At 63.3% G+C, this 114,468-nt stretch carries 102 protein-coding genes and 1 pseudogene (2 of these 103 only partly in view); 42 read left to right on the top strand and 61 right to left on the bottom strand.

The genetic code is table 11. From position 1 onward, the window contains the following. Positions 1–4: the end of an MDR family MFS transporter gene (locus ACK56M_RS23850; protein ID WP_054571990.1), read on the top strand. 1,448 nt of this gene lie to the left of the window's left edge; only the last 4 of its 1,452 coding nucleotides appear in the window; its start codon lies off the left edge, out of view; its stop codon occupies positions 2–4. A gap of 221 nt (positions 5–225) precedes the next feature. On the opposite strand, the gene ttgR is transcribed toward ACK56M_RS23850, so the two are convergent. Beyond that, the gene (gene ttgR / locus ACK56M_RS23855; protein WP_013974034.1) at positions 226–858 is read right to left on the bottom strand and encodes an efflux transport transcriptional regulator TtgR; all 633 of its coding nucleotides are present in this window, start codon (positions 856–858) and stop codon (positions 226–228) included. Between the two features lie 258 nt (positions 859–1,116). On the opposite strand from ttgR, the gene ttgA reads away from it, so the two are divergent. The 6 genes from ttgA (at position 1,117) to ACK56M_RS23885 (ending at position 10,261) form a co-directional block, all read left to right on the top strand. Then, positions 1,117–2,271 (top strand): toluene efflux RND transporter periplasmic adaptor subunit TtgA, encoded by a 1,155-nt coding sequence (gene ttgA / locus ACK56M_RS23860; RefSeq protein WP_013974035.1) that lies wholly within the window; start codon positions 1,117–1,119, stop codon positions 2,269–2,271. Between the two features lie 3 nt (positions 2,272–2,274). Beyond that, positions 2,275–5,427: a multidrug efflux RND transporter permease subunit TtgB gene (gene ttgB, locus ACK56M_RS23865; RefSeq protein WP_015271645.1), complete on the top strand. Its 3,153-nt coding sequence runs from the start codon at positions 2,275–2,277 to the stop codon at positions 5,425–5,427. Continuing rightward, positions 5,424–6,881: an AdeC/AdeK/OprM family multidrug efflux complex outer membrane factor gene (locus tag ACK56M_RS23870; protein ID WP_013974037.1), complete on the top strand. Its 1,458-nt coding sequence runs from the start codon at positions 5,424–5,426 to the stop codon at positions 6,879–6,881. The genes ttgB and ACK56M_RS23870 overlap by 4 nt, the downstream gene beginning before the upstream one ends. Before the next feature lie 299 nt (positions 6,882–7,180). Continuing rightward, a complete protein-coding gene (locus ACK56M_RS23875) occupies positions 7,181–8,437 on the top strand; it encodes an OprD family porin (RefSeq protein ID WP_015271646.1) in 1,257 nt (418 codons plus the stop codon). A gap of 183 nt (positions 8,438–8,620) precedes the next feature. Beyond that, positions 8,621–9,544: a LysR family transcriptional regulator gene (locus ACK56M_RS23880; RefSeq protein ID WP_015271647.1), complete on the top strand. Its 924-nt coding sequence runs from the start codon at positions 8,621–8,623 to the stop codon at positions 9,542–9,544. Positions 9,545–9,736: 192 nt separating this feature from the next. Then, complete coding sequence (locus ACK56M_RS23885) at positions 9,737–10,261, top strand: DUF962 domain-containing protein (protein ID WP_015271648.1); 525 nt, start codon at positions 9,737–9,739, stop codon at positions 10,259–10,261. Between the two features lie 113 nt (positions 10,262–10,374). On the opposite strand, the gene pcaC is transcribed toward ACK56M_RS23885, so the two are convergent. The 9 genes from pcaC to pcaR all read right to left on the bottom strand — a co-directional run bounded on the left by pcaC (position 10,375) and on the right by pcaR (position 20,065). Next, on the bottom strand, positions 10,375–10,770 hold the full coding sequence (gene pcaC / locus ACK56M_RS23890) for a 4-carboxymuconolactone decarboxylase (protein WP_015271649.1): 396 nt from the start codon (positions 10,768–10,770) through the stop codon (positions 10,375–10,377). Between the two features lie 10 nt (positions 10,771–10,780). Beyond that, positions 10,781–11,572: a 3-oxoadipate enol-lactonase gene (gene pcaD / locus ACK56M_RS23895; protein ID WP_015271650.1), complete on the bottom strand. Its 792-nt coding sequence runs from the start codon at positions 11,570–11,572 to the stop codon at positions 10,781–10,783. Positions 11,573–11,583: 11 nt separating this feature from the next. Continuing rightward, complete coding sequence (locus tag ACK56M_RS23900) at positions 11,584–12,936, bottom strand: 3-carboxy-cis,cis-muconate cycloisomerase (RefSeq protein ID WP_054571992.1); 1,353 nt, start codon at positions 12,934–12,936, stop codon at positions 11,584–11,586. A 9-nt stretch (positions 12,937–12,945) separates the two neighbouring features. After that, complete coding sequence (locus tag ACK56M_RS23905) at positions 12,946–14,235, bottom strand: MFS family transporter (protein ID WP_015271652.1); 1,290 nt, start codon at positions 14,233–14,235, stop codon at positions 12,946–12,948. Between the two features lie 189 nt (positions 14,236–14,424). Beyond that, positions 14,425–15,630 carry a 3-oxoadipyl-CoA thiolase gene (pcaF, locus tag ACK56M_RS23910; protein ID WP_169774743.1) on the bottom strand — a complete coding sequence of 402 codons (1,206 nt, stop codon included), beginning with the start codon at positions 15,628–15,630 and terminating at the stop codon, positions 14,425–14,427. Beyond that, positions 15,627–16,406: a CoA-transferase subunit beta gene (locus ACK56M_RS23915; RefSeq protein WP_123084928.1), complete on the bottom strand. Its 780-nt coding sequence runs from the start codon at positions 16,404–16,406 to the stop codon at positions 15,627–15,629. Before ACK56M_RS23915 ends, pcaF begins: the two co-directional genes overlap by 4 nt. After that, positions 16,403–17,263: a CoA transferase subunit A gene (locus ACK56M_RS23920; RefSeq protein ID WP_015271654.1), complete on the bottom strand. Its 861-nt coding sequence runs from the start codon at positions 17,261–17,263 to the stop codon at positions 16,403–16,405. The genes ACK56M_RS23915 and ACK56M_RS23920 overlap by 4 nt, the downstream gene beginning before the upstream one ends. A gap of 230 nt (positions 17,264–17,493) precedes the next feature. Continuing rightward, positions 17,494–18,846 (bottom strand): MFS transporter, encoded by a 1,353-nt coding sequence (locus tag ACK56M_RS23925; protein ID WP_411959102.1) that lies wholly within the window; start codon positions 18,844–18,846, stop codon positions 17,494–17,496. Positions 18,847–19,174: 328 nt separating this feature from the next. Next, a complete protein-coding gene (gene pcaR, locus ACK56M_RS23930) occupies positions 19,175–20,065 on the bottom strand; it encodes a pca regulon transcriptional regulator PcaR (protein WP_013974048.1) in 891 nt (296 codons plus the stop codon). 489 nt (positions 20,066–20,554) lie between these two features. Between pcaR and ACK56M_RS23935 the strand changes: the two genes are divergently transcribed. Both ACK56M_RS23935 and ACK56M_RS23940 read left to right on the top strand, forming a co-directional pair. After that, positions 20,555–20,755 carry a hypothetical protein gene (locus tag ACK56M_RS23935; RefSeq protein WP_003259583.1) on the top strand — a complete coding sequence of 67 codons (201 nt, stop codon included), beginning with the start codon at positions 20,555–20,557 and terminating at the stop codon, positions 20,753–20,755. 311 nt (positions 20,756–21,066) lie between these two features. Beyond that, on the top strand, positions 21,067–22,539 hold the full coding sequence (locus ACK56M_RS23940) for an inorganic phosphate transporter (protein WP_013974049.1): 1,473 nt from the start codon (positions 21,067–21,069) through the stop codon (positions 22,537–22,539). Between the two features lie 224 nt (positions 22,540–22,763). Here the strand turns inward: ACK56M_RS23940 and ACK56M_RS23945 are convergent, their stop codons facing one another. Next, the gene (locus tag ACK56M_RS23945; protein ID WP_015271656.1) at positions 22,764–24,239 is read right to left on the bottom strand and encodes a helicase HerA-like domain-containing protein; all 1,476 of its coding nucleotides are present in this window, start codon (positions 24,237–24,239) and stop codon (positions 22,764–22,766) included. Positions 24,240–24,552: 313 nt separating this feature from the next. Between ACK56M_RS23945 and ACK56M_RS23950 the strand changes: the two are divergent. From ACK56M_RS23950 to ACK56M_RS23970, 5 genes and pseudogenes are all read left to right on the top strand, one after another. After that, positions 24,553–25,377, top strand: a pseudogene (locus ACK56M_RS23950) (cache domain-containing protein); the annotation flags it as partial. 141 nt (positions 25,378–25,518) lie between these two features. Continuing rightward, entirely contained in the window at positions 25,519–26,283 is a 765-nt protein-coding gene (locus ACK56M_RS23955) for a methyl-accepting chemotaxis protein (protein ID WP_370464237.1), read from the top strand. Positions 26,284–26,522: 239 nt separating this feature from the next. After that, positions 26,523–27,644, top strand: coding sequence for a glycosyltransferase family 4 protein (locus ACK56M_RS23960; protein WP_015271658.1), 1,122 nt, complete (start codon positions 26,523–26,525; stop codon positions 27,642–27,644). Further along, on the top strand, positions 27,637–28,401 hold the full coding sequence (locus ACK56M_RS23965) for a DUF2334 domain-containing protein (RefSeq protein ID WP_015271659.1): 765 nt from the start codon (positions 27,637–27,639) through the stop codon (positions 28,399–28,401). The genes ACK56M_RS23960 and ACK56M_RS23965 overlap by 8 nt, the downstream gene beginning before the upstream one ends. Then, complete coding sequence (locus ACK56M_RS23970) at positions 28,398–29,390, top strand: lysylphosphatidylglycerol synthase transmembrane domain-containing protein (RefSeq protein WP_015271660.1); 993 nt, start codon at positions 28,398–28,400, stop codon at positions 29,388–29,390. Before ACK56M_RS23965 ends, ACK56M_RS23970 begins: the two co-directional genes overlap by 4 nt. 285 nt (positions 29,391–29,675) lie before the next feature. On the opposite strand, the gene purU is transcribed toward ACK56M_RS23970, so the two are convergent. Continuing rightward, a complete protein-coding gene (gene purU, locus ACK56M_RS23975) occupies positions 29,676–30,527 on the bottom strand; it encodes a formyltetrahydrofolate deformylase (RefSeq protein ID WP_015271661.1) in 852 nt (283 codons plus the stop codon). Between the two features lie 284 nt (positions 30,528–30,811). Between purU and mvaT the strand changes: the two genes are divergently transcribed. Then, a complete protein-coding gene (mvaT, locus tag ACK56M_RS23980; RefSeq protein WP_015271662.1) occupies positions 30,812–31,189 on the top strand; it encodes a histone-like nucleoid-structuring protein MvaT in 378 nt (125 codons plus the stop codon). A gap of 85 nt (positions 31,190–31,274) precedes the next feature. On the opposite strand, the gene sbcB is transcribed toward mvaT, so the two are convergent. From sbcB to ACK56M_RS23995, 3 genes are all read right to left on the bottom strand, one after another. Further along, positions 31,275–32,708, bottom strand: a complete 1,434-nt coding sequence (gene sbcB / locus ACK56M_RS23985) for an exodeoxyribonuclease I (protein WP_015271663.1) — start codon at positions 32,706–32,708, stop codon at positions 31,275–31,277. A gap of 71 nt (positions 32,709–32,779) precedes the next feature. Then, complete coding sequence (locus tag ACK56M_RS23990; protein ID WP_003259592.1) at positions 32,780–33,139, bottom strand: PilZ domain-containing protein; 360 nt, start codon at positions 33,137–33,139, stop codon at positions 32,780–32,782. A 123-nt stretch (positions 33,140–33,262) separates the two neighbouring features. Next, on the bottom strand, positions 33,263–33,649 hold the full coding sequence (locus ACK56M_RS23995) for a hypothetical protein (RefSeq protein WP_003259593.1): 387 nt from the start codon (positions 33,647–33,649) through the stop codon (positions 33,263–33,265). Between the two features lie 179 nt (positions 33,650–33,828). On the opposite strand from ACK56M_RS23995, the gene pyk reads away from it, so the two are divergent. Further along, complete coding sequence (gene pyk / locus ACK56M_RS24000) at positions 33,829–35,283, top strand: pyruvate kinase (protein WP_013974057.1); 1,455 nt, start codon at positions 33,829–33,831, stop codon at positions 35,281–35,283. A 139-nt stretch (positions 35,284–35,422) separates the two neighbouring features. On the opposite strand, the gene ACK56M_RS24005 is transcribed toward pyk, so the two are convergent. After that, positions 35,423–36,343, bottom strand: coding sequence for an iron-sulfur-binding ferredoxin reductase (locus ACK56M_RS24005; RefSeq protein ID WP_015271664.1), 921 nt, complete (start codon positions 36,341–36,343; stop codon positions 35,423–35,425). A gap of 248 nt (positions 36,344–36,591) precedes the next feature. Here ACK56M_RS24005 and ACK56M_RS24010 point away from each other — a divergent pair, with 248 nt between their 5' ends. After that, positions 36,592–38,115, top strand: a complete 1,524-nt coding sequence (locus ACK56M_RS24010) for a fumarate hydratase (RefSeq protein ID WP_013974059.1) — start codon at positions 36,592–36,594, stop codon at positions 38,113–38,115. A gap of 121 nt (positions 38,116–38,236) precedes the next feature. Here ACK56M_RS24010 and ACK56M_RS24015 read toward each other — a convergent pair whose 3' ends face one another. Then, complete coding sequence (locus ACK56M_RS24015; RefSeq protein WP_015271665.1) at positions 38,237–39,115, bottom strand: carbon-nitrogen hydrolase family protein; 879 nt, start codon at positions 39,113–39,115, stop codon at positions 38,237–38,239. After that, positions 39,112–39,702 carry a GNAT family N-acetyltransferase gene (locus ACK56M_RS24020; RefSeq protein WP_013974061.1) on the bottom strand — a complete coding sequence of 197 codons (591 nt, stop codon included), beginning with the start codon at positions 39,700–39,702 and terminating at the stop codon, positions 39,112–39,114. The genes ACK56M_RS24015 and ACK56M_RS24020 overlap by 4 nt, the downstream gene beginning before the upstream one ends. 115 nt (positions 39,703–39,817) lie before the next feature. Here ACK56M_RS24020 and ACK56M_RS24025 point away from each other — a divergent pair, with 115 nt between their 5' ends. After that, on the top strand, positions 39,818–40,216 hold the full coding sequence (locus ACK56M_RS24025; RefSeq protein ID WP_015271666.1) for a nuclear transport factor 2 family protein: 399 nt from the start codon (positions 39,818–39,820) through the stop codon (positions 40,214–40,216). A 124-nt stretch (positions 40,217–40,340) separates the two neighbouring features. Here the strand turns inward: ACK56M_RS24025 and ACK56M_RS24030 are convergent, their stop codons facing one another. From ACK56M_RS24030 to ACK56M_RS24055, 6 genes are all read right to left on the bottom strand, one after another. Continuing rightward, positions 40,341–40,919, bottom strand: coding sequence for a DJ-1/PfpI family protein (locus ACK56M_RS24030; protein WP_191472169.1), 579 nt, complete (start codon positions 40,917–40,919; stop codon positions 40,341–40,343). A gap of 51 nt (positions 40,920–40,970) precedes the next feature. Beyond that, positions 40,971–42,128: a phospholipase D-like domain-containing protein gene (locus ACK56M_RS24035; protein WP_015271668.1), complete on the bottom strand. Its 1,158-nt coding sequence runs from the start codon at positions 42,126–42,128 to the stop codon at positions 40,971–40,973. A gap of 1 nt (position 42,129) precedes the next feature. Next, complete coding sequence (locus ACK56M_RS24040; protein WP_015271669.1) at positions 42,130–42,711, bottom strand: YceI family protein; 582 nt, start codon at positions 42,709–42,711, stop codon at positions 42,130–42,132. A 44-nt stretch (positions 42,712–42,755) separates the two neighbouring features. Next, complete coding sequence (locus ACK56M_RS24045; RefSeq protein WP_013974066.1) at positions 42,756–43,052, bottom strand: hypothetical protein; 297 nt, start codon at positions 43,050–43,052, stop codon at positions 42,756–42,758. Next, positions 43,049–44,128, bottom strand: coding sequence for a serine hydrolase domain-containing protein (locus tag ACK56M_RS24050; RefSeq protein WP_191472167.1), 1,080 nt, complete (start codon positions 44,126–44,128; stop codon positions 43,049–43,051). Before ACK56M_RS24050 ends, ACK56M_RS24045 begins: the two co-directional genes overlap by 4 nt. 172 nt (positions 44,129–44,300) lie before the next feature. Next, a complete protein-coding gene (locus ACK56M_RS24055; RefSeq protein WP_015271671.1) occupies positions 44,301–45,188 on the bottom strand; it encodes a hypothetical protein in 888 nt (295 codons plus the stop codon). Between the two features lie 160 nt (positions 45,189–45,348). On the opposite strand from ACK56M_RS24055, the gene olsB reads away from it, so the two are divergent. Together olsB and ACK56M_RS24065 are read left to right on the top strand one after the other, a co-directional pair. Continuing rightward, on the top strand, positions 45,349–46,104 hold the full coding sequence (gene olsB / locus ACK56M_RS24060) for an L-ornithine N(alpha)-acyltransferase (protein ID WP_015271672.1): 756 nt from the start codon (positions 45,349–45,351) through the stop codon (positions 46,102–46,104). Further along, positions 46,104–46,892, top strand: a complete 789-nt coding sequence (locus ACK56M_RS24065; protein ID WP_015271673.1) for a lysophospholipid acyltransferase family protein — start codon at positions 46,104–46,106, stop codon at positions 46,890–46,892. Before olsB ends, ACK56M_RS24065 begins: the two co-directional genes overlap by 1 nt. Positions 46,893–46,953: 61 nt before the next feature. Here the strand turns inward: ACK56M_RS24065 and ACK56M_RS24070 are convergent, their stop codons facing one another. Continuing rightward, entirely contained in the window at positions 46,954–47,538 is a 585-nt protein-coding gene (locus ACK56M_RS24070; RefSeq protein ID WP_015271674.1) for an ACP phosphodiesterase, read from the bottom strand. A 150-nt stretch (positions 47,539–47,688) separates the two neighbouring features. Between ACK56M_RS24070 and ACK56M_RS24075 the strand changes: the two genes are divergently transcribed. Both ACK56M_RS24075 and ACK56M_RS24080 read left to right on the top strand, forming a co-directional pair. Continuing rightward, the gene (locus tag ACK56M_RS24075; RefSeq protein ID WP_015271675.1) at positions 47,689–47,991 is read left to right on the top strand and encodes an ArsR/SmtB family transcription factor; all 303 of its coding nucleotides are present in this window, start codon (positions 47,689–47,691) and stop codon (positions 47,989–47,991) included. A gap of 17 nt (positions 47,992–48,008) precedes the next feature. Beyond that, positions 48,009–49,058, top strand: a complete 1,050-nt coding sequence (locus ACK56M_RS24080) for an alkene reductase (RefSeq protein ID WP_015271676.1) — start codon at positions 48,009–48,011, stop codon at positions 49,056–49,058. Between the two features lie 122 nt (positions 49,059–49,180). Here the strand turns inward: ACK56M_RS24080 and ACK56M_RS24085 are convergent, their stop codons facing one another. The 3 genes from ACK56M_RS24085 to ACK56M_RS24095 all read right to left on the bottom strand — a co-directional run bounded on the left by ACK56M_RS24085 (position 49,181) and on the right by ACK56M_RS24095 (position 52,073). Beyond that, on the bottom strand, positions 49,181–50,050 hold the full coding sequence (locus ACK56M_RS24085; protein ID WP_015271677.1) for a hypothetical protein: 870 nt from the start codon (positions 50,048–50,050) through the stop codon (positions 49,181–49,183). A gap of 87 nt (positions 50,051–50,137) precedes the next feature. Then, positions 50,138–51,133, bottom strand: a complete 996-nt coding sequence (locus ACK56M_RS24090; RefSeq protein ID WP_015271678.1) for an NAD-dependent epimerase/dehydratase family protein — start codon at positions 51,131–51,133, stop codon at positions 50,138–50,140. Between the two features lie 49 nt (positions 51,134–51,182). Further along, on the bottom strand, positions 51,183–52,073 hold the full coding sequence (locus ACK56M_RS24095; protein WP_015271679.1) for a LysR family transcriptional regulator ArgP: 891 nt from the start codon (positions 52,071–52,073) through the stop codon (positions 51,183–51,185). A gap of 97 nt (positions 52,074–52,170) precedes the next feature. Here ACK56M_RS24095 and ACK56M_RS24100 point away from each other — a divergent pair, with 97 nt between their 5' ends. Together ACK56M_RS24100 and ACK56M_RS24105 are read left to right on the top strand one after the other, a co-directional pair. Then, the gene (locus ACK56M_RS24100; protein WP_003258234.1) at positions 52,171–52,770 is read left to right on the top strand and encodes a LysE/ArgO family amino acid transporter; all 600 of its coding nucleotides are present in this window, start codon (positions 52,171–52,173) and stop codon (positions 52,768–52,770) included. Between the two features lie 283 nt (positions 52,771–53,053). Then, positions 53,054–53,650 carry a superoxide dismutase gene (locus tag ACK56M_RS24105; protein ID WP_013974076.1) on the top strand — a complete coding sequence of 199 codons (597 nt, stop codon included), beginning with the start codon at positions 53,054–53,056 and terminating at the stop codon, positions 53,648–53,650. 117 nt (positions 53,651–53,767) lie between these two features. Here ACK56M_RS24105 and ACK56M_RS24110 read toward each other — a convergent pair whose 3' ends face one another. Beyond that, positions 53,768–54,517, bottom strand: a complete 750-nt coding sequence (locus ACK56M_RS24110; protein WP_217190089.1) for a hydroxypyruvate isomerase family protein — start codon at positions 54,515–54,517, stop codon at positions 53,768–53,770. A gap of 92 nt (positions 54,518–54,609) precedes the next feature. Here ACK56M_RS24110 and ACK56M_RS24115 point away from each other — a divergent pair, with 92 nt between their 5' ends. The 11 genes from ACK56M_RS24115 to ACK56M_RS24165 all read left to right on the top strand — a co-directional run bounded on the left by ACK56M_RS24115 (position 54,610) and on the right by ACK56M_RS24165 (position 72,410). After that, positions 54,610–55,512, top strand: coding sequence for a GntR family transcriptional regulator (locus ACK56M_RS24115; RefSeq protein WP_015271681.1), 903 nt, complete (start codon positions 54,610–54,612; stop codon positions 55,510–55,512). Positions 55,513–55,724: 212 nt separating this feature from the next. Further along, entirely contained in the window at positions 55,725–58,181 is a 2,457-nt protein-coding gene (locus tag ACK56M_RS24120) for a membrane-bound PQQ-dependent dehydrogenase, glucose/quinate/shikimate family (protein WP_411959103.1), read from the top strand. 190 nt (positions 58,182–58,371) lie between these two features. Further along, positions 58,372–59,109, top strand: coding sequence for a TSUP family transporter (locus ACK56M_RS24125; RefSeq protein ID WP_043935892.1), 738 nt, complete (start codon positions 58,372–58,374; stop codon positions 59,107–59,109). A 29-nt stretch (positions 59,110–59,138) separates the two neighbouring features. Beyond that, on the top strand, positions 59,139–60,107 hold the full coding sequence (locus ACK56M_RS24130) for a TauD/TfdA family dioxygenase (RefSeq protein ID WP_411959104.1): 969 nt from the start codon (positions 59,139–59,141) through the stop codon (positions 60,105–60,107). 425 nt (positions 60,108–60,532) lie between these two features. After that, the gene (locus ACK56M_RS24135) at positions 60,533–62,587 is read left to right on the top strand and encodes a putative bifunctional diguanylate cyclase/phosphodiesterase (RefSeq protein WP_411959105.1); all 2,055 of its coding nucleotides are present in this window, start codon (positions 60,533–60,535) and stop codon (positions 62,585–62,587) included. A 156-nt stretch (positions 62,588–62,743) separates the two neighbouring features. Next, a complete protein-coding gene (locus tag ACK56M_RS24140; RefSeq protein ID WP_013974080.1) occupies positions 62,744–64,081 on the top strand; it encodes an imelysin family protein in 1,338 nt (445 codons plus the stop codon). Positions 64,082–64,358: 277 nt separating this feature from the next. Then, entirely contained in the window at positions 64,359–65,786 is a 1,428-nt protein-coding gene (locus ACK56M_RS24145; RefSeq protein WP_015271686.1) for a di-heme oxidoredictase family protein, read from the top strand. Between the two features lie 20 nt (positions 65,787–65,806). Further along, entirely contained in the window at positions 65,807–66,871 is a 1,065-nt protein-coding gene (locus tag ACK56M_RS24150; RefSeq protein WP_015271687.1) for an imelysin family protein, read from the top strand. A gap of 2 nt (positions 66,872–66,873) precedes the next feature. Beyond that, on the top strand, positions 66,874–67,971 hold the full coding sequence (locus tag ACK56M_RS24155; protein ID WP_015271688.1) for a DUF1513 domain-containing protein: 1,098 nt from the start codon (positions 66,874–66,876) through the stop codon (positions 67,969–67,971). Between the two features lie 233 nt (positions 67,972–68,204). Then, entirely contained in the window at positions 68,205–69,353 is a 1,149-nt protein-coding gene (locus tag ACK56M_RS24160) for an efflux RND transporter periplasmic adaptor subunit (protein ID WP_015271689.1), read from the top strand. A 12-nt stretch (positions 69,354–69,365) separates the two neighbouring features. After that, complete coding sequence (locus ACK56M_RS24165; RefSeq protein ID WP_015271690.1) at positions 69,366–72,410, top strand: multidrug efflux RND transporter permease subunit; 3,045 nt, start codon at positions 69,366–69,368, stop codon at positions 72,408–72,410. Positions 72,411–72,517: 107 nt separating this feature from the next. Here ACK56M_RS24165 and ACK56M_RS24170 read toward each other — a convergent pair whose 3' ends face one another. From ACK56M_RS24170 to colR, 5 genes are all read right to left on the bottom strand, one after another. Further along, complete coding sequence (locus tag ACK56M_RS24170) at positions 72,518–72,751, bottom strand: hypothetical protein (RefSeq protein WP_025340525.1); 234 nt, start codon at positions 72,749–72,751, stop codon at positions 72,518–72,520. Further along, positions 72,748–73,449: a lipopolysaccharide kinase InaA family protein gene (locus ACK56M_RS24175; protein WP_013974087.1), complete on the bottom strand. Its 702-nt coding sequence runs from the start codon at positions 73,447–73,449 to the stop codon at positions 72,748–72,750. The genes ACK56M_RS24170 and ACK56M_RS24175 overlap by 4 nt, the downstream gene beginning before the upstream one ends. Before the next feature lie 6 nt (positions 73,450–73,455). After that, positions 73,456–74,139: a class I SAM-dependent methyltransferase gene (locus ACK56M_RS24180; protein ID WP_013974088.1), complete on the bottom strand. Its 684-nt coding sequence runs from the start codon at positions 74,137–74,139 to the stop codon at positions 73,456–73,458. A gap of 107 nt (positions 74,140–74,246) precedes the next feature. Then, positions 74,247–75,557 carry a sensor histidine kinase gene (locus ACK56M_RS24185; protein WP_015271692.1) on the bottom strand — a complete coding sequence of 437 codons (1,311 nt, stop codon included), beginning with the start codon at positions 75,555–75,557 and terminating at the stop codon, positions 74,247–74,249. Next, positions 75,547–76,230, bottom strand: a complete 684-nt coding sequence (colR, locus tag ACK56M_RS24190; protein WP_003255215.1) for a two-component system response regulator ColR — start codon at positions 76,228–76,230, stop codon at positions 75,547–75,549. The genes ACK56M_RS24185 and colR overlap by 11 nt, the downstream gene beginning before the upstream one ends. Positions 76,231–76,413: 183 nt before the next feature. On the opposite strand from colR, the gene ACK56M_RS24195 reads away from it, so the two are divergent. Further along, complete coding sequence (locus ACK56M_RS24195; RefSeq protein ID WP_015271693.1) at positions 76,414–77,142, top strand: phosphatase PAP2 family protein; 729 nt, start codon at positions 76,414–76,416, stop codon at positions 77,140–77,142. A 201-nt stretch (positions 77,143–77,343) separates the two neighbouring features. On the opposite strand, the gene groL is transcribed toward ACK56M_RS24195, so the two are convergent. The 5 genes from groL to ACK56M_RS24220 all read right to left on the bottom strand — a co-directional run bounded on the left by groL (position 77,344) and on the right by ACK56M_RS24220 (position 81,994). Beyond that, entirely contained in the window at positions 77,344–78,984 is a 1,641-nt protein-coding gene (groL, locus tag ACK56M_RS24200; protein WP_411959106.1) for a chaperonin GroEL, read from the bottom strand. Between the two features lie 48 nt (positions 78,985–79,032). Next, entirely contained in the window at positions 79,033–79,326 is a 294-nt protein-coding gene (locus ACK56M_RS24205) for a co-chaperone GroES (RefSeq protein ID WP_003260750.1), read from the bottom strand. A 247-nt stretch (positions 79,327–79,573) separates the two neighbouring features. After that, on the bottom strand, positions 79,574–80,035 hold the full coding sequence (locus ACK56M_RS24210; protein ID WP_015271694.1) for an FxsA family protein: 462 nt from the start codon (positions 80,033–80,035) through the stop codon (positions 79,574–79,576). A 67-nt stretch (positions 80,036–80,102) separates the two neighbouring features. Then, positions 80,103–80,834, bottom strand: coding sequence for a HugZ family protein (locus tag ACK56M_RS24215; protein WP_015271695.1), 732 nt, complete (start codon positions 80,832–80,834; stop codon positions 80,103–80,105). Between the two features lie 149 nt (positions 80,835–80,983). Further along, positions 80,984–81,994, bottom strand: a complete 1,011-nt coding sequence (locus tag ACK56M_RS24220) for a DUF481 domain-containing protein (RefSeq protein ID WP_043935899.1) — start codon at positions 81,992–81,994, stop codon at positions 80,984–80,986. Positions 81,995–82,160: 166 nt separating this feature from the next. Here ACK56M_RS24220 and ACK56M_RS24225 point away from each other — a divergent pair, with 166 nt between their 5' ends. After that, positions 82,161–82,514, top strand: a complete 354-nt coding sequence (locus ACK56M_RS24225) for an MGMT family protein (RefSeq protein ID WP_003260756.1) — start codon at positions 82,161–82,163, stop codon at positions 82,512–82,514. A gap of 43 nt (positions 82,515–82,557) precedes the next feature. Beyond that, positions 82,558–84,105 carry an AmpG family muropeptide MFS transporter gene (locus tag ACK56M_RS24230; RefSeq protein ID WP_013974096.1) on the top strand — a complete coding sequence of 516 codons (1,548 nt, stop codon included), beginning with the start codon at positions 82,558–82,560 and terminating at the stop codon, positions 84,103–84,105. Positions 84,106–84,220: 115 nt separating this feature from the next. Here the strand turns inward: ACK56M_RS24230 and ACK56M_RS24235 are convergent, their stop codons facing one another. From ACK56M_RS24235 to ACK56M_RS24245, 3 genes are all read right to left on the bottom strand, one after another. Next, complete coding sequence (locus ACK56M_RS24235) at positions 84,221–85,465, bottom strand: MFS transporter (protein WP_015271697.1); 1,245 nt, start codon at positions 85,463–85,465, stop codon at positions 84,221–84,223. A gap of 211 nt (positions 85,466–85,676) precedes the next feature. Then, positions 85,677–86,519, bottom strand: a complete 843-nt coding sequence (locus ACK56M_RS24240; protein ID WP_015271698.1) for a mechanosensitive ion channel family protein — start codon at positions 86,517–86,519, stop codon at positions 85,677–85,679. Positions 86,520–86,633: 114 nt separating this feature from the next. Further along, positions 86,634–87,119 carry a YajQ family cyclic di-GMP-binding protein gene (locus ACK56M_RS24245; RefSeq protein ID WP_013974099.1) on the bottom strand — a complete coding sequence of 162 codons (486 nt, stop codon included), beginning with the start codon at positions 87,117–87,119 and terminating at the stop codon, positions 86,634–86,636. Positions 87,120–87,219: 100 nt separating this feature from the next. Between ACK56M_RS24245 and ACK56M_RS24250 the strand changes: the two genes are divergently transcribed. Genes ACK56M_RS24250 through ACK56M_RS24260 form a run of 3 tightly spaced genes read left to right on the top strand, consistent with a single transcriptional unit; the run spans position 87,220 to position 90,774 of the window. Continuing rightward, the gene (locus ACK56M_RS24250) at positions 87,220–88,137 is read left to right on the top strand and encodes a putative 2-dehydropantoate 2-reductase (RefSeq protein ID WP_137137701.1); all 918 of its coding nucleotides are present in this window, start codon (positions 87,220–87,222) and stop codon (positions 88,135–88,137) included. Positions 88,138–88,175: 38 nt separating this feature from the next. After that, entirely contained in the window at positions 88,176–90,206 is a 2,031-nt protein-coding gene (locus ACK56M_RS24255) for an ATP-binding protein (RefSeq protein ID WP_013974101.1), read from the top strand. A 1-nt stretch (position 90,207) separates the two neighbouring features. Then, entirely contained in the window at positions 90,208–90,774 is a 567-nt protein-coding gene (locus ACK56M_RS24260) for a cob(I)yrinic acid a,c-diamide adenosyltransferase (RefSeq protein ID WP_015271700.1), read from the top strand. 143 nt (positions 90,775–90,917) lie between these two features. Here ACK56M_RS24260 and ACK56M_RS24265 read toward each other — a convergent pair whose 3' ends face one another. The 4 genes from ACK56M_RS24265 to secA form a co-directional block, all read right to left on the bottom strand. After that, the gene (locus tag ACK56M_RS24265; protein ID WP_015271701.1) at positions 90,918–91,862 is read right to left on the bottom strand and encodes a Nudix family hydrolase; all 945 of its coding nucleotides are present in this window, start codon (positions 91,860–91,862) and stop codon (positions 90,918–90,920) included. Continuing rightward, positions 91,859–92,491, bottom strand: coding sequence for a glutathione S-transferase family protein (locus tag ACK56M_RS24270; RefSeq protein WP_411959107.1), 633 nt, complete (start codon positions 92,489–92,491; stop codon positions 91,859–91,861). The genes ACK56M_RS24265 and ACK56M_RS24270 overlap by 4 nt, the downstream gene beginning before the upstream one ends. A 144-nt stretch (positions 92,492–92,635) precedes the next feature. Then, positions 92,636–93,853, bottom strand: coding sequence for a bifunctional glutamate N-acetyltransferase/amino-acid acetyltransferase ArgJ (gene argJ, locus ACK56M_RS24275; protein ID WP_023662147.1), 1,218 nt, complete (start codon positions 93,851–93,853; stop codon positions 92,636–92,638). Between the two features lie 196 nt (positions 93,854–94,049). Further along, on the bottom strand, positions 94,050–96,785 hold the full coding sequence (secA, locus tag ACK56M_RS24280) for a preprotein translocase subunit SecA (protein ID WP_015271704.1): 2,736 nt from the start codon (positions 96,783–96,785) through the stop codon (positions 94,050–94,052). A 392-nt stretch (positions 96,786–97,177) separates the two neighbouring features. Here secA and ACK56M_RS24285 point away from each other — a divergent pair, with 392 nt between their 5' ends. Next, positions 97,178–97,633 carry a DUF721 domain-containing protein gene (locus tag ACK56M_RS24285; protein WP_015271705.1) on the top strand — a complete coding sequence of 152 codons (456 nt, stop codon included), beginning with the start codon at positions 97,178–97,180 and terminating at the stop codon, positions 97,631–97,633. A 47-nt stretch (positions 97,634–97,680) separates the two neighbouring features. Here the strand turns inward: ACK56M_RS24285 and lpxC are convergent, their stop codons facing one another. From lpxC to rsmH, 15 genes are all read right to left on the bottom strand, one after another. Further along, positions 97,681–98,592: a UDP-3-O-acyl-N-acetylglucosamine deacetylase gene (gene lpxC / locus ACK56M_RS24290; protein WP_003260771.1), complete on the bottom strand. Its 912-nt coding sequence runs from the start codon at positions 98,590–98,592 to the stop codon at positions 97,681–97,683. A 112-nt stretch (positions 98,593–98,704) separates the two neighbouring features. After that, a complete protein-coding gene (gene ftsZ, locus ACK56M_RS24295; protein ID WP_003260772.1) occupies positions 98,705–99,901 on the bottom strand; it encodes a cell division protein FtsZ in 1,197 nt (398 codons plus the stop codon). 55 nt (positions 99,902–99,956) lie between these two features. Next, entirely contained in the window at positions 99,957–101,213 is a 1,257-nt protein-coding gene (gene ftsA / locus ACK56M_RS24300) for a cell division protein FtsA (protein WP_015271706.1), read from the bottom strand. A 14-nt stretch (positions 101,214–101,227) separates the two neighbouring features. After that, complete coding sequence (locus ACK56M_RS24305; protein WP_012274056.1) at positions 101,228–102,097, bottom strand: cell division protein FtsQ/DivIB; 870 nt, start codon at positions 102,095–102,097, stop codon at positions 101,228–101,230. Between the two features lie 4 nt (positions 102,098–102,101). Continuing rightward, positions 102,102–103,058 carry a D-alanine--D-alanine ligase gene (locus tag ACK56M_RS24310; protein ID WP_015271707.1) on the bottom strand — a complete coding sequence of 319 codons (957 nt, stop codon included), beginning with the start codon at positions 103,056–103,058 and terminating at the stop codon, positions 102,102–102,104. Beyond that, positions 103,055–104,503, bottom strand: coding sequence for a UDP-N-acetylmuramate--L-alanine ligase (gene murC, locus ACK56M_RS24315; protein ID WP_013974110.1), 1,449 nt, complete (start codon positions 104,501–104,503; stop codon positions 103,055–103,057). The genes ACK56M_RS24310 and murC overlap by 4 nt, the downstream gene beginning before the upstream one ends. Further along, positions 104,496–105,575, bottom strand: a complete 1,080-nt coding sequence (gene murG, locus ACK56M_RS24320) for an undecaprenyldiphospho-muramoylpentapeptide beta-N-acetylglucosaminyltransferase (RefSeq protein WP_411959108.1) — start codon at positions 105,573–105,575, stop codon at positions 104,496–104,498. The genes murC and murG overlap by 8 nt, the downstream gene beginning before the upstream one ends. Next, entirely contained in the window at positions 105,565–106,779 is a 1,215-nt protein-coding gene (gene ftsW, locus ACK56M_RS24325) for a putative lipid II flippase FtsW (RefSeq protein WP_100412767.1), read from the bottom strand. The genes murG and ftsW overlap by 11 nt, the downstream gene beginning before the upstream one ends. Beyond that, a complete protein-coding gene (gene murD / locus ACK56M_RS24330) occupies positions 106,776–108,122 on the bottom strand; it encodes a UDP-N-acetylmuramoyl-L-alanine--D-glutamate ligase (RefSeq protein ID WP_411959109.1) in 1,347 nt (448 codons plus the stop codon). Before murD ends, ftsW begins: the two co-directional genes overlap by 4 nt. 6 nt (positions 108,123–108,128) lie before the next feature. Then, positions 108,129–109,211, bottom strand: coding sequence for a phospho-N-acetylmuramoyl-pentapeptide-transferase (mraY, locus tag ACK56M_RS24335; RefSeq protein WP_015271711.1), 1,083 nt, complete (start codon positions 109,209–109,211; stop codon positions 108,129–108,131). After that, positions 109,211–110,578: a UDP-N-acetylmuramoyl-tripeptide--D-alanyl-D-alanine ligase gene (locus ACK56M_RS24340; protein WP_191472157.1), complete on the bottom strand. Its 1,368-nt coding sequence runs from the start codon at positions 110,576–110,578 to the stop codon at positions 109,211–109,213. The genes mraY and ACK56M_RS24340 overlap by 1 nt, the downstream gene beginning before the upstream one ends. Beyond that, positions 110,571–112,061, bottom strand: coding sequence for a UDP-N-acetylmuramoyl-L-alanyl-D-glutamate--2,6-diaminopimelate ligase (gene murE, locus ACK56M_RS24345; protein ID WP_170976258.1), 1,491 nt, complete (start codon positions 112,059–112,061; stop codon positions 110,571–110,573). The genes ACK56M_RS24340 and murE overlap by 8 nt, the downstream gene beginning before the upstream one ends. Continuing rightward, a complete protein-coding gene (locus tag ACK56M_RS24350; RefSeq protein WP_161551483.1) occupies positions 112,058–113,800 on the bottom strand; it encodes a peptidoglycan D,D-transpeptidase FtsI family protein in 1,743 nt (580 codons plus the stop codon). The genes murE and ACK56M_RS24350 overlap by 4 nt, the downstream gene beginning before the upstream one ends. Then, a complete protein-coding gene (gene ftsL, locus ACK56M_RS24355) occupies positions 113,800–114,093 on the bottom strand; it encodes a cell division protein FtsL (RefSeq protein ID WP_003260787.1) in 294 nt (97 codons plus the stop codon). Before ftsL ends, ACK56M_RS24350 begins: the two co-directional genes overlap by 1 nt. Beyond that, positions 114,090–114,468 carry the 3' end of a 16S rRNA (cytosine(1402)-N(4))-methyltransferase RsmH gene (gene rsmH / locus ACK56M_RS24360; RefSeq protein ID WP_015271715.1) on the bottom strand. The gene runs 569 nt beyond the window's last position, so the window shows 379 of its 948 coding nt (coding positions 570–948); the start codon falls outside the window, past its right edge; its stop codon occupies positions 114,090–114,092. Before rsmH ends, ftsL begins: the two co-directional genes overlap by 4 nt.

Genomic DNA, 114,468 nt, shown 5'->3' on the forward strand with positions numbered 1-114,468 from the left:
CTAGAAGCTACGCGATCTCTGTGGGAGCGGCCTTGTGTCGCGAAAGGGCCGCGACGCGGCCCCAGGATTTCAGCAGTGATGCACAAATTGCCGGGGCTGCTGCGCAGCCCTATCGCGACACAAGGCCGCTCCCACAGGATCTGTGATTTGTTCAAGGTCATCCGGAAGCATTAATCCCCCCTTAACACAAAGGGGTAACACTCCCTCACAATCCTTAACAAAGTGTCATTTGCGCAGAGCCGGGCTCAAGCGCAGCATATCCAGCCCGGTGTCGACCCATTTTTCGACATCCTTCAACAAATCGACACTGTCAGGCAGCAACAGCCAGCGCCCGATCAGGCCATCGACATAGGCGAACATGGCCACCGCCGCGCGCTCGACATCAAGCTCGCCTGGCAACTGGCCCCGGCGCACGGCATTGGCCAACGCCAGGGTGATGCCCTTGTGGCAATCCAGCACAGCAGCCTGGCGCTGCTGGCGAATTTCACACATGTCATCGGTGAACTCGCACTTGTGATGCAGGATTTCGTTGATACGCCTGGTTCGGGCATCGAGCACCAGCTCGTTGAACACTTGCAGCAACAGCTTGCGCATGCAGCCAAGCGGGTCCACTTCGTCCTCGCTTTCGCTCGCCCGCGCCAGGTGGTCATGGGTTTCATGCAGGCTGTCGAGCAACGCCTGCACCAACTCGGCCTTGTTGTTGAAATGCCAGTAGATCGCTCCTCGCGTCACACCCGCCAGTTCGGCGATGTCGGCCAGGGTGGTTCGCGCAACCCCGCGCTTGTAGAAGGCCTTTTCCGCCGCCTCGATGATCTGGGCGCGGGTTTCCTGGGCTTCTTCTTTGGTTCGACGGACCATGGCAGTACAAACCTCATCTGCCCCGAACGCGCGGCGCGTGCGGGGAACACTCCGGGGGCACCTCTGCAGGGTGCCTCGCGGGGGAGCTAATCAAGAGCTGTGGCAGTACCCGAGTACAACCCAGCGGTATTTACAAACAACCATGAATGTAAGTATATTCCTTAGCAAGCTATTTATCCACCGGATAGCAATTTTTCCAGATCAAGACTCTTCCATTACTCTTGAGCGTCTCCCAGCTCCAGCGACCCGAGGATCCTCATGCAATTCAAGCCAGCCGTTACCGCTCTGGTTTCCGCCGTCGCCCTGGCAACCCTGCTCAGTGGCTGTAAGAAAGAAGAAGCAGCGCCAGCGGCGCAGGCTCCTCAGGTCGGCGTCGTGACCATCCAGCCCCAAGCCTTCACCCTGACCTCGGAATTGCCGGGGCGTACCACTGCCTACCGCGTCGCCGAAGTGCGCCCGCAGGTCAACGGCATCATCCTCAAGCGCCTGTTCAAGGAAGGCAGTGAGGTCAAGGAAGGCCAGCAGCTGTACCAGATCGACCCTGCCGTGTACGAAGCCAACCTGGCCAATGCCCAGGCCAACCTGCAGGCCACCCGCTCGCTGGCCGAGCGCTACAAGCAGCTGATCGACGAACAGGCTGTCTCCAAGCAGGAATACGACGACGCCAATGCCAAACGATTGCAGGCCGAGGCTTCGCTCAAAAGCGCGCAGATCGACCTGCGCTACACCAAGGTCCTGGCACCGATCAGCGGCCGTATCGGCCGTTCTTCGTTCACCGAAGGTGCACTGGTGAGCAATGGCCAGGCCAACGCCATGGCCACCATCCAGCAACTCGACCCGATCTACGTCGACGTCACCCAGTCCACCGCCGAACTCCTCAAGCTGCGCCGTGACCTGGAAAGCGGCCAGCTGCAGAAGGCCGGCGACAACGCCGCCTCGGTGCAGCTGGTGCTGGAAGACGGCAGCCTGTTCAAGCAGGAAGGCCGCCTGGAGTTCTCCGAAGTCGCGGTCGACGAGACCACCGGCTCGGTCACCCTGCGCGCCCTCTTCCCCAACCCCGATCACACCCTGCTGCCAGGCATGTTCGTGCATGCGCGGCTCAAGGCCGGGGTCAACGCCAACGCCATCCTGGCCCCGCAACAGGGCGTGACCCGCGACCTGAAAGGCGCGCCGACCGCGCTGGTGGTCAACCAGGAGAACAAGGTCGAACTGCGCCAGCTCAAGGCCAACCGTACCCTGGGCAGCGACTGGCTGATCGAGGAAGGCCTGAACCCGGGTGACCGCCTGATCACCGAAGGGCTGCAGTACGTGCGCCCGGGCGTCGAGGTCAAGGTCAGCGAAGCCACCAACGTCAAGAAGCCGGCCAGCCCTGTTCAGGCCAACGCGGCGAAAGCAGACGCCAAAGCGGAGTAAACCATGTCGAAGTTCTTTATCGATCGCCCGATCTTCGCCTGGGTGATCGCCCTGGTGATCATGCTGGTCGGCGCCTTGTCGATCCTGAAGCTGCCGATCAACCAGTACCCCAGCATCGCGCCGCCGGCCATCGCCATCGCCGTGACCTACCCGGGCGCCTCGGCGCAAACCGTACAGGACACCGTGGTACAGGTGATCGAGCAGCAGCTCAACGGTATCGACAACCTGCGTTATGTGTCGTCGGAAAGTAACTCTGACGGCAGCATGACCATTACCGCCACCTTCGAGCAGGGCACCAACCCAGACACCGCGCAGGTGCAGGTGCAGAACAAGCTGAACCTGGCTACCCCGCTGCTGCCGCAGGAAGTGCAGCAGCAAGGTATCCGCGTCACCAAGGCAGTGAAGAACTTCCTTCTGGTGATCGGCCTGGTGTCCGAAGACGGCAGCATGACCAAGGACGACCTGGCCAACTACATCGTCTCCAACATGCAGGACCCGATCTCGCGTACCGCGGGTGTGGGTGACTTCCAGGTGTTCGGTGCGCAGTACGCCATGCGTATCTGGCTCGATCCGGCCAAGCTGAACAAGTTCCAGCTGACCCCGGTCGACGTCAAGACCGCCGTGGCCGCGCAGAACGTGCAGGTATCCTCCGGCCAGCTCGGCGGCCTGCCGGCCATGCCGGGTACCCAGCTGAACGCTACCATCATCGGCAAGACCCGCCTGCAGACTGCCGAGCAGTTCGAGAAAATCCTGCTCAAGGTCAACAGCGACGGTTCGCAGGTGCGTCTGGGTGATGTCGCCCAGGTTGGCCTGGGTGGTGAAAACTATGCCGTCAGCGCCCAGTTCAACGGCAAGCCGGCCTCCGGCCTGGCAGTTAAACTGGCTACCGGTGCCAACGCCCTGGACACCGCCAAGGCCCTGCGCCAGACCATCGCCGACCTGGAACCGTTCTTCCCGCCTGGGGTGAAAGCGGTATTCCCGTATGACACCACCCCGGTGGTCACCGAATCGATCAGTGGCGTTATCCACACCCTGATCGAAGCCGTGGTCCTGGTGTTCCTGGTGATGTACCTGTTCCTGCAGAACTTCCGCGCCACCATCATCACCACCATGACCGTACCGGTTGTGTTGCTGGGTACCTTCGGCATCCTTGCCGCTGCCGGCTTCAGCATCAACACCCTGACCATGTTCGCCATGGTCCTGGCCATCGGCTTGCTGGTGGACGACGCCATCGTCGTGGTGGAGAACGTCGAGCGGGTGATGTCCGAGGAAGGCTTGCCGCCCAAGGAAGCGACCAAGCGCTCGATGGAGCAGATCCAGGGTGCCCTGGTGGGTATCGCCCTGGTGCTGTCGGCGGTACTGCTGCCCATGGCGTTCTTCGGCGGCTCCACAGGTGTGATCTACCGGCAGTTCTCCATCACCATCGTCTCGGCCATGGGCCTGTCGGTGCTGGTGGCGCTCATCTTCACCCCGGCCCTGTGCGCCACCATGCTCAAGCCGCTGAAGAAGGGCGAGCACCATGTGGCCAAGCGCGGCTTCTTTGGCTGGTTCAACCGCAACTTCGACCGCAGCGTAACCGGCTACGAGCGCAGCGTGGGCACCATCCTGCGCAACAAGGTACCGTTCCTGCTGGCCTACGCGCTGATCGTGGTCGGCATGATCTGGCTGTTCGCCCGCATCCCTACCGCGTTCCTGCCGGAAGAAGACCAGGGCGTATTGTTCGCCCAGGTACAGACCCCGGCCGGCTCCAGTGCCGAGCGCACCCAGGTGGTGGTCGACCAGATGCGTGAGTACCTGCTCAGCGAAGAGGCCGACACCGTGGCTTCGGTGTTCACCGTCAACGGCTTCAACTTCGCCGGCCGTGGCCAGAGCTCGGGTATGGCATTCATCATGCTCAAGCCGTGGGATGAACGCTCCAAGGAAAACAGCGTGTTCGCCCTTGCCCAGCGCGCCCAGCAGCACTTCTTCACCTTCCGCGATGCGATGGTGTTCGCCTTTGCCCCGCCTGCGGTGCTCGAACTGGGTAACGCCACCGGCTTCGACGTGTTCCTGCAGGACCGCGGCGGTGTCGGCCATACCAAGCTGATGGAAGCGCGCAACCAGTTCCTGGCCAAGGCCGCGCAGAGCAAGATCCTCAGCGCCGTGCGCCCGAACGGCCTGAACGACGAGCCGCAGTACCAGCTGACCATCGATGACGAGCGTGCCAGCGCCCTGGGTGTGACCATCGCCGACATCAACAACACCCTGTCGATTGCCTTGGGTGCCAGCTACGTCAACGACTTCATCGACCGTGGCCGGGTCAAGAAGGTGTATATCCAGGGCGAGCCGAACGCGCGGATGAGCCCGGAAGACCTGCAGAAGTGGTACGTGCGCAATGGCGCCGGCGAAATGGTGCCGTTCTCCTCCTTCGCCAAGGGCGAATGGACCTACGGTTCGCCGAAGCTGTCGCGTTACAACGGCGTCGAGGCAATGGAAATCCTCGGTGCTCCGGCCCCGGGCTACAGCACCGGTGAAGCCATGGCCGAGGTCGAGCGCATTGCTGGCGAACTGCCAAGCGGCATCGGCTTCTCCTGGACCGGCATGTCCTACGAGGAAAAACTCTCCGGTTCGCAGATGCCGGCACTGTTCGCCCTCTCGGTACTGTTCGTGTTCCTGTGCCTGGCAGCCCTGTACGAAAGCTGGTCGATCCCGATCGCCGTGGTACTGGTAGTACCGCTGGGTATCATCGGTGCCCTGATCGCCACCAGCCTGCGCGGGTTGTCCAACGACGTGTACTTCCTGGTCGGCCTGTTGACCACCATCGGCCTGGCGGCGAAAAACGCCATTCTGATCGTCGAGTTCGCCAAGGAACTGCACGAGCAAGGCCGCAGCCTGTACGACGCGGCGATCGAGGCGTGCCGCATGCGTCTGCGCCCGATCATCATGACCTCGCTGGCGTTCATCCTCGGCGTGGTACCGTTGACTATCGCCAGCGGCGCCGGCGCCGGCAGCCAGCATGCCATCGGTACTGGCGTGATCGGCGGCATGATCAGTGCGACCGTGCTGGCTATCTTCTGGGTACCACTGTTCTTCGTCGCAGTGTCGTCACTGTTCGGCAGCAAAGAGCCGGAAAAAGACGTCACCCCTGAAACTCCACGTTATGAGGCTGGGCAATGACCAAGTCTTTGTTGTCCCTGGCAGTAACCGCTTTCATTCTTGGCGGCTGCTCGCTGATCCCTGACTACCAGACCCCGGAATCGCCGGTGGCTGCGCAGTGGCCGCAAGGCCCGGCTTACTCGCCGACGCAGTCGGCGGAGGTTGCCGCCGCCGAACAGGGCTGGCGTCAGTTCTTCCACGACCCGGCCCTGCAGCAGCTGATCCAGACCGCGCTGGTGAACAACCGCGACCTGCGCGTTGCCGCGTTGAACATCGACGCCTACCGTGCGCAGTACCGCATCCAGCGTGCCGACCTGTTCCCTGCGGTTTCGGCCAACGGTAGCGGCAGCCGCCAGCGCGTACCGGCGAACATGTCGCAGACGGGCGAAGCGGGCATCACCAGCCAGTACTCGGCCACCCTGGGCGTCAGCGCCTATGAGCTGGACCTGTTCGGCCGCGTACGCAGCCTGACCGAGCAGGCCCTGGAAACCTACCTGTCCAGCGAACAGGCGCGTCGCTCCACGCAGATCAGCCTGGTGGCCAGCGTGGCCAACGCCTACTACACCTGGCAGGCCGACCAGGCGCTGTTCAAGCTGACCGAAGAAACGCTGAAGACCTACGAGGAAAGCTACAACCTCACCCGTCGCAGCAACGAAGTCGGCGTAGCCTCGGCACTCGACGTCAGCCAGGCGCGTACCGCCGTGGAAGGCGCCCGGGTCAAGTACTCGCAGTACCAGCGCCTGGTCGCCCAGGACGTCAACAGCCTGACCGTGCTGCTGGGCACCGGCATTCCCGCCGACCTGGCCAAGCCGCTGGAGCTCAATGCCGACCAACTGGCCGAAGTACCGGCCGGCCTGCCGTCGGACATCCTCCAGCGTCGCCCGGACATCCAGGAAGCCGAGCACCTGCTCAAGGCCGCCAATGCCAACATTGGCGCGGCCCGCGCAGCGTTCTTCCCGAGCATCAGCCTGACCGCCAATGCCGGCAGCCTGAGCCCCGACATGGGCCACCTGTTCTCGGGCGGCCAGGGCACCTGGCTGTTCCAGCCGCAGATCAACCTGCCGATCTTCAACGCCGGCAGCCTGAAGGCCAGCCTGGACTACTCGAAGATCCAGAAGGACATCAACGTCGCCAAGTACGAAAAGACCATCCAGACCGCGTTCCAGGAAGTCTCCGATGGCCTGGCGGCGCGCAAGACCTTCGAAGAGCAGCTGCAGGCGCAACGCGACCTGGTGCAGGCGAACCAGGACTACTACCGCCTGGCCGAACGCCGCTATCGCATCGGTATCGACAGCAACCTGACCTTCCTCGACGCGCAGCGCAACCTGTTCAGCGCCCAGCAGGCACTGATCGGCGACCGCTTGTCGCAGCTGACCAGCGAGGTCAACCTGTACAAGGCGCTTGGCGGTGGTTGGTACGAGCAGACCGGGCAGGCCAACAACCAGCAGGCAGCGGTGGAAGCACCGAAGAGCTGATTGAAGCTGTCAAAGCATCAAGCCCACCCTCGCGGTGGGCTTTTTGTTTTGTGTTGCCTGGACCAGCCTCTTCGCGGGCTCGCCCGCGAAGAGGCCAGCACAGGAAAAACAATTAACCAACCAGAACATTCCGTTCGATTATCGCCCGTTTCCGTTTGTGGCGAATTGCCTCACCCCTGCCCTACCCCGCACCATCCTCCCCACGCAACGTTGCCCCGGTTCATCCCAAAAGACCCGCACCTGCAGGCCGCATCCTGCAGCGTACCGGCTCGCCCATAAAAACAAGAGATCCACGACAGATGAGCACTTTGCAACCCGCACGCCAGCTGCTGCCCGGCCTGTTGGCCATGTCCTGCGCACTCCCCGTGTTCGCCGCCGACGAAGGTGGTTTCCTGGAGGACGCCAAGGCCACCCTCAACCTGCGCAACTTCTACATCAACCGCAACTTCGTCGACCCGGCCCACCCGCAGGCCAAGGCCGAGGAGTGGACGCAGAGCTTCATCCTCGACGCCCGCTCCGGCTTCACCCAGGGCACCGTCGGTTTCGGCGTGGACGTACTGGGCCTGTACTCGGTCAAGCTCGACGGCGGCAAAGGCACCACCAACACCCACCTGCTGCCGGTGCACGATGATGGCCGCCCGGCCGATGACTTCGGCCGCCTGGGCGTGGCACTGAAAGCCAAGCTGTCCGAAACCGAGCTGAAAGTGGGTGAATGGATGCCGGTACTGCCGATCCTGCGCTCGGACGATGGCCGCTCGCTGCCGCAGACCTTCCGCGGCGGCCAGCTGACCTCGAAGGAAATCGCCGGACTGACCCTGTACGCCGGCCAGTTCCGCGGCAACAGCCCGCGCAACGACGCCAGCATGGAAGACATGTCGATGAACGGCAAGGCAGCGTTCACCTCCGACCGTTTCAACTTTGGCGGCGGCGAATACACCTTCAACGACAAGCGCACCATGATCGGCCTGTGGAATGCTCAGCTCAAGGACATCTACCGCCAGCAGTACCTCAACCTGGTGCACAGCCAACCCCTGGGCGACTGGACCCTGGGCGCCAACCTGGGCTACTTCATCGGCAAGGAAGACGGCGCCGAACGCGCTGGCGAACTGGACAACCGCACCGCCTCGGCCATGCTCTCGGCACGCTATCAGGGCCACACCATCTACGTCGGCCTGCAGAAAGTCAGCGGCGACGACGCCTGGATGCGGGTGAACGGCACCAGCGGCGGCACTCTGGCAAACGACAGCTACAACTCCAGCTTCGACAACGCCAAGGAACGCTCATGGCAGGTGCGCCATGACTTCAACTTCGCCACCGTCGGCGTGCCAGGCCTGACCCTGATGAACCGCTACATCAAGGGTGACAACGTGACCGCAGGCGGTGTGGACGATGGCAAGGAATGGGCGCGGGAAACCGAGTTGGCCTATGTGGTGCAGTCGGGCAGCTTCAAGGACCTGTCGGTGAAGTGGCGCAACTCCACCATGCGCCGGGACTTCAGCACCAACTCGTTCGATGAGAACCGGTTGATCCTGAGTTACCCGCTGAATCTCCTCTGAATTCTTCGCGGGACCGCACCAGCCTTGAAACCTGTGCGGTCCCTGTGGGAGCGGGCATGCCCGCGAAGAGGCCAGAAGCTACAACAAATAACCCTAAGCTATAAACAAATCAATAAACCTTCTTTGACGACATATGCAGCAACCGCTTGAATAGGCCCCTGATCCCCGCCCCAGAGCCATGACATGGACCTCCGTCAGCTGCGCTACTTCATCGCCCTCACCGAATACCGCAGCTTCGTCCGTGCCGCCGAGGCCATGGGCATCACCCAACCCGCCTTCAGCCGTGCCATACAGAGTCTGGAACACAGCTTCGGCTGCCCACTGGTCGACCGCGCCAGCAAAGCCCTGCCGCCCACCCCCGAAGGCCTGGTGGTGCTGCAACATGCCCGGCGCCTGGTACAAGGTGCCGCGCAGCTGAGCAACGAAGTGCTGCAGATGACCAAGCTCGACGCCGGCGAGTTGCATTTCGGCAGCGGCCCGGCGCTGGCCGTGCGCCTGGTGCCCGATGCCCTGCGCCACTTTCTCGAACGCCACCCGGGCATCCGCACCTCACTGCTGGTAGACAACGCCGAACGCCTCGGCCAGGCCCTGCGCCGCGAGCAGATCGAATTTTTCGTCGACGATATCCGACCGTTCGAAGCCGATCCCAACTTTCACACCGAGCCCCTTTCAACGCGCCCCGGCCTGTTCTTCTGCCGCCCGGGGCACCCATTGCTGGCCAAGGACAGCCTGTCGACCAACGACCTGTTCAGCTACCCGCTGGCCAGCGCCCTGCTCGCCCCCGGTGTGCGCAAGCGCCTGGCCAACCTGAGCGGGCGCAGCGATTTCACCCCGCACCTGCAAACCGAGCACCTGGCCGTGCTGCGCAGTGTGGTGCAAGCCAGCGATGCCATCGGCACCGCCAGCGAGGAAGCAGTTGCCGAAGACCTGGCCAGCGGCCGGCTGGTGCGCCTGCACTGGCGCAACCTGCCACCGGCGCTGGAAGTGCTGAGTGTGCGCTGTGGCGTGGTCAGCCGCAGCGGTTACCGGCTGTCGCCGGCGGCGCGAGCGATGATCGAGACGCTGGTGGGGCTGGATATGCCAGTGCGGGCTGCTGCCATTCGCTGAGCTGATGATGGTGGCAGGAGCGGGCTATCCTGAGCTATATCGGTCGCCTGTACCGCCCCATTCGCGGGTGAACCCGCTCCCACAGGTACAGCGCAGCCCTCAGGAGTTGTAGTGACTCTGTGGGAGCGGATTTACCCGCGAAGAGGCCGGAACAGCAATACACCTCGATCAGGCAACCAGGGAGGCACAACAATGAAAACCCTCGTCGACCACCTGAGCCAATACGCCAGCTACCACCGCGACCCACGCAACATCGCCACCCACTTCGTCGGCATCCCGATGATCGTGCTGGCGGTCACTATCCTGCTGTCGCGCCCAGGCTGGGAGGTAGCCGGCATGTGGCTGTCCCCTGCCCTGCCTGCGGCGGCGGCCTCGGTCTGGTTCTACCTGCGCCTGGACCTGCGCTTCGGCCTGGTGATGGGGTTGTTGCTTGGGCTATGCCTGTGGGTCGGCCAGGTGCTGGCGATGCAGACGACAGCGCTGTGGCTCGGCACCGGGCTGGGAGCGTTCGTGGTGGGCTGGATCATCCAGTTCGTCGGCCATTACTACGAAGGCCGCAAACCGGCGTTTGTCGACGATGTCAGCGGATTGATCATCGGGCCGTTGTTCGTGGTGGCAGAAGCGGCATTCATGCTCGGCCTGTGCCCGGCCCTGAAGCAAGCCGTGGAAAGCAACGCCGGCCCAGTGGCCATGCGGCAGAAGAATGCGGCCATGTAAACATTCCATGGCCCAATCGCCGGCAAGCCAGCTCCCACAGGAACTGCACTGCCCTCAAGCCTGATGCAATCCCTGTGGGAGCTGGCTTGCCGGCGATTGGGCCGGTACAGCCATTACTGCTGTCGCGACTCCACACCCAGCTCATCCCACACCGACTCAGCCATGTGGAAGGTGGCATTGGCCGCCGGAATGCCGCAATAGATCGCGCTCTGCATCAGCACTTCCTTGATCTCGTCGCGGGTCACGCCGTTGTTGGCCGCCGCGCGCAGGTGCAGCCTCAGCTCGTCGTTGCGGTTCATGCCAATCAGCATGGCGATGGTGATCAGGCTACGGGTATGGCGCGGCAGGCCCGGGCGGGTCCAGATGTCACCCCAGGCGTGGCGGGTGATCATCTCCTGGAACTCGCCGTTGAATTCGTTGAGCTTCTCCAGGCTGCGGTCCACGTGGGCATCGCCAAGCACTGCGCGGCGTACTTGCATGCCGGCGTCGTAACGTTGTTTCTCGTCCATGGCGGTATCCTCAGTGAGCCAGCAGGAAGTCGAGCACACGGCGGCTGAACGCCTCGCCGATCTCGACGTTGGACAGGTGCGCCGCCGGGAAGTCGACGTACTCGGCACCCGCGATACCGGCCTGCATGAAGCGGCCGTGCTCCGGAGTGGTCACCACGTCCTCGGTACCGGCAACGATCAGCGCCGGCACCTGGATACGGCCCAGTTGCTCGCGGTAATCGGCATCACGCACCGCCGCGCAGTTGCCGGCATAACCTTGCGGGCTGGTTTGCGCCAGCATCTGGCAGATGCGCTGGGCCTGCGCTGGCTGGGCCTGGGCGAAGCCTGGGGTGAACCAGCGGGCGATGGAGGCATCGCGCAGGTCGACCATGGCCTGCTGCCCGCCCTTGAGCACGGTGTCGATACGGGTGTTCCACACCTCGTCGTTGGCGATCTTGGCGGCGGTGTTGCACAGGGTCAGGCTGTGCAGGCGCTCGCCGGCGTTGATGCCCAGCCACTGGCCGATCAAGCCGCCCATCGACAGGCCGACGAAGTGCGCCTTGGCGATATCCAGGCCATCGAGCAGGGCCAGCACGTCACGGCCCAGCTGTTCGATGCTGTAGGGGCCTTCAGTGACCAGCGACCCACCGTGGCCACGGGTGTCGTAGCGCAGCACGCGCAAGTGCTGGCTCCACAGTGGAATCTGCGTGTCCCACATGCCCAGGTCGGTGCCCAGCGAGTTGGACAGGACCAGCACCGGGGCGTTTTCCGGGCCATCGATCTGGTAATTCAAAACGCCATCGGCCAGTTGCAAGTGCGCCACAGCGGTCTCCTTCAGGCAGTGAAACGTTGATGTTCGGACACGGCGCGCGCCACCCAGACGCGGGCCTGGCCCAGGTAATGGGCAGGGTCGAGCAAGCGATCGAGTTCTTCGGCAGACAGCTCGGCACTGACCTGCGGCTCTTCACCCAGCACGGTGCGCAGGTGGCGCTGTTCGGCCACAGCGCGCTGGCAGCACTGCTCCAGCAGGTGATGGGCGTGGTCGCGGCCCAGGCGCTGGGCGAGGACGATGCTCACCGCTTCGGCCAGCACCAGGCCCTGGGTCAGGTCGAGGTTACGGCGCATGCGCGCGGCATCCACTTCCATGCCCTCGGCAATCACCTGGGCCTGGCGCAGCGCACCAGATACCAGGCAGCAGATGTCCGGCAGGGTTTCCCATTCGGCATGCCACAGACCGAGGCTGCGCTCGTGCTCCTGGGGCATGGCGGCGAACAGCGTAGAGACCAGCCCCGGCACGCGGGTCGCGGCGCCGATCAGCACCGCGGCGCCGACAGGGTTGCGCTTGTGCGGCATGGTCGAAGACCCACCCTTGCCCGGCGCGGAAGGCTCGAACAGTTCCCCCGCCTCGGTCTGCATCAGCAAGCTGACATCGCGGCCGAACTTGCCCAGGCTACCAGCGATCAGGCCCAGCACCGAGGCAAACTCCACCAGGCGGTCGCGCTGGGTGTGCCAGGGCTGCTCGGGCAGGGTCAGCTTGAGCTGCTCGGCCAGGGCTTCGGCTACCGGCATCGCCTTGCTGCCCAACGCCGCCAGGCTGCCCGAGGCGCCGCCGAACTGCAGCACCAGCAAGCGTGGGCGCAGCTCCTGCAAGCGCTGGCGGTGACGGGTCAAGGCGCCCAGCACGCCGGCCAGTTTCATCCCCAAGGTCACGGGGGTGGCGTGCTGCAGCCAGGTGCGCCCCACCAGCGGCGTGTCGGCGTGCTGCAAAGCCTGGCGCGACAGGGTATCGGCGAGCTTGCCTAGATCGGCTTCGATCAGGTCGAGGGCAGCACGCAGTTGCAGGACCAGCCCGGTGTCCATCGCGTCCTGGCTGGTGGCGCCCAGGTGCACATAGCGCTCGGCTTCGGGCACGCCACTGGCAATCACCTTGCCCAACGCCTTCACCAGCGGGATCGCCGAGTTGCCAGCAGTGGCGATGGCATTGGCCAGCGCGCCAACGTCATAGCGCTCGGCGTGGCACGCCGCCTCGATGGCCGCTACAGCGCTATGCGGGACCAGCCCGGCAGCCGCCTCGGCACGCGCCAGCGCCGCCTCGAAATCGAGCATGCCCTGCAGGCGGCCACGGTCGGAGAAGATCTCGCGCATGGCCGGTGCGGTGAAGTAGGCGTCGAACAGTTGGTTGGTCATGCCACGTCCTTAATTATCGTGGTGCAGGTAGGCCGCCTGCTTCGGCAGGCGCAGGCTGAACAGGAAGGCAATCGCCATCATCGCCGTCACGTACCAGTAGAAAGTGTTTTCCATGCCCAGGGTCTTCAGGCCCAGGGCCACGTACTCGGCCGAACCGCCGAACGCCGCGTTCGCCACTGCATAGGCCAGGCCCACGCCCAGTGCGCGCACCTGCGGCGGGAACATCTCGGCCTTCACCAGGCCGCTGATCGAGGTATAGAAACTGACGATACACAACGCCAGGGTAATCAGCACGAAGGCCATGAACGGGCTGCTCACGGTTTTCAGCGCCATCAGCAACGGCACGGTAAACAGCGTCCCCAGGGCACCGAACAGCATCATCGAATTACGCCGACCGATGCGGTCGGAGAGCATGCCAAAGAACGGCTGTAGCACCATGAACAGGAACAGCGCACCGGTCATCACATAGCTGGCGTTCTTCGCGGTCATGCCAGCGGTGTTGACCAGGTACTTCTGCATGTAGGTGGTGAAGGTATAGAAGATCAGCGAACCGCCCGCGGTATAGCCGAGCACGGTGATGAAGGCCGCCGCATGGTCGCGGAACAGGCCCTTGATGGTGCCGGCATCCTTGTCCTGGCGGGTTTCGGCGCTGCTGGTCTCATGCAGCGAGCGGCGCAGCATCAGCGAGATCAGTGCGGCAATGGCACCGACCACGAACGGAATGCGCCAGCCCCAGGCGCGCAGCTCTTCTTCGGTGAGCAGTTGCTGCAGGATCACCACCACCAGCACCGCCAGCAACTGGCCGCCGATCAGGGTCACGTACTGGAACGAGGCGAAGAAACCGCGCTGGCCGCGCAGGGCTACTTCACTCATGTAAGTGGCAGTGGTGCCGTACTCGCCGCCTACCGACAGGCCCTGGATCAACCGGGCCAGCAAAAGCAGCGCCGGGGCCCAGGTGCCGATGCTGGCATAGGTAGGCAGGCAGGCGATCATCAGGGAGCCGAAGCACATCATCAGCACCGAGATCATCAGGGAATTCTTGCGACCATGGCGGTCAGCGAGGCGGCCGAAGATCCAGCCACCGATGGGGCGCATCAGAAAGCCCGCGGCGAACACGCCTGCCGTGTTCAATAACTGCACGGTGGGGTCGTCGGAGGGGAAGAAAGCCGGGGCAAAGTAGATCGCGCAGAAGGCATAGACGTAGAAGTCGAACCATTCCACCAGGTTGCCTGAAGAGGCACCAACGATAGCGAAGATGCGTTTGCTGCGTTCTTCGCCGGTGTAATAGGTTGAGGTCATGGTGAGTTTACTCCTGGAGGGTCGCAGGTAATTCTAGACACACCTGGTAACACACTCGTTCCGCTATCTGGCTGGCAACTGGCCTTGAGTCTGGCAGGACCGGCCTCTTCGCGGGCAAGCCCGCTCCCACAGCGGGAGGCGTGGTTCCCCCTGTGGGAGCGGATTTACCCGCGAAGAGGCCGGTACAAGTCAAACCCGCTCGATGGCCAGCGCCAAACCTTGGCCTACGCCCACACACATGGTCGCCAGGCCCTTACGCCCACCGCTCTTCTCCAGCTGGTGAAGCGCAGTCAACACCAGGCGCGCACCGCTCATGCCCAGCGGGTGGCCCAGGGCGATGGCACCGCCGTTGGGGTTCACCTGCGGTGCATCGTCGGCCACACCCAGCTCACGCAGCACCGCCAGACCTTGGCTGGCAAAGGCTTCGTTGAGCTCGATCACATCGAAATCATTCACCGCCACACCCAGGCGCTCGGTCAGCTTGCGTACTGCCGGCACCGGACCAATGCCCATCACTCGCGGTGCAACACCGGCGCTGGCCATGCCCAGTACGCGGGCACGTGGGGTCAGGCCGTGTTTCTTCACAGCCTCGGCCGAAGCCAGGATCAACGCCGCGGCACCGTCGTTCACGCCCGAGGCATTGCCAGCGGTGACGGTCTTGTCCGGGCCGTTGACCGGCTTGAGCTTGGTCAAGGCTTCCAGCGTGGTTTCCGGGCGCAGGTGTTCGTCACGCTCGACGATGGTCTCGCCCTTCTTGTGCGCGATACGCACCGGCACGATCTCTTCGGCGAAGAAGCCGGCGGCCTGTGCCGCAGCTGCCTTCTGCTGGCTGCGCAGGGCGAAGGCGTCCTGGTCGGCACGCGAAACCTGGTAATCGTCGGCCACGTTGTCGGCGGTTTCCGGCATGGAGTCCACACCGTACTGGCTCTTCATCAGCGGGTTGATGAAACGCCAGCCGATGGTGGTGTCTTCGAGCTTCATGTTGCGCGAATAGCCGCTTTCGGCCTTGCCCATGACGAACGGGGCACGCGACATCGACTCGACGCCTCCGGCAATCGCCAGCTCCATTTCGCCGCTGGCAATGGCGCGGAAGGCAGTGCCGATGGCATCCATGCCCGACGCGCACAGGCGGTTCAAGGTGACACCCGGAATGCTCTCCGGCAGGCCGGCCAGCAGCAGCGCCATGCGTGCCACGTTGCGGTTGTCTTCACCTGCCTGGTTGGCGCAGCCGAAGAACACTTCGTCAACCTGATCCCACTGCACGGTCGGGTTGCGCTCGATCAGCGCCTTCAGTGGCACAGCGGCCAGGTCGTCGGCCCGCACGCCGGCCAGGGCGCCACCGAAGCGGCCGATCGGGGTGCGAATGGCGTCACAGATGAATACGTCGCGCATCAGGCTTCTCCTGCGACCTGGCCATGGGCCGCGGCGGTACGGGCTTCGAGGTCACGCAGGGCGGACAGCTCGACTTCGGTCGGTTCGGCGGTGGTCTGCACATTGTCGGCAAAGCGGATCGCCCAGCCAGTGGCGGCGATGATTTGCTCGCGGGTCACACCCGGGTGGATCGCAGTGACGACGAATTCGTGGGTGCCGGCTTCCGGCTCCATGATGCACAGGTCGGTGATAATGCCGACCGGGCCGTCGCCTGGCAGGCCCAGGCGTTTGCGCGAGTCGCCGCCTTCACCGTGGCCAACCGAGGTGATGAAGTCCAGCTTGTCGACAAAGGCACGCGGCGACTGCTTGAGGATGATCAGTACCTGCTTGGCGGAACCAGCGATTTCCGGTGCGCCACCAGCACCTGGCAGGCGGGTTTTCGGGGCGTGGTAATCACCGACGACGGTAGTGTTGATGTTGCCGAAGCGGTCGACCTGGGCAGCGCCGAGGAAGCCGACGTCGATGCGCCCACCTTGCAGCCAGTAGCGGAAGATCTCGCCAGTCGGCACCACGGTGTCGGCGGTTTCGGCCAGCTCGCCGTCGCCGATAGACAGCGGCAGCACGCTTGGCTTGGCGCCGATCGGGCCGGATTCGTAGATCAGCACCACGTCTGGCGAAGATGTCAGGCGCGCCAGGTTGGCAGCCTTGGACGGCAGGCCGATGCCGACGAAGCACACAGCACCGTTGCGCAGGCGACGGGCTGCAGCGACGGTCATCATTTCGGAAGTGGAGTAGCTCATTGTGCGGCCTCCGCAGTGCTGGCCAACTTGGCCTTGAATTCGTTGAAATCGGCAGTGCCACGGATGTAGGTGTCGATCCAGGCGGTGAACGATTCGCGGCTACGCGCGATCGGGTCCCAGGCCTGGTAGAAGCGGTTGTCACGCTCGTAGTAGCCGTGGGCATAGGACGGGTGCGCACCGCCAGGTACCAGGCACACCGCGCTCAGGGCCCAGGTCGGCAGCACACAGGCGTTCATCGGGGCCTGCAGGTCGTCGACGATTTCCTCGACGGTGACGATGCAGCGCTTGGCGGCCAGGGCGGCTTCCTTCTGCACGCCGAGGATGCCCCACAGCAGCACATTGCCTTTGCGGTCGGCCTTTTGCGCGTGGATCACGGTCACATCCGGGCGCACCGACGGCACGGCTGCCAGCACTTCACCGGTGAACGGGCAGGTGACGCTCTTGATCAGCGGGTTGACCTTCGGCAGGTCGGAGCCGGCGTAGGCACGCAGCACGGCGAACGGCAGGCCAGAAGCACCGGCGACATAGGCGTTTGCCAGGTCGGCATGGCTGTGTTCTTCGATTTCGATGGCGTGTGGCCACTGCTTCTCGACGGCATCACGCAGGCGGTGCAGCGAACCGACACCTGGGTTACCACCCCAGGAGAAGATCAGCTTGCTGGCGCAGCCGGCGCCGATCAGCTGGTCGTAGATCAGGTCCGGAGTCATGCGCACCAGGGTCAGGTCGCGCTTGCCCTGACGGATGATCTCGTGGCCGGCGGCAGTCGGGATCAGGTGGGTGAAACCTTCGAGGGCGACGGTATCGCCATCCTGGATGAACTGCTTCACGGCTTCGTGAAGCGGGAGAATTGCAGCCATTTGGAGACTCCTGGTCAGGGTGCTTCGGTGAGCTCAGATTAAGGAGACTGGTGGGTGGCTTACAATCCGATAATCGACTATTTGTGCGATTATCGAACCATTTGTTGTCCTGCTACTCATTCACTAACGTGTCGAATTCTTCGCAGCACAAGGCTGCTCCTACAGCGGGCGGCGTCGCCTTTGTAGGAGCAGCCTTGTGCTGCGAAGGGCCGCAAAGCGGCCCTCGGGCTTCAGGTCGCGTCAGCGTGGCTCACCAGCCCTTTCACGATCACACCCACGGTCGCCAACCCCGCCGGCACCAGCAATGCCGTCAGCACCTGTTCGAAGTTCCAGCCCAGCCCGAGCAGCGTCGCACCACTCCAGGCCCCGAGAATCGCACCGAAGCGGCCGATACCCAGCATCCACGATACCCCTGTGGCGCGGCCCTGTGTCGGATAGAAGCGCGCCGCCAGCGAAGGCATCGCCGATTGGGCACCGTTCACGCACATGCCGGCAACCAGCACCAGCGTGGCCAATACGGTGATGTTGCCCAGGCTCTGCCCCACGGCGTAGGCGAACACCCCGGCCAGCAGGTAGAAAATGCCGATCACCTTGTGCGGATTGAAGCGGTCCATGGCCCAACCCACACCGACGGCGCTCAGCACGCCACCGAACTGGAACAGTGCGCCGATGAAGGCAGCCTGTTCCATGCTCGCGCCGCTGTCGCGCATCAAGGTTGGCAACCAGCTGGTCAGCAGATAGACGATCACAAGGCCCATGAAATAGGTCAGCCACAACAGCATGGTGCCCATGCCGTAGGTACCGGAGAAGATCAGCACGAACACGTTGCGCGCGGCCACCGCCTTCTGTTCCGGCACGCTGAAACTGCCCGCCTCGGCCACCACCTGCGGCGCGATGGGCGACAAGGTCTGGCGCACCTTGTCGGTGCCCCGATTGCGCACCACCAGGAACCGCGCCGACTCCGGCAGCCACACCATCAGCACCAGCGCCAGCGCCAGCAGCAACGGCAGCACGCCACCGATCACCAGCAGGCTGTGCCAGCCGTAGGCCGGGATCATCTTGGCGGAAATGAAACCACCACCGGCCATGCCCAGGTTGAAGCCGCAGAACATGCTGGTCACCAGCAGCGACTTGAGGCGCTCGGGGGTATATTCAGACAATAGCGTGGTGGCGTTGGGCATACCTGCACCAAGGCCCAGGCCAGTCAGGAAGCGCAACACCAGCAACTGATCGACGTTGGTGGCATAGGCCGAGGCCAGGCTGAAGCCACCGAATACCAGCACTGCGCCCACCAGCACGCCCTTGCGGCCAAAACGGTCCGCCAGCGGGCCGGAGCCGAGGGCACCGAAAACCATACCGATCAATGCAGCACTCATGACCGGGCCGAGGCTGGCGCGGTCTATCCCCCACTCCTGCGAAAGGGCCGGGGCGATGAAGCCCATGGCGGCGGTGTCCAGGCCATCGAGGAAGACGATCAGGAAGCACAGCAACACTACCCGCCATTGGTAGCGGGACAGCGGCTGCTGATTGATGAACGACTGGACGTCGAGGCTATTGCCGACGTTGGTTTGCGCTTGATTCATTATTGTTTTCCAGAATGAGGGGCACAGCCAGCCCACTGCACGCGATCAAACGGTACAGAGGACGATGATTTGGGGAATGCAGCCGGCGTCAGCCTGGATATAACGGTACTGCGCGCGGGTGCGGCCGCGGCAGCGAGGGGACAGTATTCATGTTAAGTGCCTCTTATGTTTTTCTTGTTCGGTCGGCACAGCCGACCGTTGCGAGAGACATTAATCAGCGAGCGGAGGCGGCGCAATTCACCGCGAACGACACTGTGCGTTTATCGCACAGGAAAGGGTTTTGCCTGTTCTAAATTTGAAAGTGGCGCGCTGTGCGCCCCTTCGGGGCTCAACCAAACAACTGATGACATAGGTCCCGGCTGGCCGCCAGCAGGATCGGCAAGAACCGCTGCTCCAGCTCACTGCGCGTCACCCGCCCGACATGGGTACTCACATTCAAAGCCGCCAGCACCTGCCCCGAGGCGTCATACACCGGCACCGCAATCGAGCGCAGCCCCTGCTCCAGCTCCTGGTCTACCACGCACCAGCCCTGGGCACGCACCTGCTGGATACAGGCGAACAGCGACTCGGGGTCGTGCAAGGTACGGCTGGTACGCGCCTTCAGGTCGGCACGCTCCAGGTATTCACGCAGGCTGGTGTCGTCCATGGCCGCCAACAGAATACGCCCCATCGATGTGCAATAGGCCGGCAGGCGCCCGCCCACCGACAGGTCGACCGAAATCAACCGCTCCACGGTCGCCGAACGGGCTATATAAAGGATGTCGTCACCTTCGAGCGTGGCCATGTTGGCCGCCTCGTGCAGCTGGTCGCTGATGCGGTCCAGGTAAGGCTGGGCAGAAATCGCCAGCGGCGTCGACGACAGGTACGCATGCCCCAGCGTCAGCACCTTGGGCAACAGCGAATAGGTACGCCCGTCGGTGGTGGCGTAACCCAGCTTGATCAACGTGTGCAGGCAACGGCGTACCGCAGCACGGGGGATTTCGGTGCGGTGGCTGATCTGGGCGATGGTCAGGTGGCGCTTGCGTTCCTGGAAGGCCTGGATGACTGCCAGGCCTCGCGCCAGGGAGGTCATGAAGTCCGGGTCGCCGGTAAAGGCCTGGATGCGCTTGGCCGGTGACGCCACGATCGGTGGTGCCAGGGCTGCCGAGGCAGGTCGCCCCTGCTCCAGGTTGACCGACTCTGGATTGACGGAATCGCTGGCCAAGGTTTCGTCACTCATCGCACACCTCAAAAAAAAACGCCCACTCGTGCGATTATCGAACAAACGACCGATAATCGCAATTGACCGCTGACACTTTTACTTATACCTTTCTCATGCCACTTGTGGCTTCTTTGGAGAGACTGGTCAGGTACCCACCGTAGAAGTCCCCAGGCAACGGCCTCGCCTTTTGGCGAGGCCGTTTTTCATTACCCCCCCGGTCGACTGTCCCGCTGCTGCACTGCAACGAACTTTTGTCCGTATTGCCTTTCAAACTTGTACGAAAGGCCCAAACTGTCATCGAATGCATTCCATTACTTGCGTCTTGTGATGTCAGGGTTGGGTAAATTACGATGTTCGGCGAATATCGATTGCTATAATCGATTGCGCAGGCCTCGACGATGCCGTGGTAATGGAACCCTCCGCTGTATCAAGCCGTTGCGGCCAGCAAGGCATGTGCACGCTGCACAACGCTTAACAACTGTCATCAAACTTAATTCAGGTACTACTGTGACGAAAGATGAACTGCGCGCGGAACTCGAGCGCCAGGCTGAACGTTACAAGGATGTTTATGGTGGCGAAGTCACCACTTACGCCGCACAACCGGATCCGGAACGCAAACCTTGGCGCAAGCGCGCCAGCGTGCGCGACCAGGCCTTCAGCCAGGAACTGGAACGTATGGAAAAGGAACTGCGCAGCGACACTCCCTGACCCGGGACCACGCCAGCGCGTCGTCGCCCGGCCAGCCCGGGCGCGGTCGATCTTTACTGTCCGGCCGAAGGTGAAATGGAATTACACAAATTTCATACGCCCGTTTGAAAAGAAGCGAAGCGGCTTTTTTTCCAGCTTTTTGCCGGTTTTCGCCAGCTTTTACGCGCTTTAGCGGATATTTCCCTGCCGGCACGTCGCACCGTGCACATCACGCTCGCGTCAGGAAGATTGCCGTCGGTCTGTCGCAAATGCATCGATTGCCAACGTTTTCTGGCATAATCCCGCCCCCCTAAGACCGCCAGACAACCTTCATGATCGAATTATTCAGCGGACTGGATGCCTGGGTGTTGGTGAGCCTGCTGCTCGCCTTGACCTTCGTGCTCGCCTTCGAGTTCATCAATGGCTTTCATGACACCGCCAACGCGGTAGCTACCGTCATCTATACCAAAGCCATGCCGCCGCACCTCGCCGTGTTCTTCTCCGGCGTGTTCAACTTCCTTGGCGTTCTGCTCGGCGGTGTCGGGGTGGCCTATGCCATCGTGCACCTGCTGCCAGTAGAGCTGCTGATCAATGTGAACACCGGACACGGCCTGGCCATGGTCTTCTCGCTGCTGGCTGCGGCCATCACCTGGAACCTGGGCACCTGGTACTTCGGTATCCCCGCCTCCAGCTCGCACACGCTGATCGGCTCCATCCTCGGCGTCGGCCTGGCCAACGCCCTGATCAACGACATCCCGCTGGGCGACGGTGTCAACTGGCAGAAGGCTATCGACATCGCCATGTCGCTGGTGGTCTCGCCGATGGCCGGCTTCGCCGTTGCCGCTATGGTGCTGATCGGCCTGAAGTGGTGGCGCCCGCTGTCGAAGATGCACAAGACCCCCGAGCAGCGCCGCAAGCTCGACGACAAGAAGCACCCACCGTTCTGGAACCGCCTGGTACTGGTGGTTTCGGCCATGGGTGTGAGCTTCGTGCACGGCTCCAACGACGGCCAGAAAGGCATCGGCCTGATCATGCTGGTGCTGATCGGTATCGTCCCGGCCAAATTCGTCCTCGACCTGAACAGCACCACCTACCAGATCGAGCGTACCCGCGACGCCACCTTGCACATGAGCCAGTTCTACCAGCGCAACGCCGCCACCCTGGGCGAGTTCCTGGCACTGGGCAAGGCCAAGTCCAGCGACCTGCCGGAGCAGTTCAGCTGCAACCCGCAGCAGACCGAGCCGACCATTGCCGCGCTGCAGTCCTCGCTGCAGGGCGTGACCGACTACCACAGCCTGAGTGCCGACAAGCGTGTCGAAGTGCGCCGCTACCTGCTGTGCCTGGACGACACGGCGAAGAAGGTCGGCAAGCTGCCAGGTCTGGAAGCCCGTGAAAAGGCCGATCTGGAAAAACTGCGCAAAGACCTGACCGCCACTACCGAGTACGCCCCGTTCTGGGTGATCGTGGCCGTCGCCCTGGCCCTGGGCCTGGGTACCATGGTCGGCTGGAAGCGCGTGGTACTGACCGTTGGCGAGAAGATCGGCAAGCAGGGCATGACCTATGCCCAGGGCATGTCGGCACAGATCACCGCGGCCTGTGCCATCGGCATGGCCAACATCTTCGCCCTGCCGGTATCGACCACCCACGTGCTGTCGTCCGGTGTGGCCGGCACCATGGTCGCCAACAAGAGCGGCCTGCAAGGCGGCACCGTGAAGACCATCCTGCTGGCCTGGGTACTGACCCTGCCTGCGTCGATGGGCCTGGCGGCCGGCCTGTTCTGGCTGGCGTCCAAAGCCATTGGCTGAGTGATACCGCAATAAGAAGAAGGCGCCCTCGGGCGCCTTTTTCGTATCCGCAAACACACACGCCTCTTGTAGGAGCGGCCTTGTGTCGCGAAAGGGCTGCAGAGCAGCCCCGGCAATTTGCGCATCTGCGCTGAAATCCCGGGGCTGCTTCGCAGCCCTTTCGCGACACAAGGCCGCTCCTACAGGTACAGCGCAGGCCTGTGGATGGGGCCGGTACAGGCAACCTACCTTTTCTTGCCCCCCAGCAACGACCCCATCAACCCTCGCACCAACTGCCGCCCCAACTGGTTGGCCGCCTGGCGCACCGCCGACTTGATTGCCTGCCCTGCCGCACTCTGCAAGAACTCACCAGCCTTGTCGGCAAAGCTCTCTTCATCCGCCTTGGGTTGCGGCACGGGCTCCACCGGCTCGCCCTTGCGCTGGGTCAGCATCTCATAGGCCGATTCACGGTCCACCGGCTTGTCGTAACGCCCCGCCAGCGGCGAATTGGCAATCAGCGCACTGCGCTCAGCCGCGCTCAACGGCCCGATACGCGACTGCGGCGGTGCAATCAGCACACGTTGCACCATCGCTGGCGTGCCCTTCTCTTCCAGTGTCCCCACCAGCGCCTCGCCAATACCCAGATCGGTCAGCACCGCCAGGGTGTCGAACACCGGGTTGGGGCGGAAGCCATCAGCCACCGCCCGCAGCGACTTCTGCTCCTTGGCGGTAAACGCCCGCAAGCCATGCTGAATGCGCAAGCCCAACTGGGCCAGCACCGCATCTGGCAAGTCCCCCGGCGACTGGGTGACGAAGTACACACCCACGCCCTTGGAACGAATCAGCCGCACCACCTGCTCCAGGCGATCCTGCAATGCCTTGGGTGTATCGTTGAACAACAAGTGCGCTTCATCGAAGAACAACGCCAGCACCGGCTTATCGGCATCACCGCGCTCGGGCAGTTGCTCGAACAACTCGGCCAGCAGCCACAACAGGAAGGTCGCGTACACCTTCGGTGCATCGTGAACCAACCGGCTGGCGTCCAGCAGGTGGATACGCCCACGGCCATCCGGGTCTGGCCGCAGGAGGTCCTCGAGCTGCAACCCCGGTTCACCGAACAACGCCTCGGCGCCCTGCTGCTCCAGGGTCGCCAACCGGCGCAAAAGCGCCTGAGTGGAGGCCGTTGTCATCAGCGCGCTGTCTTCGCCCAGCAGTTGCGGGTTGTCCTTCAGGTGCGCGAGCAGCGCCTTGAGGTCCTTGAGGTCCAGCAGCAGCAGGCCTTCACGGTCGGCTACCTTGAACGCCGCATACAGCGCCGCCTGTTGGCTGTCGGTCAGTTCCAACAGGTTGCCCAGCAGCAGCGGCCCCATTTCACTGAGGGTGGTACGCAGCGGGTGGCCGGACTGCCCGGCAATGTCCCACAGGCTCACCGGGTAAGCCTGGGGCCTGTGCCCCAGCCAGGGCATGCCGGCGATGCGCTCGGCCACCTTGCCTTGCGGCGCACCAGCAGCGCCCAGGCCGCACAGGTCGCCTTTGACATCGGCGGCGAACACCGCAACCCCCGCGTCACTGAACGCTTCCGCCAGATGCTGCAAGGTGACGGTCTTGCCAGTACCCGTAGCGCCCGCTACCAGGCCATGGCGGTTGGCCAACCTCATAGCTTGCCCAACCGGCTGGCCATCCGGGCCAGCACCTACAACGATGGTCGAAATTTCCGACATCTCTTAAATCCTCTGCTCAAGCTTTACCGTAATTCGGCCGATACCTGTGGGTGATATTCGCCTTAATAGAGAGGAACAACCGAAAAGGGACTTTTCGGGATATTGCACTGCTTTGCGACTCCACGCGTGCAAACGCCTGATATGAAACCTTAGCGGAACCGATTACGCCATGAACAAAAGCCTTCGTTTCAGCCACAAGATTCTTTTGGCAGCATCACTGATCGTGATACTCGCCTTCAGCCTTTTCACGCTCTACAACGATTACCTCCAGCGTAATGCGATCCGCGAGGACCTCGAGAACTATCTGGCTGAAATGGGCGCTTCCACTTCGACCAATATCCGCAACCTGTTCGAAGGCCGTATCAAGCTGGTGGAAAACCTGGCACAGAACATAGCCCAGGACCCGACCAACGCCGAAACCCTGATGGGCCAGAATGCGCTGATCTCGAGCTTTCTCACGGTTTACGTGGGCAAGGTCGACGGTGGCTTCAGCGTGCGTCCTGACACGAAGATGCCTGACGGCTACGACCCACGTATCCGTCCCTGGTACAAGGACGGCATGAACGCCGCAGGCCCGATCCTGACCGAGCCATACATCGACATGGCCACCAACAGGATGGTCATCGGCATCATCAACAAAGTGTCCGGCAGTGTCGGTGTCGTCGGTGGCGACCTGGCCCTGGACGGCCTGGTGCAGATCATCAACTCGCTGAACTTCGGCGGCATGGGCTATGCCTTCCTGGTCAACGATCAAGGCAAGATCTTGGTGCACCCGGACAAAGACCTGGTGATGAAGTCGCTGTCGGACCTGTTCCCGCAGCACACGCCGAAACTGAGCGGTGAGCTGACCGAAGTGCAGAGCGACGGCCAGGCCCGCCTGCTGACCTTCACCCCGATCACCGGCCTGCCGTCGGCCAACTGGTACATCGGCCTGTCGGTGGACAAGGACAAGGCCTTCTCGATGCTGAGCACCTTCCGCACGTCAGCGGTGATCGCCACGCTGGTGGCGGTGGTGATCATCATCGGCCTGCTCGGGCTGCTGATCCGCGTGCTGATGCAGCCGCTGCACACCATGACCCGTGCCATGGAAGATATTGCCGAGGGTGAAGGCGACCTGACCAAGCGCCTGCGCATCCACAACCATGACGAGTTCGGCATCCTGGGCAGCGCCTTCAACCGTTTTGTCGAACGTATACACAGTTCGATCCGCGAAGTGTCCTCGGCCACCGAGCAGGTCAACGAAGTTGCCCTGCGGGTCATCAGTGCCTCGAACTCGTCGATGACCAACTCCGACGAACAGTCCAACCGTACCAACAGCGTGGCCGCCGCCATCAACGAACTGGGCGCCGCCGCCCAGGAAATTGCCGGCAACGCCGCCCAGGCCTCGCAGCACGCCAGTTCGGCGCGGTTGCTGGCCGAAGAAGGGCAGCAGGTGGTGGAACGCAACATTGCGGCAATGAACCGCCTGTCCGACCTGATCGTCACTTCCAGCGCGCACATCGAGACGCTGAACAGCAAGACCGTCAACATCGGTCAGATCCTTGAGGTGATCACCAGCATTTCCCAGCAGACCAACCTGCTGGCGCTGAACGCGGCCATCGAAGCGGCCCGTGCCGGTGAAGCCGGGCGTGGTTTTGCCGTAGTCGCCGATGAAGTACGCAACCTGGCGCACCGCACCCAGGAGTCGGCGCAACAGGTGCAGACCATGATCGAAGAACTGCAGGTCGGCGCGCGCGAATCGGTCGAGACCATGGACCAGAGCCAGCGCCACAGCCAGGACAGCATGCAGATCGCCAACCAGGCCGGTGAACGGCTGGACAGCGTTACCGTGCGCATCGGCGAGATCGACGGCATGAACCAGTCGGTAGCCACCGCCACCGAAGAGCAGACCGCCGTGGTCGAAGCGATCAACATGGACATCAACGAAATCAACATGCTCAACCAGGAGGGCGTGGAAAACCTGCAGGCCACCCTGCGCGCCTGCTCCGACCTGGAGCAGCAGGCCGGCCGCCTGAAGCACCTGGTGGGCAGCTTCCGCATCTGACAAGTGCTACTCCTCTCTTTGTAGGAGCAGCCTTGTGCTGCGAAGAGGCCAGTACAGGCATGCCTTCTCTGGCCCCTTCGCAGCACAAGGCTGCTCCTACAACGCTTGTGCAGCCTACCCTCTTCCCAACCCCACCCAACCCCGATCGAACAAACTATCCTTCTGATAGGTCAACCTTTAGGCGCGTCATCGCCGGCCCGTTAACGCCGGATGACAGACCCGAAGACGATCCCGGAGGGATGCTGATCGTGCACATCGCCGACATCACCATGTTCTACGCCCCCGCCAGTGGTGGCGTACGTACCTATCTTGATGCCAAACACCACCGCCTCGACGCCATCCAGGGCGTCCGCCACAGCTTGCTGATACCCGGTGCCAGCGCCCAGCACGCCGATGGCATATACCAGGTGCCCGCACCGCCACTGCCGTTCGGCAATGGCTACCGCTTCCCGGTACGCCTGGCCCCTTGGTGCAATGTGCTGCGCAGGCTCAAGCCCGACCTGATCGAAGTCGGCGACCCCTACCTGACCGCCTGGGCTGCGCTGGAAGCGCGGCGCAAGCTCGATGTGCCGGTAATCGGCTTCTACCATTCCGACCTGCCGCTGCTGGTCAGCAACCGCATGGGCAACTGGTTCACCCCCAATGTCGAGGCCTATGTCAGCAAGCTGTACGGCAATTTCGACCGGGTCCTGGCCCCCAGCCAGGTCATGGCAGACAAGTTGCGCCGCCTGGGCGTGCGCGATGTGCACGTGCAGCGCCTGGGCGTCGACCTGGCCACCTTCCACCCCAACCAGCGCGACCCGCAGCTGCGTGCCGAACTGGGTATTGCCGAAACCAGTCGCCTGCTGATCTACGCCGGCCGTGGCTCGCGAGAAAAGAACCTGCCGGTGCTGCTCGACTGCATGCAGCACCTGGGCCACCCCTACCACTTGCTGTTGGTGGGTTCGAACATGCCGGCCAACGTACCGCGGAACGTCAGTGTGATCGATCACTTCTGCCCGGCACCGGAAGTCGCCCGGCTGATGGCCAGCGCCGACCTGCTGGTGCATGCCGGTGACCAGGAAACCTTCGGCCTGGTCATTCTCGAAGCGATGGCCAGCGCCACGCCGGTAGTGGCCGTGCGCGCAGGTGCTTTCGGCGAAATCGTCAACGAACAATGCGGGCGCTTGTGCCGCCCCAACGATAGCCAGGCCATGGCGACGGCCGTGCAAGAGGCGTTCGAAGCCGGTGTGCGCACGCTTGGGGTACAGGCCCGTCGCCATGCCGAGCAGCACTATTCGTGGGACAACGTCGTCGCCGGCCTGCTGCAACACTACCAGGCTGTGCTCGGCCACCAGCCACAGGTACGTGCCCATGGCTGAGCCGCTACCGGCATCGCGCAGCCTGATGCTGGTGCTGCACGATGTCGCGCCCGAAACCTGGCCCGACTACCAGCCCTTCGTCCAGGCCGTCGACGCCATCGGCGGCATCCCCATGACCTGGCTGGTGGTGCCGGACTTTCACCACCGCAACCCGCTGCAACGCTCGCCTACCTTCTGCCGCTTGCTCGAACGGCGCCTGGCCCAGGGCGACGAGCTTGCCCTGCACGGCTTCTACCATGCCGACAGCGGGCCACCACCGCGCACACCCGGCGAATACTTCATGCGCCGCATCTATACCCACGAAGGGGAATTCTACGCCCTTGACCAGCAGCAGGCCCTGCAACGACTGGAGCACGGCCTGGCACTGTTCGCCCAGCAGGGCTGGCCAGTGGCAGGCTTCGTCGCGCCTGCCTGGCTGATGAGCGAAGGCACCCGCCAGGCACTGCGCCGTCTGCCGCTGCGCTACACCAGCACGCCACAGCACCTGTATCGTTTACCGGACTTCACCGCGATCAAGGCCCCAGGGCTTGTCTGGAGTGCACGCAGCGCCTGGCGCCGTGGCCTGTCACGGGTGCTGTGCGACTGGCAATGCCGGCGCTGGCGCGACGCCCAGACCCTGCGCCTGGGCCTGCACCCGGTGGACATGCGCCATCGCGCGTCCCGCGACTATTGGCTGAACACCTTGCACACGCTACTGGCACAGGGCCGAGAGCCGCTGACCAAATCCACCTGGCTCGACCGCCAGGCCAGCGTATGAACCGCCTGGCCTGGCTGGCCCTGGCACTGCTGGGTGCCATGCTGGTACCGGCACTGCTCGGTGGCAGCGAGCTGCTACCGAGGCTGCAGCGCTTCGCCCCCAGCCTCATGCTGACCCTGCTGGGCATGATCCTGCTTTGCTGGGTCATCAACGCCATCCGCTTGCGCCTGTTGCTCGGCCAGCAAGGAGCAAGGCTTGGGCGCCTGCGCAGCCTGGGTGTGGTGATGGCTACCGAGTTCGCCATCTGTACCACCCCCGGCGGCAGCGGCGGCCCCTTGACCCTGATGGCCCTGCTGGCACGTGACCGGATAGGCCCGGCGCGCAGCGGCGCGGTGTTTGCCATGGATCAGCTGAACGACCTGGTGTTCTTTTTCTGCGCGATGCTGGCTATTGCCGGTTATGCACTGTTCCACAGCCTGGGCCGCAGCCAGGAGAGCATGTTGCTGGGCAGCGCGTTGCTGCTGTGCACGGCACTGGCCGGAGTGATCGGCCTGCTGCGCTACCGGCGCACGGTGATGCGCGTGAACGGCAGGTTGCTGCGCCGCCTGGGCATGAGCCGCCAGCGCAAGCGGCGCTGGGCACGCAAACTGCTACGCTTCATCGATGCACTGGCGCAGACTTGGCGCCTGCCCAAGCGTACGCTGACCTTGGTGTTCACCCTGACCTGCGCCCACTGGGGCCTGCGCTACAGCGTGTTGTACCTGGTATTGAGGGGGTTGGGGGTAGACCTGGCGTGGATCCCCAGCTTTTTGGTGCAGATGCTCTCGCTCAGTGCCGGCCAGTTCAGCCTGCTGCCTGGCGGTGCCGGTGCCGCCGAGCTGACTTCGGCCAGCTTGCTGACGCCACTGGTGGGCAGTTCGACCGCGGCTGCGGCGATCCTGATATGGCGGGCGGTCACTTACTACTTTTATCTGCTGGCGGGTGGGCCGGTGTTTGTGTGCCTGCTGGCGCGCCCGCTGCTGGCGCGTTGGCGGCGTCAGGCGGGTTGAGCTGCTGCCAAAGTTCCGCAGCGCCGGGGAAATCGGTGCCATCGGTGTCGGCCAGGGCTTCGGGGTCGTAGCGGGCCAGGCAGCCTTCACCGAGGGTGGGTGGGGGTGAGGCGGTGGGGTTGTTGCGAGTCTTCGCCATTACGTATCCCTCAAGATTGCCGGGGGCGCTTTGCGCCCCTTTCGCCGGCAAGCCAGCTCCCACACCGACCGCATCGACCTCAAGCCATGTGCAAACCTGTGGGAGCTGGCCTGCCGGCGATGGGCTGCAAAGCAGCCCCAAGGCCGTCAATCAAAAACTACAGTCTTGTTGCCATGCACCAGCACCCGGTCTTCCAGGTGATAACGCAGGCCACGGGCCAACACCATCTTCTCCACATCACGGCCAAAGCGGACCATGTCATCGATGCTGTCGGCATGGCTGACACGCACCACGTCCTGCTCGATGATCGGGCCGGCGTCCAGCTCTTCGGTAACGTAGTGGCAGGTCGCGCCGATCAGTTTCACACCACGCAGGGCCGCCTGGTGATACGGCTTGGCGCCGACGAACGACGGCAGGAAGCTGTGGTGGATATTGATCACCTTTTCAGCATAGTCCTGGCACAGTTGCGGCGGCAGGATCTGCATGTAGCGGGCCAGCACCACCACGTCGGCGGCGTGCTCCTGCACCAGGCGCGAAACTTCGGCAAAGGCCGATGCCTTGTCCTTGGGGTCGACCGGTACATGGAAGAACGGAATACCGTGCCACTCGACCATGCTGCGCAGGTCGTTGTGGTTGGAGATCACGCAAGGGATCTCGCAGTCCAGTTCATCGGTGTGCCAGCGGTGCAGCAGGTCCGCCAGGCAGTGCGACTCGCGGCTGGCCATCAGTACCACGCGCTTTTTCTGCGCCGAGTCGGTAATGCGCCAGGTCATGGAGAACTCTTCGGCGATCGGCGCAAACGCCTCGCGGAAGGCTTCGATACCGAACGGCAGCGATTCGGCGCGGATTTCATGGCGCATGAAGAACCAACCGCTCTGCTCATCGGAGTGGTGGCTGGCTTCGTTGATCCAGCCATTGTACAAGGCCAGGAAATTACTGACTTTCGCCACGATGCCAACACGGTCGGGGCAGGCGATCACCAGACGATAGGTGCGCATGAATGAGACTCCAGAACTTCGCAAAGGCGCTCATTCTAGCGGCCCGCCAGGAAAAACGCAGTATTGATCGCAGCGGCCGTGGCCTGTGTTCCTGACGAGATGCACTACCGGCATTCTCTGACAGACATGACGAAATGCAGGGTTAATTGTAAATTTTTGTTCACGTAGAGAAATGGTTGTCACAGCTTAGTTAACAGTTAATTGCCCAACAATATGTTTACTTGCGAGTATTGCCTGTCTATTATTGCCCCACACATTTCTGAACACGCATTAAGGAACACTCCATGTCCCTGATCAACGAGTACCGCGCTACCGAAGAAGCCATCAAGGAACTTCAGGCCCGCCTGGCCAACCTGTCGCAGGATGACAAGCTGAAGAAAGAACTGGAGTTCGAAGGCAAATTGCGCGCACTGATGGGCGAGTACTCCAAGTCGCTGCGCGACGTGATTGCCCTGCTCGACCCAGAGTCGAAACTGAGCAAGGCCCCTCGTGGTGCAGTCAAGACTACCGCCACCAAGCGTGCGCGCAAGGTCAAGCAATACAAGAACCCGCACAACAATGAAGTGATCGAAACCAAAGGCGGCAACCACAAGACCCTGAAAGAATGGAAAGCCAAGTGGGGTGGCGATGTGGTTGAAAGCTGGGCGACCCTGCTGGACTGATTGTCCGCACACGCCTGCTGCTTATCGCAACAAGAACGCCGGCATATTGCCGGCGTTTTTGTTTGTCCGCGTTTTGTGTCAGCGCTCAGCCAACTGCATACTGTGCCTGCAATTGCCGGGCATGTACCTGCCAGGCATCCAGCACCCGCCGCCCCGCATCGTCAGCGCCCTCCCAGGCCTGCTGCCGCGCCTGTTCGAAGTCGCCCAGCGTATTCGGCGCGCCCCACTGCGGGTCGCTCAGGCGCTGCTGGCAGAAGCTGAACCAGCGTTGCCGCTCTTCGCCGGTCAGGGTCTCGGGGAAGTTGCGTGCCCTATAGCGGAACAACAATTCAGGCAAGCGCAGGTCATCGAACATCCACTGCCCATGGCTCAACTGCGCCGGTTCCAGTGCACGAACTTGCTCGCATAAGCGGCGGTCACGGTCCCCCAGAAAACCGTCATACAACTGTTGTTCCGGGTCTTCACTCGGGGCGAAGTCTTCCTTGCCGTAGATGTGTTCCAGCTTGTCTTGCCATTGCGCCTGTTGCTCGGCCAATTCTTCGCCGCGCAATTGTAACAACGTCAAGTCCAGACCCAACCGCTGTTGATCGGCCGGGCGTAATACCGAAAGTGGCGCCACTACCGGGCAGCGATTGACCTGCACCAATTTGAGCGGCACGGGTAATTCGCCTTCGGCCAGTTCTTCATGGCGGGTATACAAACGCCGGCGTAGAACTTCAGCACTTTCCCGTAGTAACGGTAGGGTTTCCTGATGCAGGTCGCACACAATCAGTGCATTGCGATTACGCGGGTGCCAGGCCAGCGGCAATACGACACCAAGGTAATTGCGTGCCGCCGAGAAGCGCCCGGATATATGCACCAGTGGCTGCAACAAACGGATCTGCTCCATCACTTTATGCTTGCTGCGCAACTGAAACAGCCAGTCATACAACTTGGGCTGTTTTTGCCGGATCAGGCGGGCCAGGGCGATGGTTGCCCGCACGTCGGAAAGCGCTTCGTGGGCATGCCCATGGTCGATGCCATTGGCCTTGCTCAGCAGCTCCAGGCGCAGGCTGGTGCGCCCGTCCTGCTGCGGCCACTCGATGCCGTCCGGGCGCAGTGCATAGGCCGTGCGCACGATGTCGATCAGGTCCCAGCGGCTGTTGCCGCCCTGCCACTCTCGGGCATAAGGGTCGAAAAAGTTGCGGTACAGGCTGTAGCGGGTCACTTCGTCGTCGAAGCGCAGGGTGTTGTAGCCGGCGCCACAGGTACCAGGGTGCGCCAGTTGTGCGTGCACCCGGGTCATGAACTCCGCTTCGCACAAACCCTGCTCGGCCAGCAGTTGTGGGGTGATGCCAGTCACCAGGCAGGCGGCCGGGTGCGGCAGGATATCGTCGGAGGGCCGGCAATAAAGGCTGATCGGCTCGTCGATTTCGTTGAGGTCGAAGTCGGTGCGCACACCGGCAACCTGCAACGGCCGGTCACAGCGCGGGTTGATGCCGGTGGTTTCGTAGTCGTGCCAGAAAATGCTGGAGGTCACGGGGTCGTCCTGTATCGAGGTCGACCCGATTCTAGCGCGATTCCAGAAGCTGGGCCCGGGGCTCAGCAGGCTTAGGCAGATGCGTTGGCGGGGCGGAAACTGAAATAGTCGCGCAACGAACGGACGAATTCATCGTACTCGCGGGGGGCCTGCAGCAGCATGAAACCGGAATCGTAGTGCCCGGGCGTCTGGTCTTCACGGCACCACAGGCAGCTGGCGGTAAGGTTGACGAATTGATGCCCGCCACCAAGCAGCGGCAGGCGTAATTGCAGATCATAGTCGGGCCCGACCAGCACAGGTAGCTGGCTTATCAGCATCAGCCCGTCTTCAGAGGCGTTACCCAGCTGGCCGATGGCCTGGCCGGTAATGCGGTTGAACACCTTGAGAACACAAGGTAGCTGATGGCGTTCGATGTGGCGCTTGTTGAACATGATCGCAAGTGCAGTCCGTATCCGATGCCAGGAATACGTGGAACTGGCGGTTGTTGTAACAACTGAGTTACAGATTAGCGCAGCGCGCGCGGCAAATCCCGTGAAATAAATCACACCTTGGTGTTAACGCCAAGGTGCGGCGGTCACCGGGTTCGCCACGGCGGCTTCGGTGCCGCGCAAATGGCCGAGTTTCTCCAGGGTCTGCAGGCGTGCCTGGGCACGATACGCGTATTCATTGCCCGGGTACTGCTGGATCAGGTACTGGTAGGTCTGCGCCGCATCCACGTACAAGGCCTGGCGCTCCAGGCACTGGCCGCGCAGCAGCGACACCTCGGGGTGGATGAACGGTCGTGCACGGCTGGTGCGGTCGACCTGCGACAGCTCGAGCATGACCCGCGCGCAATCGCCACGGTCGTAGGCACGGTAGGCATTGTTCAGGTGGTGGTCCATGGACCAGCGGGTGCAACCGACGGCGCTGGCCGCCAGGGCTAAAACGATCAGGGCTCGCATGGGGGTCTCCTTTGATGCCAGTGTATCGGCCTTTGCCGGCAAATCTTCACACCCTTTTGCAATGATGCCCTGCCCGTTCAAATGCCACCCTGCCTCGGTCGCAGGTAGTGCAACGGAACAATGACTACAGCGAGATTCAGGAGTAGCCTTTCGCTGCGCTTCACTATAGGAGTCTGTGCATGAGCATCCGCCGTACCAAAATCGTCGCCACCCTTGGCCCCGCCAGCAACTCGCCGGAAGTGATCGAACAGCTGATCCTCGCCGGCCTGGACGTGGCACGCCTGAACTTCTCCCACGGCACTCCGGACGAGCACAAGGCCCGCGCGCGCCTGATCCGTGACATCGCCGCCAAGAACGGCCGCCATGTTGCACTGCTGGGCGACCTGCAGGGTCCGAAGATCCGCATCGCCAAGTTCGCCAACAAGCGTATCGAATTGAAGATCGGTGACAAGTTCACCTTCTCCACCGCCCACCCGCTGACCGAAGGCAACCAGGACATCGTCGGTATCGACTACCCCGACCTGGTCAAGGACTGCGGCGTTGGTGACGAGTTGCTGCTCGACGATGGCCGCGTGGTGATGCGCGTCGAGACCGCCACCGCAGATGCCCTGCACTGCGTGGTGATCATCGGTGGCCCGCTGTCGGACCACAAAGGCATCAACCGTAAAGGTGGCGGCCTTACCGCACCGGCCCTGACCGAGAAAGACAAGGCCGACATCAAGCTGGCCGCGGAAATGGACCTGGACTACCTGGCCGTGTCCTTCCCGCGTGACGCCAGCGACATGGAATACGCCCGCAAGCTGCGTGACGAAGCTGGCGGCAGCGCCTGGCTGGTGGCCAAGATCGAACGCGCCGAAGCGGTGGCCGACGACGAGACCCTCGACAAGCTGATCCTCGCATCCGACGCCGTCATGGTCGCCCGTGGCGACCTGGGCGTGGAAATCGGCGACGCCGAGCTGATCGCCATCCAGAAGAAGATCATCCAGCACGCCCGCCGCAACAACAAGGCAGTGATCGTGGCGACCCAGATGATGGAGTCGATGATCCAGAACCCGATGCCGACCCGTGCCGAAGTGTCCGACGTGGCCAACGCCGTGCTGGACAACACCGACGCGGTGATGCTGTCGGCCGAGAGTGCCGCCGGTGCCTACCCGATCGAAGCTGTCCAGGCCATGGCCCGTATCTGCCTGGGTGCCGAAAAGCACCCGACCAGCCAGAAGTCCAGCCACCGCCTGCACACTACCTTCGAGCGCTGCGACGAGAGCATCGCGCTGGCGGCCATGTACACCGCCAACCACTTCCCGGGCGTGAAGGCGATCATTGCGCTGACCGAGAGTGGCTACACCCCGCTGATCATGTCGCGCCTGCGTTCGCACGTGCCGATCTTCGCCCTGTCGCCGCACCGCGCTACCCAGGCACGTGCCAACATGTTCCGCGGCGTGTACCCGATTGCCTTCGATCCGGCCTCGCTGCCGGCCGACAAGGTGAGTCAGGCAGCGGTCGACGAACTGCTCAAGCGTGGCCTGGTGGAGCAAGGTGACTGGGTAATCCTGACCAAGGGTGACAGCTACCACACCATCGGTGGCACCAATGGCATGAAGATCCTGCATGTCGGTGATCCGCTGGTCGGTTGATCTGCTCCAAACGGGGCCGCACTGCGGCCCCATCGCCGGCAAGCCAGCTCCCACAGGTTACTGCGCAGGCCCAGGTCTGTTGCAATCCTGTGGGAGCTGGCTTGCCGGCGATGGGGCCAGCCCAGATTACACAAATGCCTCAGGCATGCTCGACAAACACATCGGCAAACACCTGCCCCCGTGGCACTCCGGCAATGAACAGCCGCCGGGCAAACCGCTCGACACTCCCCGGCGCTCCGCACACCAGCGCCACCGTCTGCCGCGATGACGGCCGCAACCCGGCCAACGCTTCATCCAGCCGCTCTGCCAGTACCAACTCGACACTCACATCCGCCATCTTGCGCAACGGCTCGGCCAGATAATGCCCAGCGTCCTCGTGCGCCACATGCATGACCCTGATTTCCCCTTGGTGCCCCTGCCGCAGAGCCTCGCGCAAGATGCCCCACAACGGCGCCAGCCCGGTCCCCGCCGCCAGCAACCACAGCGGCCGCTGTTGCCAGTCCGGGTCGTAGTGCAAGGCCCCTCCCCTGAGCTCGCCCAGGCGCAGCACATCACCCAGCTGCAAGCCACGGGCCTTGTCACAAAAGGCGCCGGGGTGCTGGCAGTCGATATGAAACTCGAGGAAATCATCTTCGCCCGGCAAGCTGGCCAAGGAGTAAGGCCGCGCCACCGCGCCATTCCACAGCACCACATGCTGCCCCGCCTGGTAACGCATTGCCCGTTCGGGCCGCAGCCGCACGCGCAGCACATCGCCGAACCAGTCCAGGGCACAGACCTGCGCCGGCAGGCCATCCTGCTGCGGGTCGAACAGCGCCACGCGCAGATCTTCGACTACCCGACACTGACAGGCCAGCCGCCAGCCCTGGGCATGCTTGTCCGGCGCCAGGGCCTCGGGCATGGCATCCAGCGGTTGCCCGCCCAGGCAGTGCACCAGGCAGGCATGGCAACTGCCGGCGCGGCAACTGTAGGGTACGTTCAGCCCGGCCTCGTTCAAGGCATCGAGCAGGTTGCTGCCGGTCGGCACCGCCCAGCGGCGCTCGCCCACGCAAAGTACGGGCATGGTCGGTCTTTCTCCACATATTACAGTGCACTTTAAGCCAAGCACGCAACGGCAGCAAAAAGGATGCCCAACCACTGCCGACCATGGTCCAGACCGACCGCAGGTGTGCCCGGCACGGATGCGCGCTATACTGCCGCGCCTTTTTCCGTCGGCCTGACCTGCCGGCGCCTTGCAAGGCGCTTCGACACGCTGGTCGGCACCGTCGAGCGCCGTAATGAATGTTCCCGTCTTTAAGAGGAGCGCGCTGCATGACCGTGATCAAGCAAGACGACCTGATTCAGAGCGTCGCCGACGCCCTGCAATTCATCTCGTACTACCACCCCGTCGATTTCATCCAGGCCATGCACGAGGCCTATCTGCGTGAAGAATCGCCTGCTGCGCGCGATTCCATCGCCCAGATCCTGATCAACTCGCGCATGTGCGCCACTGGCCATCGCCCGATCTGCCAGGACACCGGTATCGTCACCGTGTTCATCCGCGTGGGCATGGACGTGCGCTGGGACGGCGCCACCATGAGCGTCGACGACATGATCAACGAAGGTGTGCGTCGCGCCTACAATCTGCCTGAAAACGTCCTGCGCGCTTCGATCCTGGCCGACCCGGCCGGTGCCCGCAAGAACACCAAGGACAACACCCCGGCAGTGATCCACTACTCCATCGTCCCCGGCGACAAGGTCGAGGTCGATGTCGCAGCCAAGGGCGGCGGCTCGGAGAACAAGTCGAAGATGGCCATGCTCAACCCGTCCGACTCGATCGTCGACTGGGTACTGAAGACCGTCCCGACCATGGGCGCTGGCTGGTGCCCGCCTGGCATGCTCGGCATCGGCATCGGCGGTACCGCCGAGAAGGCCGCCGTCATGGCCAAGGAAGTGTTGATGGAGTCCATCGACATCCACGAACTGAAAGCCCGTGGCCCGCAGAACCGCCTGGAAGAAATCCGTCTGGAGCTGTTCGAGAAGGTCAACCAGCTGGGCATCGGCGCCCAGGGCCTGGGTGGCCTGACCACCGTGCTCGACGTCAAGATCATGGACTACCCGACCCACGCCGCTTCGCTGCCGGTGTGCATGATCCCCAACTGCGCCGCCACCCGCCACGCCCACTTCGTGCTCGATGGCTCCGGCCCGGCCGAGCTGGAAGCGCCGTCGCTGGACGCCTACCCGGAAATCGTCTGGGAAGCTGGCCCGAGCGCCCGTCGCGTCAACCTCGACGCCATCACCCCGGAAGAAGTCGCCAGCTGGAAGCCGGGCGAAACCATCCTGCTCAACGGCAAGATGCTGACCGGCCGCGATGCCGCGCACAAGCGCATGGTCGAAATGCTCAACCGTGGCGAAGAGCTGCCGGTGGACCTGAAAGGCCGCTTCATCTACTACGTTGGCCCGGTCGACCCGGTCGGTGACGAAGTGGTAGGCCCAGCCGGCCCGACCACCGCCACCCGCATGGACAAGTTCACCCGCCAGATCCTCGAGCAGACCGGCCTGCTCGGCATGATCGGCAAGTCCGAGCGCGGCCCTGCCGCCATCGAAGCGATCAAGGACAACAAGGCCGTGTACCTGATGGCCGTCGGCGGTGCTGCCTACCTGGTGGCCCAGGCCATCCGCAAGTCGAAGGTCCTGGCCTTCGCCGAGCTGGGCATGGAAGCGATCTACGAGTTCGAGGTCAAGGACATGCCGGTGACCGTCGCCGTGGACAGCAACGGTGAGTCGGTACACATCACTGGCCCTGCCCTGTGGCAGAGCAAGATTGCCCAGAGCCTGGCAGTCGAAGTGAAGTAAATCTGCTGCAAAAGCGTCACGGCCCTGCTCTTTGTAGGAGCAGCCTTGTGCTGCGAAGAGGCCTTGTGTCACCCACAGATATTTGGGTGAGCACAGGCCCATTAGCAGCACAAGGCTGCTCCTACAGGGGGCAGATCCGGTCAAACTGCTCCGGCCAGTCCCTGCGGGTAAACACCTGCCCTTCCCGCCTCACCCGCCGTACTTCCTCAAGGTCCACCTCACAGACCAGCCACTGACTAGTGGCAGGGCTCGATTCTTCACTCAAGGCCACCACCCCATCCCCCGGCATCCCATGATCCGGCGGCACGAACAGCCCTGCCCGGCCGATATTCTCGTCCAGCGCCGGCGACCAGGGCGCCAGCCCGACCGTGGGGCTCTGCAACACCGCAATCTGGTTCTCCAGCGCCCGCGCCTGGGCACCGATGCGCACCCGGTGGTAACCCGCCTCGGTGTCGGTACAGCTCGGCGCCAGGATCAGGTCGGCACCACCCTCCGCCAGGCGCCGCGCCAGCATCGGGAATTCGTTGTCGTAGCAGATCAGGATGCCCAGGCGCCCCAGTTCAGTGTCGAACACCTGCAGCCCCTGGCCCGCGGCTATGTCCCACTGCTCCCGTTCGAAACGGGTCATCATCAGTTTGTCCTGGTAGCCCAGCACACCTTGGGGGCCGAACAGCCAGGCACGGTTGCGGTAGCGCCCATCGCTGTCCAGCACCGGTACGCTACCCGGTTGCAGGTAGATACCCCAGCGCCGGGCAAGGCTCTCGCACAAGGCCCTCCAGGGTTCGATCAGCGGCTGGATACCGGCGATGGAAGCCTTCAGGTCACCCCGCTGCTCGGCACTCAGCTGCCCGCTGAGCACCAGGCCGGCGTACTCCGGCAACAGCAGCAAGCGGGCCCCCGCGTCCACCGCCTTGGCGCACAGGGCTTGCAGATGATCGGCGTAGGCCTCCCAGGTCTCATGCAGCTCGATGGCGTACTGGCAGGCCGCCAAGCGGATCATATCGGCAGTTCCTTGAGCCAGAACGACATCAGCTTGTCGGAGCTTTCCTGCTCGTCCAGGTCGCGCCAGGCGTAGCTGGTGCGCAGCGACGGGTCGTGCAGGAAGCCGCGGTTACGCCAGAAGCCATGCAACGGCTTGTAGTCCGCAGGCCGCCGCGGATGCACACCTGGCCGCTCGACCGCACAGAACGCGCAATAGTCGAACTCGGCCAGCTTGTGTGCGTAGGACTCGCGCTCGATGAAAAAGCGCACCCCCAGGCCCTGGCCACGGTACTCGGGCAGTACCACCGATTCACCAAAGTAGTACACGCTGGCCGGGTCGCGCCCCTGGGCCAGGAACGGCTGCTGGAACTCGGGGGCGACATCCACCAGCGGCAGGCCGGTGGAGGCACCGACCACCTTGCCGTCGTCCAGCGCCAGCACCACCAGGCTGCGCCCGGAGCGGGCATAAGTGGCCAGGTAGTCGGCCTCGTACTCCGGGGTGCCGTCATAAAGGTAGGGAAACTCGCGAAACACGGTAAGGCGCAGGCGAGCGAGGTCATCGATGTAAGGCGCGATAGCGGCGCCGTGCAACAGGCGTATTTCCATGCTTGGCGGTCGTTTTGTCGATGTGGATGACGCGCTCGGCTAAGCCGGGCTTGAGGGGAAACCCTATCATCCGGAGCGACGACCCGCCTTTTCCCTCCACGACAGGTATTGTTCCATGACCGCTACCGAACTGGTAAATGCTTACTACGCCGCCTTCAATGCGGGCGACATGCCGGCCTTTCTCGCCCTGCTCAGCGAGGATGTGATCCACGACATCAACCAGGGCGAGCGGCAGATGGGCAAGGCCCGGTTTGCAGCGTTCATGGACAAGATGAACCGCTGCTACCGCGAGCGCCTGGCCGATATCGTGGTGATGCAGAACGCCGACGGCAGCCGCGCGGCGGCGGAGTTCACCGTGCATGGGGAATATCTGGCCGATGACGAAGGGTTGCCGGCGGCCAACGGGCAGACCTATGTGCTGCCGGCAGGGGCGTTCTTCTATATCCATTGCGGGAAGATTGCCCGGGTGACCAACTACTACAACCTCAATGACTGGGTCGAGCAGGTGGGTTAAGCCTGGTTGAGCTGTGTTGCCTGCACTGGCCTCATCGCCGGCAAGCCAGCTCCCACAGGTACTCCACAGGTCTTGAAACCTTCGCTAAACCTGTGGGAGCTGGCTTGCCGGCGATAAGGCCGTATCAGGCAATACGGGTACCAAGCACCTTGAGGAATGCCGCCAACCACGCCGGATGCGCCGGCCATGCCGGTGCCGTCACCAGGTTGCCGTCCACATGCGCCTGGTCCACCGCGATATCGATGAATGTCCCGCCCGCCAAGCGCACTTCCGGGGCGCACGCCGGGTACGCACTGCATTCGCGCCCTTCCAGCACGCCGGCCGCCGCCAGCAACTGGGCACCATGGCAAACCGCCGCGATCGGCTTGCCGGCCTGGTCGAACGCCCGCACCAGCTCCAGCACCCGCTCATCCAGGCGCAGGTACTCCGGTGCACGACCACCCGGGATCAGCAGCGCGTCGTAACTCTCGGGCCGTACACGCACGAAGTCATAATTCAAGGCAAAGTTGTGCCCCGGCTTTTCGCTGTAGGTCTGTTCGCCCTCGAAATCATGAATCGCGGTACGCACGGTCTGCCCCGCGACCTTTTCCGGGCATACCGCATGCACCGTGTGCCCGACCATGCTCAGCGCCTGGAACGGCACCATGACTTCGTAATCTTCGACGTAGTCGCCGACCAACATGAGAATTTTCTTTCCCGTCATCGCACCCACTCCTTCGATTGCCTTGAGCCAATCACTGCACGATAGCTGGTCTCAGTCGCGACGGTCGAGCAAGTTGACCACCAACCGGTCCAGCCACCCCCACAACCGCTGCTTCACCCGGCGCCACAGCGGCCGGGCATTCCAGTGGCCCAGGTCGACCACCTCGCTCAACGCGAAATCACGCTCGAAACTGGCCTGCACGGCAGCCGTCAGCGGCGGGTCGAGTGCCTCGATATTGGCCTCGAGGTTGAAGCGCAAGTTCCAGTGATCGAAGTTGCATGAGCCGATACTGACCCAATCGTCGATCAACACCATCTTCAGGTGCAGGAAACACGGCTGGTACTCGTAGATACGCACCCCGGCGCGCAGCAGACGCGGGTAATAGCGATGCCCGGCGTAACGTACCGATGGATGATCGGTGCGCGGCCCGGTCAGCAGCAGCCGCACATCGACCCCCTTGCCGGCAGCCCGGCGCAGCGACCGACGCACGCTCCAGGTCGGCAGGAAGTAAGGCGTGGCCAGCCACACTCGCTGCTTGCCGCTGTTGATCGCGCGCACCAGCGAATGCAGGATGTCCTGGTGCTGGCGGGCGTCGGCATAGGCTACCCGGCCCATGCCCTGCCCCTGTGCAGGCACCTTGGGCAGGCGCGGCAGGCCAAAGCCCTCGGCGGGGCGCCAGGCTGTGCGACGGTTGTTGGCGTGCCACTGGCGGTCGAACAGTAACTGCCAGTCGCTTACCACCGGCCCCTGCATCTGCACCATCACCTCGTGCCATTCACTGGTCGCCTCGCCCGGCGTCCAGAACTCGTCGGTGACGCCCGTGCCGCCCACCACTGCCCAGCGTTCGTCCACCAGCAGCAACTTGCGGTGATCGCGGTACAGGTTGCGCAAGCCACGCTTCCAGCGCAGGCGGTTGTACCAGCGCAGGTACACACCTGCGTCCAGCAGGCGCTGACGCAACTTGCTGTTGAAGGCCAGCGAGCCATAGTCGTCGAACAGGCAGCGCACCCGCACGCCACGTCGGGCAGCCTGCTCCAGCGCTTCGACCACCGCATCCGCGCAGTCACCGGCCTCGACCAGGTACAGTTCCAGGTCGACCTGGAATTCGGCGCGCATGATCGCCAGGAGCATGCGCGGAAAAAACTCGGGGCCGTCGATCAGCAGTTCGAACTGGTTGCCATCCCGCCAGGGAAAGACCGGCCCCGGCATGTCAGCGGGCGGTGAAGATCAGCACCGCGCTAACCGGCACCGACGGGTTGATGGACTTGAGTCCGGCGAACTTGCGCAGGCGTTGCAGCCCCGGCAGCAGGCCGAAATCCTCGGCGCGCAGCACCAAGGGCTCCAGGGTCACCACCTGGAAGCGTCGCTCGTCCAGGCGGGTGGCCAGCAGCAGGGCGTTGTAGCTGTGGGACTGGCCATGCAGCGTCACGGTCAATGGCAGGCGTAGTTCGATCTGGGCACCGTTGGCCAGGTCGTTGATCGGCCGTAGGTCCAGTTGCGCCTGCACCTTGGCTTCGGCAAAGCGCTCGACCTCGAACAGGTCCTCGCGCATGCGTTCATCACGCAGCGGAATACCGCTGCTCACCGAGTCCATCTCGATGCTCAACGCGGCCACTCCCTTGCGGTCGACCGTTCCATGCAGCACCAGGAAGCGGTGCACTTCGGCGGTGTTACCGTTCTTGCCGGTAATGAACGAAAGGCGCGAAGACTCGCCATCGAGGTGCCAGTTGGCGTGGGCGGGCAGGCAAAAAGCCAGCAACAAGGCGGGCAGCAGGCGGGGCAGCTTGAACATGACAGATCTCGTGAAACCAGGCCGCCAACCTTACCCGCCCGCCTTCACGGCAGCAAGCGGCAGCCCTCGCGCGGGCCTTGCCAGGCAGCCTGATTGCGACGGCCCAGGCCTTCGGCGGTGACCTGCCGCTGTTGGCTGTCTTCCTCCAGCAGGCTCAGCGGCAGCCATTGCTTCACGTAGCCTTGGCAATACGCCGGCTCGAACCCCATGACGAAGCGGCACGAGCAATATTCCTTGGCCGAGTAGGCCGAAAGGATACCGGGGAAGTCCGCCAGGGCCTGGCGCTCATGCCAGGCCCAGTAGACCACCCCCAGCAGCACCACCAGCAGCACCCGCTTCATGCCCCCTCCCCAGCCAGCGCCGCGAGTATCCGCTTGAGCAGTTCATCGTGCTGGTAGCTGCCGTCGCGGTCATCGGCGTAACGCACGATCACCAGCTTTTGCGCGGGCAGCACGTACAGCGCCTGGCCCCAGTGGCCAAGGGCTGCGTAGGTGTCCGCGGGAGCACTCGGCCAAGGCCGGGCAGCGCCGACCAGCGGCTGATTGAGCCACCAGTGGCCACCGGGGTTGGCCTCGCCGGGCAGTGCTTCGGCTTTGGCAAACGGCGTGCGGTTGAAAGCCACCCAGGGCTTGGGCAGCAATTGCCGATCCTGCCAACGCCCGTCGCGCTGCATCAGCAGGCCGATGCGCGCCAGGTCGCGAGCGCTGAGGTACAGGTAGGACGAACCCACATAGGTACCCGCGCGGTCCCGCTCCCATACCGCGCTGTCGATCCCCAACGGAATGAACAGCGCATGCCAGGGGTAGTCGGGGTACTGACCGGCATCGAGCATGCCGCGCAACGCCGCGGCCAGCAGGTTGCTGTCGCCACTGGAATAGAGAAACCGCTGGCCCGGGCTGGCCACCGCTTCCCGCGCCGCGGTGTAGGCCGCCATGTCCTCGCGGCCACGGGTATACAGCATGGCCACCACCGAGGACTTGAGCGGGGCGTACTCGTAGTCTTCCTGCCAGTCCAGGCCGCTGGCCCAATGCAGCAGATCGGCCATGCGCACGCCGGGATGGGCGTGCATGGCCGGGTAGAAATGGGTCACCGGGTCCTGCAACTGGAAGCGGCCTTCGCCCTGGGCTATGCCCAATAGCGTGGCGAGTACGCTCTTGCTGATCGACCAGGTCAGGTGGGCGGTGGCGGCAGTGCTGGGGGCGGCGTAGCGTTCGTGGAGGATGCGGCCGTCGCGGATGATCAGCAGGGCGTCGGTGCGGATGCCGCTGCGTTCGGGGGTGGTGCGTGCGGGGAAGGCGTAGGCGTCGACGGCTTGCCAGTCGAGGGGGGTGTTGTCGATTGGCCAGTCGGGTTCAGGCCAGTCTTCGGCCCGGGCACAACCCGCAACCATTATCAGGATGATCAAGAGTATTTTCATCGTGATCGCCGTTATTGGGGCCGCTGCGCAGCCCTATCGCGACACAAGGCCGCTCCTACAGGTACAGCGTCAGCCTGAACTTGACGCGTTCCCCTGTAGGAGCGGCCTTGTGTCGCGAAAGGGCCGCAAAGCGGCCCCAGGATTCATCGGATCACACAAACCTATCAGGCATTCATGACAATCCCGCAGCAGCCCAAGCCTTGTTCAGCCGCTTCTCCCGCGCCGCCGCCGCCAGCGCCATCACCCCCTGGTCACGCTGCCAGATCTGCGCCCACTGCGCCGGCCCCGCCGCCAACGCGGCATCGATCTCCCCTCGCAGCGCCTGGAACTGTGCAAACAATCCTCCCAGCAACAAATGGCAACCAACGCTATCGGCGCACTGCCGGCTACCTTCGGCACACCCGGCCAGCAGCCCAAGCAGCTGCAGGCGCAGGGCCTGCGGCCAGGCGCACTCCTGCCCCACGCCATAGAGCCAGGCCGTCAACGCCGTAAGCACATACAAGTCCTCAAGCGAACGGAACGGCTTCACATAGGCATCCCAACCATCACCGGCCAATAACTCGCACGCCGCGTGCTCCAGCACCAGTCGCCCATGGCCTACCTCCGGCATCAGCGGCAGGGTCGGCAGCGCTTCCAGCGTCACACCTGGCTCCCCGGGGTAGACCACCGCCAGGTTCAACTGCGGCGCCGCGCCCGTCGCCTCGCAGCGCGCCGCCACCAGCAGCCATTCCGCCTCCAGGCCTGCAGTGACGAAGTCCTTGCTGCCGGTCAGCCGCAAGCCGTCCAGGCGCGTGCGCATGTCCGCCGGCCGCACGCTGCGCCGTTCGGTGGCGCACAGGGCGCCGAGGCTGGGTGGAGCACTGGGCCACAGCACGCGCAAGGCGGCCTGGTAGCCGACCAGGAAGGCCAGGCCGGGGGTGGCCATCGCGCGCCCGCCGAGCACCGCCAGTTCGAACGGGGCAACCGGGCCAAGGCGCTCGAGCAGCGCGGCATAGGTTTCGCCCAGGGTGCCCGCCAGCGCTTGGCGAAGCGGGTCGTTGAGTCGTTGCAACCAGGCCATCGGTCGGCTCCTTGCTGAAGGGCTTTCAGTTGTGGCTCAGGGGGTGTCACGCAAGCATCACCAAAGATTCACAGGGGTGACACCCCATCTACCTAGGCTGACTTTGCACAACAAAGCCGACCGGCCGCAACCCTTCATGGCTGGCTTATGGAGACTCGTAATGACTCGGATCGCTCACGCTGGCGACAACAGCACCGAACGCCGTCTGCAAGCCGAACGCCTGGTTGGCGCCGCGGCCCTGCAGGAAGCCCAGGCCCTGCGCTACAAAGTGTTCAGCGCCGAATTCAAGGCCAAGCTCAAAGGAGCCGAGCAAGGCCTGGACATGGACGACTACGACGTGCACTGCCGCCACATTGGCGTACGCGACCTGAGCACCGGCGAGCTGGTTGCCACCACCCGCCTGCTCGACCATCAGGCCGCCAGCAGCCTGGGCCGCTTCTATAGCGAAGAAGAATTCAGCCTGCACGGCCTGTTGCAGCTGCAGGGCCCGATCCTGGAGCTGGGCCGAACCTGCGTAGCTCCCGACTACCGCAACGGCGGCACCATCGCCGTGCTCTGGGGCGAACTGGCCGAAGTGCTCAACGAAGGCCGCTACAGCTACCTGATGGGCTGCGCCAGCATCCCCATGCAAGATGGCGGGGTGCAGGCCCACGCGGTGATGCAGCGCCTGCGTGACCGCTACCTGTGCACCGAGCACCTGCGCGCCGAGCCGAAGAACCCGTTGCCCAACCTGGCCCTGCCGAACAACGTCATCGCCGAGATGCCACCGCTGCTCAAGGCGTACATGCGCCTGGGCGCGAAGATCTGCGGCGAGCCGTGCTGGGACGAAGACTTCCAGGTGGCCGATGTGTTCATCCTGCTCAAGCGCGACGAACTGTGCCCACGCTACGCCCGCCACTTCAAGGCAGCGGTCTGATGCCGAAGCTGCGGGTAATGGCCCGCCTGACTCGACTGCTGCTGGTACTGCTGCTGGGCATGCTGATGGCCAGCGTGATCGCCCTGGGCGAACGCCTGGGGTTCAAGGCGCCCATCGAGCGCCGCCAGCGCTGGACCTGCCTGTTCATGAAGCGCCTGGTCGCGGCCCTTCCCTTCGATGTGCGGGTGATCGGAGAGCTGCCCCAACGGCCAATGCTGTGGGTCAGCAACCACGTGTCCTGGACCGATATCCCGTTGCTTGGCATGCTGCTGCCGCTGTCGTTCCTGTCAAAGGCCGAAGTGCGGCACTGGCCGGTGGCCGGCTGGCTGGCGGAAAAGGCCGGCACTTTGTTCATCCGCCGTGGCGGGGGCGACAGCCAGCGCCTGCGTGAGCAGATCGCCGGGCAACTGGGTCTTTCCCGGCCGCTACTGATCTTCCCGGAGGGCACCACCACAAGTGGCCGTACCCTGCGCACCTTCCATGGTCGCCTGCTGGCAGGTGCCATCGACCGTGGCGTGGCGGTGCAGCCGGTCGCTATCCAGTACCTGCGCGATGGCCAGATCGACCCGATTGCACCGTTCATTGGTGACGATGACCTGGTGTCGCACCTGATGCGCCTGTTTGCCCTGCCGCGGGGCGAGGTATGCATTCACCTGCTGCAGCCGATCGGCAGCGTGGGCAAGGAGCGAGCGGTGCTGGCGTTGCAGGCGCAGCAGGCGATTCACCTGGCGTTGTTCGGGGTTGAAGAAGTCGAGCTGGCGCCACGGCGGCAGGCGCGGGCTGCCTGAACTCTTGCACTGCCAGTACCGGCCTCTTCGCGGGCTTGCCCGCGAAGAGGCCAGCGCAGGACTAACTGCCAGACAACCGGCCAGCCGCTGCAAACGCCTGCAACTGTGGATAAAACTCCCTGAAGTCCGCCAGCAATGGCTCATACAGCCGCTCCAGCTCCCCCATCACCCCAACCATCCCCTCCGGCCGCGACAAGCGCCGGGCAATACCGTTGAACACCTGCTCCAGCGTGGCAAAATCGCCATACGCCCCCAGCCAGTCATCCGCCGCCATGAACGGCGCAATCCGCGCCAGCCGCCCCGGCAACTCGGGCTCCGCCAGCAATACCCGATAAAAGTCCCCGGTGAACTGCTCCAGCGGCTGCTCGGCATAATCCTGCCAATGCCGGGCCAGGCAATGGTCGAAAAACACATCCAGAACGATACCGGCAAAGCGCCGCCGCTCACGCGGAAAACGCGCAAGAGCCGCCAACACCAACGGGTGCTGGTCGGTATAGCTGTCGATATGCCGGTGCAGCCGGATGGCCGCCTCCAGCGCTGGCGGGAAGCGCCCTTCCAGCGAGCCTTTGACGAAGTCGCCATACAGGCTGCCAAGCAGTTGGTGCGGCGCCGGGCCGCCAAGGTGCAGGTGTGCGAGGTAGTTCATGAGCGCAGTCTAGCACCGCCGGCCCATATATCGTTATAACGCGATATAGCGATTCGTGCTCAGCTCAGAACCTCTTCATATTTGTATATCGGGAAACCACGATTTACATTTCGTTCTATCGCGATATACCGCTACAACGAGCCTCAACCCATGCCTATCGATCTCGACGAAATCATAAAAGCGCTGGCCCACCCGGTCAGGCGAGAAATCCTCAGCTGGCTGAAGGACCCGGCGACACAATTCCCCGACCAGTACCACAGCACCGAGAACGGTGTATGTGCCGGGCAGATAGACCAACGCTGCGGTCTGTCGCAGTCGACCGTCTCCGCCCACCTGGCCACCTTGCAGCGCGCCGGGCTGATCAGCAGCCAGAAGATCGGCCAATGGCATTTCTTCAAACGCAACGAAGCCACCATCCAGGCGTTTCTCGAACAACTGCGCCAAGCACTCTGAACAGGCAGGTAACCGTAATGACCACGCTTTTCGATCCGATCACCCTGGGCGACCTGCAACTGCCCAACCGCATCATCATGGCCCCGCTCACCCGCTGCCGGGCCGACGAAGGCCGCGTGCCCAACGCGCTGATGGCCGAGTATTACGTACAGCGCGCCAGCGCCGGGCTGATCCTCAGCGAGGCGACCTCGGTCAGCGCCATGGGCGTCGGCTACCCGGATACCCCTGGTATCTGGAACGACGAACAGGTGCGTGGCTGGAACAACGTGACCAAGGCCGTGCATGCCGCCGGCGGGCGCATCTTCCTGCAGCTGTGGCATGTTGGCCGCATCTCCCACCCCAGCTACCTGAACGGCGAGCTGCCGGTGGCCCCCAGCGCGATCCAGCCCAAAGGCCATGTAAGCCTGGTGCGCCCGCTCAGTGACTACCCCACCCCACGCGCGCTGGAAACCGAAGAAATCATCGACATCGTCGAGGCCTACCGCAGCGGTGCCGAGAATGCCAAGGCTGCCGGTTTCGATGGCGTGGAAATCCACGGCGCCAACGGCTACCTGCTCGACCAGTTCCTGCAGAGCAGCACCAACCAGCGCACCGACCGCTACGGCGGTTCGCTGGAAAACCGTGCGCGGCTGCTGCTGGAAGTGACCGATGCGGCCATTGAGGTGTGGGGCGCAAACCGCGTGGGCGTGCACCTGGCGCCGCGGGCCGATGCCCATGACATGGGCGATGCCGACCGTGCCGAAACCTTTACCTACGTGGCCCGTGAGCTGGGCAAGCGTGGTATTGCCTTCATCTGCTCGCGGGAAAAGGAAGCCGATGACAGTATCGGCCCGCTGATCAAGGAAGCGTTCGGCGGCCCGTACATCGTCAACGAGCGGTTTGACAAGGCCAGTGCCAATGCCGCCCTGGCCAGCGGCAAGGCCGACGCCGTGGCGTTTGGCGTGCCGTTCATCGCCAACCCTGACCTGCCGGCGCGGCTGGCGGCGGATGCGCCGTTGAACGAGGCGCGGCCGGAGACTTTCTATGGCAAGGGGCCGGTGGGGTACATCGACTATCCGCGGTTGTAACTGAAATCGCCGGGGCCGCTTTACGGCCCTATCGCGACACAAGGCCGCTCCACAGGGGAACGCGATTTCCTGTAGGAGCGGCCTTGTGTCGCGATAGGAGGGCAAAGCCCTCCCCTGCAATGTCACGGCCGGGCATTGATCTGCTGCTGCAGGTTCTGGATCTGGCTCTGCAAGGTATTCAGGTTGCGTGTCGTCTGCGCCCGGAAGGCGTCGAATTCCTGCACCGAAGCACCACTGGACGCCGCCGCGGCCGGGCGGTTATCGATCTGGCTCTTGAGCACCAGGATGTCCTGCTCCAGGTCCTGGATGGCCGCGCTCGGGTTACCCTGCTTCTTCAGCGCAGCAACCTCGCTGCCCAGGCTCTTGAGCTGCGCATCCAGCTTGGCGCCATCCACCTGCGCGGCCTTCAGCGCAGCAACCTGTTCGTTCAGGCCCTTGAACTGGGTATCCAGCTTGCCACCATCGACCTGGCCCGAGCGCAATGCGGCCAGCTCACCATTCACCGCCTTCAGTTGCGCCTGCAACTGGGTTTGCAGCTGGGTCACGGCCTTCTGCTGTTCGCGGGTATCAGCCAGTACCTGCTCCAGGCGCTTGCCCAGATCGCCGGTCTGCCCGGCCACCCCCTGCTGCAACTGACGCAGTTGCAGCTTCAACGCCTCGCTGTTGGTAGTGGCGCCGGATTCGCTGGCCGCCACCTTGCCGCTGATCGCCTGCAGGCGCCCGGCAGCCTCTTCGCTGATGCGAGCGAAGCTTTCCTGGGTCGCCACCAGTTGCTGCTCCATCAGCGAGATCTGCTGGAAGCTCCACCAGCCAAGGCCCGCCAAGGCGATGAACGAGGCCCCGAGCAATGCCCACAGCGGCGCCGTGCTGGCACCGCGAGCGGCCTTCTGGCGGCTGCGCACCACGTGCGCCGGCATCAGTTCGTCATCGTCATGGGTGCCCGCCCGCAGGCTAGGCACGTCATCGTAGTCATCGTGAGCATGGTTACGCATGGATACATTCAACCGCGGTAGTCGCAAAGAGGCACGAGTATAAACCGCCAGCGCGGCGGGTTGATGACCATTGTCGGCCGGCCGGCTTTACTGCCCCGGCGGCTGGTGCTTCCACCAGGCACAGAATTCATCCAATGCCGTCCACAGGCTGACCTTGGGCTGGTAGTCCAGGTACTGTCGGGCGCGGCTGATATCCAGGGTGAAATCGCGGCTCATCACCTGCATCCCCAGGCGCGACAGGGTCGGTTGCGGGCGTCCCGGCCACAACATGCAGGCCGCCTCGTTCAGCGCGGCCAGGCTGTAGGCCAGGCCGTAGGAACGGTAACGGGTAACCTGCGGCAGCTGCATCTGGCGCATCACGTAGTTGACCACATCCCACAGCGGCAGCGGCTGGCCGTTACTGATGTTGTAAGCCTGGCCCAGCGCCCGGTCGTCAGCGAACAGGGCACTGAGCAGTGCTTCGTTAAGGTTGTGCACGCTGGTGAAATCGACTTTGTTCAGGCCGTTGCCGATGATCGCCACGCGCCCCTTGCGCTGCATCTGCATCAGCCGCGGGAAGATACTGGCATCGCCAGCGCCGGTGACGAAGCGTGGGCGCAGCGCCAGCACCTCGAGGCCGAACTCCTGGGCACCGAACACTTTCTGCTCGGCCATGTACTTGGTCTGCCCGTAGTGGTCGTGGAAGCGGCGAGGCACCTGGTCTTCACGGATGTCCAGGCGCGAGCGGCCATTGAAGTAGATCGACGGCGACGACAGGTGTACCAGCCGCCGTACGTGCTCCTTCAAGCAGCCCTCGACCACGTTTTCGGTGACCACCACATTGCCTTGATAGAAGTCCTGGTAGCGCCCCCAGTTGCCCACTGCGCCAGCGCAGTGCACTACCGCCTCGACGCCCTGGCACAGGCGGCGGGCCAGCTCGGCATCCCCCAGGTCGCCGGGGATGAACTGGGCGCCGCGCTTGACCAGGTGCTCGACCCCTTCGGCTCGACGGCCGCTGACCCGCACGTCCAGGCCCTGCTCCAGGGCAAAGCGCGCAAAGCGCCCGCCAATGAAGCCACTCGCGCCGGTGACCAGAATTCGCATGTAAGACTCCGTCTTGCCAGATTTCAGATGCAACTGACGCCAGCCGTGGCTACAAGGGCACCAGCCATTGCCGTGCGGAGTGCCGCAGGTGGTCGGTCAGTTGCGCGAGCAGTTGCCCGCCATTGCGCCAATGATGCCAGTACAGCGGCACATCGATGGGGGTATCGCTGCAGATTTCCACCAGCCGGCCGCTGGCCAGTTGCTCGCGGGCCTGCAGTTCAGGCACCAGGCCCCAGCCCAGGCCAGCTTCGGTCATGCGCAGGAAGCCTTCGGACGACGGGCACAGGTGGTGCAGGAAGCCATCCTCGATGCCCAGCGATGCCAGGTAGCGGTGTTGCAGGAAGTCGTCCGGGCCGTACACGATCGCCGGGGTACGGGCCAGGCGGCTGGCGGCGAAGCCCTGCGGAAAATGCCGCGCCATGAACCCGGGGCTGGCCAGCGCCCGGTAGCGCATGGCACCCAGTGGCAGGCTGCGCGCCCCGGCCACTGGCCGCTCGCTGCCACACAGGCAGGCCGCCACCTCGCCCGCACGCATGCGTTTCAGGCCCACTTCCTGGTCTTCCACCACGAGGTCGGTCAGCACATTCTGCTGTGCGCAGAAGTTACCCACCGCACCGGCCCACCAAGTGGCCAGGCTGTCGGCATTGAGGGCGATGCGCAAGCGCTCCGGCATGCCCTCCTCGTCCAGCGCCGGCACCTGGCGCTGCAGGTCGCGCTCAAGCAGGCGCACCTGCTGCACATGGTTGAGCAACTGGCGGCCGACTTCGGTCGGGCTTGGCGGCGTGGCACGCACCAGCACCGGCTGGCCGACCCGCGCCTCAAGCAGCTTGATGCGCTGGGAAATGGCCGACTGCGACAAGCCCAGCACCTGCGCCGCGCGTTCGAAACCACCCTGCTCGATCACGGCGGCGAGGGCGGCCAGCAGCTTGTAGTCGAACATCGATTTTCCTAATGACGGATCAGCTCTATTTGTTTTTCTTATACAGCGTGGTTCATCACAATGGCCAGCATCTTTTAGACGCTTTGGAGAGCGCGCCATGTGGCAAAGCTATCTCAACGGCATGCTCGTGGCCTTCGGCCTGATCATGGCCATCGGTGCACAGAACGCTTTCGTCCTCGCCCAGAGCTTGCGCCGCGAGCATCATTTGCCGGTGGCGGCACTGTGCATCGTCTGTGACGCCATCCTGGTGGCTGCCGGAGTGTTCGGCCTGGCCACCGTGCTGGCGCACAACCCGACCTTGCTGGCGATCGCCCGCTGGGGCGGCGCGGTGTTCCTGATCTGGTACGGCGCCAAGGCTTTGCGCAGCGCCTGCTCCAGGCAGAGCCTGCAGCACCAGCAAGGCCAGGGTGCGCGCTCACGCCGCGCGGTATTGCTCAGTGCCCTGGCGGTGACCCTGCTGAACCCGCACGTGTACCTCGACACGGTGCTGCTGATCGGCTCGCTGGGCGCCCAGCAGGCTGCGCCTGGCGCCTACGTGGCCGGCGCTGCCAGCGCCTCGCTGCTGTGGTTCTCGACCCTGGCGATCGGTGCGGCCTGGCTGGCGCCGTGGCTGGCCAGGCCGGCGACCTGGCGCATGCTCGACCTGATGGTGGCGGTGATGATGTTCGCGGTGGCGGCGCAGTTGATCTTCAACTGACCCTGGGCTTGTCACAACATTTCTAGCGCCTGGCAGATCGAGCGCCGCGCGGGCGGCGCTCGATCTGCCAGGCGCCACAAGGGGTAAGCCGAACACCACCGGTCGGCACACCCCAACCGCTCTGGAACCTCTATTCCCTATCTTTGTTGCGTGGTTATGCGCCGGGCCCGGTGCTATGATCCAGCCCTTGCGTCGCAAAGAGTACAAACTCGCCGACGCTCATCGGGCCGCCCGTGATCGGCCTTGCGCAAACCGCAAACAGACCTGAATCAGGAGATCCACCATGGCTTTTGAATTGCCGCCGCTGCCGTACGCCCACGATGCCCTGCAGCCGCACATCTCCAAGGAAACCCTGGAGTATCACCACGACAAACACCACAACACCTATGTCGTGAACCTGAACAACCTGGTCCCAGGCACCGAATTCGAAGGCAAGACCCTGGAAGAGATCGTCAAGAGCTCTTCGGGCGGCATCTTCAACAACGCCGCTCAAGTCTGGAACCACACCTTCTACTGGAACTGCCTGGCACCAAACGCCGGTGGCCAGCCGACCGGTGCCCTGGCTGACGCCATCAACGCCGCTTTCGGTTCCTTCGACAAGTTCAAGGAAGAGTTCACCAAGACTTCGGTTGGCACCTTCGGTTCCGGCTGGGGCTGGCTGGTGAAGAAGGCTGACGGTTCCCTGGCCCTGGCCAGCACCATCGGCGCCGGCTGCCCGCTGACCAGCGGCGACACCCCGCTGCTGACCTGCGACGTCTGGGAACACGCCTACTACATCGACTACCGCAACCTGCGTCCGAAGTACGTCGAGGCGTTCTGGAACCTGGTCAACTGGGCCTTCGTTGCCGAACAGTTCGAAGGCAAGACCTTCAAGGCCTGAGTGATCCAGCCTTGAGACAGAACCCCGGCGCCACGCCGGGGCTCTTCGAAAATCCGATGCCAGTCCTCTGGTATCGGATTTTTTTCGGGGCATGCGAGGGGCCAGAACGCCGTATTTTCAGGAAACGTACCGATCAAGCCAGCCAAGGCTATCTACAGTGGCACCCGTAGGCCGATACTCACATCCAACCCACCCTGCATACCCGCGCTGCTCCAGCGCCGCCAGCAACCCTGCAACATCCATCTGCCCCGTCCCCGGCTGATGCCGCCCCGGGCAGTCGGCCACCTGCACATGCACCGTCCGTTCAAAGAACTGCGCCAGCACATCGGCAGCATTTCCGGTCAGCAACTGTGCATGATAAAGATCAAGGATCAGCCCCATACCGGGATGCGCCTCCAGTACCTGCTGCGCCTTGCCGAAATCGGACATGTAATACCCCGGCATTGCCTGCGTGCAGATCACCTCGATCAATGGCCGCAGCCCCTGGTCTTCAAAATACTTCACGGCATAGTCCAGGTTGCTCGCGTACACCTTGTCGGCGCCATCCTCGTGGGTTACCCCGGACATCAGGTGCACATCCGCACACGCCAGTGCGCGGGCATAGCTGACGGCCTGGCGTAACCCGTCACGGAACTCGGGCTCCTTGCCCGCCACCGCGGCAATACCCTTGGAAACGCCAGCCGGCGCAGCGAACTGGACCAATGGCAACCCATATTGCGCCAGTTGATCAGCCAACAAACTCGCATCGAATTCATAGGGCGACGGGAATTCCACCGCGCGAAATCCGGCGGCGGCAGCGGCTTCGATACGCTGCAGAAAAGGCAGTTCATTGAACTGGAAGCCGAGATGAGCATTGAATTTGAGCATGCGTATAGATCCATCCGTGTGTGGTATTTTCCTGCCCCAGTCCGACCCGAATCTGCTGGATCGACTGAAGATAACCATTCGGAATACAGCCTGTGATAAAGAAAGATCTCGCCCTGCAGTTGGCCCCTCGCGTCATCGAGATGATCCGCGCCCGGTCGATGAAGGCCGGCGAGCCATTGCGCGAGCAGACCTTCGCCCAAGCCTTCGATGTCTCCCGCTCCCCCATTCGCAGGGTATTTGCCCTGCTCGCCGAGTGGAACATCGCGGTGCAGGAGCCCAATCGCGGCTACTTTCTGAAACAGGACGCCGGGCAGATCCAGGAAACCACTGTACCGCCCACCTGCGACCCATTCGAAGACTTCTACCTGCGCGTGGTGGACGACATCCTCAGCGGGGAAGTCCCTGCCGAATTCTTTGAGGCCCAATTACTGCGACGCTACTCCGTGCCCCGCGGGCAACTGCTCAAGGTCCTCAACCGGCTGGCCAGCGAAGCCATGGTCGAGCGCAAGCCCGGGCAAGGCTGGAGCCTTAACGAATTCGTACACAACGCCCAGACCCACATCCAGAGCTACCGCTTCCGCATGGCCATCGAGCCGGCCGCACTGCGCGAACCAGGCTACAAGGTCAACCAGGCCGCATTTGCCAAAGCCCGGGAGCAACAGCAGGCCATGCTCGACGGCGAAATTCACCAGCTGTCACGTGCCCAACTGTTCGAAATTGGCGCCCAGTTTCACGAAATGATCGTGCAGTGCTCGGGCAATCTCTTCTTCATAGATGCCATACGTCGGCAAAACCAGCTCAGACGCTTCATGAGCTACAAAGCCAACGTCGACCGCAGTCGCCTGATGACGCAATGCCTGGAGCACCTGCACCTGCTCGACTTGATCGAGTCCGGTCGGCGTGAAGAAGCCGCTCAGTTTCTCTGGAAACATCTGGACGAAGTCGGCCGGCTCAAGACCCGTCAGGATGCCTTGCTGGAAAGCCAGCAGGCGTAACCCCTTCCCCCGCCTTCCTTTCATTACCCGCGCGTTCAGATCAGGGAAGGCAGCTTAGACATTGCCTTCCTTTTACGCAAGATACAAAACCGCCCTGAGATTCAGCGCCATGAGTAAATTTCGCGCCACTTATTGTATTTCATTGTAAGAATAAGCAATTATGCGCGCCGCTCGGACGCACTGTGGCACCGAATCACACAGGGATGATTGCAATGAAACAAGGAACGTTGGCTAACGGGACGGGGGTCTCCAGCCTGCTGTTCGGGGTGTACACGATTCTGCTGGCCCTGCTTGGCCTGACGCTGGCCTGTCAGGGAAGCACGCTGGTCAGTGCCGGCGGCTCGCCTTACTACGCAATGATGGGTACCGCATTGCTGCTGTCAGCCGCACTCATGGGCCTGAAGAAGTCGCTCGGCATCTATCTCTACGGTGCAGCATCCCTGGCCACCTACGGCTGGGCAATCTGGGAATCCGGCTACAACGGCTGGGCCTATATCCCACGTCTGGCATGGCTGGTACTTCTCAGTGTGATCTTTCTGGCCTTCTGGCCTCTTGTCCGGCGCGACTTTGCCAAAGTCAACAAGGCACTGTATTTCAGCGTCATGGGGGGGCTGCCGCTGCTGATGGCGGCCACCATCCTGACACCGCTGTTCTTCCCCAACACCGTTCACCTGGCCGACTCGCCCGCTATCACCGCACATACACAGCAACCCTTCAGCCGCAGTACCGTGACCTCACCGGACGCCAATGTCGCCGCGTCCCACGACAAGACCAACTGGACCGCCTATGCCGGCTCCAACCTCGGCAACCACTATTCCGCTGCGGCGCAGATTACCCCAAGCAACGTTTCCGGCCTGGTCAAGGCCTGGGAGTATCATCATGGCGATGTGAAACAGCCTGGCGAAAAAACCAAGTATCTGAACGAGGCCACGCCAATCAAGGTTGGCGACTCGCTGTATACCTGCACGCCCAAGCAAATCATCATTTCGTTGAGCGCCACTACCGGCAAAGAGAACTGGCGCTACGACTCGAAAGTCGACCCGGACTATTTCGCCAACGGTGGTGCCTATTGCCGTGGTGTCTCGTACTACGAAGTACCCAATGCCAGTGGCCTATGCGCCAAACGCATCATCTGGGGTACCAACGACATCCGCCTGGGTGCAGTTGATGCGCTCACCGGGCAGGCCTGCCCAGATTTCGGCACGGCAGGCTTTGCCGACCTCAAGGACGGCCTGGGCACGTTCCGCAAAGGCTCCACCGGCATCACTTCTGCACCACTGGTAATCCGTGGTGTGGTCATTACCGGTGGCCGCGTGCTTGACTCGGATGTGCGCCCGGCGCCATCAGGTGTGGTTCGCGCCTACGACGCAGTCAGCGGCAAACAGAAGTGGGCCTGGGACCTCGGTCGCCCCGACAGCACTGCGCCTGCCGACGCCGATGAAACCTATACGCTCAGCACGCCCAACTCATGGGCGCCGATTTCCGCCGACGACGAACTGGGGCTGGTCTACATCACCACCGGCAATGCTGCCGGCGACTTCTATGGCGGTACCCGTACCGAACAGGAAGACAAGTTCAGCTCTTCACTGGTGGCCCTGGATGCGCTCACCGGCAAGGTCAAATGGCATTTCCAGACCGTCCATCACGACCTCTGGGACTACGACCTGAGCCCACAACCGGCGCTGATCGATTTCCCCACGAGCAGCGGCCCACGCCCGGCCGTCATTCAAGCGACCAAATCGGGCCAGTTGTTCGTCCTCGACCGCGCCACCGGCGAACCGCTGGTCGACGTGGTGCAGGCTGCCGTCCCGCAGGGCACTGCCCCTGGAGACTACACCGCGGCGACGCAGCCGCTGTCACCAAGCATGCCGAGCACCATGGGCCGCCCATCGAAAAGACCGGAAGTGCTGAACGAAGCCGACGCCTGGGGCCTGACGCCGTTCGATCAGTTGCAATGCCGCATCGAGTTTCGCCAGGCGCGTTACGAAGGGATCTTTACACCGCCGGTAGTCGGCCAGCAAAGCCTGATCTTTCCCGGCCATCACGGCGGCCTGAACTGGGGCGGAGTGATGGTGGACCTGCAGCGAGGCCTGCTGATCATCAACAACCAGCGGTTGCCGTACATGCAGGGGCTGGTTCCACGCGAACAGCTCGATGCGATCAATGCCAAGTCGTTTCAGGAGTCGCCGGGCAATAACCAGGGGTTCCGCGTCCAGGCCGGTCTGCCGTTCGGGGCAATCAAGGACCCATGGATGTCAGCGCTGGAACAGCCGTGCATCGCACCACCCTGGGGGTTCATCTCCGCTATCGACCTGCGCACACGTGAAGTGCGCTGGAGCCGCCCGTTCGGCACCGGCTATGACAGTGGGCCCTTGGGCATCGCCTCGAAACTGCGCTTCGAAATCGGCACTCCGAGCGACGCTACTGGCGTGGCTACAGCAGGAGGCGTGACCTTCACTGGCGCTGCCATCGACCGTTTCATGCGCGCCTACAACAGCGAAAGTGGTGAATTGCTGTGGGAAGAGCGCCTACCGGCCGGCAACCAGGCTTCGCCCCTGACCTACATGAGCGAAGGGCGGCAGTACGTTGTTGCCGTGGTCGGCGGGCATGACCGGATTCCGACCAAGCTGGGTGACAGCATCATTGCCTGGGCGCTGCCGGAAAAATAGCGCGCCCGCTGCGTAAAGGCGCTGCTCGGCACTGAAAGCCAGGCGCTGACATACCCGCTATCAACCAATCATCGACAGCCGATGGCGCGCCGTGCGCCGTCGGGTGGCTGCGTGCGCGCCACAAACAGCAACGAGCAACTGCGGTACAGAAGTGCCCGCTTGAATTCATGTCAATCAGACAGGAGTGACAATGTTTGAACTATCCGCTGGCCTATATGTTTTGGTGGGCGTCAGTTTTCTAACTTCTTTGATGACTGCCGCTATCGGCGTAGGCGGCGGGATTGGCCTATTGGCAGTCATGCCGCAGTTCCTGCCCATTTCTGCCGTTGTGCCAGTGCATGGCCTGATTCAGATGGTCAGCAACGGCAGCCGCTTCGCCTTCGATTACAAGCACGCAAAAATCGAGATTCTCCCGCGTTATGTCATCGGCTGCCTTTCAGGGGCAGCCATCGGTTACTTCTTCATTGGGCATTTCCCGGAAAAGTACCTGTCGTTGATTCTCGGCATCTTCATCCTGGCGATTACCTGGACCAAGCTGGTCGCCTCGCTCGGCTTTGTCCTGAAAAACTTTGCCATCGTTGGCTTCCTGCAAACGTTTCTATCACTGTTCGTTGCCGTCACCGGGCTTATTTCCCAGCCGATCCTGATGAGGATGAACATCAACAAGGATCAGGTCATCGTCACCCACGCCATGCAGATGAGTGTATTGCACGGCCTGAAAGTAGCTGCCTTTGTCTTTGCCGGCTTTGCCTTCATGGACTATGCCCAGTTGATCATCATCATGATCACCGCCTCCACCGCCGGTTCCTACCTGGGCGGCTTTCTTCGAAACCGAATATCGCAACGTGTTGGCGCCATCCTGCTTAAAGCCGGGGTGACGTTCTTCGGTTTGAAAATGATTGTGGACCACTTTATTCAAAACGTCTGAGCTTCATCCATTCAAACAAGGAGTTTGAAATGATCGCGCGTAAAAAGTTTGATTCCAAGGACAGCCAGGGGATCCCGACTTTTCTTCATGAACATGGATATTGCGTAATCAACCCCGAGGACGATTCGCTCGAGGCCTTTCGCGCGGTGGCAGGCCGGTTCGGCCTGATCCAGTTCCATACCAAATCCGACAAGACTGGCGTGGTCGGCGGCGGCGATCCGATCAACAAGGACTGGCAAGCGTTCAGGGACGACTACCACGGCGAACTGTCGAGCGACTTCTATCCCCATACGGATGGCTCGTTCCTCAATGGCATGGCGTATATCGATGGGGTTGCCAGAAAGATTACCCCGCCCAAATACGTCATTCTGCAGTGCGTTTCCAAACCGCAGTTTGGCGGTGACAACTTCCTGGTGGATGGGCAACGCATTTATAATGACCTGCTGGTGAATCATCCCGACATCCTGAGGATCCTGATGACCAGTGGCAGTGTCACGTACTGCCGTGATGACCTGCTGTCGATCGATTGTTCTGTCTTCGAAAAGGTCAATGAGAACAAACTGCGTATTCGCTACCGGTATGACAGCACTGCGTTCAGTCCGGAATGGGCCAGTTCCGCCTTCCAGTATATCCAGGATGAATATTCAACCAACCCGGACTACATCACCAACATTAGCCTGGAACCCGGCGAAATCCTGGTCATGGACAACTTGCGAGTATTGCATGCACGCCACCAGTTCACTGACGGCAACATGAAAAGAAAAGTCCGTAGGCTGTGGATTGCCGATGACACCAGCATGGTATTCAAGAATATTCTCAACCAGTCGCCGGTGCGCAGGGCCATGTTGCCGTTCCAGAAATACAATATTGCCGCCGCCGAGAACGCGCCTGCCTTCATCGATTACAGTTACGGGATTCGGTTTCAGTCGGACATGTTCCTGACCCCGCCCTGTGCCGAACTTGAACAATGGCCGGCCAGCAGTGCCAATCGCCAATAACCCTTTCCCCGCACTACTGTAACTGCCCGATAACGCGTGCCTTCACAGTGCCTGCCTGATGGCGGATGCTGTGCTCGTCTGCATGCGTACACAGGTGGTTGCCTTTCATCGCAGGGATCCGTCCGCTTCTCCAGCGGCGTGTAAATCAGACCCGCCCCACAGGCGCTACTCCATTTGGAGGAATGTGCCATGCCTGAGGGGGCGGGCTTGCCCGCGAAGCGGTCGACACGGTTTTCATCCACGCCCCACCCGCAAAACGCTTGCTCAGCCCGCATACCACGCTAACATCAAACCTCTGGAAGATTGTCACGGCGCATTCAAGTTGCGGGGTCAGGCAACCGATACACTTCTGATGGTCGGCCGATAGTGTATCGTCATCGTTGATGGCAAAATGATGCCATGCGCATGGATTAAGGAAACCCCCATTGAAGCTGGAATTGCGGAACAGCTTGTCGGTCAAGTTGCTCAGGGTCGTGCTGCTGTCGGCGCTAGCGGTCGGTGTCGTGCTCAGCTGTGCGCAAATCGTCTACGACACCTACAAGACCCGCCAAGCCGTGAACAGCGATGCCCAACGCATCCTCGACATGTTCCGCGACCCCTCGACCCAGGCGGTATATAGCCTCGACCGCGAAATGGGCATGCAGGTGATTGAAGGCCTGTTCCAGGATGAATCGGTACGCATGGCCTCCATTGGCCACCCCAACGAAACCATGCTCGCAGAAAAGTCCCGCCCGCTGCAGGACATGTCCATGCGCTGGCTGACCGACCTGATCCTCGGCCAGGAACGTACCTACAGCACGCAACTGGTCGGCCGCGGCCCCTACAGCGAATACTACGGCGACCTGAGCATCACCCTCGGCACCTCGTCCTACGGCGAAGATTTCCTGATCAACGCCGTGATCATCTTCATTTCCGGCGTGTTGCGGGCCCTGGCCATGGGCCTGGTGCTGTACCTGGTCTACCACTGGCTGCTGACCAAACCGCTGTCGAAGATCATCGAGCACCTCACCCAGATCAACCCCGACCGCCCCAGCCAGCATCAGCTACCGCTGCTCAAGGGCCACGAGAAGAACGAGCTGGGCCTGTGGGTAAATACCGCCAACCAGCTGCTGGCCTCGATCGAGCGCAACACCCATCTGCGTCACGAGGCGGAAAACAGCCTGCAACGCATGGCCCAGTACGACTTCCTCACCGGCCTGCCCAACCGCCAGCAACTGCAGCAGCAACTGGACAAGATCCTCGTCGACGGTGGCCGCCTGCAACACCGCGTGGCGGTACTGTGCGTAGGCCTGGACGACTTCAAGGGCATCAACGAGCAGTTCAGCTACCAGGTCGGCGACCAGTTGCTGCTGGCCCTGGCCGACCGCCTGCGCGCCCACAGCGGCCGACTGGGCGCCCTGGCACGCCTGGGCGGTGACCAGTTCGCCCTGGTGCAGGCCAATATCGAGCAGCCCTACGAGGCCGCCGAACTGGCGCAGAGTATCCTCGACGACCTGGAAGTGCCGTTCGACCTCGACCACCACCAGCAGATCCGCCTGCGCGCCACCATCGGCATCACCCTGTTCCCGGAAGACGGCGACAGCACCGAGAAGCTGCTGCAGAAAGCCGAACAGACCATGACCTTGGCCAAGGCCCGTTCGCGCAACCGCTACCAGTTCTACATCGCCAGCGTCGACAGCGAGATGCGCCGCCGTCGCGAACTGGAAAAGGACCTGCGCGAAGCCCTGCCACGCAACCAGCTGTACCTGGTGTATCAGCCACAGATCAGCTACCGCGACCACCGCGTGGTCGGTGTCGAAGCACTGCTGCGCTGGCAACATCCGGAGCTGGGCATGGTGCCCCCGGACCAGTTCATCCCCCTGGCCGAACAGAACGGCAGCATCATCGGCATCGGCGAATGGGTGCTCGACCAGGCGTGCCGGCAATTGCGCGAATGGCACGACATGGGCTTCAGCGACCTGCGCATGGCGGTCAACCTGTCCACCGTACAGCTGCACCACAACGAGCTGCCGCGGGTGGTCAACAACCTGCTGCAGGCTTACCGCCTGCCACCACGCAGCCTGGAACTGGAAGTCACCGAGACCGGCCTGATGGAAGACATCAGCACCGCCGCCCAGCACCTGCTGAGCCTGCGCCGCTCCGGAGCACTGATTGCCATCGACGACTTCGGCACCGGCTACTCGTCGCTCAGCTACCTGAAATCGCTGCCGCTGGACAAGATCAAGATCGACAAGAGCTTCGTCCAGGACCTGCTGGACGACGATGACGACGCCACCATCGTCCGCGCCATCATCCAGCTGGGCAAGAGCCTGGGAATGCAGGTAATCGCCGAAGGCGTGGAAACCGCCGAACAAGAAACCTACATCGTCGCCCAGGGCTGCCACGAGGGCCAGGGCTACCACTACAGCAAGCCGCTGTCGGCCCGTGAGCTGACCAACTTCCTCAAGCAGGCACAGCGAAACCAGGTTTCGATGTTCTGAGCCGCCTGCCCGATTACAGCCCGTGACCGGCATTTACACGAATTGCATGCCCGCCCCTTTACAGCAAATGCAAATCTTTCGCATGATGTTGTCGTTTCGCGTGCCACGGCGCACCGTCCACCCCTTGGTCCAACCACACGACGCAGGAAACCAATAATGATTCGAATGCCTCTGGCCTCCGCCAGTCTGCTGGCCATTGCCATCGCTCTCGCCGGTTGCGGCGAAGGCAAGGACGACAAGGCCGCCGCGCCGCAAGCCCAGGCACCTGCTGCCGCCAGCACCACCGCTGCAGCGCCCGGGGCTGTCGACGAAGCCGCCGGCAAAGCCGTGGTCAAGCATTACGCCGAGCTGGTCTACGCCGTGTACAGCGACTCGCTGAGCACCGCCAAGACCCTGCAGACCGCAGTCGACGCGTTCCTGGCCAAGCCGAACGACGAAACTCTGAAAGCAGCCAGGGAAGCCTGGGTCGCCTCGCGCGTACCGTACCTGCAGAGCGAAGTATTCCGCTTCGGCAACACCATCATCGACGACTGGGAAGGCCAGGTGAACGCCTGGCCGCTGGACGAAGGCCTGATCGACTACGTCGACAAGAGCTATGAGCACGCCCTGGGCAACCCGGCGGCCAACGCCAACATCATCGCCAACACCGAGATCCAGGTGGGCGAAGAGAAGATCGACGTCAAGGACATCACCCCCGAGAAGCTGGCCAGCCTGAACGAACTGGGCGGCTCTGAAGCCAACGTCGCCACCGGCTACCACGCCATCGAGTTCCTGCTCTGGGGCCAGGACCTGAACGGCACCGGCCCGGGCGCTGGCAACCGTCCGGCGTCGGACTACCTGGAAGGCAAGGGCGCCACCGGTGGCCACAACGACCGCCGCCGTGCCTACCTGAAAGCGGTCACCGACCTGCTGGTCAAGGACCTCGAAGAGATGGTCGGCAACTGGGCACCGAACGTTGCCGACAACTACCGCGCCAAGCTGGAAGCCGAGTCGGTCAACGACGGCCTGCGCAAGATGCTGTTCGGCATGGGCAGCCTGTCGCTGGGCGAACTGGCTGGCGAGCGCATGAAGGTTTCGCTGGAGGCCAACTCGCCGGAAGACGAGCACGACTGCTTCAGCGACAACACCCACTACTCGCACTTCTACGATGCCAAGGGCATCCGCAACGTCTACCTGGGCGAGTACACCCGCCCGGACGGCAGCAAGGTGACCGGCCCGAGCCTGTCGTCGCTGGTGGCCAAAGTGGACCCGGCTGCCGACGCCACCCTCAAGGCCGACCTGGAAGCCACCGAAGCCAAGATCCAGGTGATCGTCGACCACGCGCTCAAGGGCGAGCACTACGACCAGCTGATCGCTGCCGACAACGCAGCCGGCAACCAGATCGTGCGTGACGCCATCGCCTCCCTGGTCAAGCAGACCGGTGCGATCGAGCAGGCCGCGGGCAAGCTGGGCATTGCCAACCTGAACCCGGATACCGCGGATCACGAGTTCTGATCCTGCTGTAGCGGTTCTGAAAGAGGCGGCCTTCGGGTCGCCTTTTTTGCTTCCGGCCCTATCGCCGGCAAGCCAGCTCCCACAGGTTCCCCACTGGGCTCAGAGGCTGTGGGGTACCTGTGGGAGCTGGCTTGCCGGCGATAGGGCCCGACCAGGCAACCACAAACCATGGCCAACTGACACCGATTTCATCCAGCAATTGCAAATTGCTCTTATTCAAACTCCCTCACCCTGCTAAGCTTGCACGCCGGTTTTTCGCTCACGCCCAGGATTTTCGATGTCCTTGTCGCTGTCCCGACTCTCCCCCCTGCTGCTGGCCTTTGCCCTTGCCGCCTGCGATGACGCCCCGCGTTTCACCCAGGCCGAGCCCGGCGAAGCGTTGTCGGGCGGCAAAGCCACCGTGCAGCGCACTGACCGCAATGCCTATTCCCTGCCCTCGGCCAACCTCTCGCCCGAGCGGCGCCTGGATTTCGCCGTAGGCAACAGTTTCTTCCGCAACCCCTGGGTGATCGCCCCGTCCACTACCACCGCCCGTGACGGCCTGGGGCCGCTGTTCAATACCAATGCCTGCCAGAACTGCCACGTGCGCGACGGCCGCGGCCACCCGCCAGAGCCGGGCGACAGCAACGCCGTATCGATGCTGGTACGCCTGTCGATCCCCGACCAGCCCTACCTGGCCAAGGTGGTCGAACGCCTCGGCGTGGTGCCGGAGCCGGTCTATGGCACCCAGCTGCAGGACATGGCCATCCCCGGCGTGACGCCGGAAGGCAAGGTGCGGGTCAGCTACACCAGCGAAACGGTGTCGTTCGAGGATGGCCACCAGGTCGAGCTGCGCAAGCCGGCCCTGCAGATCACCCAGCTCGGCTATGGCGTGATGCACCCCGACACGCGCTTTTCGGCGCGGGTGGCGCCGCCGATGATCGGCTTGGGCCTGCTCGAAGCCATCCCCGAGGCCGACCTGCTGGCCAACGAGGATCCCGACGACCGCAACCGCGACGGCATCCGCGGCCGGGCCAACCGGGTGTGGGATGACGCCCAGGGCAAAACCGTGGTCGGCCGCTTCGGCTGGAAGGCCGGGCAGCCCAACGTCAACCAGCAGAACGTGCATGCCTTTGCCGGCGACATGGGCCTGACCACCACCCTGCAGCCCAACGATGACTGCACCCAGGCGCAGTCCGACTGCCTGGCCGCGCCCAACGGCGACGGTGCCGATGGCGAAAAGGAGGTCAGCGACAACATCCTGCGCCTGGTTACCTTCTACACGCGCAACCTGGCCGTACCGGCCCGACGCGACGTGGGCTCGCCGCAGGTGCTGGCGGGCAAGAACCTGTTCTACCAGGCCGGCTGCCAGGGCTGCCATACACCGCAGTTCACCACAGCCGCCAATGCCGCCGAGCCGGAGCTGGCCAACCAGTTGATCCGTCCTTACAGCGACCTGCTGTTGCATGACATGGGCCCGGGCCTGGCCGACGAGCGCACCGAATTCGCCGCCAACGGCCAGGACTGGCGCACCCCGCCACTGTGGGGCATCGGCCTGAGCGAAACGGTCAGTGGCCACAGCCAGTTCCTGCACGACGGCCGCGCCCGCAACCTGCTCGAGGCCGTGCTCTGGCACGGTGGCGAGGCCGAGTCGGCACGCAATTTCGTACTCACTTTCAATGCCGAGCAGCGTGCCGCGTTGCTGGCTTTCCTGAACTCACTTTAAAAAGCGCAAAGGAGCCGGGCATGTTCCGACCCAAACTGTTGTTCACCAGCCTCGCCGCACTCGCCCTCGGCGCCTGCTCGCCGCAGGACCCGCAAGCCGTGACCTCCGCTGCCATCGCCAAGCAGGTGATCCTGCCCACCTACAGCCGCTGGGTCGAAGCCGACCGCACGCTGGCCGCCAGCGCCCTGGCCTACTGCGAAGGCAAGGAAACCCTGGACAAGGCCCGTGCCGACTTCCTCAATGCGCAAAAAGCCTGGGCCGAGCTGCAACCGCTGCTGGTCGGCCCGCTGGCCGAAGGCAACCGCGCCTGGCAAGTACAGTTCTGGCCCGACAAGAAGAACCTGGTCGGCCGCCAGGTCGAGCAGCTGGTCAACGCAGACCAGCCGGTCGATGCCGCGGCCTTGGGCAAGGCCAGCGTGGTGGTGCGTGGCCTGTCGGCCTACGAGTACATCCTGTTCGACAGCAAGCCGGACATCGCCACTGCCGAGCAGAAAGCCCGCTACTGCCCGTTGCTGGTGGCCATCGGTGAACACCAGAAAACCCTGGCCGAAGAGATCCTCAAGGGCTGGAACAGCACCGACGGCATGCTCTCGCAGATGACCAAGTTCCCCAACCAGCGCTACGCCGACTCCCACGAGGCCATCGCCGACCTGCTGCGCGCCCAGGTCACCGCCCTGGACAGCCTGAAGAAAAAGCTCGGTGCGCCGATGGGCCGCCAGAGCAAGGGCATTCCGCAGCCACTGCAGGCCGAAGCCTGGCGCAGCCACAGCTCGCTCAAGAGCCTGGAGGCCAGCCTCAAGGCCGCCGAAGCGGTCTGGGTCGGGGTCGACAACCAAGGCCTGCGCGGCTTGCTGTCCAGCGATCAGAAAGCCCTGGCAGACAAGATCGACGTCGCCTACGCTGCCTCGCTCAAACTGCTGGCCGACAACCAGAAAACCTTGGGCGAGCTGCTGGCCGACGACGCTGGCCAGCAAACCCTGAACCAGATCTACGACAGCCTCAACGTCGTCCACCGCCTGCACGAAGGCGAGCTGGCCAAGGCGTTGAACATCCAGCTGGGCTTCAATGCCAACGACGGTGACTGATCATGCTGCGACGCCAGGCCCTCAAACTCGGTAGCGTATTGCTCAGCGCCCTCACCCTGGGCGGCTGGAGCCTGTTCCGCAACAAAGGCAGCGAGCCCCTGCTGCTGTCGGCGCGTGACGACGGCGACGGCAAGCACTATGCGGTCGCGTTCCGCCTGGACGGCACCCAGGTGTTCAGCACCCAGGTCGCCCAACGTTGCCATGCCATCATCCATCACCCGGACCTGCCGATCGCCCTGTTCGTCGCCCGCCGTCCCGGCACCGAAAGCTACCTGGTCGACCTGCGCGACGGGCGCCTGCTGCAAACCGTCACCTCGCAGCCGAACCGGCACTTCTACGGCCACGCGGTCATCCACAAAGGTGGCGAATGGCTGTATGCCACCGAGAACGACACCACCGACCCGGGGCGTGGCGTACTCGGCGTGTACCGCTTCGAAGGCGAGCGCCTGGTGCACAGCGGGGAGATTCCGACCCACGGCATCGGCCCGCACGAAGTGGCCTGGCTGCCGGACGGCGAAACGCTGATCGTGGCCAACGGCGGTATCCGCACCGAAGCCGAAAGCCGGGTGGAGATGAACCTCGACGCCATGGAACCGAGCCTGGTGCTGATGCAGCGCGACGGCACCCTGCTGAGCAAGGAAACCCTGGCCCAGCAGATGAACAGCGTGCGCCACCTGGCGGTGGGCAGCGATGGCACCATCGCCGCCTGCCAGCAGTTCATGGGCGATGCCGATGAAACCGCCGAATTGCTGGCGATCAAGCGCCCTGGCGAGCCGTTCAAGGCCTTCCCGGTACCGGAGCGGCAGTTGCAGGCCATGGCCCAGTACACCGCCAGCGTGGCTATCCACAGCGAGCTGCGGCTGGTCGCGCTGACCGCGCCACGGGCCAACCGCCTGTTTGTCTGGGACCTGGACAGCGGCGCGGTGCGGCTGGATGCGCCAATGCCCGATTGCGCGGGGGTGGGCGCGGTACAGGACGGCTTTGTCGTCACCTCCGGGCAGGGCCGTTGCCGGTTCTATGATTGCCGCAAGGCCGAACTGGTCGGGCAACCGATGAACCTGCCGTCCGGTTTCTGGGACAACCACCTGCATCTCGTCTGATTTTCGGGTTGGCTGTACTGGCCCCTTCGCGGCTAAAGCCGCTCCCACAGGAATAGCGCAACCCGCTGACTGCGCGGCCCCTGCGGGAGCGGCTTTAGCCGCGAAGGGGCCGGCCCAGGCATTCCACTCCCCTTCCCCCAAAAAACAGTCAATACTTCCCCCATCCACACGTGGGCAGGATCGCCCGTTGTCGTGTCTAAGCGAATAACAACCGCATCCAAGGAACCGGACCTATGCTGCGCCGCCGCATGCTCATCATGTTGGCCGTGGTTCTGCTGATCGTGCTGGCCCTGGGGGGCTACAAAGCCTTTTCGATCTACCAGCAGATCCAGATGTTCACTGCCCCCAAGCCGCCCATCACCGTGGCGGCCGCCTTGGCCGAACAGCGCCCGTGGCAAGAGCGCCTGCCCGCCGTCGGCAGCCTCAAGGCGCTACAGGGCGTTGAACTGAGCCTGGAAGTGGAAGGCATCGTCAAGGCCCTGCATTTCGACTCAGGCCAGCAGGTCAAGGCCGGGCAACTGTTGCTGCAACTCAACGACGACCAGGAAACCGCCCTGCTCGGCACCGCCCAGGCCGACCTGGGCCTGGCCAAGGTAGATTTCGGCCGTGGCAGCCAGCTGGTCGGCGACTCGGCCATCTCCCGCGGCGAATTCGACCGCCTCACCGCCCAGTACCGGCGCAATCAGGCGGTGGTCGACCAGCTCAAGGCATCGAAGACCAAGAAGAGCATCAGCGCTCCGTTCAGCGGCACCATCGGCATTCGCCAAGTGGACGTCGGCGACTATCTGGCCGCCGGCACGGTGATCGCCACCCTGCAGGACACATCCAGCCTCTACGTCGACTTCAACGTACCGGAACAGGCCCTGCCACACCTCAGCCTGGGCCAGCAGGTGCTGGTGCAGGTGGCCGCCTACCCGGGCCAGACCTTCCCCGCCAGCCTCAGCGCCATCAACCCCAAGGTCGAGGAAACCACGCGCAACCTGCTGGTGCGCGCAACCATGGCCAACCCGGACAGCAAGCTGCTGCCGGGCATGTTCGCCAGCCTGCTGATCCTGTTACCCAACCCGCAGCCACAAGTGGTGGTGCCTGAAAGCGCCATCACCTACACCCTGTATGGCAACTCGGTGTATGTCGCAACGCCGAAAAAGGACAAGGACGGCAAGCCACTAAACGACGACAAGGGCCAGCCGCAGCTCACCGCCGAGCAGCGCGCGGTGCAGACCGGCGAGCGCCGTGACGGCGTGGTGGTGGTCAGCAAGGGCCTGCAGGCCGGGGAACAGGTGGTCACCGCCGGCCAACTGAAGCTCACCCCCGGCGCCGCGATCCGCATCGGCCAGGACAAAGCCCTCAAGCCCGCACAGGGCACGCCGGGCAAGGACTGACAGGAGGCTGGCATGGCGTTCACCGACCCGTTCATCCGCCGCCCGGTGCTGGCCAGCGTGGTGAGCCTGCTGATCCTGCTGCTGGGCTTCCAGGCCTGGAACAAGCTGCAGATCCGCCAGTATCCGCAAATGGAAAATGCCCTGATCACGGTAACCACCGCCTACCCCGGCGCCAACGCCGAGACCATCCAGGGCTATATCACCCAGCCGCTGCAGCAAAGCCTGGCCAGCGCCGAAGGCATCGACTACATGACCTCGGTGAGCAGACAGAACTTCTCGATCATTTCCATCTACGCCCGCATCGGCGCCGACAGCGACCGGTTGTTCACCGAACTGCTGGCCAAGGCCAACGAAGTGCGCAACAAGCTGCCCCAGGACTCGGAAGACCCGGTACTGAGCAAGGAAGCCGCCGATGCTTCGGCGCTTATGTACATCAGTTTCTACAGCAAAGAGATGAGCAACCCGCAAATCACCGACTACCTGTCGCGGGTGATCCAGCCCAAGCTGGCGACCCTGCCGGGCATGGCCGAAGCGGAAATCCTCGGCAACCAGGTATTCGCCATGCGCATCTGGATCGACCCGGTGAAACTGGCGGGCTATGGCCTGTCTGCCATCGACGTGACCAATGCCGTGCGCCGCTACAACTTCCTTTCCGCGGCCGGCGAGGTGAAGGGTGAATACGTGGTCACCAGCATCAACGCCAGCACCGAGCTGAAGTCGGCCGAGGCGTTCGCCGCCCTGCCGGTCAAGACCAGTGGCGACAGCCGCGTGCTGCTTGGCGATGTGGCGCGGGTCGAGATGGGGGCGGAAAACTACGATACGGTCAGCTCGTTCGACGGCACCCCATCGGTGTACATCGGCATCAAGGCCACACCAGCCGCCAACCCGCTGGACGTCATCAAGGAAGTGCGGCGCATCATGCCCGAGCTGGAAAGCCAGCTGCCCTCGGCGCTGAAGGTATCGATCGCCTATGACGCCACGCTTTTCATCCAGGCCTCCATCGACGAAGTGATCAAGACCCTCGGCGAAGCTGTACTGATCGTCATCGTGGTGGTGTTCCTGTTCCTCGGTGCCCTGCGTTCGGTGCTGATTCCGGTGGTGACCATTCCGCTGTCGATGATCGGCGTGCTGTTCTTCATGCAGATGATGGGCTATTCGCTCAATCTGCTGACCCTGCTGGCAATGGTGCTGGCCATCGGGCTGGTGGTGGACGACGCGATCGTCGTGGTGGAGAACATCCACCGTCACATGGAAGAAGGCAAGTCGCCGTTCGACGCCGCCCTCGAGGGCGCCCGCGAAATCGCCATGCCGGTGGTGTCGATGACCATCACCCTGGCGGCGGTGTATGCACCGATCGGCTTCCTCACCGGGCTGACCGGCGCATTGTTCAAAGAATTTGCCCTGACCCTGGCCGGTGCGGTGATCATATCCGGCATCGTTGCCCTCACCCTGTCACCAATGATGTGCGCGCTGCTGCTGCGTCAGGAACAGAACCCCAGCGGCCTTGCCCACCGCCTGGACGTGCTGTTCGAACGCCTGAAGGTGCGCTACCAGCGCCTGCTGCACACCACCCTCGACAGCCGGCCCGTCGTGCTGGTGTTTGCCGTGATCATTCTGTGCCTGATTCCGGTACTGCTGAAGTTCACCCAGAACGAACTGGCGCCCAACGAAGACCAGGGGGTGATCTTCATGATGAGCAGTTCACCCCAGCCGGCCAACCTTGATTACCTCAACGCCTATACCGACGAATTCACCCCGCTGTTCAAGGCTTTCCCCGAGTATTACTCGTCGTTCCAGATCAACGGTTTCAATGGCGTGCAGACCGGCATCGGCGGCTTCCTGCTCAAACCCTGGAACGAGCGCGAGCGCACGCAGATGGAGCTGCTGCCGCTGGTGCAGAGCAAGCTCGAAGAAATCAGTGGCCTGCAGATCTTCGGCTTCAACCTGCCGTCGCTGCCCGGCACCGGCGAGGGCCTGCCATTCCAGTTCGTGATCAACAGCGCTGGCGACTACCCGGCACTGCTGGATGTGGCCCAGCGCATCAAGGCCCGCGCCCAGGAATCCGGCAAGTTCGCCTTCCTCGACATCGACCTGGCCTTCGACAAGCCCGAGGTGGTGGTGGATATCGACCGGGCCAAGGCGGCGCAGATGGGGGTGTCGATGGACACCTTGGGCAGCACCCTGGCGACCTTGCTGGGCGAGGCGGAAATCAACCGCTTCACCCTCGAAGGCCGCAGCTACAAGGTGATTGCCCAGGTCGAGCGGCCTTACCGCGACAACCCCGGCTGGCTGAACAACTACTACGTGAAGAACGACCAGGGCCAGCTGCTGCCACTATCCACCCTGATCACCCTCACCGACCGCGCCCGCCCGCGCCAGCTCAACCAGTTCCAGCAGCTGAACTCGGCGATCATCCAGGGCGTGCCCATGGTCAGCCTGGGCGAGGCGCTGCAGACCGTACAGGGCCTCGCCCGCGAGGAGGCTCCGGAAGGTTTCGCCTTCGACTATGCCGGCGTGGCGCGCCAGTACGTGCAGGAAGGCAGCGCGCTGTGGGTGACCTTCGGCCTGGCATTGGCGATCATCTTCCTGGTGCTGGCGGCGCAGTTCGAAAGCTTCCGCGACCCACTGGTAATACTGGTGACGGTGCCGTTGTCGATCTGTGGCGCGCTGCTGCCACTGTTCCTTGGCGTATCGAGCATGAATATCTACACCCAGGTCGGGCTGGTGACACTGATTGGGCTGATCAGCAAGCACGGCATCCTGATTGTCGAGTTCGCCAACCAGTTACGTGAGGAGCGCGGCATGAGTGTGCGCGAGGCGATCGAGGAAGCCGCGGCGATTCGGCTGCGGCCGGTGCTGATGACTACGGCAGCGATGGTATTTGGCATGGTACCGCTGATCCTGGCGACTGGTGCGGGGGCGGTCAGCCGCTTTGACATCGGTACGGTGATTGCCACCGGGATGTCGATTGGTACGCTATTTACCCTGTTCGTGTTGCCTTGTATCTACACCCTGCTGGCGCACAAGGCGGTTGCCAGGGAAACATCGGTTGCCTGAAACGGCCTCTTCGCGGGTAAACCCGCGAAGAGGCCGGCAAGGCAGAGGCAAAAATGCCATAGGCCCCGCGATCGCGAGGCCTCTGGCATTCCCACCTACCACCGGGTTCAACCGAACGGCCGCAACCCCTGGCGCATGCCGAACAGGAACAGCAACAGGTCCTGATCCGGCGCGGCCTCGGCCTGTTGCTGCGGTTTCACATCCCGCGGCAACGCGCACTGGTCGGCCAGTTCGGCCTTGCTGAACACCGTCGGCCTCGGCTCCTCCCAGGCAGCCACCGCCACGGTGGTCACCGCCAGGCCAGCTACCAGGAACAAAGCTCGAGCTATTTCTAGTTTCATTGCCCTAACCCTTTGACAGCGCTGCCAAACGCCATCTGGTAAAAATAGAGCAGTGTTTGCCATTCCGCGTCATTCATCGACGAATGGCGGCGCAGCTGGCGCAGGTCATTGCCCGCCGCACGCTGGCAGCTGATGCGCCGACGGCATTTTTCCAGGTCCAGCAGCGCGACTTCGACCCGGGCCTGCTCGCCCTCGCCAATCACCTTGACGAACACATGCTTGCCATACAGGCAACCGTGCTGCCAGTGCCCCAGGTGCATGCGCGCCAGGTTGTCCGCCAGGTCCTTGAGCATGCGCTCATGCACCACCTGCGGGTAACGCTCGCGGGCACCTTCGGCATGCCAGGTATCGAGTTCGACGAAACCGTCGAGTGCTTCGCTCACCAATAGCGCACGCCACTGCTTGTCGGCACCACGTTCGGCGCCACAGAAGACGATGCGCGGTACACGCACCCCCAGTTGCTCGAAGCTGTTCAACGCATCGAGCTCACGCAATACGGTCGGCCGGCCGAAAGGGTGCAGCAGGCTACGGTAGATATGCCCGACCTGGCGCTTGGCATACAGCAGCTTGCCATTGCCATCGTCGAGGCGTTGCACACCGCTCTCGCCACCACGGCGCTGGTTAGGCTCCTCGACCCACTCGCCCTGCTGGCGCCAGTAAAAATCGAACCGCGACTCCCCGCTCTGGGCTACAGCCATCAAACACTACCCCTTACGCAATACATATACCCGCCACATGGCATAGAACGGCAGGAAATCGAGGCGTTCCTGGATTCTGAAGCCGGCGGCTCGGAATTCTTCTTCGACCGTATCGGCCGGTAACACAAAACGGTTCTGGTAGTTGTCCTGGTCGCCCTTCCTGGACCTGCGGCGCTGTTCCAGTTTTTTCCGGCGCCAGGCCTTGAAATTACCATCCACCCACAATGACAGGATCACACTATCACGGCTAACCCGTTGAAACTCCGAAAGAATGGTCTTTCTGTGCGCCGCTTCGCCGATGTGGTGGAACAAGCGCATGCAGAAGATGCTGTCCACCGAATTGTCCGGCAAGTCGATGGCAAATGCCGAAGTCTGCAAAGGGCGTACCCGTGCCACCACCTCTGGCGCTTGCGCGGTACAGGCTGTCTCGATCATCGCTTCTGAGTTGTCGGCGCCGATGATCACCCGGTTGGGCTTTTCTGCCAGCAACGGCCAGAAGCGGCCAGCACCGCATGGCAGGTCGAGGACCAGCCCAGGCTCACCAGCCAATGCCAAGGCACGACGCGCCAGTTGCTCATCACGCTTGTGGGAAAGGCGTCGCGCCAGGCCATCCTGGTGCTTGAGAAAGTACTCGCGGGCATGTTCTTTGTCGTACTTCTCGGAAAATTCAAGCTTGATGGGGCTACGCATTGGGCATCTCCTGACTCCATTCCGCCCACATTAGGTAAGCAAGCGTATGAATCAGGTCATGCTGGTGTGAAAAATATGTTGAGCGCCGAATGACCTGTTACCACAGATTACTCGACCAAAGCCTCCGGATCGCCCTTGGCCGCGGTATTGCTCAGGTCGACCACGAAACGGCAGCCGTGGGGCAAGGTTGATGTGAGGGTGACATGCCAACCTTGGTCATCGCAGATGCGCTGTACCAACGACAGGCCCAGGCCCAGGCCCTCACCGCGCCGCTCATCGCCGCGCACGAACGGCCGGAACATCGCCTCGCGCTGTTCCTCCGGGATACCCACGCCACTGTCCTCCACGCTGAAGCCGTTGGCTTCCAGGCTCAGGCGGATGTAGCCGCTGTCGGTGTAGTGCGCGGCATTACGCAGCAGGTTGCCCATTACCGACTGCAGGAAGGTGGCGTTGTACAGTACCGGGCTGGCACTGACGCGGCCATCGTAATACAAGGCCAGGCCCTTCTGCTCGATGGTGTCGCGCCAAACCCCGACCAGTTCGTCAGCCACCTCCCGCAGGGTGGCCCGCGATGCCACCGCACCCTCGTCGCGCTGTGCCCGGGCCAGCATCAGGAAGGTCTTGACCAGCTCGCGCATTTCTTCCGTGGCCCGCGCCACACGCTCCACCTGGCTGCGCGAGCGGGCGTCCAGCGTCGGGTTTTCCATCAGCAGCTCACACGAGGTGGCCAGCACCATCAAGGGTGTGCGCAATTCATGGCTGACGTCGCTGGTGAACAACCGTTCGCGGGTCAGGGCATCGCGCAGGCGGCCCAGGGTATCGTCGAAGGCTACCGCCAGCTGGCCGACTTCGTCCGCGGCATAGTCCGGTGCCAGCGGCGGGGCCAGCCCCAGCAACTGGTCACGGTGGCGTACCTGGCGCGCCAGGCGGATCACCGGCGCCATCACCCGGCGCGCCACCAGCCAGCCGAGGATCACCGCCAGTACCAGGCTGAGCACGAAGCCCACCACCACCACAGCGAACAGCAAGCGCTCGCGCTCTTCGAAGTCGCTCTGGTCCTGCAACAGCACATAGCGACGGCCATCAACGATCTCGACCATGGCGTGGTACGACAGTTGATCGCGGAATACCTCGTGGAAGCCGCGGTCAAGGTGGCGCAGGTCCTTGGGAAGTTCGAAGTCGTCGCGCCCGCCGCTGAAATAGAACAGTTGGTCGGGGCGGGGGCGGTGGCTCCAGTCGCTGACGCTGTCCATGCGCAGCAAGCGCTGCAAGTCACCGCCCAGCACCGAGGAAATCAGCCGCTCTTCGACCAGGTGCACGGTGCCGACGATGCCAAAGGCGAAGGCCCCGGCCACCAGCGCGCTCATCAGGGCAAAGGCGATGATGATGCGCTGGGCAAGGCTTTGCTTAAACTCCATCACGGCCCTCGGCGAGGCGATAGCCGACGCCATGGACGGTATGCAGCAGCGGTTTTTCAAACGGCTTGTCGATCACCTGGCGCAGCTGGTGCACGTGGCTGCGCAGGCTGTCGCTGTCAGGGCAATCATCTCCCCACAGGGCTTCTTCCAGCACTTCGCGACGCAATACGTGCGGGCTTTTCTGCATCAGCACCGCCAACAGCTTGAGGCCGACCGGGTTGAGCTTGAGCAAGCGGCCCTGGCGGGTGACCTCGAGGGTGTCCAGGTCATAACTGAGGTCGGCCACCTGCAAGGTGCGGCGCCCACCGCCCTGGGCCCGGCGCAGCACCGCTTCGATGCGGGCGGCCAGCTCCGACAGGGCGAAGGGCTTGAGCAGGTAGTCGTCGGCACCGGAGCGGAAGCCTTGCAGGCGGTCGTCCAATTGGTCGCGGGCGGTGAGCATGATCACCGGCGTGTCGCGGCGGGCGTCTTCGCGCAGGCGCTTGCACAGGGTGTAGCCGTCGATGCCCGGCAACATGATGTCGAGCACGATCAGGTCGTAGTGCTCGGTGGCAGCCAGGTGCAGGCCGGACAGGCCATCCTGGGCACAGTCGACGGTATAGCCTTTCATGCCCAGGTAATCGGCCAGGTTGGCCAGGATATCGCGGTTGTCTTCAACCAAAAGAATGCGCATCGGTTTCTCCTGTGCGGCGCTTCTCGCTGTGGTGCGCGGCAGGCGCAGCTTAAGGCCTATGCCTGCAGGGTGCCAGCCCCAGGGAAAATTCAGCGCACTTGACGGTTTTTTCACTGATCCTTCACGGACACAGGATAGCGGGCGGCCGACAATGCCCGATCTTTTTCGCGCCCTGGAGCCGCCATGCAGCAACCAAATCGCCCCCGCCCGATCAATTTCTGGCTTTATCTGGGGCTACCCCTGGCGACCGCAATCGGCCTGATTCTGCTGGAACTGACCTCGGTCGACATGGACATTGCCAACCTGTTCTTCGACCCTGCTGCCGGGCAGTTCATCGGCCGCCACAGCTATTTGCTGGAGAACATCCTGCATGACAGGGTCAAGCAGGGGGTGATCCTGCTGGGAGTGATGTCGCTGGTGACCTTTGCTGCCAGCTTCTTCTGGAAGCGCCTGTTCGGCTGGCGCCGTGAGCTGGGCTGCCTGGTGCTGGCACTGGGCCTGTCCACGGCGTTTGTCACACCGTTGAAGAAAGTGACCCAGGTGCAATGCCCGTGGAGCCTGACTCAGTTTGGCGGGAAGGAAACCTACAGCAAGCTGCTGGAGCCGCGGCCGGCAACCGACAAGCCCGGGCTGTGCTGGCCGGGCGGGCATGCCGCCACCGGGTTCTGCCTGTTCGGGCTGTTTTTCATGTTGCGTGATCGCAAGCCAAGGCTGGCGCGAGTGGCGTTGACGGTGGCCTTCGTCGCCGGGTCGGTGCTGTCGCTGGGGCGGATGATGCAGGGAGCGCATTTCCTGTCGCACAACGTGTGGACGGCGGTGTTCTGCTGGTTGATCGGCTTGGGGTCGTATTACCTGGTTCTGTATCGGCGGGGAATGGCTGAGGTGCCTGCTGCCGAGCGTAGCGTTGCCTGACCCAGGGGCCGCTTTGCGGCCCTTTCGCCGGCAAGCCAGCTCCCACAGGTACAGCGCAAGTCCCAGTGTTGGCGCAATCCTGTAGGAGCGGCCTTGTGTCGCGATGGGCTGCAAAGCAGCCCCAATGGCCCTCACAGGAAAACAAAAAAGCCCCGGTTCTCGCGAACCGGGGCTTTTCATGGTGCAGGGGGTAAGGCTGGCTTACATCATGCCGCCCATGCCACCCATGCCGCCCATGTCAGGCATGCCAGCAGCTGGCTTGTCTTCTGGCAGGTCAGCGACCATGGCTTCGGTGGTGATCATCAGACCGCCGATCGAAGCAGCAGCTTGCAGCGCCGAGCGGGTGACTTTGGCTGGGTCCAGGATACCCATCTCGATCATGTCGCCGTATTCGCCGGTAGCAGCGTTGTAACCGAAGTTACCCGAACCTTGCTTGACCTTGTCAGCGACAACGCTTGGCTCGTCGCCGGCGTTGGCAGTGATCTGGCGCAGCGGCGCTTCAACAGCGCGACGCAGCAGGGCGATACCGACGTTCTGGTCTTCGTTGTCGCCTTTGAGGTTGGCAATGGCAGCCAGGGAGCGAACCAGGGCTACACCACCGCCAGGTACCACGCCTTCTTCAACGGCTGCACGGGTTGCGTGCAGGGCGTCTTCAACGCGGGCTTTCTTCTCTTTCATTTCAACTTCGGTGCCGGCACCGACCTTGATCACGGCAACACCGCCAGCCAGTTTGGCCAGACGCTCTTGCAGCTTCTCACGGTCGTAGTCCGAGGAAGTCTCTTCGATCTGGGCACGGATCTGCTTGACGCGTGCTTCGATCTCGCTGTCGGCGCCAGCGCCGTCGATGATGGTGGTGTTTTCCTTGGACAGGATGACGCGCTTGGCGTTACCCAGGTGCTCCAGGGTAGCAGTTTCCAGCGACAGGCCGATTTCTTCGGAGATGACCTGGCCGCCAGTCAGGACGGCGATGTCCTGCAGCATGGCCTTGCGGCGGTCGCCGAAGCCCGGAGCCTTGACCGCAGCAACCTTGACGATGCCGCGCATGTTGTTGACTACCAGGGTAGCCAGGGCTTCACCTTCAACGTCTTCGGCAACGATCAGCAGTGGGCGGCCGGCCTTGGCAACGGCTTCCAGAACTGGCAGCAGCTCACGGATGTTGGAGATCTTCTTGTCGACCAGCAGCAGCAGCGGGCCTTCCAGCTCGGCAACCATGGTGTCCGGCTTGTTGACGAAGTACGGGGACAGGTAGCCGCGGTCGAACTGCATGCCTTCAACGACCGACAGTTCGTTTTCCAGGCCCGAGCCTTCTTCAACGGTGATCACGCCTTCTTTACCGACTTTTTCCATGGCTTCGGCGATGATTTCACCGATGGAGTTGTCGGAGTTGGCGGAGATGGTACCTACCTGGGCGATGGCCTTGGAGTCGGCGCATGGCTTGGACAGGTTCTTCAGCTCGGCGACGACGGCAGCGGTGGCCTTGTCGATGCCGCGCTTCAGGTCCATCGGGTTCATGCCGGCAGCGACGGCTTTCAGGCCTTCGTTGACGATGGCCTGAGCCAGGACGGTAGCGGTGGTGGTGCCGTCACCGGCAGCGTCGTTGGCCTTGGAAGCAACTTCCTTGACCAGTTGGGCGCCCATGTTCTCGAAGGCGTCTTTCAGCTCGATTTCCTTGGCGACGGAAACGCCGTCCTTGGTGATGGTCGGAGCGCCGAAGCTCTTGGCCAGCACCACGTTACGGCCTTTCGGGCCCAGGGTCGCTTTTACCGCGTCAGCCAGAACGTTGACACCAACCAGCATTTTCTTACGAGCGGAATCGCCGAATTTTACGTCTTTAGCAGCCATGATCGTTTAATCCTTGGAATTCTTTGGAGTAACGGGAAGTCGGGGAAATCAGCCTTCGATAACGGCGAGGATTTCGTTCTCGGCCATGACCAGCAGGTCTTCGCCATCGACTTTCACGGTGTTGCTGCCCGAGTAAGGGCCGAAAACCACTTTGTCACCCACTTTCACGGCCAGTGCGCGAACTTCGCCGTTGTCCAGGATGCGACCGGTGCCGACGGCGACGACTTCGCCGCGGTTTGGTTTTTCAGCGGCCGAACCCGGCAGGACGATACCGCCAGCGGTTTTCGATTCTTCTTCGCTGCGACGGATAACGACGCGGTCATGCAGAGGACGAAGCTTCATTGTCGATCTCTCCCAAATTGTGGTTTTCATCGGCCGGTGTCGACACCGGCGGGTTGTTGCTGTCCGGCGTTGCCGGGGTGGCCCGCAATGGGCGAACCACCTGAGTTATGCCTGGTGTTGCCACCAGAAACCTTGCGGTGACCACTACATGAGGCCGCCATATTCAATTACAAGGCTTGCTTCAGAAAATTTTTCATTAGCGCCTTGGCCCCGCAAAAAGCTGGGGCCGCAAAGCGGCCCCCGGTTATTACTTGTCGCGGCGCTCGTACTCGCCTTCGATCACATTCGGCCTATGCCCGCCATCACTCGGCCGGGCCTGGAACGGGTCGTCCTGGAAGGCGCGCTGTCGCATGGCCTGGGCCTCGGCACGCTCGCGCATCTTGCGCGCGGCCAGGTGACGGGTGAATGGCAGCAGGCAGAGCAAGCCCAGCACGTCGCTGATGAAACCTGGCAGCAACAGCAGGCCACCACCAACGGCCAGCATCATGCCCTGAAACATGTCCTCGGCGGGCAGTTCGCCACGCTGCAGGCTTTCACGGGCGCGCAGTGCGGTTGCCAGCCCGGCCACGCGCATCACCAGCACACCCAGGGCGGAGCCGGCGATGATCAGCAGCAGTGCTGGGAAGAAACCGATGGCGGCACTGACCTTCACGAAGACGAACAGCTCCAGCACGGGAAACAGGAGAAACAGCAGTAGAAAAGCACGCATCAAAGCATTCCTCGTCGGAAGAGAACCTTCCTGTAAGACCAACAGATGGATGCGTGCGCTCGGGTTTTCAACCCTCGACTTCCGTCGCAACCGGCCACTGGTCGGCGCGAGCCAGCAAAACCAGGGCTTCGCGGACTTGTGTCGGCGTGTTGCAAGTACTTGGGAAGGGCAACCAGTGCACCGCCTGGCCGATACGCAGGTGCATGCCTTCGCTGTCTACCCCGACCATCTGCGCTGGCGCATGGCTTGGCAGCTCGGTCAGTTGCACATAGTGGGCGATGGCGTTGGCGTGGTCGCTGTTCATATGCTCGACCATGCTTGCCTCGGCTTTACCGGCGAACGGGTTGGCCAGAGTTACCTGGTCAAGCCAGTGGATCGCGCCGAAGCCGCCGATGTAGCGGTGGCGCACCGGCTGCAGCACCCAGAAGTCGAAGTCGTGGGCCTTGTGGTAGTTGGCCGCGTCCGGGAAATAGCGGTAGTAACGCTCTGCGGCAGCCTCGATGGCGGCCTCCTCCACCAGCTTGTGCGCCTCGGCCATCACCGTCAGGCGCCCCACGGCCTGCACGTCCTCGGCTTCGCGCTCACCTACCAGCAGCGAGCACTTGGGATCCTTCTGCAGGTTGTGCGTGTGCTGGGCGATGCGGCTGATGAGGATCAACGGGTTGCCCTGGGCGTCCAGGCAGTACGGCACGACCGAGCCGAAGGGGTAGCCGGGCATCGACTTGGAATGGGTCGAGAGCACGCCGCGGTATTCCTTGAGCAGCAGCTCCCGGGCGGGACGGATGGCATTGGTACTCACTTGGGGGCGGCTCCTGATATCGGGCTGGATGGGACAAGATAAGCATTATCAGATCCAGTGCCAATGGGGCTGCTTTGCAGCCCATCGCGACACAAGGCCGCTCCTACAAGGGATCGCGTACATCCTGTGTCGCGATGGGCCGCAAAGATTTACCAGGTAACGCCGAAGCCTGCGGTATAGCGGGTCTTGTCCAGGTCACTCTCACGGGTACCGGTGATGATGTCCTTCTCCGCCTTGAGGTTGAGCGAGGCCCATTCAGTGACCTTGTAGCGCAGGCCAACCTCGGCATCCAGCGCATAGTCGGCCACGCCACCCAGCGGCTTGGCGAACTCGCCGTTGGTGAACAGCTGCACGTTCTTGCCAATCAGGTAGCGGGTGTAGTCCCACTTCACCGCCGCAGAATAGAAGTTGTCCTTGGCGCCATCCTGGTATTCAAAGTCGGTGCGGTTGATCAGCGACCCCAGCGAAAACGCGCCCAGTTCGTTGTCCCAGAACTGGTAACCCGGGCCGGTACCCACGGTGCGCTGGCGAGCAAGGTCTTCGATGCGGTCGCGCTTGTACTCCATGCGCCCTTGCCAGAACCACTTCTCGGTGAGGAAGCGGTCCAGGGCATACTCGGCACTCCAGTTGTCTGTGGTGGTGACGTCGTCCTTGGTCTCGCGGTTGTATTCGCCTTCGGCATTGTGCCGCCAGCGGCCATGGCGGGCGCTGGTCTTGAAGCCGACGTCGTAGTCGTCGGTGTCGTTCTCGGCGCGCTTGTAGTCCAGCGCCACGTCGACGTTGCCCTTCCACACGAAATCCTCGACCAGGGGCTTGGGCTTCATGATCTGCTCAATGCTGGCCAGCTCCACGGTCTTTGGCGCCTCGCCATTGGCCAAGGTCACCTTGCCGGGCTCGGCGGCCTTCAGCGCCTTGGCGCGCTCACCGCTGTAGGCGTCCTGCTTGACCAGCATCTCCTGGTCGCTCTCCAGGGTCTGGACCTCTTTCCAGTCCAGGGCGATGGAACCGCCATAGGGGGTTTCCAGCAGCAGCTTGCCGCCGTCGAAGACTTTGATCTTGCCGCTGAGACGGTCACCGTTCTTCATCCATACGGTGTCGGCGAACACCGGGGAGGCGCATAGGGAAGCAGCAAGCAGGCACAACAAGGATCTAGAATACATAAGCGGGCTATGATTTTCGGACTACAGGTTCGATTTGGCGAAAAAAGCCGGGCATTATCCGGATAACGACGACCAGAGCAAGAAAAGACCGGGAGCATGCCGTTGAGTTCAACTCTCATTTGCCAGACCGCCGGTCCGGTTTCATCTGCAGCCCAGAGGGGGCCTGATGTCTGACGGATATGAGCACGCCCTCGACTCCGCCGAGGGCCGACGGACGGTGCTGTATTCGGTACTTGGCCAAGTTCCGGCCGGCAAGGTGGTCAGCTATGGCCAACTGGCCGAACTGGCAGGGCTTGGGCGGGCGGCACGCTGGGTCGGACGTACCCTCGGGCAACTGCCCGCGGACACTCGCCTGCCCTGGCACCGGGTGCTCGGCGCAGGCGGCCGCCTGAGCCTGGCACTGGGTACCCCGTCTGGGGATGAACAACGGGCGCGCCTGCGTGCGGAGGGTGTAAATGTAACCAACAATCGTGTGGATATGACGCGCCATGGCTGGCGCCCGATGGAGCACAGCGGTTAGAGTGCGCGCTTTGTTTTCGCAAACTTGAGGCAGATGTTGGCCCATGCCCCGTAAAACCTGGCGCGCTGCGCTTGCTGCCTATGCCAGCCCGTCAACCTTGGTACTTTTGCTGCTCGGCTTCGCCGCCGGTCTGCCCTATATGCTGGTGTTCTCCACCCTTTCGGTGTGGTTGCGCGAAGCTGGCGTGGCCCGCGAGACCATTGGTTACGCCAGCCTGATCGGCCTGGCGTACGCCTTCAAGTGGGTGTGGTCGCCACTGCTCGACCAATGGCGCCTGCCGCTGCTCGGCAGCCTGGGGCGCCGGCGTTCGTGGTTGCTGCTGTCGCAAGCGCTGGTGGTGATCGGGCTGGTCGGCATGAGCCTGTGCGACCCGCAGCAGCATCTGTCTTGGCTGATCGCCCTGGCGGTGTTGGTGGCCTTCGCTTCGGCCACCCAGGACATCGCGGTCGATGCCTACCGCCTGGAAATCGCCGACGACCAGCGCCAGGCTGCACTCGCCGCCAGCTATATGGCCGGCTACCGCGTGGCGGCCCTGCTGGCCACGGCTGGTGCCCTGTTCTTCGCCGAGTGGTTCGGCTCCACTGGCTTCAGCTACCTGCACAAGGCCTGGGCCGGCACCTACGTCATGTTCGCGGTGATGATGCTGCCCGCCGTGTTCACCACCCTGATCATGCGCGAACCGCCCGTACCCATGCGTACCCAGCTGTCGGCAGCGCGCTATGGGCTGGTGCACCAGCTGGCCTCGGTGTTCGTGCTGATAATCTTGCTGGTATCGGTACCGGCCAGCTTCACCCAGATGTTCAATACCGGCTGGTCCAGCGTCATCTCCGGTGATGCAACGCCACTGGACCTGCTGCTGGAAGACCGCGCCTTCCTGCGCCTGATCCTCTATGTGCTGCTGACATGGGCGTGCCTGTCGAGCCTGGGCCGTCGCGGCCTCGCGCCGGTCCTGACCCCGGTCAACGACTTCATCGCCCGCTACCGCTGGCAGGCCCTGCTGTTGCTCGGCCTGATCGCCACCTATCGCATGTCGGACACGGTAATGGGCGTGATGGCCAACGTGTTCTACATCGACATGGGCTTCACCAAGGACCAGATCGCCAGCGTCAGCAAGATCTTCGGCCTGATCATGACCCTGGTCGGCGCCGGTGTTGGCGGCCTGCTGATCGTGCGCTTCGGCATCATGCCGATCCTGTTCATCGGCGGTGCGGCCTCCGCGGGCACCAACATTCTGTTCCTGATGCTGGCCGACATGGGCCCGAACTTGCAAATGCTGGTGGTGACCATCTCGCTGGACAACTTCAGCTCCGGCCTGGCCACCTCGGCCTTCGTTGCCTACCTGTCGAGCCTGACCAACCTGAAGTTCTCGGCTACCCAGTACGCGTTGCTCAGCTCGATCATGCTGCTGTTGCCAAGGCTGATCGGGGGTTATTCGGGGGTCATGGTGGAGAAATTCGGTTACCACGACTTCTTCCTGATCACTGCCCTCCTTGGCGTGCCGACCCTGATCCTGATTGCCCTGCAGTGGCGCCAGGAGGCCGGGCCGGGCAAACCGGTTGCAGAGGAAGGTTCGGCGGCCGAGCGGCCCTGACAGTTTTGTATTGCCTGTACCGGCCTCTTCGCAGCACAAGGCTGCTCCTACAGATACACCACAGCTCTGTAGGAGCAGCCTTGTGCTGCGAAGAGGCCGGTACAGGCAATAAAGTTTACTGAGCAACAGCCCCCTCACCAGGCCTTCCACCCACCACAAACCACAGCGGCCACAGCGCCAAGGCCCCCGCCACACCCGCCGCCAGGGCAAAGTGCAGCAAGCTGGTCCCGGCCCCAATCATCGCCAGCAGCGCCCCACCCAACCCCAGCAAGGCAATGGTGATCATCCCCAGCATGGCCGAGACCAGGCCCTTGCTCTGCTCGCTGGCGAACAGCGTCATGCGATACAGCACCGCGTTGGCCACGCCCAACCCCAGCGCGTACAGCGACATGCCCGCCACCACGCTGGTCACACTCGGCCAGTACCATGTCGCCAGTCCCATCAGGCACAGGCCGGCCAGGTATGGCCACAATGCACCACGCACCAGCGCCGCCAACGGATAGCGATCGGCAATGCGGTTGATGATCAGGTTGCCCAGGATCAGCCCGCCAAACACCGGCAACTGCCACAAGGCGTACTCCATGGTGCTCAGCCCCTCGTCGTGGATCAGCAGCACCGGCGACAGGCCGATCCAGCCAATCAGCGGCAGACCGACCAGGCCCAGGGCCGCGCTGCCAGCGACAAAGCGGCGGTTGCCCAGCAACTGGCCGTAGCCGGCCAGCAGTGGCAGCAGGTGGATCGGCGTGAATGCCAGGCGCGAGCCGTCACGGCGCTCCACGCCCAAGGTCTCCGGCATCAGCCGGTACAGCAGCAGCCAGGCCACAACCGCGCCAATGGCGAAGGCCACGAACAGCCAACGCCAGTCCAGCCACTGCAACAGCAAGGTGCCCACCAACGGCCCGAGCAAAGGCGAGAGCAAGGCGATATTGGCCAGCAGGGCCATCATGCGCACGGCGTCGGCTTCGCTGAAGGCTTCGTTCAGGGCCGGGTAGCTGACCGTGACCACAAACCCCAGGCCGATGCCTTGCAGCAGGCGCAGCAAGTTGAACAGGCCGATGTCGTGGACCCAGAAGGTGGCCAGGCAGGCCAGGCCGAAGAACGCGCAGCCGATCAGCAGCAACGGGCGCCGGCCATAGCGGTCGGCCAACGGGCCGATCAGCCATTGCAGCACCACGCCCCCCAGCAGGTACAGGTTGAGGGCGTGGGGAATGTATTCGGGGCTGGCATCCAGGTCGCCGACCACCACCGGCATGGCCGGCATGACGGCATCGCTGGCCAGGTAGGTGAGCAGCTCGAACAGGGCCAGGGTCAGGCCGAACAGCAAGGCACGCAGGGGGGTGATGTACAGCAGTGGTTTCATGATGGCGTATCGGGTGTGGCAGGTGGGGTCAGGCTATATGCCAGAAATGGCGGGGTATTGCTGTGAACAAGTGTAAAAAGTCGGGGCCGCTTCGCGCCCCATCGCCGGCAAGCCAGCTCCCACAGGGACACAGGCCTGAAGACTGTGATAACCCTGTGGGAGCTGGCTTGCCGGCGATGGGGCGCGAAGCGGCCCCGGCTTCAACGCGGTATTACTGCGCTGCAGTCTCCTGCACCACGCGAATCACCCGCTGCGGGAACGGAATGTCGATCCCTTCGGCCTTCAACCGGTCACGCGCATGCTCGTTGAGCATGAACATCACATCCCAGTAATCGGCGGTCTTGGTCCACAAGCGCAAGGACACTGTGATCGAGCTGTCGCCCAGGGTCGCGACCACCGCCTGCGGCGCCGGGTCGGGCAGCACGCGCGGGTCCTGCGCCAGCTCCAGCAGCACGTTGCGGGCCTTCTGCAGGTCGGCCTCGTAGTCCACGCCCACATCGAACACCACCTTGCGCGTCGGCTGGCGGTTGGTGTTGGTGATGATGCCGTTGGACAGGCTGCCGTTGGGCATGATCACCGTCTTGTTGTCACCAGTGCGCAGCACGGTGTGGAAGATCTGGATGCTGTCGACGGTGCCGGCCACGCCTTGCGCCTCGATCCAGTCACCGATGCGGAACGGGCGAAACATCAGGATCAGCACACCGCCGGCGAAGTTCGCCAGGCTGCCCTGCAAGGCCAGGCCGATGGCCAGGCCCGCGGCACCGATGGCGGCAACGAACGAGGTGGTCTCGATACCGATCATCGACGCCACGCTGACGAACAGCAGCACCTTCAGCACGATATTCGACAAGGTGCTGATGAAGCCCTGCAGCGCCAGGTCGGCGTTGCGCAGGCCAACCAGCTTGCCCAGGCGGGCGCTGACCTTGTTGATGATCCACCAGCCGACCGCCAGGGTCAGCAGCGCCAGCAGCACACGGCTGCCATATTCCATGATCAAGGGGATCCAGGTCTGGGATTGGCGGACCAGCTGATCGACTTCAGCGTTCAAATCCATATTCATCTCCTGATGCCGAGCGGCAAGTACACGGTAGAACTGGCCACGCGCGATGGCGCAGCCCCGGTCCCCATGGACATCATTTGGCCATCGGGGTTCCGGGCGATGCCCACATCAGTCGCGGAAGTTGTTGAACTGCAATGGCATGTCGAATTCCTTGGTACGCAGCAGCGCAATGGCTTCCTGCAGGTCGTCGCGCTTTTTGCCGGTAACGCGTACCTGCTCGCCCTGGATGGCGGCCTGCACTTTCAGCTTGGCATCCTTGATGGTGGCGACGATCTTCTTCGCCAGATCCTTGTCGATACCTTCGCGGAACTTGGCTTCCTGTTTCTTTTCCTTGCCCGAGGCGTACGGGTCCTTGGTTTCCAGGCACTTCACGTCGATCTTGCGCTTGACCAGCGCCAGGCGCAGGATTTCCAACATCGCTTCGAGCTGGAACTCTTCCTCGGCGGTGAGCATCACGGTCTGCTCTTTGTCCTTGAACTCGAAGGTGCCCTTGCCCTTGAGGTCGTAGCGACGGTCCAGGTCCTTGATGGCGTTGTCGACCGCGTTCTGCACTTCGTGCTTGTCCAGTTCCGATACCACGTCGAACGAAGGCATGGTTGTTCTCCCAAAATAAAAGCGCGCTCAGGCTGAAGATGGAGCGCGCTGGGTTTGACGGTTAAAATGCGGGCTCATTATAACGGGTTGCGAAACGCATATGAGCAGCACCTGGCATATTCTCGGCGCCGGTAGCCTGGGCAGCCTGTGGGCTTGCCGCCTGGCGCGCGCGGGCAAGGCAGTGCGCCTGATCCTGCGTGACGGGCAGCGGCTGCAGGCCTACCAGCAGGCCGGCGGCCTGACCCTGGTCGAACAGGACCAGTCCCGCCACTACGCCATCCCCGCCGAAACCGCGCAGGCACGCGGCCCGATCCATCGCCTGCTGGTGGCCTGCAAGGCCTACGACGCCGCCCCGGCCATCGCCGGCGTGGCACCTCGCCTGGCCGAAGACGCTGAGGTGGTTCTGCTGCAGAACGGCCTGGGCAGCCAGGACGAGGTCGCCGACCTGGTGCCCCATGCACGCTGCATCTTCGCCTCCAGTACCGAAGGCGCATTCCGCGAGGGAGATTGGCAGGTACGCTTTGCCGGCCACGGCTTCAACTGGCTGGGTGACCCATGCAACCCGACGATCCCGGCCTGGTTCGATGACCTGCATCAGGCTGGCATCCCTGCCGAGTGGACGGTGGATATCCTCACCCGCCTGTGGCGCAAGCTGGCACTCAATTGCGCCATCAACCCGCTGACCGTGCTGCACGACTGCCAGAACGGCGGGCTGCTGGGGCACCTGGGCGAAGTGGATGCGCTGTGCGCCGAGCTGGCCCAACTGCTGCACCGCTGTGGCCAGCCAGAAGCGGCAGACGGGCTGAACGAAGAAGTGCAGCGGGTGATCCTCGCCACTGCGGCCAACTACTCTTCCATGTACCAGGATGTACGCGCAGGCCGCCGCACCGAGGTGCACTACCTGCTTGGCCATGCCTGCCGCGCCGCCGGCCGTCATGGCCTGCAGCTGCCAGAGCTGGAACGCCTGCTGCAGCACTTGGTCGATAACCTGCGTGTGCGTGGTTTGCCCTGCGACTGACGCAGCCCTTTCAACCGGATACGGATATTGCCTAGCCCATGACCTTGCGCCAACGCCTGGAAAACCTCCCGGTCGGGCAGAAGCTGCTGGCGGCCCTGCTGGTGTTGCTGGTGACCATCCTGTTGGTGGCCAACCTCACCTTCATCAGCGCCGCCTACTGGATCACCCAGGAAAGCATGGCGCCACAGGCGCTGCACACCATCGGCCGGCTGGTGGCCAACCCGCAACTGGCGGCGCGCGCCGGCGATACACCGGACACCGCCAGCGCCCTGCTGAAGGAGCTGGACAGCTACACGCCGCTGCGCGCCGCTGCCGTCTACGGTGGCGATGGCCGCATGTTGGCGCAGCTGCAGCACGGCGAGCCGCTGGCACTGCCCAAGCGTTTTCGCAACATCGACGGCTGGCGCCTGATGGAGTTTCGCAGCACCCAGCTGATCCGCATGCCACGTGACGCCAACCCGCCCGCACACCTGCTGCTGGTGGCCAGCAGTGAACTGCCCACGGCTTTCTACACCGGCACCCTCAGCGCCAGCCTGGGCATCCTGGTGTTCAGCATCCTTCTGTGGATCGTCATAGCCCGACAGATAAAACGCCTGATCACCCAGCCGATCAACCAGCTCGAAGAGCTCAGCCGCCAGGTCACCCGCGAAGAGAGCTATGCCTTGCGTGCGCAGCGCGGTAACGACGACGAAATCGGCAGCCTGGCCGAAGCGTTCAACACCATGCTCTCGCGCATCGAAGCCCGCGAACAGCAACTCAAGCGCACCCGCGACGAGTTTCAGGAGGCCTACGACCAGGCCCAGGGCCTGGCCGAGGAAACCCGCCACACCAACCGCAAGCTGGAACTGGAAGTTCAGGTGCGCAGCAAGATCGAGAAAAAACTCACCGGCTTCCAGAACTACCTCAACAGCATCATCGACTCGATGCCCTCGGCACTGATCGCCCTCGATGAGCAGCTCTACGTGACCCAATGGAACCACGAAGCCACGGTACTTTCCGGCACGCCTCTGGACGAGGCGCTGAATCAGCCGATCTTCATAGCCTTCGAACCGCTCAAGCCGTTCCTGCCGCAACTGAAGGAAACAGTGGAAAAGCACCGGGTGGCGAAGATCGAACGGGTCACCTGGCCCAAGGGTGACGACCTGCGCCACTACGCCCTGACCTTCTACCCGCTGACCGGTGGCGGCGGCCGTGGCGTTGTCATCCGTATCGACGACATCACCCAGCGCCTGTCGCTGGAAGAAATGATGGTGCAATCGGAAAAGATGCTTTCGGTCGGCGGCCTGGCCGCCGGCATGGCCCACGAGATCAACAATCCGCTGGGCGCGATCCTGCATAACGTGCAGAACATCCGCCGGCGCCTGTCACCAGAACTGCCGCGCAATCAGGAACAGGCAGAGGAGCTGGGCATCGACCTGCCCACGGTCAACCGCTACCTGGAGAGCCGCGAAGTGCCACAATTGCTCGACGGCATCCAGCAGGCCGGTGCCCGGGCAGCGAAGATCGTCACCCACATGCTCAGCTTCAGCCGCCGCAGCAACCGTCAGCTGGCGCCGTGCGACCTGCCGGCGCTGATCGATCAGGCGGTGGAGATTGCCAGCAACGACTTCGACCTGGCCATAGGCTTCGATTTCAAGGGCCAGGCCATCGTGCGTCAGTTCGACCCCGACCTGGGGCCGGTGCCGTGCACCGCCAACGAATTGGAGCAGGTGCTGCTCAACCTGCTGAAAAACGCGGCCCAGGCCATCCACCAGCGGCCGCAGCCGAGCGAGCCCGGGCGCATCACCCTGCGTACCCGCTTGAGCCCGCCATGGGCGGAAATCCAGGTCGAGGACAACGGCGTCGGCATGCCCGAAGGGGTGCGCAAGCGCACCTTCGAGCCGTTCTTCACCACCAAGGAAATCGGCCAGGGTACCGGGCTGGGGCTGTCGGTCTCGTACTTCATCATCACCAACAACCACAAGGGGCAGATGGAAGTGCAGTCCACGCCCGGCCAGGGCACCTGCTTCACCCTGCGCTTGCCCCTTGGCCAGCCGGCAGCGGTGGCGCCGGCCAAAATGGAGAAATGACATGGGCTACCGCCTGTCGAAGATCTACACCCGCACCGGCGACAAAGGCGAAACCGGCCTGGGCGATGGGCGCCGGGTGCCCAAGGATCACCCGCGGATCGAGGCGATTGGCGAGGTGGACAGCCTGAACAGCCAGCTGGGTTTGCTGCTGGCGGGGCTGGCCGAACAAGGGCTGGATGAAGTGAGCGCGGTTTTGGCGCCGTGCCAGCACCGCCTGTTCGACCTGGGCGGTGAGCTGGCGATGCCCAGTTATCAGGCGTTGGACCTGGCGGAGGTGGCGCGGCTTGAGGCAGCGATCGATGTGTGGAATGAAGAGCTGGGGCCGTTGAAAAACTTTATCTTGCCCAGTGGCTCGGCGCTGGTGGCGCAGGCGCATGTGTGCCGGAGCCTGGCGCGCAGTGCGGAGCGGCGGTGCCAGCAGCTGAATGCGCTGGAGCCGTTGGCGGGGGTTGGGTTGGCGTATATCAACCGGCTTTCGGATCTGCTGTTTGTGGCGGCGCGGATCATTGGGCGGCGGCAGGGGGTGGCTGAGGTTTTGTGGCAACCTGCTGAAAAGCCTAAAGGCTGAAAGTGCCGGGGCTGCTTTGCAGCCCGTCGCGACACAAGGCCGCTCCTACAGGGGGGTCGCGATTCATTCAGGATTACGCGATTCCTTTGTAGGAGCGGCCTTGTGTCGCGATGGGCCGCAAAGCGGCCCCAATTTCAGGCGGCTCAGATCTCAGGCCAGAACGCCCGGATCCCGGCCACACCCTGTGCCCCCGCTTCCCAGGCCTGCTCGCGCTCACCCGGCCCTACCCCACCCAACAGGTAGACCGGCTTGTTGAACCCGGCAATCAAACGTTGCGCCTCGTCCCACCCCAGCGGCACCGCCTCAGGATGTGTCCGGGTTGCCTGCACCGGCGACAAAGTGACAAAGTCCACGCCCATCTGCTCCGCCAGCGCCAGCTCTTCGGCACTGTGGCAGGACGCCGCCAGCCAGCGCTCCTTGGGGAACGGCCGGCCGTTGGCGGCATACTTGCGCAGTTGTGCAGCCGTCAGGTGCCAACCCGCGGCTGGGAAGTCACCCAGCCACTCCAGCGGCCCCTTGAGCATCAGCTGCGCCTTGCCCGCGCAAAGGCCGACCGCATCCACCGCCACATCGCGATACTTGGGATCGTACATGTCCGGGGCACGCAACTGGATCAGGCGAATGCCACTTGCCACTGCCTTCTGGATGCCCTTGAGCATCTGCGGCACTTCCAGGCCATCGGGGGTGACCAGGTACTGATCCGGCAGGCGCGCGGCTGCAACGATCGGCTTGTTGGCCTCGGGGAATTCGTATTGGGGCAAATCGCGTGGAGCAACCCATTCCAGCGGCTGCCCTTCGGCGCCATGCGGCTCGCCGGTGAATGCCTCGACTTCGCGCACATCCAGCAGCACCTGCTTGTCCGGGTAATCGTGGCTGACCTTGATCAGCGCGCGCGAACGACTCACCTCGATACCCAGCTCCTCGCGCAGCTCGCGGGCCAGCGCCGCCTCGACGCCCTCACCCTCTTCTACCTTGCCGCCCGGGAATTCCCACAGACCGCCCTGGTGCTGGGTATCGGCGCGCCGCGCGATCAGAATACGGCCGTCAGTACCGCGAATGACAGCAGCTACAACATGAATCCGTTTCACCCTTCACGCTCCGCCAGGCCAGCCTTTTGCCAGGCCTGGAAGGCTGGCCACTGATAAATGGTTTCGATATAAGTCGCCGCCTCCGCAGGCACTTCCACACGGTAGGTGCGCAGGCGCACCGCCACCGGGGCGAAGAAGGCATCAGCCAGGCTCGGCCTGCCGAACAGGAACGGGCCGCTGTCCTTGGCCGCAAGGCGACATTCCGACCACAGTGCAACGATACGGTCGATATCGATTTGAACCTCCAGCGGCACGCTGTCCAGCGCCTGGTCGCGCGACAGGTCGAACGGCATCGCGCCGCGCAGGGCGAAGAAGCCGCTGTGCATCTGCGCGCAGGCCGAACGGGCCTGAGCCCGGGCCGCCACGTCGGCAGGCCACAGCTGCGCGTCGGGGTGGCGTTCGTTGAGGTATTCGGCAATGGCCAGCGAGTCGGCGATCACACCGTTCTCTGTCTTGAGCAGCGGTACCTTGCCGGTAGCCGAGAAGGCGAGGATGCGCTGACGGGTGTCAGGCTGGTTCAGCTTGATCAGTGTTTCTTCGTAAGGCACGCCAGCCAGCTCGAGGGCCAGGGCGCCACGCAGCGACCAGGAGGAATACAGCTTGTCGCCGATGATCAGGTGATAGCTCATGGTTCGGCTCCATCGTTTGGGAATTCTGGGGCTGCTTTGCAGCCCTTTCGCGACACAAGGCCGCTCCCACATGGGGCGGTGTAAGCAGGTGCTTGTGGGAGCGGCCTTGTGTCGCGATCGGGCCGCAAAGCGGCCCCAGCTACATCAGGTACGGTACTCGGCGTTGATCTTCACGTACTCGTGGGACAGGTCGGTGGTCCAGATGGTTTCGCTGCACTGGCCACGGCCCAGCTCGATACGGATGGTGATCTCTTCCTGGGCCATAACCTTGGCACCCTGGTCTTCGGTGTAGCTCGGGCTACGGCCGCCTTTGCTGGCAATGCAAACGCTGTCCAGGTACACATCAATCAGGCTCACGTCCAGCTCCGGTACGCCGGCACGGCCGACGGCGGCGAGGATACGGCCCCAGTTGGGGTCGGAAGCGAACAGCGCAGTCTTGATCAGCGGCGAGTGGGCCACGGCGTAGCCGACGTCCAGGCATTCCTGGTGGTTGCCACCGCCGTTGACCTGTACGGTAACGAACTTGGTGGCGCCTTCGCCGTCACGGACGATGGCCTGGGCCACTTCCATGCACACTTCGAACACTGCCTTCTTCAGCGCTTCGAACAGTGCGCCGCTGGCTTCGGTGACTTCCGGCAGGTTGGCCTTGCCAGTGGCAATCAGCATGCAGCAGTCGTTGGTCGAGGTGTCGCCATCGATGGTGATGCGGTTGAACGACTTGTTGGCGCCGTCCAGCATCAGGTCCTTGAGCACCGCCGGGGCAACCTTGGCGTCGGTGGCGATGTAGCCGAGCATGGTGGCCATGTTCGGGCGGATCATGCCTGCACCCTTGCTGATGCCGGTGACGGTAACCGTCACGCCATCGTGCTGGAACTGGCGGCTGGCCCCCTTGGGCAGGGTGTCGGTGGTCATGATGCCGGTGGCAGCTTCAGCCCAGTGGTTTTCCGACAGGTTGTCGAGGGCGGCCTGCAGTGCGCCTTCGATCTTCTCGACCGGCAGCGGCTCGCCGATCACGCCGGTGGAGAATGGCAGTACCGACTCGGCCGGTACGCCGGCCAGTTCGGCCAGCTTGGCGCAGGTGCGCTCGGCGGCGGCCAGGCCTGGCGCGCCGGTGCCGGCGTTGGCGTTACCAGTGTTGGTCAGCAGATAGCGCACGGTGCCCTGCACACGCTGCTTGGACAGGATCACCGGCGCTGCGCAGAAGGCGTTGAGGGTGAACACACCAGCCACGCTGGAGCCTTCGGCGCAGCGCATGACCACCACATCCTTGCGCCCCGGGCGCTTGATGCCGGCAGAAGCGATGCCGAGTTCAAAACCCGGAACCGGGTGCAGGGTGGGCAAAGGACCAAGACCAACAGCCATTAGAGCGCTCCTAGAAAATACGGTGAACAGGTGATGGAAGAGCGGGGCCGCTTCGCGCCCCATTCGCGGCACAAGGCCGCTCCTACAAGGACATCGCAACCATTGGGGCGGGCGCGGTCCCTGTAGGAGCGGCCTTGTGCCGCGAATGGGCCGCAAAGCGGCCCCGGATGTTTCAGGTTACAACAGCCTGGTCAGATCACTCGATCTGCCCGTGGCAATGCTTGAACTTCTTGCCCGAACCACACCAGCACGGCTCGTTGCGGCCCAGCTTCTGCTCGTTGCGCACCGGTGCCGAGGCAACAGCCACTTCGGCGCCCTCCTCGTTCAGCTGCTCGCTTTCCAGGCCCGGAGCAGCGGCATGCTGGAACTGCATGCGGCTGGCCAGTTCCTCGGCCTCGCGGCGCAGGCGGGCTTCCTCTTCGACCGGGTCTTCGCGGCGTACCTGAACGTGCGACAGCACGCGGATGGTGTCGCGCTTGATCGACTCGAGCAGCTCCTGGAACAGGCTGAAGGATTCGCGCTTGTACTCCTGCTTCGGGTTTTTCTGCGCATAACCACGCAGGTGGATACCGTGACGCAGGTGGTCCATGGTCGACAGGTGGTCTTTCCACAGGTCATCCAGCACACGCAGCAGGATCTGCTTCTCGAAGGTACGCAGGGCTTCGATACCGGCCTGGTCTTCCTTCTCGGTGTACGCGGTGGTGATTTCGTTCAGCAGCTTCTCGCGCAGGGTCTCTTCGTAGAGGTGATCGTCCTCGTCGAGCCACTGCTGGATCGGCAGCTTCATGGCGAAATCGCTGGCCAGCGAAGCCTCCAGGCCGGCCACGTCCCACTGTTCGGGCAGCGACTGCGGCGGAATGTGCTGGCTGATGGTAGCGTCCAGGACTTCCTTGCGGAATTCGACGATGGTGTCGCCGATGTTCTCGGCGGCCAGCAGGCTGTTGCGCATGTGGTAGATCACCTTGCGCTGCTCGTTGGCCACGTCGTCGTATTCCAGCAACTGCTTGCGGATGTCGAAGTTGCGGCCTTCGACCTTGCGCTGGGCCTTCTCGATGGCGTTGGTGACCATGCGGTGCTCGATGGCCTCGCCGGACTGCATGCCCAGCGCCTTCATGAAGTTCTTCACCCGGTCAGAGGCGAAGATACGCATCAGGCTGTCTTCCAGCGACAGGTAGAAGCGGCTGGAGCCCGGGTCGCCCTGACGGCCGGAACGGCCACGCAGCTGGTTGTCGATACGGCGCGATTCGTGGCGCTCGGAAGCGATCACGTGCAGGCCACCCGACTCGATCACCTGCTGGTGACGCTTCTGCCAGTCGGCCTTGATCTGGGCGATCTGCTCGGCGGTCGGGTTTTCCAGGGCTGCCACTTCGGCTTCCCAGTTACCGCCCAGCAGGATGTCGGTACCACGGCCGGCCATGTTGGTGGCGATGGTCAGGGCACCTGGCGCACCGGCTTGCGCGATGATCTCGGCTTCCTTCTCGTGGTACTTGGCGTTGAGCACCTTGTGGTCGATACCTTCCTTCTTCAGGAGGTTGGACATGTGCTCGGAGGTTTCGATGGTCGCAGTACCCACCAGCACCGGGCGACCCTGCTTCATGCTTTCTTTGATGTCGGCGATGATCGCGGCGTATTTCTCGTCGGCGGTCAGGTACACCAGGTCGTTGAAGTCTTTACGTGCCAACGGTTTGTTCGGCGGAATGACCATCACGTTGAGACCATAGATCGACTGGAACTCGAACGCTTCGGTGTCAGCGGTACCGGTCATGCCGGACAGCTTGGTGTACAGGCGGAAGTAGTTCTGGAAGGTAGTCGAAGCCAGGGTCTGGCTCTCGGCCTGGATGTTCAGGTTCTCTTTGGCTTCGATGGCCTGGTGCAGGCCTTCGGACAGACGGCGGCCCGGCATGGTACGGCCGGTGTGCTCGTCGATCAGCAGGACCTGGCCGTCCTGGACGATGTACTCGATGTTGCGGTGGAACAGCTTGTGCGCGCGCAGGCCAGCATAGACGTGGGTCAGCAGGCTCAGGTTATGCGCCGAATACAGGCTCTCGCCCTCGGCCAGCAGGCCGGACTGGGTGAGCATCTCTTCGATGAACTGGTGACCGGCTTCGTTCAGCTCGACCTGACGGCTCTTTTCGTCAATGGTGAAGTGGCCTTCCTGGGTGACCTGGCCTTCCACTTCCTCGATGTGCTGGGTAAGGCGCGGGATCAGACGGTTGATCTCGATGTACAGCTTGGAGCTGTCCTCGGCCTGGCCGGAAATGATCAGCGGGGTACGCGCTTCGTCGATGAGGATGGAGTCGACTTCGTCGATCACGGCGAAGTTCAGTTCACGCTGGAACTTCTCTTCCTGGCTGAACGCCATGTTGTCGCGCAGGTAGTCGAAACCGAATTCGTTGTTGGTGCCGTAGGTGATGTCGGACGCGTAGGCGGCACGCTTTTCTTCCGGCGGCTGGAAGGCCGAGACGATGCCGACCGACAGGCCAAGGAACTCGTACAGCGGGCGCATCCAGTTGGCGTCGCGGCGGGCCAGGTAGTCGTTGACGGTGACCACGTGCACGCCCTTGCCGGACAATGCGTTGAGGTACACGGCCAGGGTACCGACCAAGGTCTTGCCTTCACCGGTACGCATTTCTGCGATCATGCCCTCGTGCAGGGTCATGCCACCGATCAGCTGCACGTCGAAGTGGCGCATGCCCATCACGCGCTTGCCGGCCTCACGGGCCACGGCGAAGGCTTCAGGCAGCAACTGGTCCAGTGTCTCGCCTTTGGCCAGGCGCTCCTTGAACTCTGCGGTCTTGCCCCGCAGTTGCTCGTCGGAGAGGGCCACCATCTTCTCTTCGAGAGCATTGACGATGTTCACCGTCTTGAGCATGCGTTTGACTTCACGCTCGTTCTTGCTTCCAAAAAGTTTCTTTAACAAAGGCGCAAACATATCGGCAGGATCTTCCACACGTAGGGATGGAGGGCGGCCCCATGAGTCGCCCGTGCAGCCCTGAGGCCGCATGCGAACGAGCATTCTACCCGGAAACGATGGTGAGGAAAGTGGTGGATTTCCACGATGCTTGGACAGCGTTTTGGCGGGGGCTTGTTTTAGATAAGGGCATTTTCCCTGAGTTCAAGGTTCGGGAAGATGAAACGTATCGAGAATGAGTCTTGTCCTTGGTTGCCTGTGTCGGCCTCTTCGCGGGCTTGCCCGCTCCCACAAGATCACCACAGGTCTCAAGTGTTGCGTAATACCTGTGGGAGCGGGCAAGCCCGCGAAGAGGCCGGCACAGGCTACAAGAGGTGTTAAACTGCCGATCTTGTAACCTCATGCACATACCCATGGCCTACAAACCCTCCCCCGCCCAGCCGCCCTCGGCCCTGCTCCGCCAGGTCCGCCCGCTGCGCCTGCTGCTGAACCAGGCCGAACGCCTGGAGCACCTGCAGCGCCTGCTGGAAAGCCAGCTGCAACCGGCCGCCCGCGAGCACTGCCATGTGGCGTCGTGGCGCGATGGCACATTGTTGCTGGTGGTGACCGACGGCCATTGGGCAACCCGCCTGCGCTATCAGCAGAAACGCTTGATCTCTGCATTACAGGCCATGGAGGCATTCGCCAACCTCAGGCGCATCCTGTACAAGGTCCAGCCCCCGCTGGTGCCAGCCAAGCGTGGCGGCAATGCCGCAGAACTGTCCAATAACGCAGCCGAGAGCCTGCGCGATACCGCCGAGGGCATCACTGACCCCAAGCTGCGCGCAGCACTGGAACGATTGGCCGCCCACGCCCGGGACAAGCCATAAAAAAGGCCACCCGAAGGTGGCCTTAATGAACTAGAGAGTGTTCGAACTTACACGGCCGCAACAGGGCGCATGTACGAGATCGGTGCCGTGCTGGCATCTTCGAAGGTGACCACTTCCCAGGCATCGGTTTCGGCAATCAGCTTGCGCAACAGCTGGTTGTTCAGCGCGTGGCCGGACTTGTAGCCCTTGAACTCGCCGATCAGGCTGTTGCCCAGCAGATAAAGGTCGCCAATGGCGTCGAGGATCTTGTGCTTGACGAATTCGTCATCGGAACGAAGGCCGTCTTCGTTGAGCACACCGGTCTCGTCGACCACGATGGCGTTCTCGACACTGCCACCCAGCGCAAGGTTGTGCTTGCGCAGGTACTCGATGTCACGCATGAAGCCGAAGGTACGGGCGCGGCTGACTTCCTTCACGAACGAGGTGCTGGAGAAGTCGACGACCGCACTCTGGGTCTGGCCCTTGAGGACCGGATGATCGAAGTCGATCTCGAAGCTCACCTTGAAGCCGTCGAAAGGCAGGAAAGTGGCGCGCTTGTCGCCCTCTTCCACGGTTACCTCACGCAGGATGCGGATGAACTTCTTGGCTGCGTCCTGTTCTTCCAGGCCGGCAGACTGAATCAGAAATACAAAGGGTCCGGCGCTGCCATCCATGATCGGCACTTCCGAGGCGGAGAGCTCGACGTAGGCGTTATCGATGCCCAGGCCCGCCATGGCGGAGAGCAGGTGCTCGACCGTATCGACCTTGACGTCACCGTTGACCAGCGTCGTCGACATGGTTGTCTCGCCGACGTTGGCCGCGCGCGCCGGGATTTCGACCACAGGGTCGAGGTCGGCGCGGCGGAAGACGATGCCGGTGTCAACAGGTGCAGGCTTGAGGGTCAGGTAAACCTTCTCCCCGGAGTGCAGACCGACACCTGTGGCACGGATGGTATTCTTCAGGGTGCGTTGTTTAATCATGGCATTGGCCGCTTCAGCGCAAATTGCGAACAGGTATCAACAAAGGCTGGGGATGATAACAGACCCAACCTTTGATGAATACCAATCACCTTTATACCCCTGATAAATTCCATTAATCAGCCTGACGACGCAGAAATGCCGGGATATCGAGGTAGTCCAGGTCATCCTGAGGGTTCAGTTTAGCGGCTGCAGCAGCACCTGCATGAGCCTGGTTGCGCATTACGGTCGGGCGCTCCAGGTCACGGTAGTTGACCGCAGGCTGCTCTTGGCGAACCGGCGCCGGGTTGGAGGCCTCGTACACCTGCTGGGCAGTCTGCAGGGTGTTGTCGACCACCTTCACAGGCTTCTCGATGCGCGCGCCCAGGCCAGTAGCCACCACGGTCACGTGCAGCTCGTCACGCATGTCCGGGTCGATCACGGTGCCGACCTTGACCATGGCGTGGTCGGAGGCGAAGGCTTCGATGATGCTACCCACATCGGAGTACTCACCCAGCGACAGGTCAGGGCCTGCAGTGATGTTCACCAGGATGCCGCGGGCGCCCTGCAGGTTGACGTCTTCCAGCAGCGGGTTGCGGATCGCTGCCTCGGTGGCTTCACGCGCACGGTTCGGACCGCTGGCACAGCCAGTACCCATCATGGCCATGCCCATTTCACCCATCACGGTACGCACGTCGGCGAAGTCGACGTTGATCATGCCCGGGCGCTTGATGATATCGGAGATACCGCGCACGGCACCGGCCAGTACGTCGTCGGCCTTGGCGAAGGCAGACAGCAGGCTGGCATCCTTGCCCAGGATGGTCAGCAGCTTCTCGTTGGGGATGGTGATCAACGAGTCGACGCTTTCGGCCAGCATGCGGATGCCTTCATCGGCGATCTGCATGCGCTTGCGGCCTTCGAACGGGAACGGACGGGTCACCACGGCAACGGTGAGAATGCCCATTTCCTTGGCCACTTCGGCGATGATCGGCGCTGCACCGGTACCGGTACCGCCACCCATGCCAGTGGTGATGAACACCATGTTGGTACCCTGCAGCACTTCAGCGATGCGCTCACGGTCTTCCAGCGCGGCCTGACGGCCGACTTCCGGATTGGCACCGGCACCCAGGCCCTTGGTCACACCAGTACCCAATTGCAGGATGGTGCGCGCGCCGATGTTCTTCAGCGCCTGGGCATCGGTGTTGGCGCAGATGAATTCCACGCCTTCGATGCTGCTCTTGACCATGTGGTTGACGGCGTTGCCGCCACCACCGCCAACACCGATCACTTTGATGACCGGGCTTTGCGGGACGTTGTCTACGAGCTCGAACATTTTCCCTCTCCTTACAGTTCTCTAGTTGTCGCGCCTACCACTACTGCTTTGAAACTTAGAAATTGCCCTGGACCCAGCGCTTGAAGCGTTCAAGCACTGGAGCCTTCGGTTCATCGCCATAGCTGTTGTTGCTGCTGTTACCGGTCAGGGGCAGGTCTTCGGTCTGCTTCTGCAGGCCGTAGGTGAGCAAGCCCACGCCGGTGGAATAGATCGGGTTGCGAACCACGTCGCTGAGCCCCCGAACGCTGTGCGGTACGCCCAGGCGTACCGGCATGTGGAAGATTTCCTCGGCCAGTTCCACGGCGCCTTCCATCTTCGCGGTGCCGCCGGTGAGAACGATGCCGGCCGGCACCAGGTCCTCGTAGCCACTGCGGCGCAGTTCGGCCTGGATCAGGGTGAAGAGCTCGTCGTAACGTGGCTCCACCACCTCGGCCAGGGCCTGGCGCGACAGCTCGCGCGGTGGGCGATCGCCCACGCTCGGCACCTTGATGGTCTCGCCGGCGCCAGCCAGTTTGGCCAAGGCGCAGGCGTAGCGGATCTTGATTTCTTCGGCGTACTGGGTCGGAGTACGCAGCGCCATGGCGATGTCGTTGGTCACCTGGTCGCCGGCAATCGGGATCACCGCGGTGTGACGGATCGCGCCCTCGGTGAAGATGGCGATGTCGGTAGTGCCACCGCCGATGTCCACCAGGCACACGCCCAGCTCTTTTTCATCGTCGGTCAGCACCGAGTAGGCCGAGGCCAGCTGCTCGAGGATGATGTCGTCGATTTCCAGGCCGCAACGGCGTACGCACTTCTCGATGTTCTGCGCCGCGTTGACCGCGCAGGTGACCACGTGGACCTTGGCTTCCAGACGTACGCCAGACATGCCCAGCGGCTCGCGCACGCCTTCCTGGTTGTCGATCACGTAGTCCTGCGGCAGGGTGTGCAGCACGCGCTGGTCGGCCGGGATGGCAACGGCCTGGGCGGCGTCGAGTACGCGCTCCAGGTCGGCCAGGCTGACCTCGCGGTCGCGGATGGCGACGATGCCGTGGGAGTTCAGGCTGCGGATGTGGTTGCCGGCCACGCCGACGAAGGCCGAGTGGATGCGGCAGCCGGCCATCAACTGCGCTTCTTCCACGGCGCGCTGGATCGACTGCACGGTGGACTCGATGTTCACCACCACGCCTTTTTTCAGGCCGCGGGACGGATGAGTACCGATCCCGACGATTTCCAGGGTGCCGTCCTCGCCCACTTCACCCACCAGCGCCACCACCTTGGAGGTGCCGATGTCCAGCCCGACGATCATTTTGCCGCTATGCGCGTTTGCCATGGTCCTGCCTCTCTCTAATTCTTCGCAACGGCGGGTTGGGCCGTCGTCGGTGCAATCGGTTCCCGCCAACCAACGGCAAGTCCGTTGGAGTAACGCAGATCAATGCGGGCGATAGTGGTGATCTGGTCTTTGAGTGTCTTGTCGTAAATGGCAATGAAACGGCGCATCTTCTCCACCAGATGGTCGCGCCCCAGCAGCAGCTCGATGCCCGGCCCGGCGCTGCTCGCGCCCGTGGTCAGGAACCAGCTGCCTCGCTCGCGCAGCTCCAGGCGAGCGATGGAAAAGCCCAGGGGGCGCAGCATCTGGCTCAATACCTGATACTGCTGCATGACTTGTTGCTGAGCACGCTGCGGCCCGGCCAGCTGCGGCAGGTGCTCGTAGTTGGCCAGTTCGCGCGGGGTGAAGGCCTGGCCCTGGTTGTTGAGCAAGGCTTCGTCACCCCAGCGCGCTACCGGCAACTGCTCTTCCAGGCGGATCACCACCTCGTCGGGCCACACCCGGCGCACTTCGGCGTGGGCGATCCACGGCATCTGCTCGAGCTCTGCGCGCATCGCCGGCAGGTCGACACTGAAGAAGCTCGCTGCCACATAGGGCGCGATACGCTGCTGCACCGACTGCTGGCTGATGTAGCTGAGGTCGCCCTGCACGTCGATCTTGGTGATCGGCCGGTCCGCATACGGCATCAGGCGAATGGCGCCCTCGTAGGCGCCAAACCCGGCCGCCACCAGCAGCACCGGCCACAGCAGGCGCTTGAGACCACCCAGGCTTGGCCGCGGCAGGCGCGCCGATACGGGCTCGTCGGCCACCAGCCGGCTGGCACCACGCGGCACCGGCTTGCTACGGCCGGTAACGGGTTGCTGCTGACGTATCATCGCGCCTTGCATGGTTTTAACCTCGCGTCGCCACGCTCTCGGCCAGGATCGCCAGCACCAGTTGCTGGAAGTCCAGGCCGGCCGCGCGGGCCGCCATGGGCACCAGGCTATGGTCGGTCATGCCGGGTGCGGTGTTGACTTCGAGCAGCCAGAACCGGCCCTGCTCGTCCTGCATCACGTCCAGCCGCCCCCAGCCTTCGATGCCGATGGCATCGCAGGCACGCGCGGTCAGGTCGATCAGTTCCTGTTCCTTGACGCTGTCCAGGCCGCAGGGAATGCGGTACTGGGTATCGTTGGCGATGTACTTGGCGTCGTAGTCGTAGAACACGTGCGGCGTACCCAGGGCGATCGGCGGCAGTACCTGGCCGCGCAATACCGCGACGGTGAACTCCGGCCCGTGGATCCACTGCTCCACCAGTACCTGGGAATCGTATCGGGCGGCATCCTGCCAGGCGGCGACCAGTTCCTGGGCGCTGTTCACCTTGGCCATGCCGATGCTGGAGCCTTCATGGGCGGGTTTGACGATAAGCGGGAAGCCCAGTTCCGTACTGGCCTGCAAACAATCGCTTTCGCTCGCCAGCACCGCGTGGCGCGGGGTCGGAATGCCCAGGCTCTGCCACACTTGCTTGGTGCGCAGCTTGTCCATGGCCAGTGCCGAGGCAAGGATGCCACTGCCGGTATAGGGAATGCCCAGGCACTCGAGCAGGCCTTGCATGCTGCCGTCTTCACCGCCACGGCCGTGGAGGATGATGAAGGCGCGGTCGATCTTCTCGCTTTGCAGGCGGTCGAGCAGGTCGTCACCCACGTCGATGGCGACCACGTCGACACCGGCGGTGGTCAGCGCGTCGATCACTGCGGCACCGGACTTGAGCGACACTTCGCGCTCGGCGCTCTTGCCGCCGTACAGCACCGCGACGCGGCCGAACGCCTTGACGTCCAGGGTCGAGTGCAGCTTGTCGTAGGCGCTGGTCATTTCGACTTCTCCTGCTTGGCGCCAGCGAACAGCGGGCTTTTCATCAATTGAGGGGCCAGGCCGCCGACATCACCGGCACCCTGGCAGATCAGGATGTCGCCAGCGCGCAGCAGTGGCTTGACCAGCGGCGCCAGGTCGACGCCACGCTCGATGTAGATCGGGTCCAGCTTGCCGCGCTGGCGGATGCTGTGGCACAGCTGGCGGCTGTCGGCGCCGGGGATCGGCTCTTCGCCGGCCGGGTAGACCTCCATCAGCAGCAGCACGTTGGCATCGCCAAGCACCTGGACGAAATCGTCGTACAGGTCGCGGGTACGGCTGTAGCGGTGCGGCTGGTAGACGATCACCAGGCGACGGCTTGGCCAACCGCCGCGCACGGCCTGGATCACCGCAGCCACTTCGGTCGGGTGGTGGCCGTAGTCGTCGACCAGCATCACGCTGCCGCCTTCGACCGGCAGTTCGCCGTACACCTGGAAGCGGCGGCCGACGCCCTGGAAGCCGGACAGGCCCTGGACAATGGCTTCGTCGGTGATGCCTTCGTCGGTGGCGATGGCGATGGTGGCCAAGGCATTGAGCACGTTGTGGTTGCCGGGCATGTTCACCGACACCTCCAGCGGCTCGCGATCACGACGCAGCACGGTGAAGTGGGTCTGCATGCCCATCTGGCGCACGTTGATGGCGCGGATGTCGGCCTCGTCGCTGAAGCCATAGGTCACGGTCGGGCGCTTGACCTGTGGCAGGATCTCGCGCACCACCGGGTCGTCCAGGCACATCACGGCCAGGCCGTAGAACGGCAGGTTGTGCAGGAATTCGACAAAGGTTTTCTTCAACTTGTTGAAGTCACCTTCGTAGGTCGCCATGTGGTCGGCGTCGATGTTGGTGACCACGGCCACCATCGGCTGCAGGTGCAGGAAGCTCGCATCGCTCTCGTCCGCTTCGGCAATCAGGTAGCGGCTGGTACCCAGCTGGGCATTGGTGCCGGCAGCGGTCAGGCGGCCACCGATGACGAAGGTCGGGTCCAGGCCGCCAGCGGCGAACACCGAGGCCAGCAGGCTGGTGGTGGTGGTCTTGCCGTGGGTGCCGGCAACGGCCACGCCATGGCGATAGCGCATCAGCTCGGCGAGCATCTCGGCACGCGGCACCACCGGAATGCGCCGCTCGAGAGCGGTGGCGACTTCCGGGTTGGCCGGGTTGATGGCGCTGGACACCACCAGCACATCGGCGGTGGCGGCGTTCTCGGCACGGTGGCCGACGAAGATCTCGGCGCCGAACGACTCCAGACGCTCGGTGACCGGCGAAGCCTTCAGGTCGGAACCGGACACTTCATAGCCCAGGTTCAGCAACACTTCGGCAATGCCGCACATGCCCACGCCGCCGATACCGACGAAGTGGATACGGCGGATACGGCCCATCTTTGGCTGGGGCATGGCTTTCTGGCTTTCAACCATGGGCCACCTCCAGGCAGATATCGACCACGGTGCTGGTTGCGGCAGGTTTGGCCAGGCGCCGTGCGGTGCCTGCCATGACGTTGAGTTTCTCGGGTTGCATCAGCACCTCGTTCAGGCGTTCAGCGAGCTGCGCTGCGCCAGTTGTCGCTTGTGGCATCAGGAAGGCAGCGCCTTCCCGGGCCAGATATTGGGCGTTGTGGGTCTGGTGGTCGTCGATCGCATGGGGCAATGGCACCAGCATCGAAGGCAGGCCCGCTGCCGCCAGCTCACTGACGGTCAAGGCGCCGGCCCGGCACACCACAATGTCGGCCCAGCCATAGGCTTGGGCCATGTCCTTGATGAAGGGCTCTACCTGAGCCTCGACGCCCGCCTCGCGATAACGCTCGGCGGTGGCTGGCGCGTGTTGCTTGCCGGCCTGGTGGAATACCTCTGGCCGCAGCGCGGGGGGCACTTCGGACAGGGCATTAGGCAACAATTTGTTCAATGGTTCCGCCCCCAGGCTGCCGCCCATCACCAGCAGGCGCGCACGGCGCTCGGCCAGCGGCGCGCGCAGGGCGTCCATGAACAGCTCCGGGCGCACCGGGTTGCCGGTGGTGCGCAGTTTGTCGCTGGCGGCGAAGGTGGCCGGGAAGGCTTCGCAAACACGCGCAGCCAGCGGCAGCAGCAGGCGGTTGGTAGTACCGGCGCGCGCGTTCTGCTCGTGGATCACCAGCGGTACGCCGCACAGGCGTGCGGCCACGCCGCCTGGGCCGGTCACATAGCCACCGAAGCCGACCACGCATACCGGCTTGAGCTCACGCACGATACGCCGCGCCTGCAGCACGGCCTTGACCAGGGTGAACGGCGCCTTGAGCAACGACAGCTTGCCCTTGCCGCGAAGGCCGCTGACCTGGATCAGATGCAACGGCAGGCCGGCCTGGGGCACCAGTTCGTTCTCGATGCCACGCGGGGTGCCCAGCCAGTGCACGCTGTAACCGCGCGCCTGGAATTCACGAGCGCAGGCCAGGGCCGGGAACACGTGGCCCCCGGTTCCGCCCGCCATGATCAGTACGTTCCTGCCGTCAGCGGCCATAATTGGTCTCCTCGGCAAAATCGCTTTCGCTGAATTCGTGCTCCTCACTACCCAGGTGCGTACGGCTTTCCCACTCGATGCGCAGCAACAGGCCCACGCAGGCACAGCAGATCACCAGCGAGCTGCCCCCGTAGCTGAGGAACGGCAGGGTCAGGCCCTTGGTCGGCAGCAGGCCGACGTTCACACCGATGTTGATCAGGAACTGGCCGATCCACAGGAAGGCCAGGCCGAACGCAACATAAGCGGCAAAGAACTGTTTGGCTTTTTCCGCCCACAGGCCGATATACAGGGCACGCACAGTCACGAATACGAACAGAGCAATAGTCAGCAGCGAGCCGACCACGCCAAGTTCTTCGGCCAGTACCGAGAACACGAAGTCGGTGTGCGCTTCAGGCAGGTAGAACTGCTTCTGCACGCTGTTGCCCAGACCAACGCCGAACCACTCGCCACGGCCGAAGGCAATCAGCGCCTGGGTCAGCTGGTAGCCCGAGCCGAACTGGTCGGACCACGGGTCGGTAAAGGTAATCAGGCGCGCCATACGGTAAGGCTGCGCCTGTACCAGGACGAACACCGCAACGACCGCCAACACCACCATCAGGCTGAAGCGGAACAGCCCCACCCCGCCGAGGAACAGCATGGCCGCCGCCGCGCCCATCATCACCACGGTGGCACCGAAGTCCGGCTCCATCAGCAGCAGGGCAGCCATGGGCAGCAGCACGATGAATGGCTTGAAGAAGCCCATCCAGGTTTCGCGTACCTCGGTCTGCCGGCGCACCAGGTAGCCGGCCAGGTAGATGACCACGAACACCTTGGCAATTTCCGAAGGCTGCACGTTGAAGAAGCTGAAGCCGATCCAGCGCATGGAACCGTTCACTTCGCGGCCGATGCCCGGCACCAGCACCAGCACCAGCAGGCCGAAGGCCCCCAGCAGCATCAGGAAGCCCATGCGCTGCCAGGTGGCGATCGGCACCAGCATGGTGGCGCCACAGGCGACCAGGCCGAGGAACACGTACACCAAGTGGCGGAACATGTGGTAAAGCGGGTTGCCAGACTGCACCGCAGCCACTTCCGAGGACGCCGAGGTGATCATCACCAGGCCCAGGCCCAGCAAAGCCAGGCAGCCGGCGAGCATCGCGAAGTCCAGGTCGATGCCACGGCCGCTGATCAGCGGCGACGGATAGGGCTTGAGGATGCCAAAGATCATGCAAGGCCTCCCGCTGCCTGGGCGAACAGGCGCCCGCGCTCTTCGAAGTTCTTGAACATGTCGAGGCTGGCACACGCCGGCGACAGCAGCACGGCATCACCCGGCCGGGCCAGTTCGGCGCATTGCTGTACAGCCTCGTCGAGAGACTTCACGCGGACCAGTTGCACGCCATCGCCCAGGGCTTCGACCAGGCGCTCGGCATCACGGCCAAGCAGCACCACGGCGCGGCAGAAGCGCTTGACCGGCTCGCGCAACGCGGCGAAGTCGGCGCCCTTGCCGTCGCCACCGGCGATCAGCACCAGTTTGCCTTCGATGTCGGAACCCAGGCCTTCGATCGCGGCCAGGGCAGCACCGACGTTGGTGGCCTTGGAATCGTCGTACCAGTTCACGCCGTTGCGCTCGCGCACCCACTGGCAACGGTGGGCCAGGCCGCCGAACTCGCGCAGTGCCTCGAGCATCGGTTCGAACGGCAGGCCGGCAGCGTGCCCCAGAGCCAGAGCCGCCAGGGCGTTGCTCTGATTGTGGGCGCCACGAATCTTCAGCTCACGTGCCGGCATCAGCGCCTGGAACTCGAACGCCAGGTATTTTTCGCCGTCCACTTCACGCAGGCCGAAGGCCTTGAAATCCGGTTGGTTGAGACCGAAGGTCCAGCATGGGCGGCCTTCCACCGGCAGCGGCCGGGACAGGGCATCCTGGCGGTTGACCACGACCTGGCGGGCACCACGGAAGATCCGGTGCTTGGCCAGGTGGTAAGCCGGCAGGCCGCTGTAGCGGTCCATATGGTCTTCGCTGATGTTCAGGACGGTGGCCACTTCGGCGTTGAGCTGATCGGTGGTTTCCAGCTGGAAGCTGGACAGTTCCAGCACGTACAGCTCGACATCATCGGCCAACAGGTCCAGCGCCGGGGTACCGAGGTTGCCGCCCACCGCCACGCGCTTGCCCGCCTTGGCGGCCATTTCGCCCACCAGGGTGGTGACGGTGCTCTTGGCGTTGGAGCCGCTGATGGCAATGATCGGGGCCTTGGCGTGGCGGGCGAACAGTTCGATGTCACCGGACAACTTCACCCCACGCGCGGCCGCCTGCTGCAGGGCCGGGGTGGCAAGGGCCAGGCCGGGGCTGACATACAGCTCGTTGGCGCGGCACAGGAAGTCCACGTCCAGTTCACCACAGCGCACTTCCACCTGCGGGTAATCACGGCGCAGGGTGTCCAGTTCCGGCGGTTGCTCGCGGGTGTCGGCGACCGCAAAGGCAATGCCCCGGCTCGCCAGGAAGCGAACCAGGGACATGCCGCTCTTGCCGAGGCCGACAACGATGCGGAATTGGTCGGAAGCGATCAAGGACACGCTCATCTACCTCAGTTTCAGGGTTGCAAGGCCGATCAGCACCAGGATCACGGTGATGATCCAGAAGCGGACGATCACCCGTGGCTCTGGCCAGCCCTTGAGTTCAAAGTGGTGGTGGATCGGCGCCATGCGGAACACGCGCTTGCCGGTCAGCTTGAAGGAGGCAACCTGGATCACCACCGACAGGGTTTCCATGACGAACACGCCGCCCATGATGAACAGCACGATTTCCTGGCGAACGATCACGGCGATGGTGCCGAGCGCGGCGCCCAGCGCCAGCGCGCCGACGTCACCCATGAATACCTGCGCCGGGTAGGTGTTGAACCACAGGAAGCCCAGGCCGGCACCGATCAGCGCGCCGCAGAACACGATCAGCTCGCCCGAGCCCGGCACATAGGGGATCAGCAGGTATTCGGCGAACTTAACGTTGCCCGACAGGTAGCAGAAGATGCCCAGGGCGCCGCCGACCATCACCGTCGGCATGATCGCCAGGCCGTCGAGGCCGTCAGTGAGGTTGACCGCGTTGCTCGAACCGACAATGACGAAGTAGGTCAGCACGACGAAGCCGATGCCCAGCGGAATGGTGACATCCTTGATGAACGGCAGGATCAGCGTGGTTTCGACGCTGGTCGGCGCGGTCTTGTACAGGAAGACGGCTGCAGCCAGGCCGAACACCGACTGCCAGAAGTACTTCCAGCGGCTTGGCAGGCCACGCGAGTTCTTTTCGATCACCTTGCGGTAGTCATCGACCCAGCCGATGGCACCGAATGCCAGGGTAACGATCAGCACCACCCACACATAGCGGTTGGTCAGGTCGGCCCACAGCAGCGTGCTGACGGCGATGGCGGACAGGATCAGCGCCCCACCCATGGTCGGGGTGCCGGACTTGGACAGGTGCGATTGCGGGCCGTCGTTACGCACGGCCTGGCCGATCTGGCGGATTTGCAGGGTACGGATCATCCACGGCCCCAGCCACAGCGCCAGGGACAACGCGGTCAGCACACCCAGAATCCCGCGCAGGGACAGGTACTGGAAGACCGCGAAGCCTTTGTGGAACTGTTGCAGATACTCGGCCAACAGCAGCAGCATTAATGTTTCTCCCCGCTGGCACCGCACAATGCCGCCACGACGTTTTCCATCGCAGCACTGCGCGAGCCCTTGATCAAGATAGTGGTGTCGCTGGCATTCTCGGCGCCAACCGCGTCGATCAGCTCAGCTTGAGTAGCGAAATGGCGGCCATTGGCTCCGAATGCCTTGACCGCGTGTGTCATGTTGGAACCCACTGCGTACAGGGCGTCGACCTTGCCACGCGCGTAGTCACCCACCTGACGGTGGCCTTCTTCCGCCCATTGCCCCAGTTCGCCGATATCCCCAAGCACCAAGACGGTGCGCCCGGAAAAGCCGGCGAGTATATCAATGGCCGCGCACATGGAGGTGGGATTTGCGTTGTAACTGTCGTCGATCACCCGCACGCCGCTCGGCGCGATCTGCGCCACGGTACGGCCCTTGACCGGTTGCACGGCAGCCAGGCCTGCGGCGATGCCGCTCAGGCTCAGACCAACGGCATGGGCAGCGGCAGCGGCGGCCAGGGCATTGCTGACGTTGTGCTCACCGAGCACATTGAGTTGCACGTCTACCGTGTCGCCAGCGCCATGCAGCTTGAACGAAGGGCAACCACGGGCATCGCGGCCGATGTCAGAGGCATGGAAATCGGCCTTTGGATTGTTGCGGGCAAAGCTGAAGACTTTGTGCGCGCCGGCACGTGCCTTCCATATATCAAAGGCCTTGTCGTCCAGGTTGAGGATGGCGATACCGCCCTCGCCCAGGCCTTCGAGAATCTCGCCCTTGGCTTCGACGATCTTTTCCGGGCCGCCGAACTCGCCAACGTGGGCGGTGCCGGCGTTGTTGATGATGACCACCTGGGGCCGGGTCAGGCCGACGGTGTAGCGGATCTCGCCAATGCGCGAGGCGCCCAGCTCGATCACCGCGGCGCTGTGCTCGGGAGCGATCTCCAGCAGGGTCAGCGGCGCGCCGAGGTCGTTGTTCAGGTTGCCGCGGGTGGCGTGCACCAGGCCACGGGTGCGCAGGATGCTGGCGAGCATCTCCTTGACCGTGGTCTTGCCGCTGGAACCGGTGATGGCCACCACCGGTTTGTCGAATGCAGCACGGTTCAGCGCGCCAAGCTGGCCGAGGGCCAGGCGGCAATCGGCGACCAGCAGCTGCGGCAGGTCGACATCGGCCACTTCACGCTCGACCAGGGCAGCGACAGCGCCCTTGGCCTTCACATCGGCCAGGTAGTCGTGGCCATCGAAGCGCGGGCCGGCCAGGGCCACGAACAGTTGCCCGGCGCCAACACTGCGGCTGTCTATGCTGACGCCGGTGAAGGTGGCGTCGGCACCGACTTGTTGACCACCCAGCGCTTTGGTCAGCTGGCTGAGTGACATCGGCTTAAGCATGTGGAGCCTCCCAGGCTGCAAGTGCCTTTTCGGCCTCGGTCAAATCGGAGAAATCATGGCGCTCGCCATTGATCTCCTGGTAATCCTCGTGCCCCTTGCCGGCCAGCACGATCACATCGTCGGCAGCGGCGGTGGCGATCAGGTGCGCAATGGCTTCGCCACGACCGGCAACGAACTCGACCTCGGCAGGCTTGGCGAAACCCGGGCGGATGTCGTCAAAGATGCGCAGCGGGTCTTCAGTACGCGGGTTGTCGTCAGTTACCAGCACGCGGTCGGCCAGGCGCTCGGCCACTTCGGCCATCAGCGGACGCTTGCCGCGGTCTCGGTCGCCGCCGCAGCCGAACAGGCACAGCAGCTTGCCGTGCGCATGCGGGCGCAGGGCTTCGAGCACTTTCTCCAGGGCGTCCGGGGTGTGCGCATAGTCGACCACCACCAGCGGCTTGTCGCCCCCACCCAGGCGCTGCATGCGGCCGATCGGCCCCTGCAGCTGCGGGGTGACCTTGAGGATTTCGTCCAGCGCGTAGTCCAGCGCCAACAGGGTCGCCACGGCGGCGAGCATGTTGCTCAGGTTGAAGCGGCCCAGCAACTGGCTGCGCAGGGTACGTTCGCCTTGGGCGGTGACCAGGGTGGCGCGCACGCCATCGTCATTGAACACGGCTTCACGGCAGTACAGCGAGGCCTCCGGGTTCTCCAGGCTGTAGCTGAGCAACCGGGTCTCGATATGGTCGACACTCGGGCGGCGGGCAAAATCGGCGGCCAGGCGACGGCCGAAATCGTCATCCAGGTTGACCACCTGGCAACGCAGGCTCGGCCAGGCGAACAGCTTGGCCTTGGCGGCCTCGTAGGCCTCCATGCTGCCGTGGTAGTCCAGGTGGTCGCGGGACAGGTTGGTCATGACCGCGATGTCGAATTCCAGAGCGGCGACCCGGCCCTGCTCCAGGGCGTGGGAGGAAACCTCCATGGCCACGGCCTTGGCGCCACCTTTCTTGAGGTCGTTGAGGGTCGACTGTACGGCGATCGGGTCGGGCGTGGTCAGGCGACCACTCTGCAGCTCACCATAGAAGCCGGTACCCAGGGTGCCGATCAGGCCGCAACGCTGGCCAAGCAAGTCCAGCGCCTGGGCCACCAGCTGGGTGACGCTGGTCTTGCCGTTGGTACCGGTAACGCCCACGAGGTTCAGCTGGCGGCTCGGTTCGCCATAGAAGCGACCTGCGATATCCGAAAGCTGGGCGATCAGGCCCTTGACCGGGATGAGCGGCACATCGGTGATTGGCAGGACGCTCGTGCCCTGCTCTTCATAGGCTACAGCGGCAGCGCCACGCGCCAGGGCATCGGCGATATGCTCGCGGCCATCGACCTTGGCGCCCGGAACAGCCAGGAACAGATCACCCGGACGCACATTGCGGCTGTCCAGCGTCAGTTCACGGATCAACGGGTCACGGCTGGCGTGAGCGAAAAGCTTGCTCAATGGCATTGTCATCATCCACGCCCTCCCTTGGCGGTTGCAGCAGCATTGACTTGCGATTGTTCTACAGGTGCCGGTGGAGGCAGGTTGTCTGGCGGAACGTTCATCAGGCGCAGAGTGCCGGACATGACCTTGCTGAACACCGGTGCCGAAACCAGGCCACCGAAGTAACCGCCCTTGCCAGGCTCATCGATTACCACGACGATGGCATAGCGCGGGTCGCTCATCGGCCCGAAGCCGGCGAACAGCGAGCGGTAGGCGTTTTCGGTGTAGCCCTTGGAACCGACGGTGGCCTTACGGGCGGTACCTGACTTGCCGGCCACGTGGTAGAACGGAACCTGGGCACGGAACACCCCGCGCGGCGCTTCGATCACCTGCTGCAGCATGCCCTGAATGGTTTCGGCGGTTTCCTTCGGAATGGCCTGCACCGCTTCCGGGGCCTTGTCGACCTTGAGGATCGACAGCGGCACCATCTTGCCGTCGTTGGCCAGCGCCGCGTATGCATGCACCAGCTGCAGGGCGGTCACCGACACGCCATAGCCATAGGACAGGGTCGCAGTCTCGGCCTTGCGCCACTCGCGATGGTTGGGCAGGTTGCCGACGCGCTCGCCGGGGAAGCCAAGGCCGGTGTACTGACCCAGGCCGACCTGGGACATGACCCGGTAGATGGCCTCGCCGCCGATGTCGAAGGCGATCTTGCTCATGCCGACGTTACTGGAGTTGATCAGGATACCGGTCAGGTCGAGGATCGGGCCTTCGCTCCTGGACACGTCCTTGATGGTGTAGCGACCAATTTGCAGGCTGCCCGGGTACACCTCGACCTTGTCGGTCGGCTTCCAGCGGCCACTTTCCAGTGCCGCACTCATGGAGATCGGCTTGACCGTGGAGCCCGGCTCGAACACGTCGATGATCGCGCGGTTACGCATGGCGGCCGGGAACATGCTGCGGCGGTTGTTGGGGTTGTAGGTCGGCTGGTTGACCATGGCCAGGACCTCACCGGTCTTGACGTCCATGATCACCAGGCTGCCGGCCTTGGCATCCTGTTCGGCAATGGCGTTGCGCAGCTCGCGGGTGGCCAGGTACTGCAGGCGCAGGTCTATCGACAACGCCAAGGTCTTCCCGGCCTTGGCGTTCTTGGTTACCTGGATGTCCTTGATCAGCCGGCCGCGCCGGTCCTTGATGACCTGCCGCTTGCCGGGTACGCCAGCCAGCCATTCGTCATAGGCCAGCTCCACCCCTTCGCGACCGTGGTCGTCGAGGTCGGTGAAGCCGACCATGTGCGCGGTGACATCACCGGCCGGGTAGAAGCGGCGGAATTCTTCCAGGCCATACACGCCCGGCACTTTCAGGTCGAGCACATGCTGGCCCTGCTCCGGGGTCAGGCCGCGGACCAGGTAGATGAACTCTTTGCTGGCCTGCTGGGTCAGGCGCTCGGTCAGCTGCTGCGGGTTCTGCCCCAGTGCTGCTGCCAGCTGCGGCCAGCGGTCCTTGGAGGCCTGCATTTCCTTGGGGTTGGCCCACAGGGTGGTGACCGGGGTACTGACCGCCAACGGTTCACCGTTACGGTCGGTGATCAGGCCGCGGTGAGCCGGGATAGGGATGTGACGCAGGCTGCGCGCATCGCCCTGCCCCTTGAGGAAATCACGGTCGACTACCTGCAGGTCGATGATGCGCCAGCAGATGGCACCGACCATCAGCGCCAGCAAGCCGATCACCACGCGGAAGCGCCAGGGGTAGAGTGCGCCTTCGAGCTTCATCATGGCGCCACCATCCGCACTTCGTCAGCCGAAGGTACGCGCATCTTCAGTTGCTCGGAAGCCAGGTTCTCGATGCGACTGGCGGCGGTCCAGGTGCTTTGTTCGAGAATCAGCCGGCCCCATTCGGCCTGGGCCTTGTCACGTTCGTTCAATTCGCCGTACAGCGTGTTGAGCAACTGACGGTTCCAGTGCGCGCTGTAGGACACGGCGATGGCCGAAACCAGCACGGCAACGAACAGCAGAAGCATCAGGAAGCTTCCGCCTGGCAAAGGTTTGGCAAACAGCCTGCTCACCGCAGCTTCTCCGCCACCCGCATAACGGCGCTGCGCGCCCGCGGGTTGGCCTTGAGCTCGGCGTCGGAAGCGAACTGAGCCTTGCCGATGAGCTTGATTTTCGGCTCGAAGACCTTGTGCTGTACCGGCAGGTTGCGCGGCAGGTTGTCAGCCTCGCCCTTGGCCAGCCTGCGCATGAACAGCTTGACGATGCGGTCTTCCAGCGAATGGAAGCTGATCACTGCCAGGCGGCCGCCCACTTCCAGCGCATCGATCGCGGCCTCCAGGCCTGCCTCGAGATCACCCAATTCGTTGTTGACGTGAATACGCAGGCCCTGGAAAGCGCGGGTCGCCGGGTTCTTGCCCTTCTCCCAGGCCGGGTTGGCCACCTTCAGC

This window comes from Pseudomonas sp. s4, assembly GCF_046764235.1.
Taxonomy (GTDB): domain Bacteria; phylum Pseudomonadota; class Gammaproteobacteria; order Pseudomonadales; family Pseudomonadaceae; genus Aquipseudomonas; species Aquipseudomonas asiatica.

What these genes read in the sequence shown, in the direction of transcription:
- ACK56M_RS23955 (WP_370464237.1), top strand. Translation starts at nt 25,519, where the DNA reads ATGACCAACTCCGACGAACAGTCCAACCGTACCAACAGCGTGGCCGCC.
- ACK56M_RS24030 (WP_191472169.1), bottom strand. Translation starts at nt 40,919, where the DNA reads ATGACGGGAAAGAAAATTCTCATGTTGGTCGGCGACTACGTCGAAGAT.
- ACK56M_RS24195 (WP_015271693.1), top strand. Translation starts at nt 76,414, where the DNA reads ATGCAGCAACCAAATCGCCCCCGCCCGATCAATTTCTGGCTTTATCTG.
- ACK56M_RS24080 (WP_015271676.1), top strand. Translation starts at nt 48,009, where the DNA reads ATGACCACGCTTTTCGATCCGATCACCCTGGGCGACCTGCAACTGCCC.
- ACK56M_RS23995 (WP_003259593.1), bottom strand. Translation starts at nt 33,649, where the DNA reads ATGCGAGCCCTGATCGTTTTAGCCCTGGCGGCCAGCGCCGTCGGTTGC.
- ACK56M_RS23990 (WP_003259592.1), bottom strand. Translation starts at nt 33,139, where the DNA reads ATGTTCAACAAGCGCCACATCGAACGCCATCAGCTACCTTGTGTTCTC.
- ACK56M_RS23945 (WP_015271656.1), bottom strand. Translation starts at nt 24,239, where the DNA reads ATGTCGGAAATTTCGACCATCGTTGTAGGTGCTGGCCCGGATGGCCAG.
- ACK56M_RS23920 (WP_015271654.1), bottom strand. Translation starts at nt 17,263, where the DNA reads ATGGCTGCAATTCTCCCGCTTCACGAAGCCGTGAAGCAGTTCATCCAG.
- murG (WP_411959108.1), bottom strand. Translation starts at nt 105,575, where the DNA reads ATGGCCGCTGACGGCAGGAACGTACTGATCATGGCGGGCGGAACCGGG.
- pyk (WP_013974057.1), top strand. Translation starts at nt 33,829, where the DNA reads ATGAGCATCCGCCGTACCAAAATCGTCGCCACCCTTGGCCCCGCCAGC.
- ACK56M_RS24020 (WP_013974061.1), bottom strand. Translation starts at nt 39,702, where the DNA reads ATGGAAATACGCCTGTTGCACGGCGCCGCTATCGCGCCTTACATCGAT.
- ACK56M_RS24230 (WP_013974096.1), top strand. Translation starts at nt 82,558, where the DNA reads ATGCCCCGTAAAACCTGGCGCGCTGCGCTTGCTGCCTATGCCAGCCCG.
- ACK56M_RS24150 (WP_015271687.1), top strand. Translation starts at nt 65,807, where the DNA reads ATGTTCCGACCCAAACTGTTGTTCACCAGCCTCGCCGCACTCGCCCTC.
- ACK56M_RS23925 (WP_411959102.1), bottom strand. Translation starts at nt 18,846, where the DNA reads ATGAATCAAGCGCAAACCAACGTCGGCAATAGCCTCGACGTCCAGTCG.
- ACK56M_RS24130 (WP_411959104.1), top strand. Translation starts at nt 59,139, where the DNA reads ATGATCGCGCGTAAAAAGTTTGATTCCAAGGACAGCCAGGGGATCCCG.
- ACK56M_RS23885 (WP_015271648.1), top strand. Translation starts at nt 9,737, where the DNA reads ATGAAAACCCTCGTCGACCACCTGAGCCAATACGCCAGCTACCACCGC.
- ACK56M_RS24250 (WP_137137701.1), top strand. Translation starts at nt 87,220, where the DNA reads ATGAGCAGCACCTGGCATATTCTCGGCGCCGGTAGCCTGGGCAGCCTG.
- ACK56M_RS24070 (WP_015271674.1), bottom strand. Translation starts at nt 47,538, where the DNA reads ATGAACTACCTCGCACACCTGCACCTTGGCGGCCCGGCGCCGCACCAA.
- ACK56M_RS24235 (WP_015271697.1), bottom strand. Translation starts at nt 85,465, where the DNA reads ATGAAACCACTGCTGTACATCACCCCCCTGCGTGCCTTGCTGTTCGGC.
- colR (WP_003255215.1), bottom strand. Translation starts at nt 76,230, where the DNA reads ATGCGCATTCTTTTGGTTGAAGACAACCGCGATATCCTGGCCAACCTG.
- ACK56M_RS24310 (WP_015271707.1), bottom strand. Translation starts at nt 103,058, where the DNA reads ATGACCAGCGCCTACGACAAGCTGCACTCGACCCTGGACGTCAAGGCG.
- ACK56M_RS24100 (WP_003258234.1), top strand. Translation starts at nt 52,171, where the DNA reads ATGTGGCAAAGCTATCTCAACGGCATGCTCGTGGCCTTCGGCCTGATC.
- pcaC (WP_015271649.1), bottom strand. Translation starts at nt 10,770, where the DNA reads ATGGACGAGAAACAACGTTACGACGCCGGCATGCAAGTACGCCGCGCA.
- ACK56M_RS24075 (WP_015271675.1), top strand. Translation starts at nt 47,689, where the DNA reads ATGCCTATCGATCTCGACGAAATCATAAAAGCGCTGGCCCACCCGGTC.
- purU (WP_015271661.1), bottom strand. Translation starts at nt 30,527, where the DNA reads ATGCGCACCTATCGTCTGGTGATCGCCTGCCCCGACCGTGTTGGCATC.
- ACK56M_RS24140 (WP_013974080.1), top strand. Translation starts at nt 62,744, where the DNA reads ATGATTCGAATGCCTCTGGCCTCCGCCAGTCTGCTGGCCATTGCCATC.
- ftsZ (WP_003260772.1), bottom strand. Translation starts at nt 99,901, where the DNA reads ATGTTCGAGCTCGTAGACAACGTCCCGCAAAGCCCGGTCATCAAAGTG.
- ACK56M_RS24120 (WP_411959103.1), top strand. Translation starts at nt 55,725, where the DNA reads ATGAAACAAGGAACGTTGGCTAACGGGACGGGGGTCTCCAGCCTGCTG.
- ACK56M_RS23940 (WP_013974049.1), top strand. Translation starts at nt 21,067, where the DNA reads ATGATCGAATTATTCAGCGGACTGGATGCCTGGGTGTTGGTGAGCCTG.
- ftsA (WP_015271706.1), bottom strand. Translation starts at nt 101,213, where the DNA reads ATGGCAAACGCGCATAGCGGCAAAATGATCGTCGGGCTGGACATCGGC.
- ACK56M_RS24095 (WP_015271679.1), bottom strand. Translation starts at nt 52,073, where the DNA reads ATGTTCGACTACAAGCTGCTGGCCGCCCTCGCCGCCGTGATCGAGCAG.
- ACK56M_RS24220 (WP_043935899.1), bottom strand. Translation starts at nt 81,994, where the DNA reads ATGTATTCTAGATCCTTGTTGTGCCTGCTTGCTGCTTCCCTATGCGCC.
- ACK56M_RS24245 (WP_013974099.1), bottom strand. Translation starts at nt 87,119, where the DNA reads ATGCCTTCGTTCGACGTGGTATCGGAACTGGACAAGCACGAAGTGCAG.
- pcaR (WP_013974048.1), bottom strand. Translation starts at nt 20,065, where the DNA reads ATGAGTGACGAAACCTTGGCCAGCGATTCCGTCAATCCAGAGTCGGTC.
- ACK56M_RS24010 (WP_013974059.1), top strand. Translation starts at nt 36,592, where the DNA reads ATGACCGTGATCAAGCAAGACGACCTGATTCAGAGCGTCGCCGACGCC.
- ACK56M_RS24145 (WP_015271686.1), top strand. Translation starts at nt 64,359, where the DNA reads ATGTCCTTGTCGCTGTCCCGACTCTCCCCCCTGCTGCTGGCCTTTGCC.
- ACK56M_RS24165 (WP_015271690.1), top strand. Translation starts at nt 69,366, where the DNA reads ATGGCGTTCACCGACCCGTTCATCCGCCGCCCGGTGCTGGCCAGCGTG.
- ACK56M_RS24040 (WP_015271669.1), bottom strand. Translation starts at nt 42,711, where the DNA reads ATGTTCAAGCTGCCCCGCCTGCTGCCCGCCTTGTTGCTGGCTTTTTGC.
- ACK56M_RS24055 (WP_015271671.1), bottom strand. Translation starts at nt 45,188, where the DNA reads ATGGCCTGGTTGCAACGACTCAACGACCCGCTTCGCCAAGCGCTGGCG.
- ACK56M_RS23960 (WP_015271658.1), top strand. Translation starts at nt 26,523, where the DNA reads ATGCTGATCGTGCACATCGCCGACATCACCATGTTCTACGCCCCCGCC.
- ACK56M_RS23880 (WP_015271647.1), top strand. Translation starts at nt 8,621, where the DNA reads ATGGACCTCCGTCAGCTGCGCTACTTCATCGCCCTCACCGAATACCGC.
- ACK56M_RS24350 (WP_161551483.1), bottom strand. Translation starts at nt 113,800, where the DNA reads ATGAAGCTCGAAGGCGCACTCTACCCCTGGCGCTTCCGCGTGGTGATC.
- ACK56M_RS24085 (WP_015271677.1), bottom strand. Translation starts at nt 50,050, where the DNA reads ATGCGTAACCATGCTCACGATGACTACGATGACGTGCCTAGCCTGCGG.
- ACK56M_RS24205 (WP_003260750.1), bottom strand. Translation starts at nt 79,326, where the DNA reads ATGAAGCTTCGTCCTCTGCATGACCGCGTCGTTATCCGTCGCAGCGAA.
- ACK56M_RS23915 (WP_123084928.1), bottom strand. Translation starts at nt 16,406, where the DNA reads ATGAGCTACTCCACTTCCGAAATGATGACCGTCGCTGCAGCCCGTCGC.
- ACK56M_RS24270 (WP_411959107.1), bottom strand. Translation starts at nt 92,491, where the DNA reads ATGAGCTATCACCTGATCATCGGCGACAAGCTGTATTCCTCCTGGTCG.
- mvaT (WP_015271662.1), top strand. Translation starts at nt 30,812, where the DNA reads ATGTCCCTGATCAACGAGTACCGCGCTACCGAAGAAGCCATCAAGGAA.
- ACK56M_RS24260 (WP_015271700.1), top strand. Translation starts at nt 90,208, where the DNA reads ATGGGCTACCGCCTGTCGAAGATCTACACCCGCACCGGCGACAAAGGC.
- ACK56M_RS23965 (WP_015271659.1), top strand. Translation starts at nt 27,637, where the DNA reads ATGGCTGAGCCGCTACCGGCATCGCGCAGCCTGATGCTGGTGCTGCAC.
- ACK56M_RS23905 (WP_015271652.1), bottom strand. Translation starts at nt 14,235, where the DNA reads ATGACCTCAACCTATTACACCGGCGAAGAACGCAGCAAACGCATCTTC.
- ttgA (WP_013974035.1), top strand. Translation starts at nt 1,117, where the DNA reads ATGCAATTCAAGCCAGCCGTTACCGCTCTGGTTTCCGCCGTCGCCCTG.
- mraY (WP_015271711.1), bottom strand. Translation starts at nt 109,211, where the DNA reads ATGCTGCTGCTGTTGGCCGAGTATCTGCAACAGTTCCACAAAGGCTTC.
- ACK56M_RS24340 (WP_191472157.1), bottom strand. Translation starts at nt 110,578, where the DNA reads ATGCTTAAGCCGATGTCACTCAGCCAGCTGACCAAAGCGCTGGGTGGT.
- ACK56M_RS23875 (WP_015271646.1), top strand. Translation starts at nt 7,181, where the DNA reads ATGAGCACTTTGCAACCCGCACGCCAGCTGCTGCCCGGCCTGTTGGCC.
- ACK56M_RS24285 (WP_015271705.1), top strand. Translation starts at nt 97,178, where the DNA reads ATGGCCTACAAACCCTCCCCCGCCCAGCCGCCCTCGGCCCTGCTCCGC.
- murC (WP_013974110.1), bottom strand. Translation starts at nt 104,503, where the DNA reads ATGGTTGAAAGCCAGAAAGCCATGCCCCAGCCAAAGATGGGCCGTATC.
- ACK56M_RS24160 (WP_015271689.1), top strand. Translation starts at nt 68,205, where the DNA reads ATGCTGCGCCGCCGCATGCTCATCATGTTGGCCGTGGTTCTGCTGATC.
- ttgB (WP_015271645.1), top strand. Translation starts at nt 2,275, where the DNA reads ATGTCGAAGTTCTTTATCGATCGCCCGATCTTCGCCTGGGTGATCGCC.
- ACK56M_RS24035 (WP_015271668.1), bottom strand. Translation starts at nt 42,128, where the DNA reads ATGCCGGGGCCGGTCTTTCCCTGGCGGGATGGCAACCAGTTCGAACTG.
- ACK56M_RS24105 (WP_013974076.1), top strand. Translation starts at nt 53,054, where the DNA reads ATGGCTTTTGAATTGCCGCCGCTGCCGTACGCCCACGATGCCCTGCAG.
- ttgR (WP_013974034.1), bottom strand. Translation starts at nt 858, where the DNA reads ATGGTCCGTCGAACCAAAGAAGAAGCCCAGGAAACCCGCGCCCAGATC.
- ACK56M_RS24045 (WP_013974066.1), bottom strand. Translation starts at nt 43,052, where the DNA reads ATGAAGCGGGTGCTGCTGGTGGTGCTGCTGGGGGTGGTCTACTGGGCC.
- ACK56M_RS24305 (WP_012274056.1), bottom strand. Translation starts at nt 102,097, where the DNA reads ATGCAAGGCGCGATGATACGTCAGCAGCAACCCGTTACCGGCCGTAGC.
- ACK56M_RS24210 (WP_015271694.1), bottom strand. Translation starts at nt 80,035, where the DNA reads ATGCGTGCTTTTCTACTGCTGTTTCTCCTGTTTCCCGTGCTGGAGCTG.
- ACK56M_RS24005 (WP_015271664.1), bottom strand. Translation starts at nt 36,343, where the DNA reads ATGCCCGTACTTTGCGTGGGCGAGCGCCGCTGGGCGGTGCCGACCGGC.
- ACK56M_RS24110 (WP_217190089.1), bottom strand. Translation starts at nt 54,517, where the DNA reads ATGCTCAAATTCAATGCTCATCTCGGCTTCCAGTTCAATGAACTGCCT.
- ACK56M_RS24240 (WP_015271698.1), bottom strand. Translation starts at nt 86,519, where the DNA reads ATGGATTTGAACGCTGAAGTCGATCAGCTGGTCCGCCAATCCCAGACC.
- murE (WP_170976258.1), bottom strand. Translation starts at nt 112,061, where the DNA reads ATGATGACAATGCCATTGAGCAAGCTTTTCGCTCACGCCAGCCGTGAC.
- ACK56M_RS24170 (WP_025340525.1), bottom strand. Translation starts at nt 72,751, where the DNA reads ATGAAACTAGAAATAGCTCGAGCTTTGTTCCTGGTAGCTGGCCTGGCG.
- ACK56M_RS24065 (WP_015271673.1), top strand. Translation starts at nt 46,104, where the DNA reads ATGCCGAAGCTGCGGGTAATGGCCCGCCTGACTCGACTGCTGCTGGTA.
- ACK56M_RS23870 (WP_013974037.1), top strand. Translation starts at nt 5,424, where the DNA reads ATGACCAAGTCTTTGTTGTCCCTGGCAGTAACCGCTTTCATTCTTGGC.
- ACK56M_RS24015 (WP_015271665.1), bottom strand. Translation starts at nt 39,115, where the DNA reads ATGATCCGCTTGGCGGCCTGCCAGTACGCCATCGAGCTGCATGAGACC.
- ACK56M_RS24185 (WP_015271692.1), bottom strand. Translation starts at nt 75,557, where the DNA reads ATGGAGTTTAAGCAAAGCCTTGCCCAGCGCATCATCATCGCCTTTGCC.
- ACK56M_RS23970 (WP_015271660.1), top strand. Translation starts at nt 28,398, where the DNA reads ATGAACCGCCTGGCCTGGCTGGCCCTGGCACTGCTGGGTGCCATGCTG.
- groL (WP_411959106.1), bottom strand. Translation starts at nt 78,984, where the DNA reads ATGGCTGCTAAAGACGTAAAATTCGGCGATTCCGCTCGTAAGAAAATG.
- ACK56M_RS23900 (WP_054571992.1), bottom strand. Translation starts at nt 12,936, where the DNA reads ATGACCAACCAACTGTTCGACGCCTACTTCACCGCACCGGCCATGCGC.
- ACK56M_RS24090 (WP_015271678.1), bottom strand. Translation starts at nt 51,133, where the DNA reads ATGCGAATTCTGGTCACCGGCGCGAGTGGCTTCATTGGCGGGCGCTTT.
- secA (WP_015271704.1), bottom strand. Translation starts at nt 96,785, where the DNA reads ATGTTTGCGCCTTTGTTAAAGAAACTTTTTGGAAGCAAGAACGAGCGT.
- ftsW (WP_100412767.1), bottom strand. Translation starts at nt 106,779, where the DNA reads ATGATCTTTGGCATCCTCAAGCCCTATCCGTCGCCGCTGATCAGCGGC.
- ACK56M_RS24175 (WP_013974087.1), bottom strand. Translation starts at nt 73,449, where the DNA reads ATGGCTGTAGCCCAGAGCGGGGAGTCGCGGTTCGATTTTTACTGGCGC.
- lpxC (WP_003260771.1), bottom strand. Translation starts at nt 98,592, where the DNA reads ATGATTAAACAACGCACCCTGAAGAATACCATCCGTGCCACAGGTGTC.
- olsB (WP_015271672.1), top strand. Translation starts at nt 45,349, where the DNA reads ATGACTCGGATCGCTCACGCTGGCGACAACAGCACCGAACGCCGTCTG.
- ACK56M_RS24050 (WP_191472167.1), bottom strand. Translation starts at nt 44,128, where the DNA reads ATGAAAATACTCTTGATCATCCTGATAATGGTTGCGGGTTGTGCCCGG.
- ACK56M_RS24025 (WP_015271666.1), top strand. Translation starts at nt 39,818, where the DNA reads ATGACCGCTACCGAACTGGTAAATGCTTACTACGCCGCCTTCAATGCG.
- ACK56M_RS24180 (WP_013974088.1), bottom strand. Translation starts at nt 74,139, where the DNA reads ATGCGTAGCCCCATCAAGCTTGAATTTTCCGAGAAGTACGACAAAGAA.
- ACK56M_RS24255 (WP_013974101.1), top strand. Translation starts at nt 88,176, where the DNA reads ATGACCTTGCGCCAACGCCTGGAAAACCTCCCGGTCGGGCAGAAGCTG.
- ACK56M_RS24225 (WP_003260756.1), top strand. Translation starts at nt 82,161, where the DNA reads ATGTCTGACGGATATGAGCACGCCCTCGACTCCGCCGAGGGCCGACGG.
- argJ (WP_023662147.1), bottom strand. Translation starts at nt 93,853, where the DNA reads ATGGCTGTTGGTCTTGGTCCTTTGCCCACCCTGCACCCGGTTCCGGGT.
- ACK56M_RS24125 (WP_043935892.1), top strand. Translation starts at nt 58,372, where the DNA reads ATGTTTGAACTATCCGCTGGCCTATATGTTTTGGTGGGCGTCAGTTTT.
- ACK56M_RS24155 (WP_015271688.1), top strand. Translation starts at nt 66,874, where the DNA reads ATGCTGCGACGCCAGGCCCTCAAACTCGGTAGCGTATTGCTCAGCGCC.